The 91,454-nt window shown below is 72.6% G+C and carries 85 protein-coding genes and 1 riboswitch; of the genes, 56 read left to right on the top strand and 29 right to left on the bottom strand.

Features of this window, described 5'->3' with window-relative positions:
• Positions 1–171: 171 nt before the first annotated feature.
• Positions 172–879 (bottom strand): hypothetical protein, encoded by a 708-nt coding sequence (locus tag Cba03nite_RS34470; RefSeq protein ID WP_203755696.1) that lies wholly within the window; start codon positions 877–879, stop codon positions 172–174.
• A gap of 97 nt (positions 880–976) precedes the next feature.
• Here Cba03nite_RS34470 and Cba03nite_RS34465 point away from each other — a divergent pair, with 97 nt between their 5' ends.
• The 3 genes from Cba03nite_RS34465 (at position 977) to Cba03nite_RS34455 (ending at position 5,680) form a co-directional block, all read left to right on the top strand.
• Positions 977–3,601: a valine--tRNA ligase gene (locus Cba03nite_RS34465; protein ID WP_203755707.1), complete on the top strand. Its 2,625-nt coding sequence runs from the start codon at positions 977–979 to the stop codon at positions 3,599–3,601.
• An 86-nt stretch (positions 3,602–3,687) separates the two neighbouring features.
• Positions 3,688–4,959, top strand: a complete 1,272-nt coding sequence (locus Cba03nite_RS34460) for a bifunctional folylpolyglutamate synthase/dihydrofolate synthase (protein WP_203755704.1) — start codon at positions 3,688–3,690, stop codon at positions 4,957–4,959.
• Positions 4,960–5,212: 253 nt separating this feature from the next.
• A complete protein-coding gene (locus Cba03nite_RS34455) occupies positions 5,213–5,680 on the top strand; it encodes a DUF4233 domain-containing protein (RefSeq protein WP_239126231.1) in 468 nt (155 codons plus the stop codon).
• Here the strand turns inward: Cba03nite_RS34455 and Cba03nite_RS34450 are convergent.
• Positions 5,658–7,013, bottom strand: coding sequence for a VOC family protein (locus tag Cba03nite_RS34450; RefSeq protein ID WP_203755694.1), 1,356 nt, complete (start codon positions 7,011–7,013; stop codon positions 5,658–5,660). The genes Cba03nite_RS34455 and Cba03nite_RS34450 overlap by 23 nt on opposite strands.
• A 176-nt stretch (positions 7,014–7,189) precedes the next feature.
• Between Cba03nite_RS34450 and ndk the strand changes: the two genes are divergently transcribed.
• The 3 genes from ndk to Cba03nite_RS34435 are packed head-to-tail and all read left to right on the top strand — an operon-like array spanning position 7,190 to position 11,493.
• Entirely contained in the window at positions 7,190–7,600 is a 411-nt protein-coding gene (gene ndk / locus Cba03nite_RS34445) for a nucleoside-diphosphate kinase (protein ID WP_203755692.1), read from the top strand.
• Positions 7,601–7,621: 21 nt separating this feature from the next.
• Positions 7,622–8,932, top strand: coding sequence for an SWIM zinc finger family protein (locus Cba03nite_RS34440; protein ID WP_203755690.1), 1,311 nt, complete (start codon positions 7,622–7,624; stop codon positions 8,930–8,932).
• Positions 8,929–11,493 carry a hypothetical protein gene (locus Cba03nite_RS34435; protein WP_203755688.1) on the top strand — a complete coding sequence of 855 codons (2,565 nt, stop codon included), beginning with the start codon at positions 8,929–8,931 and terminating at the stop codon, positions 11,491–11,493. The genes Cba03nite_RS34440 and Cba03nite_RS34435 overlap by 4 nt, the downstream gene beginning before the upstream one ends.
• Positions 11,494–11,562: 69 nt before the next feature.
• On the opposite strand, the gene Cba03nite_RS40455 is transcribed toward Cba03nite_RS34435, so the two are convergent.
• Together Cba03nite_RS40455 and Cba03nite_RS34425 are read right to left on the bottom strand one after the other, a co-directional pair.
• The gene (locus tag Cba03nite_RS40455) at positions 11,563–12,177 is read right to left on the bottom strand and encodes a PASTA domain-containing protein (protein WP_203755685.1); all 615 of its coding nucleotides are present in this window, start codon (positions 12,175–12,177) and stop codon (positions 11,563–11,565) included.
• Positions 12,178–12,308: 131 nt separating this feature from the next.
• Complete coding sequence (locus tag Cba03nite_RS34425; protein ID WP_203755683.1) at positions 12,309–13,298, bottom strand: helix-turn-helix domain-containing protein; 990 nt, start codon at positions 13,296–13,298, stop codon at positions 12,309–12,311.
• A gap of 55 nt (positions 13,299–13,353) precedes the next feature.
• Here Cba03nite_RS34425 and Cba03nite_RS34420 point away from each other — a divergent pair, with 55 nt between their 5' ends.
• The 14 genes from Cba03nite_RS34420 to Cba03nite_RS34355 all read left to right on the top strand — a co-directional run bounded on the left by Cba03nite_RS34420 (position 13,354) and on the right by Cba03nite_RS34355 (position 30,491).
• A complete protein-coding gene (locus Cba03nite_RS34420) occupies positions 13,354–14,487 on the top strand; it encodes a Fic family protein (RefSeq protein ID WP_203755681.1) in 1,134 nt (377 codons plus the stop codon).
• Between the two features lie 141 nt (positions 14,488–14,628).
• Positions 14,629–15,585: a terpene synthase family protein gene (locus tag Cba03nite_RS34415; RefSeq protein WP_203755678.1), complete on the top strand. Its 957-nt coding sequence runs from the start codon at positions 14,629–14,631 to the stop codon at positions 15,583–15,585.
• A gap of 256 nt (positions 15,586–15,841) precedes the next feature.
• Entirely contained in the window at positions 15,842–18,958 is a 3,117-nt protein-coding gene (gene ileS, locus Cba03nite_RS34410; RefSeq protein ID WP_203755675.1) for an isoleucine--tRNA ligase, read from the top strand.
• 264 nt (positions 18,959–19,222) lie between these two features.
• A complete protein-coding gene (locus tag Cba03nite_RS34405; RefSeq protein WP_203755672.1) occupies positions 19,223–19,915 on the top strand; it encodes a lysophospholipid acyltransferase family protein in 693 nt (230 codons plus the stop codon).
• An 82-nt stretch (positions 19,916–19,997) separates the two neighbouring features.
• Complete coding sequence (locus Cba03nite_RS34400; RefSeq protein ID WP_203755670.1) at positions 19,998–21,950, top strand: TIGR03960 family B12-binding radical SAM protein; 1,953 nt, start codon at positions 19,998–20,000, stop codon at positions 21,948–21,950.
• Between the two features lie 2 nt (positions 21,951–21,952).
• A complete protein-coding gene (locus tag Cba03nite_RS34395; RefSeq protein ID WP_203755668.1) occupies positions 21,953–22,753 on the top strand; it encodes a TIGR03936 family radical SAM-associated protein in 801 nt (266 codons plus the stop codon).
• A gap of 156 nt (positions 22,754–22,909) precedes the next feature.
• On the top strand, positions 22,910–25,477 hold the full coding sequence (locus Cba03nite_RS34390) for an Rne/Rng family ribonuclease (protein WP_203755666.1): 2,568 nt from the start codon (positions 22,910–22,912) through the stop codon (positions 25,475–25,477).
• A 142-nt stretch (positions 25,478–25,619) separates the two neighbouring features.
• Positions 25,620–26,168 (top strand): hypothetical protein, encoded by a 549-nt coding sequence (locus Cba03nite_RS34385; RefSeq protein WP_203755664.1) that lies wholly within the window; start codon positions 25,620–25,622, stop codon positions 26,166–26,168.
• Positions 26,169–26,204: 36 nt separating this feature from the next.
• Positions 26,205–26,696, top strand: a complete 492-nt coding sequence (locus Cba03nite_RS34380; protein WP_203755662.1) for a hypothetical protein — start codon at positions 26,205–26,207, stop codon at positions 26,694–26,696.
• Between the two features lie 127 nt (positions 26,697–26,823).
• Entirely contained in the window at positions 26,824–27,324 is a 501-nt protein-coding gene (locus tag Cba03nite_RS34375; RefSeq protein WP_203755660.1) for a hypothetical protein, read from the top strand.
• 245 nt (positions 27,325–27,569) lie between these two features.
• Entirely contained in the window at positions 27,570–27,884 is a 315-nt protein-coding gene (rplU, locus tag Cba03nite_RS34370) for a 50S ribosomal protein L21 (RefSeq protein WP_155374923.1), read from the top strand.
• A gap of 8 nt (positions 27,885–27,892) precedes the next feature.
• A complete protein-coding gene (gene rpmA, locus Cba03nite_RS34365) occupies positions 27,893–28,150 on the top strand; it encodes a 50S ribosomal protein L27 (RefSeq protein WP_203755658.1) in 258 nt (85 codons plus the stop codon).
• A gap of 224 nt (positions 28,151–28,374) precedes the next feature.
• Complete coding sequence (obgE, locus tag Cba03nite_RS34360) at positions 28,375–29,886, top strand: GTPase ObgE (protein WP_203755656.1); 1,512 nt, start codon at positions 28,375–28,377, stop codon at positions 29,884–29,886.
• Positions 29,887–30,050: 164 nt separating this feature from the next.
• Entirely contained in the window at positions 30,051–30,491 is a 441-nt protein-coding gene (locus Cba03nite_RS34355) for a GNAT family N-acetyltransferase (protein WP_203755654.1), read from the top strand.
• Positions 30,492–30,497: 6 nt separating this feature from the next.
• On the opposite strand, the gene trpS is transcribed toward Cba03nite_RS34355, so the two are convergent.
• Positions 30,498–31,487, bottom strand: coding sequence for a tryptophan--tRNA ligase (gene trpS, locus Cba03nite_RS34350; RefSeq protein ID WP_203755651.1), 990 nt, complete (start codon positions 31,485–31,487; stop codon positions 30,498–30,500).
• 262 nt (positions 31,488–31,749) lie between these two features.
• On the opposite strand from trpS, the gene pepN reads away from it, so the two are divergent.
• The 7 genes from pepN to Cba03nite_RS34315 all read left to right on the top strand — a co-directional run bounded on the left by pepN (position 31,750) and on the right by Cba03nite_RS34315 (position 38,514).
• Positions 31,750–34,239, top strand: coding sequence for an aminopeptidase N (pepN, locus tag Cba03nite_RS34345; protein ID WP_203755648.1), 2,490 nt, complete (start codon positions 31,750–31,752; stop codon positions 34,237–34,239).
• 181 nt (positions 34,240–34,420) lie between these two features.
• Positions 34,421–35,005 carry a nicotinate-nucleotide adenylyltransferase gene (gene nadD / locus Cba03nite_RS34340; protein ID WP_203755646.1) on the top strand — a complete coding sequence of 195 codons (585 nt, stop codon included), beginning with the start codon at positions 34,421–34,423 and terminating at the stop codon, positions 35,003–35,005.
• Between the two features lie 143 nt (positions 35,006–35,148).
• Complete coding sequence (gene rsfS, locus Cba03nite_RS34335) at positions 35,149–35,535, top strand: ribosome silencing factor (RefSeq protein WP_203755644.1); 387 nt, start codon at positions 35,149–35,151, stop codon at positions 35,533–35,535.
• A complete protein-coding gene (locus Cba03nite_RS34330; protein ID WP_203755633.1) occupies positions 35,532–36,158 on the top strand; it encodes a histidine phosphatase family protein in 627 nt (208 codons plus the stop codon). The genes rsfS and Cba03nite_RS34330 overlap by 4 nt, the downstream gene beginning before the upstream one ends.
• A gap of 42 nt (positions 36,159–36,200) precedes the next feature.
• On the top strand, positions 36,201–36,647 hold the full coding sequence (locus Cba03nite_RS34325; RefSeq protein WP_203755630.1) for a hypothetical protein: 447 nt from the start codon (positions 36,201–36,203) through the stop codon (positions 36,645–36,647).
• A 4-nt stretch (positions 36,648–36,651) separates the two neighbouring features.
• A complete protein-coding gene (locus tag Cba03nite_RS34320) occupies positions 36,652–37,530 on the top strand; it encodes a DegV family protein (protein ID WP_203755627.1) in 879 nt (292 codons plus the stop codon).
• Positions 37,531–37,575: 45 nt separating this feature from the next.
• On the top strand, positions 37,576–38,514 hold the full coding sequence (locus tag Cba03nite_RS34315) for a hypothetical protein (RefSeq protein WP_203755624.1): 939 nt from the start codon (positions 37,576–37,578) through the stop codon (positions 38,512–38,514).
• Positions 38,515–38,573: 59 nt separating this feature from the next.
• Here Cba03nite_RS34315 and Cba03nite_RS34310 read toward each other — a convergent pair whose 3' ends face one another.
• Positions 38,574–40,532 (bottom strand): S8 family peptidase, encoded by a 1,959-nt coding sequence (locus tag Cba03nite_RS34310; protein WP_203755622.1) that lies wholly within the window; start codon positions 40,530–40,532, stop codon positions 38,574–38,576.
• A 312-nt stretch (positions 40,533–40,844) separates the two neighbouring features.
• Between Cba03nite_RS34310 and Cba03nite_RS34305 the strand changes: the two genes are divergently transcribed.
• The 4 genes from Cba03nite_RS34305 to Cba03nite_RS40130 all read left to right on the top strand — a co-directional run bounded on the left by Cba03nite_RS34305 (position 40,845) and on the right by Cba03nite_RS40130 (position 45,883).
• Positions 40,845–41,675, top strand: a complete 831-nt coding sequence (locus Cba03nite_RS34305) for a ComEA family DNA-binding protein (RefSeq protein ID WP_239126230.1) — start codon at positions 40,845–40,847, stop codon at positions 41,673–41,675.
• 341 nt (positions 41,676–42,016) lie between these two features.
• On the top strand, positions 42,017–44,290 hold the full coding sequence (locus Cba03nite_RS34300; RefSeq protein WP_444542260.1) for a ComEC/Rec2 family competence protein: 2,274 nt from the start codon (positions 42,017–42,019) through the stop codon (positions 44,288–44,290).
• A gap of 43 nt (positions 44,291–44,333) precedes the next feature.
• Positions 44,334–45,317, top strand: a complete 984-nt coding sequence (gene holA / locus Cba03nite_RS34295; protein WP_203755699.1) for a DNA polymerase III subunit delta — start codon at positions 44,334–44,336, stop codon at positions 45,315–45,317.
• On the top strand, positions 45,314–45,883 hold the full coding sequence (locus Cba03nite_RS40130) for a hypothetical protein (RefSeq protein WP_239126229.1): 570 nt from the start codon (positions 45,314–45,316) through the stop codon (positions 45,881–45,883). Before holA ends, Cba03nite_RS40130 begins: the two co-directional genes overlap by 4 nt.
• A 244-nt stretch (positions 45,884–46,127) precedes the next feature.
• Here the strand turns inward: Cba03nite_RS40130 and rpsT are convergent, their stop codons facing one another.
• Complete coding sequence (rpsT, locus tag Cba03nite_RS34285; protein WP_203755618.1) at positions 46,128–46,394, bottom strand: 30S ribosomal protein S20; 267 nt, start codon at positions 46,392–46,394, stop codon at positions 46,128–46,130.
• A 371-nt stretch (positions 46,395–46,765) separates the two neighbouring features.
• On the opposite strand from rpsT, the gene Cba03nite_RS34280 reads away from it, so the two are divergent.
• From Cba03nite_RS34280 to Cba03nite_RS34260, 5 genes are all read left to right on the top strand, one after another.
• A complete protein-coding gene (locus Cba03nite_RS34280; protein WP_203755616.1) occupies positions 46,766–47,332 on the top strand; it encodes a DUF4240 domain-containing protein in 567 nt (188 codons plus the stop codon).
• Between the two features lie 213 nt (positions 47,333–47,545).
• Positions 47,546–49,417 carry a translation elongation factor 4 gene (lepA, locus tag Cba03nite_RS34275; protein WP_203755615.1) on the top strand — a complete coding sequence of 624 codons (1,872 nt, stop codon included), beginning with the start codon at positions 47,546–47,548 and terminating at the stop codon, positions 49,415–49,417.
• On the top strand, positions 49,414–49,938 hold the full coding sequence (locus Cba03nite_RS34270) for an NUDIX hydrolase (RefSeq protein WP_203755613.1): 525 nt from the start codon (positions 49,414–49,416) through the stop codon (positions 49,936–49,938). Before lepA ends, Cba03nite_RS34270 begins: the two co-directional genes overlap by 4 nt.
• Before the next feature lie 277 nt (positions 49,939–50,215).
• On the top strand, positions 50,216–51,352 hold the full coding sequence (locus tag Cba03nite_RS34265) for a hypothetical protein (RefSeq protein ID WP_203755611.1): 1,137 nt from the start codon (positions 50,216–50,218) through the stop codon (positions 51,350–51,352).
• A gap of 142 nt (positions 51,353–51,494) precedes the next feature.
• Positions 51,495–52,436, top strand: coding sequence for a hypothetical protein (locus Cba03nite_RS34260; RefSeq protein WP_203755608.1), 942 nt, complete (start codon positions 51,495–51,497; stop codon positions 52,434–52,436).
• 73 nt (positions 52,437–52,509) lie between these two features.
• On the opposite strand, the gene Cba03nite_RS34255 is transcribed toward Cba03nite_RS34260, so the two are convergent.
• The 3 genes from Cba03nite_RS34255 to Cba03nite_RS34245 form a co-directional block, all read right to left on the bottom strand.
• Positions 52,510–53,436: a phytanoyl-CoA dioxygenase family protein gene (locus tag Cba03nite_RS34255; protein WP_203755604.1), complete on the bottom strand. Its 927-nt coding sequence runs from the start codon at positions 53,434–53,436 to the stop codon at positions 52,510–52,512.
• A gap of 174 nt (positions 53,437–53,610) precedes the next feature.
• The gene (locus Cba03nite_RS34250; RefSeq protein ID WP_203755601.1) at positions 53,611–54,468 is read right to left on the bottom strand and encodes a hypothetical protein; all 858 of its coding nucleotides are present in this window, start codon (positions 54,466–54,468) and stop codon (positions 53,611–53,613) included.
• A gap of 95 nt (positions 54,469–54,563) precedes the next feature.
• Positions 54,564–55,382 (bottom strand): enoyl-CoA hydratase-related protein, encoded by an 819-nt coding sequence (locus Cba03nite_RS34245; RefSeq protein ID WP_203755598.1) that lies wholly within the window; start codon positions 55,380–55,382, stop codon positions 54,564–54,566.
• A gap of 17 nt (positions 55,383–55,399) precedes the next feature.
• Between Cba03nite_RS34245 and hemW the strand changes: the two genes are divergently transcribed.
• The gene (hemW, locus tag Cba03nite_RS34240; RefSeq protein WP_203755595.1) at positions 55,400–56,614 is read left to right on the top strand and encodes a radical SAM family heme chaperone HemW; all 1,215 of its coding nucleotides are present in this window, start codon (positions 55,400–55,402) and stop codon (positions 56,612–56,614) included.
• 9 nt (positions 56,615–56,623) lie between these two features.
• Here the strand turns inward: hemW and Cba03nite_RS34235 are convergent, their stop codons facing one another.
• Positions 56,624–57,133 carry a DUF4870 domain-containing protein gene (locus Cba03nite_RS34235; protein WP_203755592.1) on the bottom strand — a complete coding sequence of 170 codons (510 nt, stop codon included), beginning with the start codon at positions 57,131–57,133 and terminating at the stop codon, positions 56,624–56,626.
• 228 nt (positions 57,134–57,361) lie between these two features.
• Between Cba03nite_RS34235 and hrcA the strand changes: the two genes are divergently transcribed.
• The 3 genes from hrcA (at position 57,362) to Cba03nite_RS34220 (ending at position 60,383) form a co-directional block, all read left to right on the top strand.
• A complete protein-coding gene (gene hrcA, locus Cba03nite_RS34230) occupies positions 57,362–58,387 on the top strand; it encodes a heat-inducible transcriptional repressor HrcA (protein ID WP_203755589.1) in 1,026 nt (341 codons plus the stop codon).
• Between the two features lie 42 nt (positions 58,388–58,429).
• Entirely contained in the window at positions 58,430–59,557 is a 1,128-nt protein-coding gene (gene dnaJ, locus Cba03nite_RS34225) for a molecular chaperone DnaJ (RefSeq protein ID WP_203755586.1), read from the top strand.
• A 91-nt stretch (positions 59,558–59,648) separates the two neighbouring features.
• On the top strand, positions 59,649–60,383 hold the full coding sequence (locus tag Cba03nite_RS34220) for a 16S rRNA (uracil(1498)-N(3))-methyltransferase (protein ID WP_203755583.1): 735 nt from the start codon (positions 59,649–59,651) through the stop codon (positions 60,381–60,383).
• A 159-nt stretch (positions 60,384–60,542) separates the two neighbouring features.
• Here Cba03nite_RS34220 and Cba03nite_RS34215 read toward each other — a convergent pair whose 3' ends face one another.
• Entirely contained in the window at positions 60,543–61,283 is a 741-nt protein-coding gene (locus Cba03nite_RS34215; protein WP_239126228.1) for an SDR family NAD(P)-dependent oxidoreductase, read from the bottom strand.
• 48 nt (positions 61,284–61,331) lie between these two features.
• Between Cba03nite_RS34215 and Cba03nite_RS34210 the strand changes: the two genes are divergently transcribed.
• The 6 genes from Cba03nite_RS34210 to Cba03nite_RS34185 all read left to right on the top strand — a co-directional run bounded on the left by Cba03nite_RS34210 (position 61,332) and on the right by Cba03nite_RS34185 (position 66,680).
• Positions 61,332–61,685 carry a histidine triad nucleotide-binding protein gene (locus tag Cba03nite_RS34210; protein WP_203755577.1) on the top strand — a complete coding sequence of 118 codons (354 nt, stop codon included), beginning with the start codon at positions 61,332–61,334 and terminating at the stop codon, positions 61,683–61,685.
• A gap of 10 nt (positions 61,686–61,695) precedes the next feature.
• Positions 61,696–63,072: a serine hydrolase domain-containing protein gene (locus tag Cba03nite_RS34205; protein WP_203755574.1), complete on the top strand. Its 1,377-nt coding sequence runs from the start codon at positions 61,696–61,698 to the stop codon at positions 63,070–63,072.
• A gap of 290 nt (positions 63,073–63,362) precedes the next feature.
• Positions 63,363–64,406 carry a PhoH family protein gene (locus tag Cba03nite_RS34200; protein WP_203755571.1) on the top strand — a complete coding sequence of 348 codons (1,044 nt, stop codon included), beginning with the start codon at positions 63,363–63,365 and terminating at the stop codon, positions 64,404–64,406.
• Positions 64,407–64,422: 16 nt separating this feature from the next.
• Entirely contained in the window at positions 64,423–64,974 is a 552-nt protein-coding gene (ybeY, locus tag Cba03nite_RS34195; RefSeq protein ID WP_203755568.1) for an rRNA maturation RNase YbeY, read from the top strand.
• 43 nt (positions 64,975–65,017) lie between these two features.
• Positions 65,018–66,334: a hemolysin family protein gene (locus Cba03nite_RS34190; protein ID WP_308442774.1), complete on the top strand. Its 1,317-nt coding sequence runs from the start codon at positions 65,018–65,020 to the stop codon at positions 66,332–66,334.
• The gene (locus Cba03nite_RS34185) at positions 66,327–66,680 is read left to right on the top strand and encodes a cytidine deaminase-like protein (protein ID WP_203755555.1); all 354 of its coding nucleotides are present in this window, start codon (positions 66,327–66,329) and stop codon (positions 66,678–66,680) included. The genes Cba03nite_RS34190 and Cba03nite_RS34185 overlap by 8 nt, the downstream gene beginning before the upstream one ends.
• 512 nt (positions 66,681–67,192) lie before the next feature.
• Here Cba03nite_RS34185 and Cba03nite_RS34180 read toward each other — a convergent pair.
• From Cba03nite_RS34180 to Cba03nite_RS34170, 3 genes are read right to left on the bottom strand one after another with little or no spacing between them, the layout of a single operon-like run.
• Entirely contained in the window at positions 67,193–68,002 is an 810-nt protein-coding gene (locus Cba03nite_RS34180; RefSeq protein ID WP_203755553.1) for a sugar phosphate isomerase/epimerase family protein, read from the bottom strand.
• The gene (locus tag Cba03nite_RS34175) at positions 67,999–69,108 is read right to left on the bottom strand and encodes a dihydrodipicolinate synthase family protein (RefSeq protein ID WP_203755551.1); all 1,110 of its coding nucleotides are present in this window, start codon (positions 69,106–69,108) and stop codon (positions 67,999–68,001) included. Before Cba03nite_RS34175 ends, Cba03nite_RS34180 begins: the two co-directional genes overlap by 4 nt.
• On the bottom strand, positions 69,105–70,250 hold the full coding sequence (locus Cba03nite_RS34170) for a Gfo/Idh/MocA family protein (RefSeq protein ID WP_203755549.1): 1,146 nt from the start codon (positions 70,248–70,250) through the stop codon (positions 69,105–69,107). The genes Cba03nite_RS34175 and Cba03nite_RS34170 overlap by 4 nt, the downstream gene beginning before the upstream one ends.
• Before the next feature lie 130 nt (positions 70,251–70,380).
• Between Cba03nite_RS34170 and Cba03nite_RS34165 the strand changes: the two genes are divergently transcribed.
• Entirely contained in the window at positions 70,381–71,406 is a 1,026-nt protein-coding gene (locus Cba03nite_RS34165; RefSeq protein ID WP_203755547.1) for a LacI family DNA-binding transcriptional regulator, read from the top strand.
• A 93-nt stretch (positions 71,407–71,499) separates the two neighbouring features.
• Positions 71,500–72,549 (top strand): hypothetical protein, encoded by a 1,050-nt coding sequence (locus tag Cba03nite_RS34160; protein ID WP_203755545.1) that lies wholly within the window; start codon positions 71,500–71,502, stop codon positions 72,547–72,549.
• A gap of 169 nt (positions 72,550–72,718) precedes the next feature.
• On the opposite strand, the gene Cba03nite_RS34155 is transcribed toward Cba03nite_RS34160, so the two are convergent.
• The 4 genes from Cba03nite_RS34155 to Cba03nite_RS34140 all read right to left on the bottom strand — a co-directional run bounded on the left by Cba03nite_RS34155 (position 72,719) and on the right by Cba03nite_RS34140 (position 75,680).
• The gene (locus Cba03nite_RS34155) at positions 72,719–73,999 is read right to left on the bottom strand and encodes a WD40 repeat domain-containing protein (RefSeq protein WP_203755543.1); all 1,281 of its coding nucleotides are present in this window, start codon (positions 73,997–73,999) and stop codon (positions 72,719–72,721) included.
• Positions 74,000–74,227: 228 nt separating this feature from the next.
• The gene (locus Cba03nite_RS34150) at positions 74,228–74,614 is read right to left on the bottom strand and encodes a hypothetical protein (RefSeq protein ID WP_203755541.1); all 387 of its coding nucleotides are present in this window, start codon (positions 74,612–74,614) and stop codon (positions 74,228–74,230) included.
• Complete coding sequence (locus tag Cba03nite_RS34145; protein ID WP_203755538.1) at positions 74,611–74,799, bottom strand: hypothetical protein; 189 nt, start codon at positions 74,797–74,799, stop codon at positions 74,611–74,613. The genes Cba03nite_RS34150 and Cba03nite_RS34145 overlap by 4 nt, the downstream gene beginning before the upstream one ends.
• 47 nt (positions 74,800–74,846) lie before the next feature.
• Complete coding sequence (locus tag Cba03nite_RS34140) at positions 74,847–75,680, bottom strand: phosphoribosylaminoimidazolesuccinocarboxamide synthase (protein WP_203755535.1); 834 nt, start codon at positions 75,678–75,680, stop codon at positions 74,847–74,849.
• 95 nt (positions 75,681–75,775) lie between these two features.
• Between Cba03nite_RS34140 and Cba03nite_RS34135 the strand changes: the two genes are divergently transcribed.
• Genes Cba03nite_RS34135 through Cba03nite_RS34120 form a run of 4 tightly spaced genes read left to right on the top strand, consistent with a single transcriptional unit; the run spans position 75,776 to position 79,474 of the window.
• Positions 75,776–76,915: a helix-turn-helix domain-containing protein gene (locus tag Cba03nite_RS34135; protein WP_203755532.1), complete on the top strand. Its 1,140-nt coding sequence runs from the start codon at positions 75,776–75,778 to the stop codon at positions 76,913–76,915.
• Positions 76,916–76,930: 15 nt separating this feature from the next.
• A complete protein-coding gene (era, locus tag Cba03nite_RS34130; protein ID WP_203755520.1) occupies positions 76,931–77,818 on the top strand; it encodes a GTPase Era in 888 nt (295 codons plus the stop codon).
• A gap of 27 nt (positions 77,819–77,845) precedes the next feature.
• Positions 77,846–78,601, top strand: a complete 756-nt coding sequence (recO, locus tag Cba03nite_RS34125) for a DNA repair protein RecO (RefSeq protein WP_203755517.1) — start codon at positions 77,846–77,848, stop codon at positions 78,599–78,601.
• Positions 78,602–78,634: 33 nt separating this feature from the next.
• Entirely contained in the window at positions 78,635–79,474 is an 840-nt protein-coding gene (locus Cba03nite_RS34120) for an isoprenyl transferase (RefSeq protein ID WP_203755514.1), read from the top strand.
• 92 nt (positions 79,475–79,566) lie between these two features.
• On the opposite strand, the gene Cba03nite_RS34115 is transcribed toward Cba03nite_RS34120, so the two are convergent.
• Genes Cba03nite_RS34115 through Cba03nite_RS34105 form a run of 3 tightly spaced genes read right to left on the bottom strand, consistent with a single transcriptional unit; the run spans position 79,567 to position 82,276 of the window.
• Complete coding sequence (locus Cba03nite_RS34115) at positions 79,567–80,355, bottom strand: energy-coupling factor transporter transmembrane component T family protein (RefSeq protein ID WP_239126227.1); 789 nt, start codon at positions 80,353–80,355, stop codon at positions 79,567–79,569.
• A complete protein-coding gene (locus Cba03nite_RS34110; protein WP_203755512.1) occupies positions 80,352–81,692 on the bottom strand; it encodes an ABC transporter ATP-binding protein in 1,341 nt (446 codons plus the stop codon). The genes Cba03nite_RS34115 and Cba03nite_RS34110 overlap by 4 nt, the downstream gene beginning before the upstream one ends.
• On the bottom strand, positions 81,692–82,276 hold the full coding sequence (locus Cba03nite_RS34105) for an ECF transporter S component (protein ID WP_203755510.1): 585 nt from the start codon (positions 82,274–82,276) through the stop codon (positions 81,692–81,694). Before Cba03nite_RS34105 ends, Cba03nite_RS34110 begins: the two co-directional genes overlap by 1 nt.
• A 96-nt stretch (positions 82,277–82,372) precedes the next feature.
• Positions 82,373–82,477, bottom strand: a riboswitch (TPP riboswitch).
• A gap of 113 nt (positions 82,478–82,590) precedes the next feature.
• Between Cba03nite_RS34105 and Cba03nite_RS34100 the strand changes: the two genes are divergently transcribed.
• From Cba03nite_RS34100 to Cba03nite_RS34090, 3 genes are all read left to right on the top strand, one after another.
• A complete protein-coding gene (locus Cba03nite_RS34100) occupies positions 82,591–83,619 on the top strand; it encodes a permease (protein WP_373315790.1) in 1,029 nt (342 codons plus the stop codon).
• A complete protein-coding gene (locus tag Cba03nite_RS34095) occupies positions 83,616–84,371 on the top strand; it encodes a TIGR03943 family putative permease subunit (RefSeq protein ID WP_203755506.1) in 756 nt (251 codons plus the stop codon). The genes Cba03nite_RS34100 and Cba03nite_RS34095 overlap by 4 nt, the downstream gene beginning before the upstream one ends.
• Positions 84,372–84,464: 93 nt before the next feature.
• Positions 84,465–86,363 (top strand): acyl-CoA dehydrogenase family protein, encoded by a 1,899-nt coding sequence (locus tag Cba03nite_RS34090; protein WP_203755504.1) that lies wholly within the window; start codon positions 84,465–84,467, stop codon positions 86,361–86,363.
• Positions 86,364–86,424: 61 nt separating this feature from the next.
• Here the strand turns inward: Cba03nite_RS34090 and Cba03nite_RS34085 are convergent, their stop codons facing one another.
• The 7 genes from Cba03nite_RS34085 to Cba03nite_RS34055 form a co-directional block, all read right to left on the bottom strand.
• The gene (locus Cba03nite_RS34085; protein WP_203755502.1) at positions 86,425–87,036 is read right to left on the bottom strand and encodes a hypothetical protein; all 612 of its coding nucleotides are present in this window, start codon (positions 87,034–87,036) and stop codon (positions 86,425–86,427) included.
• A gap of 60 nt (positions 87,037–87,096) precedes the next feature.
• Positions 87,097–87,504 carry a Fur family transcriptional regulator gene (locus Cba03nite_RS34080; RefSeq protein WP_203755500.1) on the bottom strand — a complete coding sequence of 136 codons (408 nt, stop codon included), beginning with the start codon at positions 87,502–87,504 and terminating at the stop codon, positions 87,097–87,099.
• 28 nt (positions 87,505–87,532) lie between these two features.
• Entirely contained in the window at positions 87,533–87,871 is a 339-nt protein-coding gene (locus Cba03nite_RS34075; RefSeq protein WP_203755497.1) for an ArsR/SmtB family transcription factor, read from the bottom strand.
• Positions 87,868–88,728 carry a metal ABC transporter permease gene (locus tag Cba03nite_RS34070; RefSeq protein ID WP_373315792.1) on the bottom strand — a complete coding sequence of 287 codons (861 nt, stop codon included), beginning with the start codon at positions 88,726–88,728 and terminating at the stop codon, positions 87,868–87,870. Before Cba03nite_RS34070 ends, Cba03nite_RS34075 begins: the two co-directional genes overlap by 4 nt.
• A gap of 20 nt (positions 88,729–88,748) precedes the next feature.
• The gene (locus tag Cba03nite_RS34065) at positions 88,749–89,513 is read right to left on the bottom strand and encodes a metal ABC transporter ATP-binding protein (RefSeq protein WP_203755490.1); all 765 of its coding nucleotides are present in this window, start codon (positions 89,511–89,513) and stop codon (positions 88,749–88,751) included.
• Positions 89,510–90,436, bottom strand: coding sequence for a metal ABC transporter substrate-binding protein (locus Cba03nite_RS34060; RefSeq protein ID WP_203755487.1), 927 nt, complete (start codon positions 90,434–90,436; stop codon positions 89,510–89,512). The genes Cba03nite_RS34065 and Cba03nite_RS34060 overlap by 4 nt, the downstream gene beginning before the upstream one ends.
• 140 nt (positions 90,437–90,576) lie before the next feature.
• Entirely contained in the window at positions 90,577–90,840 is a 264-nt protein-coding gene (locus Cba03nite_RS34055; RefSeq protein WP_203755484.1) for a hypothetical protein, read from the bottom strand.
• 87 nt (positions 90,841–90,927) lie between these two features.
• On the opposite strand from Cba03nite_RS34055, the gene Cba03nite_RS34050 reads away from it, so the two are divergent.
• The gene (locus tag Cba03nite_RS34050) at positions 90,928–91,251 is read left to right on the top strand and encodes an antibiotic biosynthesis monooxygenase family protein (RefSeq protein ID WP_203755481.1); all 324 of its coding nucleotides are present in this window, start codon (positions 90,928–90,930) and stop codon (positions 91,249–91,251) included.
• Positions 91,252–91,454 lie beyond the last annotated feature (203 nt).

The following is a 91,454-nucleotide window of genomic DNA, read 5'->3' as shown; positions in this document are numbered from 1 at the left end:
CCAAAGCTGTGGTCAGAGCCCAGGTTGCGACACGAGAACGCGATCAACCGTCCCGCAGCGGCGCCCCAGGGAGTCGATCACGGTGCCGTGGGCGCGACACGCCGTCGAACACGCCCATAAGTTCATGATCGACGCGAGGGAAGCGGCGAGGGAAGTGGGGGTGGGGTGGGGTTAGGGGCGGGTTAGGGTGGCGGTGCGGAGGGTGGTCATTAGGGGAGCGGCTTCGGCGGGGGTGCGGCCGGGGAAGAGGGCCAGGGCGATGCTGCCGTGGTCGGCCCAGCCGCATACGGCGAGCGCGCCCTCGGGGCCGTCGGAGGCGCCGCACTTGAGGACGCCGCCGAGGTCGCCGGGCTCGTAGTCCTTCAGGCCGGTGACGCTGCCGGTCTCGTCGTCCATCAGGCGCAGCACCGTCTCCAGGTCCCGTTCGGGGCTGAACATGGTGGTGGTGCCGCCGAACAGCATGATGCTCTTCGGGGTGCCCTGCGCGGGGTCGGTGTAGATCGCGGACGCCGTGGTGTCCAGCTCGATGTCGGCGGCGAGCGCGGTCAGCAGGTAGCCGGCGGTGTCCTTGGCCGCGGGGCTGTCGTCGCGCACGTACGAGTCGATCTTCTCGGGCATGGTGAGCACGGCGTCGCTCTGCTGGCTGATGCGCCACAGCGTCGGGCCGAGGGTGAACGCGGCGGCGATCGCGCCCGCGCCGAGCACGGCCATCGCGGTGAGCATGATGCGGCGGCGCTTGCTCCGCGCGGCGGCCTCGTCCTCGTCGTCTTCGAAGGCCGGTTCCGCGGCGGGGATGAGCCGCACCGCGGGGCGCGCGTACTGCGGGATGTCCTCCGCCGCGCCTGCCTCGGGGCGTACCGCCTCGTCCTGCTCTGCCATGTGACCACAACCCTTCCGCCGACTCGCGGAGCCTAGCAAGCGGCGGCCTGCCAGCGGGGGATCCGTCGGCGCTTCGTAGACTTGGCGGGTGACCGATCTGAGCCAGCCGCCGCGCGAAGCGCGCGCCACGCAGTCCGCCGAACTCGCCGCCGCGTACACGCCGGGCGAGGTAGAGCAGCGGCGGTATGCGCAGTGGGTATCCGCCGGTCACTTCAGCGCCGACGCGAAGAGCGACAAGCCGCCGTTCGCCATCGTGATCCCGCCGCCGAACGTGACGGGTTCGCTGCACGTGGGCCACGCGCTGGACCACACCATTCAGGACTCGCTGATCCGGCGTAAGCGGATGCAGGGCTTCGAGGCGCTGTGGCTGCCGGGCATGGACCATGCTGGCATCGCGACGCAGAACGTGGTGGAGCGCAAGCTCGCCGCGGAGGGTCTGTCGCGTCACGACCTGGGCCGCGAGACGTTCGTGGACCGGGTGTGGCAGTGGAAGGCGGAGTCGGGCGGGGCGATCCTGGGCCAGATGAAGCGCCTGGGCGACTCGGTGGACTGGTCGCGCGAGCGCTTCACGATGGACGAGGGCCTGTCCCGGGCCGTGCAGACCATCTTCAAGAAGCTGTACGACGACGACCTGATCTACCGCGCCGAGCGCATCATCAACTGGTGCCCGCGCTGCCTGACCGCGCTGAGCGACATCGAGGTGGAGCACACCGACGACGAGGGCGAGCTGGTCTCGATCCGGTACTCCGACGAGATCGTGGTCGCCACCACCCGCGCGGAGACGATGCTGGGCGACACGGCGGTCGCGGTGCACCCGGACGACGAGCGCTACAAGCACCTCATCGGCACCGAGGTGGAGCTGCCGCTGACCGGCCGGCGCATCCCGATCGTGGGCGACGCGCACGTGGACCCGGCGTTCGGCACCGGCTGTGTGAAGGTGACCCCGGCGCACGACCCGAACGACTTCGAGATCGGCCAGCGGCACAACCTGCCGTCGATCACGATGATGGACGAGCGCGCGATCATCACGGTGCACGGGCCGTTCCAGGGCCTGGACCGCTACGAGGCGCGTCCGGCCGTGGTCGCCGCGCTGCGTGAGCTGGGGCTGATCGTGGCGGAGAAGCGGCCGTACGTGCACGCGGTGGGGCACTGCTCGCGCTGCAAGACGACGGTGGAGCCGCGGTTGTCGCTGCAGTGGTTCGTCAACACCGGCCCGCTGGCCAAGGCGGCCGGGGACGCGGTGCGCGACGGGCGCACCCGGATCGAGCCGGCCGAGCTGTCCAAGCGTTACTTCGCCTGGGTGGACAACATGCACGACTGGTGCATCTCGCGCCAGCTGTGGTGGGGCCACCGGATCCCGGTCTGGTACGGCCCGGACGGCGAGGTCGTCTGCGTCGGCCCCGACGACGAGGTGCCGACCGGTGAGGGCTGGCGCCAGGACGAGGACGTGCTGGACACGTGGTTCTCGTCGGCGCTGTGGCCGTTCTCGACGCTGGGCTGGCCGGAGCAGACCGCCGACCTGTCGAAGTTCTACCCGACCAGCGTGCTGGTGACCGGCTACGACATCCTGTTCTTCTGGGTCGCCCGGATGATGATGTTCGGCCTGTACGCGATGGACGGAAAGCAGCCGTTCGACATCGTCGCGCTGCACGGCATGGTGCGCGACCAGTACGGCAAGAAGATGAGCAAGTCGTTCGGCAACGTGGTCGACCCGCTGGACTGGATCGAGCGCTTCGGCGCCGACGCGACCCGGTTCACCCTGGCCCGCGGCGCGAACCCGGGCTCGGACGTGCCGGTCAGCGAGGAGTGGTGCCAGGGCTCGCGCAACTTCTGCAACAAGCTCTGGAACGCGACCCGGTTCGCGCTGATCAACGGCGCGCACACCGACGGGGACCTGCCGACCGAGCTGTCGTCGATCGACCGCTGGATCCTGTCCCGCCTGCAGCACACCATCGCCGAGGTCGACGAGCACTTCGAGGCGTACGAGTTCGCGAAGGTCTGCGACAGCCTGTTCCACTTCGCCTGGGACGACGTCTGCGACTGGTACGTGGAGCTGGCCAAGCCGGTGCTGACCGGCGAGGACCAGGCCGCGGCCGACCGCACCCGCCGGGTGCTAGGGCACGTGCTGGACCAGCTGCTGCGGCTGCTGCACCCGGTGATCCCGTTCGTCACCGACGAGCTGTGGTGCGCGCTGACCAAGGCTGAGGGCGATGCGTCGCTGACCGTGGCCGCCTGGCCGGCCGCCGACCCGGCGCTGATCGACGACGCGGCCGAGGCGGAGCTGGAGACGCTGCAGCGGGTCGTCACCGAGGTGCGCCGGTTCCGGGCCGACCAGGGCCTCAAGCCGGGGCAGCGGGTGGCGGCGGCGCTGGACGGGCTGGCCGGTGCGGGCATCGCCGCGCACGAGCCGCTGATGCGCTTCCTGGCGCGGCTGGACGTGCCGGGCGACGGCTTCACCGCGACGGGCACCATCGCGGTCGCGGGCGGCGTGACGGTCTCCCTGGACACCCGGGGCAGCATCGACGTGGCCGCCGAGCGGGCCCGCCTGACCAAGGACCGGGCCGCCGCAGAGAAGGAGATCTCGCAGGCCACGGCGAAGCTGGGCAACGAGGGCTTCCTGGCCAAGGCACCGGAGCAGGTGGTGGGCAAGCTGCGCGAGCGGCTGGCCACGGCCGAGGCCGACCTGACCCGCATCGACGCGGCGCTCGCACAGCTAGGGTGACATTCGTGAGCCTTTCCGGCCAAGACGGGCAGGATGTTACGTACGCCGAGGTGGAGGCCGCGCTGGACCGGCGCGGCTTCACCCGGATGGTGTTCGACCTGGGGCGCATCGAGGAGCTGCTCGACGTGCTGGGCAGCCCGCAGCGGGCGTACCCGTCGATCCACCTGACCGGCACCAACGGCAAGACCTCCACGGCCCGGATGATCGACAGCCTGCTGCGCGCGCACGGCCTGCACACCGGCCGCTACACCAGCCCGCACCTGGAGACGGTGCGCGAGCGGATCAGCCTGGACGGGCAGCCGGTCGACGAGGACCGTTTCGTCGCGGTGTACCGGGAGGTGGGACCGGTCGCGGAGCTGCTGGACGCGCGCAACGACGAGCCGCTGACCTACTTCGACATGACCACCGCGCTGGCGTTCGCGACGTTCGCCGACGCGCCGGTGGACGTGGCCGTGGTCGAGGTGGGCCTGGGCGGCGCGGAGGACGCGACCAACGTGCTCCAGGCGGGCGTCGCGGTGATCACGCCGATCGGGCTGGACCACACCGAGTGGCTCGGCGACACGATCGAGGACATCGCGCTGGCCAAGTCCGGCATCGTGCACGAGGGCGCCACGCTGATCTGCGCCGCGCAGCCGGAGGAGGCGATGGAGCCGATCCTGGAGCGCTGCGCCGAGGTCGGCGCCACGATCGCCCGCGAGGGCAGCGAGTTCGGCGTGGTCGATCGCAACCTCGCCCTGGGCGGGCAGGTGCTGACGCTGCAGGGCCTGGGCGGGGTGTACGACGAGATCTTCCTCCCGTTGCACGGCGCGCACCAGGCGCAGAACGCGGCGGTCGCGCTGGCCGCGGTGGAGGCGTTCCTCGGCGCGGGCAAGCACCGGCAGCTGGAGCTGGACCTGGTCCGGGAGGGGTTCGCCTCGGCCAGCTCGCCGGGGCGGCTGGAGCGGGTGCGCAGCGCGCCGACCGTGCTGGTCGACGCCGCCCACAACCCGCACGGCATGGCCGCCACGGTGCAGGCGCTGACCGAGGAGTTCGCCTTCCGGCGGCTGGTCGCCGTGGTGGGCGTGCTCGGCGACAAGGACGTGACCGGCGTGCTGGAGCAGCTGGAGCCGGTGGCCGACGAGATCGTGTGCACGCGGAACTCCTCGCCCCGGGCGCTGCCCGCCGAGCAGCTCGGCGAGCTGGCCCGGGACGTGTTCGGCGAGGACCGGGTGCACGTGCACACCGAGCTGCCGGACGCGATCGAGGCTGCGGTGGCTCTGGCCGAGCAGGACGTCGACGCCGGCATCAGCGGCGTCGGGGTCCTGATCACCGGCTCCGTGGTCACCGTCGCGGACGCACGCAAAATGCTGCAACGATGACCCGTCCCGGCGAGGATCTGAGTTAGTCGGCCACAGCGGCTCGTGCCGACCCGCCGCAGGCGGTAAACGGCGCGGCCGCGACAAGATCGCTGTTTCGTGTCGAATAGTGCGGTCCAGCCTCACTTTCTGACACGAGACAGCGATCAAGCCCCCGGCCGGGACCAAGCCCCGGCCGGGACCAAGCCCCGGGCGGGCCAAGCCCTGGGACGGGGTCAAGCCCCGGACCGGGGCCGGGTGTAAGCGAGGAGCGGGCGTGAGCAGGAACGGCAACCCGAGTGAGGCGGCGGCGGGCGCGGCGCCGGAAGGCCCGGCGGGCCATGGCCCCGGCGAGGCGCCGGAGCGGGACGTACACCTGAGCCTGGGCGGCAAGCCGAGCGGCCTGCGCAACCCGACCCGCGCGGTGCGTGGGCTGGGCGCGGGCGCGCTGGTGATGGAGGCGCTGGTGCTGCTGCTGGCGCTGCTGCCGATCTGGGTGCTGCGGCCGCCGGGGGGCAGCACGCTGGCGATGACCCTGGCGCTGATCGCGGTGGTGGTCTGCGTGGCGCTGTCGGCCACGCTGCGCCACCCGTGGGGCTGGTGGGCGGTGTCGGTGTTCCAGGTCGTGCTGATCGCGCTGGGCTTCGTGCACTGGGCGTTCGCCGTGGTCGGCGTGATCTTCGGGCTGGTCTGGGTGTACGTGCTCTACGCCCGCCGCACGATCACCGGGCCTTCCACTCGATGATGGCGATGCCGTGGCCGTCGGGGTCACGGAACGAGGCGGCCCACAGCTCCAGGCGCTCGCCGTGGTTGACCACGCGCGGGGCGTAGGTGAACTTCACGCCGCGCACCTTCAGCTCCCGGTAGACCGCGTCGACGTCGCCGACCTCCAGGTTCAGGTGGATGTGGCGCCGGTTGACCGGGGTCAGCTCCTGCGCCGTACGCAGCACCAGCCGGGTGTCGCCGGAGGCGAGCACGACGTTGCCCTGCCCGCCGTCGACCTCGTAGAAGCCGAGCAGGTCGTGGTAGAAGGCGCGGGACCGGGCCAGGTCGGTGACCAGCAGGGTGATGCCGACGCCCTGGATGGAGCCGGCCACGGCCGGCCGGGCCGGGGGTGCGGCGACCAGCACGTCGTCGAGCCGGGTGGCGGGCGCGACCGGGTCGGCGACCGCCGCGGGCGCGGCCGGCATCGGGGTCGCCACCGGGTCGGACAGCGGCACCTGCCGGGTGATCGTGTCCGACACGAGCGGCGCGGCCGGCTCCGGCACACCGGCGAAGTCGATCAGGTTGATCGAGTCGAAGTCGGGCGACTCCGCGTCCATCGGGGTGCGCGGCGACGGCATGTCGGCGCCGTACAGCTCGCCTTCCAGCACCGCGACCTGCGCGGGCTCGTCCCGTGGCGGGGTGGGGGAGGGGCGCCGGTGCGGGCTCGGGCTGGGCCGCCGGGGCAGCGGGTCGTCCACGCGTACGGCGTCCAGGTCGATCGGGTCGTCGTCGCGGTAGCCGGCGTAGGTGTCGTCGCCGGGGTGCCCGAGGTCGTGGTCGTCGTGGCCGTCCGCGTAGTGCGGGTCGTCGTCGTAGTAGTCCTCGTCGGGGTCGTGGAACGGCTCGCCGTCCTCGTACGCCTGCTCGAAGCGCTCGCCGTGGGTGGCCACCCGGTCCCACTGGATCCTGATGCGCCGCGCGTCGGCGACGGAGACCAGCGCGGGCAGCGTGTCACCGGCGTCGGGCCACTTCAGCACCGGCACCCGGGGGTCGTTCATGACCACGGTCTGGCCGGGGTGTCCCGGCGCGTCCACCAGCACCTGCATCTCGCAGCGGCCGTACTCGGCGCTCAGCGGCGGCTCGGACACCTTGACCACGTGCACCGTGCCGGCCACGTACGCCTTGTCCGCGCCGAGCATCGAGGCGGTGGTGAGCAGGGCTACGCCGACCACGACCATGGCCGCGCCGACCGCGCCCAGCGGCCAGCTGCCCAGCCCGGCGGCCATCGAGATGACGAACAGACCCAGCGCGCCGAGGCACACGGCGGTGGTCACCCGGCCGGGCCGGACCGGTTTACGCCCCAACCGTGCCAACGCGTCCTCCCCGAGCGCTGGTGCGACCACAGCGCGCCGTATCCCCGCGACGCTGTGTCTTCAATCCATGACCTTAGGCGGGTCCGTCGATCGAGAAAAGTGCCGCCGGGTAGGCTGGTGAACCCACCTCGCATCGCCGCAGGTGAGGACATGTGTCGCCTTCAAGGAGGAAGTTCGTGGCGGAACGTTCGCTCGTGCTGATCAAGCCGGACGCGGTGCGTCGCGGCCTGGTCGGGGAGATCATCGGCCGTTTCGAGCGCAAGGGGCTGGCCCTGGACGCGCTGGTGCTGCGCACGATGGACGCCGACCTCGCCGACGCGCACTACGCCGAGCACGTCGAGAAGCCGTTCTACCCGCCGCTGAAGGACTTCATGACGTCCGGCCCGCTGGTGGCCGCGATCGTCTCCGGCGACCAGGCGATCGCCGTGATCCGCGCCCTGGTCGGCGCGACCGACGGCCGGGCGGCGGCCGCGGGCACCATCCGCGGCGACCTGTCCCTGTCCAACCGGGAGAACCTGGTGCACGCCTCCGACTCCACCGAGTCGGCCGAGCGCGAGATCAAGCTCTGGTTCCCGGAACTGTCGTAGCCCCTTCCTACGGTGGCCGCCATGTCGGTAGCCACCTATTCGTACGCGAGGTCCTCCGCGCTCACCGCGGGGGGCCTCGATCTGCAGACGTCCGGCGGGTGCGGGACGCATCCCCGGTTCTTCGACGGCTTCATGACCACGCCGCAGACGGTCGCGCTGGGGCTGCTGGCCGTAGCCGAGGTCGCCCGTGCGCGCTACTACCAGCGCACCGACTGGGCCAGCCTGGACCCCGTGGTCACCGGCAGCGACGACATGCTGCGCTTCGAGTCGTTCAGCGGCTGCTGCGGCGTGTACGCGCGGATGGACGTGCTGCCGTCCGGCCTGGACGGTGAGCGGCCGGAGCACGGCACCACCAATGTGGACGTCAACGTGCCGCTGCAGCTCGCGCTGGCCCGGGTCGGCGGGCTCGACCCGCTGCACCTGGCGGTCGGCCCGCAGGACCTGACCGTGTCCACGATGGACGGCACCGTGGTCGAGCGCAAGGTGCCGCTGCCCGGCCGGTGGCTGCGCGGCTTCGCCCAGGTGCACGCGATCACGGCGGGCATGGAGCCGCGGCTGCGGGTCGACGCCGCGCAGGCCGCGGACTTCCTGCGCCGCCTGCCGAAGGACCGCGGCACGCTGTGGGTGGTGCCCGCCGGGCGCGGCCTGCGGCTGACCTCCCGCCCGGTGCCCGGCGCGGTCTGCCTCACCGGCACCGACCGGCTGGGCGCGCTGCGTGCGCTGGTGCGGCACGCGGGCACGCTGACCGTGTACGGCCCGGCCGTGCGCCCCGGCAGCGGCCCGGTGGCCTCGGTCTGGGAGCTGGCCACCCCGACGCTGCGGCTGTCGCTGACCCTGTCGCCGGAGCCGTACCGGGGCTTCTCCGGCGAGGGCGCGGTGCTGGCCGCGCTGGCCGCCGACGACGTCGCCGACGCCGCCGACCGGATCAGCGAGGTGCTGGCGCAGGCGCCCACCCTCGACGCCGACGCGCTGGCCGTGGCCACCGGCCTGGCTCCGGAGCAGGTCCGCTCCGGGCTGGCGCTGCTCGGCACGGCGGGCCGGGTCGGCTACGACGCGGCCGAGGCGACCTACTTCCACCGCGTGATGCCGTTCCCCGCCGCCGCGGAGAAGCTCAACCCGCGCCTGGCCGGGGCGCGGGCCCTGGTCGAGGCGGGCGCGGTCACCCTCACCGCGGATCTCGCCGTGGTACGCGGCACCGGCGCGGCCTACCAGGTGCGCCTGGCCGAGGGAGCGCCCGCCGGGTGCACCTGCCCCTGGTGGGCCAAGCACCGCGGCGATCGCGGCCCGTGCCGCCACCAGCTGGCCGTGACGCTCACCGGGACGCCGTCATGACCGGCGCGGTGGCCGTCGGGAGTGCGCCGGCCGTGACCGGAGCCGACGGCGACCCGGCCCGCGAGCGGGCGGACGGCGGCCGCGTGCCGGGCAGCGGTGGGCAGGACGCGGCGGAGCGGTGGAAGGGGCTGCGGCGGGCGCTGGACACGCCGTCGGCGCAGCGGGTGCTCGACTGGGTGCGCGCCGCCGACGAGAAGCAGCGGCGCGCCGCGTTCGACTACGTCGCCGTGCACCGCAAGGAGAACCCGCAGTGGCGTGACTGGCGGGTGTGGGAGCACCGCAACGTGACCTACGCGGTCGCGCTGGCCGGGTGCGCCTCCACCGCGAAGAAGGCCGCGGCGGCACTGAACCGGGGCGACATGTCGTGGACGTTCGCCAACGCCGACCCGGCGCCGGTGGTCGAGGTGCTGCGCCTTCGCGCGGTGCCGTGGATCGGCGAGCTGGCGCACCTGCTGGCCGCGAAGCTGCCCGCGGAGCAGGGCGGCAACTGGCCGCTGGTGTACGCGCTGGCCCTGGCGGGCGGCGGCGAGCCACCGGCCACCGAGCAGTTCGTGGCCGGCTGGATCGACCGGGTGCGCGAGTCCGCCGACCCCGACGCGGAGCTGCGCGACGGGCCGTACACCGCGCTGCTGCTGCCCCTGCTGTTCACCCACGACCGGCTCGGCTCGCGGCTGGACTACAACTACGGCAACAGGGGCTTCCTGCCCGCGCTGATGCGGCTGGGCGAGGCGGACCCGGCGGTGCGGGCGCGGCTGCTCGACGGGTGCCGGGCCCGGCTGCTGCGCGGCGGGCGGCCCGGCGAGCTGCGCGGTTACCTGCGGATGCACGACGAGCTGAAGCCCGCCCCGGCCGAGGTCGCCCCGGCCGCCGCGGACTACGTACGGCTGGTGGAGGGCGGCAACCCGACCGTGGCGGGCATGGCGCAGCGCGCGCTGCGCGACGCCGACGAGGCCGGGCTGCTGGGCTGGGACACCGTGCGCGACGTCGCCGCGGCGGCGCTCGCCCGGCCCGAGAAGATCCTGGTGAAGACCCAGACCGCGTGGCTGCGCCGGGCCGCGCGCCGCCGCCCGGAGCACGCCGGGGAGATCACGGAGCTGCTCGCGCCGCCGCAGCCGGAGGCGCTGCCCGTGCCGGTGGCGCTGCCCGTGCCGGCGCCCGCGCCGCTCGGCCCGCCGCTGGACGGGCTGCCGCAGGTGACCGAGGAGCTGTCGGCGATGCTCGCCGGCGACTGGTCGGTGCCGACCGTGGAGCGGGTGCTGGCCGGGATCGCGCACTGGCGCGTGCACGACCAGGACGCGCTGGCCCGCGCCGTACGCCCCCTGGTCGACGGCAACCACCCGGGCTGGGGCAGGCTCGCCGAGCAGCTGAGGGAGCTGCTGCTCACGGTCGTCGTCGCGCCCGGCCGGTCGGCGCGGTGGCGGCAGCTGGCCGACGTGTTCCGGGCCGACGGCGCGGTGCCGGTGCGGCAGCTGCACCAGCTCCGCGTGCACGGCAACGGGCTGCACCTGGTGCTCGCGGTGCGGCTGGCCGAGATGTCGGTGCAGCTGGGCCGCCGCCCCGCGCCGGTGCTGATGGCCACCCCCACCCACGCCAACGGCCGGCTCGAGCCGGAGGTGCTGCTGCGGCGGCTGGAGCAGGCCGAGCACGACGGCTGGCAGCCGTGGGCCGCCGACCTGGACCAGGCCCTGCTGCGCCTGCCGCGCGAGGTGGACCGGGCGGTGGCCGCCGCCGCCCTGCGGCTGCGCTCGCCCGCCGGGGCGGCCTTCGCGCACTGGATCAGCGGGCCGGTGCCCGACCCGGTGTCGCGGCGGCAGGAGCAGACCCCGGACGGCAAGCCGCCGCGCTACTCCTGGGAGCGCCAGCCGGCGCTGCGCCGGGTCGTCGCCGTCGAGCCGCCGGAGCACGTCAGCACGCTGATGCGGGAGCTGCTGACGGTGTCGCGGGGCGACCGGCCGGTCTGGGCGCCCGCCGCGATCGAGGCGCCCGAGCAGTGGACGGCCGCGCTGCCGTCGCACCGCGAGGTGGTGGCCGCCGCCGCGCTGCCGTCGCTCGCGGCGCTCGCCGACCTGGACCACGAGGGCGGCGGGGTGCTGCTGGCGCAGCTCGCCGAGGGCGGCGGACCGGCCGGCCCGGCGGTGCACCTGGCGCTGGCGTACGGCCTGGCGGCCCGCTCCGCCGCGGACCGGGTGGGTGCGGTGGACGGACTGCTCGGCCTGGCCGCGACCGGCGACCTGGACGGTGCCGTGCTGGGCCGGGAGCTGGGCGAGCTGGCCGCCGCCGGGGTGCTGAAGGTGAACCGCGTCGCGTCCGCCCTCGACGACGCGGCGGCCGCCGGTGCGGTGTCGGCGGTGTGGCAGACCGCGGCGGCGGCGCTGGTGCCGCTGTCCGGCTTGGACAAGGCCCGTTCCGGCACCGCCGACCTGATGGCCGTGGCGGCCCGGTGCGCCCGCGCGTCCGGCGCGTCCGGCCTGCCGCCCGAGCTGGCGGCGGTGGCGGCCCGGGGCGGATCGAGCCGCCTGGTCGCCGCGGCCCGCGAGCTGCAGGCGGCGCTGGCCGCGTGAAGTGGAGACGTTAAGAAGGGCACCTTCTACAACGCATAGCGTTAAGAAGGTGCCCTTCCTTCGGGTGGATCAGCCCTTGCCGTTGCTCACCGACTCGTTGGTGAGCACGATCTCGGTGTCGGCGGCGACCTTGCTGCCCGCCTTCACCGACTGCTTGACGACCTTCCAGCTGACCAGCAGGGTCAGCTCCTTGCCGTCGTCACCGACGAACCTCACGTTGGTGAAGCCCGCGTCGGCCAGGATCTTCTCGGCCTCCTCGGCCTTCTTGCCGACCACGTTGGGCACGGTCAGCAGCACCGGCTTGGGGCTCGGCGCGGCCGTCGGCGACGCGGCGGCACTGGGGCTGGCCGCGGCCGTCGGGCTCGCGGCGGCGCTCGGGTCGGTGGCGGCGCTGGGGCTGGCCGGGACGGCCGCGGAGGCGGTGGCCGCCACGGACGGCGATGCGGCCGGGTCCGGCTCGCTCTTCTGCCACCACTTCATGTAGGCGAACCCGCCGCACAGCAGCAGCAGGAGGATCAGGAGCAGGAGCAGCAGCAGGAGCAGCCAGCGCTTGCGGCCGCCCTTGTCGTCGTCCTTGTCCTTGTCGTCCGCGCCGTGTGCCGGCTGGTACTCGCCGTCCTTGTCCTTGTCGTCGGAGGGCGGGGGCGTCGGGCCGGAATAGGGGTTGTCGTCGGGGTCTGACACGTCAGGTGCCTCTCGATATCCGATGTGTACTCACGCAGCAGCACGTATGCAAACATCGGTCATGATGGGGCCGGCGACGCCTCCGGTCACTAGACCGGGGGTAGCGACACCACTCACCGAACGGTCAGCCGTCAGCCCGGCGAGACCAGGGACACCAGGGCCAGCCCGGCGGGCTCCAGCCCGTAGAGCACCTGCCGGCCGACCCGGTGCCGGTGGGCGACACCGGCTTCCACCAGCACGGACAGGTGTTCGGACACGGTGCTGGGGGCCAGCCCCAGGGTCGCGGCGAGGCCCGCGGTGGTGGCCGGCACGGTCAGCGAGCGCAGGATCGTGGTGCGCCCCCGGCCCAGCAGCAGCGCGAGCCGATCACTGTCGGATTCCCGCGCGGTGTGTCCGGCGCCACCGGCCAGCACCGCGTTGCCGCGCGCGGCGTACGTCACCGCGATGACCTCGGGGTCGTCCGTGCTGCAGGCGAGCATGCCGTGCGAGAACAGCACCGGCACCAGCAGCAGCCGCTTGTCCGTCGCCCGCACCGTGAAGTCGCTGAGCTTGTGCAGCGTGAGCACCGGGCGCTGCCAGGTGACCCGTTCGTGCAGATCGGACAGCAGCGCGTCGGGCCCTTCGGCGGCCAGCAGGCGGGCCCGGTGCAGCACCTCCTCCTCCAGCGCGGTGCGCATGGCGGGCCAGTACGGCGCCATGGCGTCCCGCCAGAACGCGGCCAGGCTGTCGGCGACCCGGGCGAACGCGGCCCGGGTGTCCGTGACGAACGGCCGGTGCAGCTCCGGCATACCGTCCGTGAAGTGGGCGGCGTACTGCGCGAGGGCGAGGTCGGCCGGGGTGTCGCGGATCCGCGCGAGCTCGTCGGCGATGGTGGCGTGGGCGGCGGGCACCGGCAGCAGGCAGTCGGGGAAGCCGCCGCCGATGTCGACGTACAGGCGCAGCGGGTCGTCGGCGGGCCGGGCGTCCAGCACCCGGCGCGCGTTGGCGGCCCAGACGGTGTACGGCCACGGCGCGGGCGCGGGCTTGCCGAGCAGGGAGAGGGCGCAGACGGTCTCCCAGAGCGGGGAGATCGCGATGCGGGTGCGGGACAGGGTCGCCTCGTCGAGTTCGATCCGCAACACGGATAGACGGTAACAGCGTTCCGCAACGATGCGACAGGACTAGTAGCATGGTGGGATGCTCCTGCAGACCCCGAAACTGGACGCCGACGACCTCCGCGTGCTCGCTGAGATCGCCCAACTGCAGTCCGATCTACAGCTGCACGTGCGGGCCCGGCCGCACTGGACCGGGCAGCTGCGGCGCGAGCTGTTCGCCGCCGCTCTGCAGGGCTCCAACACCATCGAGCAGATCACGGTCAGCATGGCCGACGCGCGGGCCGCGGTGGAGGGCCAGACGCTGTCCGCCGACGTGGACGAGGGCACCCAGCAGGCCATCCTCGGCTACCGCGACGCGATGACGTTCGTGCAGCAGACGCCGCAGATGGCCAACTTCAGCTACGGCGAGATGCTGCTCGCCGCGCTGCACTTCATGATCGTGAAGTACAACCCGGGCAAGTGGCCGGGCCGCTACCGCGTCGGCGGCATCTACGTCACCGGCAGCGACCCGCTGGAGCCCGCCTACACCGGCCCGGACGCCGACCGGGTGCCGGGCCTGATGGGCGAGCTGGTGGAGTGGCTCAACGACGGCGATCAAGACCAGCCCGCGCTGGTGCGCGCCGCCATGGCGCACCTCAACCTGGTCTGCATCCACCCCTGGCGGGACGGCAACGGGCGGATGGGCCGCTGCCTGCACACGCTCGTGCTGGCCAGGGACGGGGTGCTCGCGCCGGAGTTCTCCTCGATCGAGCAGTGGCTCGGCGACAAGGTGCACACCGTGCAGTACTACCAGGCTTTGCAGGACACACAGGGCGGCTTCTACCAGCCGGAGCGCGATGCCCGGCCGTGGCTGCGGTTCGCGCTCACCGCGCATCACAAGCAGGCGCAGCTGGTGCAGCGGCGGGTGGACTACACGGTGCGGTTGTGGCGGGAGCTGGAGGCGGTGGCCGCCGAGCGGGGGCTGCCCGAGCGGGTGGTGTCGGCGCTGTACGCGGCGGCGCTGGGCGAGCTGCGGCGGGCCACCTACCAGGGGGACGAGGAGCTGAGCCGGGACCAGGCCATCCGGGACGTGCAGGCGCTGGTCAAGAATGGCCTGGTGCGCCCGAAGGGCAACGCGGTGACCAGGGTCTACCTGATCGACGGCGCGGCACGGGAGGCGCACCTGGCCGCGATGGACGCCGTGCGCAAGCCGATGCGTGAGCCGTACCGCCGATAAGTGAATCATGCCAATTCGTGAGGATCAGGCGTCGAAGCATTGACATCGATCTCCATACCTCCTGTAATGGATCGTGAACTCATCGTGATCTGACGGCGTGCCCTGCCGCCGTGCGTCCGCCTCCCGGAACGGAGGAACGCCGTGTACGCCATACCCCCGGTGGACTGCCCCATCGCGCCCCGGCTGTCCCCGCACGTCGCCGAGGCGGAGCGGGAGCTGACCGGCTGGGCCCGCAAATGCGGCCTGATCAGCGACGACGACGGGCGGCGCTGGCTGGCCGCCGAGGCGTACGCGGGCCACGCGGGCCGCATCTTCCCCGATGTGGAGCCCGCCGACCTGGCCCTGCTCGGCATGATCTTCGCCTGGTTCTACCTGGTCGACGACGCCTGCGACGGCACCGCGACGCCGGAGCCGGGCCGCACCCGGCGTTACGTGACCGAGCTGCTCGCCCTGCTGCACGGCTCGCACCGGCCGACCGAGCTGTTCACCGGGCCGCCGCGGACCATGCTGACCGAGATCTGGGCCGCGCTGCGCGACGAGATGCCCGTCGCCTGGCAGGAACGGTTCACCGACGGGGTGGCCCGCTACCTCGACGGGGTGATCGAGGAGGCGGAGAACAAGACGGCCGGACGGCAGCCGAGCGTCGCGGAGTACGTCGAGCTGCGCCGCGTGGCGTCGGCGGCCGAGATCTCACACCTGCTGACCGAGTTCGCCACGCACACCCGGCTGCCCGACGCGATCTACCACCACCCGGCGCTGCGCGCGGTGCGCACGGCCGGCAACGACCTGCTGTCCTGGTTCAACGACCTGTACTCGCTGGACAAGGACATCGCCACCGCGGGCGGGCACAACCTGGTGCTGGCCATCGCGCGCGAGCGGGACCTGCCGATCGAGGCGGCGGTGCCGGCGGCGGTGGCGATGTGGCAGGAGCGGATGGACGGCTTCGGGGCGCTGCGGGCGCGGGTGCCCTCGTTCGGGACCCGGTTCGACGGGGCGGTGCGCTGCCACCTGGACGGGGTCGCCCGGTCGGTGCGCGGCACCCTGGACTGGACGCTGGTCAGCGGGCGCTACCGGTCCGGCGCGCCGGAAACCCCGTAGACCGGGGCCGGGGGAGTCCGGGTAACCTGGAGCGCACAGGCATCGACCCGGCCATCACCGGTGAGCCTCCGGAAGAACGGGCCGCGCGGCCTCAGCAGAGCGCGGCCTCAGTAGAACCGGACGGGACGGCCCGTCACAGCCGACACGAGCGGTTCGCTCCCGCACTCCGGGGAGCGGGCAAGCGAGGTGGTACCGCGGGCTACGGCTCGTCCTCGCACTGTGAGACGACAGTGACGAGTGTGACGAGGAGCCCGCGATGGCTTACCCACTGCACGACGCCGCGGCGCAGGGCGTCCCGGCGAGCCCGGACCTGCCCGCGCTGGAGCGGCGCGTGCTCGACTTCTGGGCCGCGGACAAGACCTTCGCGGCCAGCGTGGAGCAGCGCGACGCCGGGGCGAAGGGGTCGAACGAGTTCGTCTTCTACGACGGCCCGCCGTTCGCCAACGGCCTGCCCCACTACGGCCACCTGCTGACCGGCTACGTCAAGGACGTGGTGCCGCGTTACCAGACCATGCGCGGGCGCCGGGTGGAGCGCCGGTTCGGCTGGGACACCCACGGCATGCCGGCCGAGGTGGAGGCGGAGAAGCAGCTCGGCATCACCACCAAGGCCGAGATCCTGGACATGGGCCTGGCCGAGTTCAACGAGGCCTGCCGCACCTCCGTGCTGCGCTACACCAGCGAGTGGGAGCGGTACGTCACCCGCCAGGCGCGCTGGGTGGACTTCGCCAACGACTACAAGACGCTCGACCTGGACTACATGGAAAGCGTCATGTGGGCCTTCAAGACGTTGTACGACAAGGGACTGGTGTACGAGGGCTTCCGGGTGCTGGCGTACTGCTGGCGCTGCGAGACGCCGCTGTCCAACACCGAGACCCGGATGGACGACGTCTACAAGGACCGGCAGGACCCGACGCTGGCGGTGAAGTTCCAGCTCGACAGCGGCGAGAAGGTCGCGGTGTGGACCACCACGCCGTGGACCCTGCCGAGCAACCTGGCGCTGGCCGTCGGCCCGGACATCGACTACGCGGTGCTGGAGAAGGACGGCGAGAGGCTGCTGCTCGGCGCGGCGCGCGTCGAGTACTACGCCAAGGAGCTCGAAGGCTACGAGCGCACCGGCACCGTCAAGGGCGCCGACCTGGTCGGGAAGCGGTACACGCCGCTGTTCCCGTTCCTGGTGGACCACGCGGGGGACAACGCGTTCCAGGTGCTCGGGGCGGACTTCGTGACCACCGAGGACGGCACCGGGGTGGTGCACCTCGCGCCGGCCTTCGGTGAGGACGACCAGAACACCTGCAACGCGGCGGGCATCCCGACCGTGGTGACGGTGGACGAGCGGGCGCGATTCACCGCGCTGGTGCCGGCGTACGAGGGCCAGCAGGTCTTCGACACCAACAAGGCGGTCATCCGCGAGCTGAAGGACCGCGGCGTGGTGCTGCGGCACGAGACCTACACCCACTCCTACCCGCACTGCTGGCGGTGTGACACGCCGCTGGTCTACAAGGCGGTGTCGAGCTGGTTCGTGAAGGTCACCGCGTTCCGCGACCGCATGGTGGAGCTGAACCAGCAGATCAACTGGACCCCGGAGCACGTCAAGGACGGCTCGTTCGGCAAGTGGCTGGCCAACGCCCGCGACTGGTCGATCAGCCGGAACCGGTTCTGGGGCTCGCCGATCCCGGTGTGGGTCTCCGACGACCCCAACCACCCGCGGGTGGACGTCTACGGCTCGCTGGCGCAGCTGGAGGCGGACTTCGGGGTGAAGGTCACCGACCTGCACCGCCCGTACGTCGACGAGCTGACCCGGCCGAACCCGGACGACCCGACGGGGCAGTCGGTCATGCGCCGGGTGCCGGAGGTGCTGGACTGCTGGTTCGAGTCCGGCTCGATGCCGTTCGCCCAGGTGCACTACCCGTTCGAGAACACCGAGTGGTTCGAGGACCACTACCCGGGCGACTTCATCGTCGAGTACATCGGACAGACGCGCGGCTGGTTCTACACCATGCACGTGCTGGCCACCGCGCTGTTCGACCGCCCGGCGTTCCGCAGCTGCGTCAGCCACGGCATCCTGCAGGGCAGCGACGGCCGCAAGATGTCCAAGAGCCTGCGCAACTACCCGGACGTCTACGAGATGTTCGACCGCTACGGCGCCGACGCCATGCGCTGGATGCTGATGAGCTCCCCGGTGCTGCGCGGCGGTGACATGGCCGTCAACGAGGCGGGCATCCGGGACTCGGTGCGCCAGGTGCTGCTGCCGCTGTGGAACGTGTACTACTTCTTCACGCTCTACGCCAACGCGGCCGGGCACACCGCCCGGCGCCGGGTCGACTCCACGCACGTGCTGGACCGCTACGTGCTGGCCAAGACCCGGGAGCTGGTCGAGACGACGACGGAGCAGCTGGACGCGTACGACCTCTCGGCTGCCTGCGCCGGGGTGCGGACCTATCTCGACGCGCTGACCAACTGGTACGTGCGCCGCAGCCGGGACCGCTTCTGGGCGGGCGACGCCGAGGCGTTCGACACGCTGTACACGGTGCTGGAGACGCTGGCCCGGGTGGTGGCGCCGCTGGCGCCGCTGACCGCGGAGGAGATCTGGCGCGGCCTGACCGGCGAGCGCTCGGTGCACCTGGCCGACTGGCCGGAGGCGGCGGCGCTGCCGGCCGACCACGACCTGGTCGCCACCATGGACCGGGTGCGCGAGGTGTGCTCGGCGGCGCTGTCCCTGCGCAAGGCCAAGGGCCTGCGGGTGCGGCTGCCGCTGACCACGCTGACCGTGGCCACGCCGGACGCGTCCGCGCTGCGCGGCTTCGCCGAGCTGATCGCCGACGAGGTCAACGTGAAGTCGGTCGAGCTGAGCGACGACCTGACCGGCCACTGCGAGCAGGTGCTCAACGTGGTGCCGCGGGTGCTCGGCCCGCGCGTGGGCGGCTCCGTGCAGCAGGTCATCAAGGCGGTCAAGGCGGGGGACTGGTCCCTGGTCGACGGCGCCCCGGTGGCCGCCGGGGTCACCCTGCAGGAGGGCGAGTACGAGCTGAAGCTGGTCGCCGCCGACGCGGAGCACTCCGCCCCGCTGCCCGGCGACGCGGGCGTGGTCGTGCTCGACACCGAGGTCACCCCGGCGCTGGAGGCCGAGGGCCTGGCCCGGGACGTGGTCCGGGTGGTGCAGCAGGCGCGCCGCGAGGCGGACCTGGCCATCACCGACCGGATCACGCTGACCGTCGCCGCGCCGGACGAGGTGGCCGCGGCGGTGCGCGAGCACCAGGCGTTCCTGGCCGCCGAGACGCTCGCCGACAGCGTGAGCTTCGGCACGGTCGAGGCGGGCTTCGCCGGTGAGGTCGGCGACGGCGGCACGGTCACGGTGGCCGTGGCGCGCAGCTGACGGCGGTCCACCGCTGACCGGCGGCTCAGGTCCGCCGGAGCAGGCCGAACGGGGCGCCGCCCTGCCGTGACGAACGGCACGGTGCGGCGCCCCGCTCGCTGCGTGGACGCATTCAAGCAGTTCAGCGCAGCGGCGACCGGGTCGCGCGGGCGCGCAGTATGGCATTCTCCCGCTGTTTGGGCGACTGTTGCGGGGGTATGGGCCTGCCGGGAGGACTACCGTAAGCTCATCGGCCGGCTAGCTCATACCCTGTGGAGGCAGAAAGTGCCGGTGCTCTATACGGTCGGATTGTGGACGGTGGCGCCCGCGATCAAGCTGGGCTGGCGCCCCACGATCGAGGGTGCGGAGCACATCCCCGCCACCGGTGGCGCGATCTTCGCCGGCAACCACCTGTCCGTCGCCGACGAGCTGTTCCTCGGCTCCGCGGTGGGCCGGCACATCTCCTTCTGGGCCAAGGAGGACTACTTCACCGGCAGCGGCGTGAGCGGCCTGTTCTTCCGCACGCTGATGGGCGGCCTGGGCGCGATCCCGGTGCACCGTTCCGGCGGCCGGGCCGCGCTGAGCGCCTTCGACGCGGCCATCCCGGTGCTCCAGGAGGGCGGCCTGGTCGCCGTCTACCCCGAGGGCACCCGCTCACCCGACGGGCGCCTCTACCGCGGCCGGACCGGCGTGGCGCGGCTCGCGCTCGCCGCGGACGTGCCGATCATCCCGGTCGGCATGATCGGCACCGACAAGGTGCAGCCGATCGGCCAGGCGCTGCCGTCGCTGAAGCCCAACCAGGTCACCGTGAAGTTCGGCAAGCCGATCGAGGTCGGCGCCTGGAAGGACGCCGAGTCCGCCAGCACCGCCGCCCGCGAGGTCACCGACACGGTGATGACCGCCATCCAGCAGCTCACCGGCCAGGAGTACGTCCCCCGGTACGCTCCGAAGAAGAGGGCGGACGAGCCGCAGGAGTAGCGCGGCGACGCCGAAACCGGACATCGGGTGCGAACTCGCCCGAGGTCCGGTCGTCCCGTGCGACCGCGTACCCTTGATACCCATGCGTGGCGAGTCGGTCTTTCCCCAGCTTGAGCAGTTGCTGCCGTTGATCAGCAAGCCCATCCAGTACGTGGGTGGTGAGCTGGGCGCGGTGGTCAAACCGTGGGAGTCGGCCACCGTGCGCTGGGTGCTGTCGTACCCGGACGCGTACGAGGTCGGCCTGCCCAACCAGGGCGTGCAGATCCTGTACGAGGTGCTCAACGAGCGCGAGGACGTGCTCGCCGAGCGCACCTACGCGGTCTGGCCGGACCTAGAGAAGCTGATGCGCGAGCACGACGTGCCGCAGTTCACCGTCGACTCGCACCGCGCGGTCGGCGACTTCGACCTGTTCGGCCTGTCGTTCTCCACCGAGCTGGGCTACACCAACATGCTCACCGAGCTGAGCCTGGCGAAGATCCCGCTGCTCGCCGCCGACCGCGACGAGTCGCACCCGATCGTGGTGGCCGGTGGCCACGCCGCGTTCAACCCGGAGCCGATCGCCGACTTCATCGACGCCGCGGTGCTCGGCGACGGCGAGGAGGCGGTGCTCGAGATCACCGACATCGTCGCCGCGTGGAAGCGCGAGGGCAGCCCCGGCGGCCGCGACGAGATCCTGCTGCGCCTGGCCAAGACCGAGTCGGTGTACGTGCCGCGCTTCTACGACGTGGACTACCTGGCCGACGGCCGGATCCAGCGCGTGGTGCCCAACCGTCCGGGCGTGCCGTTCCGGGTGCACAAGCGCACGACGATGGACCTGGACGCGTGGCCGTACCCGAAGAAGCCGCTGGTGCCGCTGGCCGAGACGGTGCATGAGCGGTTCGCCGTGGAGATCTTCCGCGGCTGCACCCGGGGCTGCCGCTTCTGCCAGGCGGGCATGATCACCCGCCCGGTGCGCGAGCGGTCCATCACCACCGTGGCGCAGATGGTGCACGAAGGGCTGGAGTTCTCCGGGTTCACCGAGGTGGGCCTGCTGTCGCTGTCGTCGGCCGACCACTCGGAGATCGGTGACATCTGCTCCGGCCTGGCCGACCAGTACCAGGGCACCAACGTCTCGCTGTCGCTGCCCAGCACCCGGGTGGACGCGTTCAACATCGACCTGGCCCAGGAGCTGTCGCGCAACGGCCGGCGGACCGGCCTGACCTTCGCGCCGGAGGGCGGATCCGAGCGCATCCGCAAGGTCATCAACAAGATGGTGACGGAGGAGGACCTGATCCGCACCGTCACCACGGCGTACTCGAACGGCTGGCGGCAGGTGAAGCTGTACTTCATGTGCGGCCTGCCCACCGAGACCGACGAGGACGTGCTGCAGATCGCCCGGCTGGCGCACAACGTCATCAAGTCGGGCCGCCAGGCGACCGGCTCCAAGGACATCCGCTGCACCGTGTCCATCGGCGGGTTCGTGCCCAAGCCGCACACCCCGTTCCAGTGGGCCGCGATGGAGCGTCCCGAGGTGATCGACGGGCGGCTCAAGGCGCTGAAGAATGAGATCAACTCCGACCGCTCGCTGGGCCGGGCCATCGGCTTCCGCTACCACGACGGCGAGCCGTCGCTGATCGAGGGCCTGCTGGCGCGCGGTGACCGCCGCGTCGGCGCGGTCATCCGCAAGGTGTGGGAGGAGGGCGGCCGCTTCGACGGCTGGAGCGAGCACTTCTCGTACCGGCGCTGGGTGGACGCCTGCGCCGAGGTGCTGCCCGGCTTCGGCGTGGACCTGGACTGGTTCACCACGCGGGAGCGGGAGCAGTCCGAGGTGCTGCCCTGGGACCACCTGGACTCCGGCCTGGACAAGGACTGGCTCTGGCAGGACTGGCAGGACGCCCTGACCGAGTACGAGCAGGACGACTGCCGCTGGACGCCGTGCTTCGACTGCGGCGTGTGCCCGTCCATGGACACCCAGATCCAGATCGGGCCCACCGGGCGCAAGCTGCTGCCGATCACGCCGGTCAACACCGGCCTGCGCGTGCCCGCGGGAGCCTGACCATGGGACGGACCAAGAACCAGCCCGAGGGCGGCCAGGCCCCCGTCGTGCAGCGGGTGCGGGTGCGCTACGCCAAGCGCGGCCCGCTGCGTTTCACCTCACACCGTGACTTCGCTCGCGCCGTCGAGCGGGCGATCCACCGGGCGGGCGTGCCGATCGCGTTCTCGCAGGGCTTCACCCCGCACCCGAAGATCTCGTTCGCCAGCGCCGCGCCGACCGGGGTCGCCTCCGAGGCGGAGTACCTGGAGCTGGGCCTGCGCGAGCGGGTCGAGCCGGAGGCGCTGTGCAAGGCGCTGGACGCGGCGCTGTCGCCGGGCCTGGACGTGCTGGAGGCGGTCGAGGTGCACACCGCCGGCAGCCTGGCCGACCGGATCACCGCCTCGCGCTGGCGGATCGAGCTGCCCGGCGTGTCGGACGACCAGCTGTCCACCGCGGTCGCCGCGTTCGTCGCGCAGAGTGAGGTGCTGGTCGAACGCCTGACCAAGCAGGGCCGCCGCACCTTCGACACCAGGGACGCGGTGGCCGCCATCGAGGCGGTCCCGTCACAGACCTCACCACCTGGCGTGGTCGCGACCGCCCCATGTGCGATACTCGACCTTGTCGTGCGGCAGGTCACTCCCTCCGTGCGACCCGATGACGTCCTGTCCGGCCTGCGCGTGGTGGCCGACCTGGAGCCGTCGGCGCCCCACTCACTGCGAAGTGCCAGGGCGACCCGGCTGGCACAGGGAACGTTGACCCCGCAGGGGGAGATCGTGGATCCGCTCGAGGCGGATCGCGACCCCGTCGCCATCGGCGAGCGCTGACCCGACCGGTCAGCGCTGCAGGCAGACTTCGGCGGCAAGCCGGTTCGAGCGCCTCGACAGGCGCTCGGGCAGGCGTCCCCGGCGGAAGACCACCGGTGCTCCTGAGTGGCTGCGTTGTGACGCGCCCGGGACCGCCAGAACTGGAGAACAGTCCGGATGCTCGACCACGAGCCCGCAGATCGGCATGAGAATGCCGACAACGCACCGCAGAACGCGCCGGAACCGGCGCGGCAGGACCGGCCCGACGCCGTGACCGGGGCGGACGTCCCTGGCGACGCCGTCACCGCGCCGGAGTCCGGTGAGCCCGCCGCCCCCGCCCGGCGGCGTGCCCGCAAACGTGCCGTACCCGCGGCCGAGGCCGCTCCGGCGGCGGAGGAGGACGGGTCGGCCGACGCCGAGAAGCCGGCCAAGAAGGCGACCCGTCGCCGGAAGAAAGCCGCAGAGCCGGACATCTCCGGCGAGTCTGTGACAGAAGACGTGATCGAGGCTGCCGCGCCGCCCGGCCAGGTCACCGTGAGCGAGGCGCTCGCGGAGGAGGCCGTCGAGGACGAGGAGGCCGAGGAGGCTGCCGCCGAGGCGGCCGAGGTGCTCGAGCCCGCCGCCGGTGACACGCCCCGCCGTCCCAGCATCTCCGTGCTGTTCATGGCGCCCGAGGCCACCGCCGCCCCGGTGGCTCGTCCGGCCGCCGCCGCGGCCCGCCCGGCCGAGGAGCCGGCGGAGGCGGAGCCGGCCGAATCCGGCCGCCGCCGTCGCCGCCGCCGCGGCAAGGACGAGGAGGAGGCGGTCGTCACCGCCGAGGCCGAGGAGCCGGCCGCCGTCGAGGAAGAGCACGACGAGGACGAGTCCGACGAGGGTGCCCGCGGTCGCCGCCGCCGGGGCCGCCGTGGTCGCGGCCGCGGCAAGGGCGCCGAGGACAACGGGGCCGACGAGGACCAGCCCGAGGCCGTGGAGGCCGAGGGGGACGAGGCCGCCGAGGACGAGGACGGCGAGCCGCTGACCCGTCGCCGTCGCCGCCGCCGCCGTAAGGGCGCCGGGGACGAGGGCGCCGAGTCCGAGGACGGCGTGCACACGGTCGTCCGCATCCGCGAGCCGCGCGCGGCCAGCGACGAGGTGCAGGGCGTCTCCGGGTCGACCCGGCTGGAGGCCAAGCGCCAGCGCCGCCGGGACGGCCGCGAGCAGCGCCGCACCCGCCCGCCGATCCTGACCGAGTCCGAGTTCCTGGCCCGCCGCGAGGCGGTGGACCGGGTCATGGTCATCCGGGAGAACCCGGACCGCACCCAGATCGCGGTGCTGGAGGACGGTGTGCTCGTCGAGCACTACGTCACCCGCGCCTCCACCGCCACCATGGTCGGCAACGTGTACCTGGGCAAGGTGCAGAACGTGCTGCCGAGCATGGAGGCCGCCTTCGTCGACCTCGGCCGGGGCCGCAACGCGGTGCTCTACGCCGGTGAGGTCAACTGGGACGCGGCCGGGCTGGAAGGGCGCCAGCGCTCGATCGAGCAGGCGCTGCGGTCGGGCGACTCGGTGCTGGTGCAGGTGACCAAGGACCCGATCGGGCACAAGGGCGCGCGGCTGTCCAGCCACGTCGCGCTGTCCGGCCGGCACCTGGTGTACGTGCCCAACGGCAACGCCTCCGGCATCAGCCGCAAGCTCTCCGATGTGGAGCGCAAGCGGCTGCGCGACATCCTCAAGAAGCTGGTCCCCGAGGGCGCGGGCGTGATCGTGCGCACCGCCGCCGAGGGCGCCTCCGAGGAGGACCTGGCCCGCGACGTCAAGCGGCTGCAGGCGCAGTGGGAGGACATCCAGGCCAAGGCGGCCGAGGGCGGCGCCCCCGCGCTGCTGTACGGCGAGCCGGACCTGGTCGTACGCGTGGTCCGCGACCTGTTCAACGAGGACTTCAAGGAGCTCGTGGTCCAGGGCGACAACGCCTACGAGACCGTGGAGACCTACCTGCACCACGTGTCGCCGGACCTGGTGGACCGGGTGCACCGGCACACCGGCGTGGCCGACGTGTTCGCGACGTACCGCATCGACGAGCAGATCCTCAAGGGCCTGGACCGCAAGGTGTTCCTGCCCTCCGGCGGCCACCTGGTGATCGACCGCACCGAGGCGATGACCGTCGTCGACGTCAACACCGGCAAGTACACCGGCGCGGGCGGCAACCTCGAGGAGACGGTCACCCGCAACAACCTCGAGGCGGCCGAGGAGATCGTGCGCCAGCTGCGGCTGCGCGACCTCGGCGGCATCGTGGTGATCGACTTCATCGACATGGTGCTGGAGAGCAACCGGGAGCTGGTGCTGCGGCGGCTGACCGAGTGCCTGGGCCGGGACCGGACCAAGCACCAGGTCACCGAGATCACCTCGCTGGGCCTGGTCCAGATGACCCGCAAGCGCATCGGCGCGGGGCTGCTGGAGGCGTTCAGCGAGCCGTGCGAGCACTGCAAGGGCCGCGGCGTCGTCATCCACACCGAGCCGGTCGCCGACCGCAAGGCGCAGGCGGCGCCGGCCCAGGCCGCGCCCGCGCGGGTCAAGCCGGTCTCCGCGCCGCCCGCGCCCAAGCAGCCGCAGCCGAAGGCGGACGACACGTCCTACTACGACACCGAGGGCTACGACCTGTCCCGGTACGAGCAGCCGGAGGACGACGAGGAGGGCGGTGACGAGGCGGCCGACACGCCCACCCGGCGCCGGACCCGCCGCGGCGGCCGCCGCCGGACCCGCCCGTAATCGGCGGATAGGTAACAACTCCATACCGCTCGCGACGAACTCAGGTGCCGTCGCGTGAGTTGCGTAAGCTGCCCGGGGTATGTGTTCACCACCCCGGGCAGTTCGCTGCCCGACACACACCCCTGATTCCGGAGGACACCCCATGCGACGCCTGCTAGCCGCCGCCGTGTTGGGCGCGGCGCTGTTCACCGCCGCCGCCTGCGCCGACACCCCGGAGCCGAGCGCCGCCCCGACCGCGTCGGCGGGCGCGACGGCCGACGCGAGCCCCGGCGCGGGCGTCGCCCCCAGCGGTTCCGCCGGGGTGCCCGGTGTGGGCGCCACCGCCGACACCAAGGCCGTCTGCGCGGCGGTCACCACCGAGAGCAAGAAGTTCATCACCAACCTGGTGACCAAGGCCCAGGAGGCGGGCACCTCGCTGAGCGACCCGGACAAGGCCAAGGCCTTCCTCGACGCGCTCGCCAAGGACTACGTCGCGCTGTCCACCGCGCTGAAGACCGAGTCCGCCAAGACCGCCGACCCGAGCCTGAAGAAGGCGCTCGACGACCTGACCAAGGCGCTGGACGCCTCGGCGGCCGCGCTGGGCGACCCGCAGAAGCTCGCCCAGGACCCGTCGAAGATCCAGTCGATCCTGTTCAGCGAGGAGCTGTCCGCGGCGAACGAGGCGCTCGACAAGATCTGCCCGACCGCCTGACCCGTGCCGCGTCCCACCCCTCGGAGGAACATCCCCATGCGACGTCTTCTCGCAGCCACCGCCCTGGCCGCGGTGCTTCTCGGCGCCGCCGCCTGCGCCGACGACACCCCGGCGCCGGGCAGCTCGGCCACGACCGCCACGGGCGCGCCCGCCGCCTCCGCCGCGGCCGAGGCGAAGGCCGTGTGCGACGAGTTCAACAAGCTCTTCGCCGGTCAGGGCACCGCCGGGCTCACCGTGGCGATCGGTGAGCTGCTCAAGGCGCGCCAGGGCACCGACGCCGCCAAGATCGCCGCGGCCGAGGCCAAGGTCAAGACGGAGCTCACCACCCTGCAGTCCGCCATCACCGAGCTGAGCGCCAAGGCGGCCGACCCGGCGCTCAAGGCCACCTTCGAGCAGGTCGCCGCGAACGTGGGCAAGGCCGCGGACCTCGCCTTCCTGGAGGGCACGACCAAGGCGGAGGAGCTGGAGGCCAAGCTGACCCCGGCCTTCCTGTCCTGGATCATGCCGCTCGCGACGACCTGCGCCTGATTGTCCGGAAGATGTCCATAACTGCCGGTGAGGCGGCCGCCGTCACTGTCGGCCGCGCTCGCTAGGCTGCCCCGGGCGCCGGCACCTGAGGCGCCCCCAACCCCTGAATCCCTCGAAAGGAATCGTCATGCGACGAGTACTCGCCACCGCGACCCTGGGCCTGGCCCTGCTGGGCATGGCCGCCTGCGCCGACCCGGAGACCCCCTCGGCGACCGCCTCCTCGGGCGCGCCGGCCGCCTCCAGCGCCGCCCCGGCGCCGGCCGCGTCCCCGATGGACAAGACCGCCGCCTGTGAGGCGTACATGAAGGCCGAGTCGAGCATCAAGACCCAGCTCATGAAGCTGATGACCGAGGCCGCCGCGATCAAGGCCGACCCGGCCAAGGCGCAGCAGGCCCTGGCCGACCTGACCAAGGCGTTCGGTGAGTTCGAGGCCGGGATCGCCCCGATCGCGGCCGGCGCCACCGACCCGGAGCTGAAGGCCGCCGTCGAGGCCGACCTCGCCGTGGTCAAGAAGCTGCCGGCCGACCTGGCCGCCACCGGCGGCGACGTCGACAAGATCATGGCGTACTTCGAGGGCCCGGCGTTCGCCAGCGCCGGCGAGAAGGTCTACGCCCTCTGCGGCAAGTGATCCGTCCCCGGCGTGCGGTGATCACGGTCACCGCACGCCGGGCCGGGGGGTGCCCGGTTTGGGCAACGGCCGGGCCATGACGTAGTCTTCTCTGCGGTGCCCGTGCAGGGCGCTGCATGCGTGCGTGTGTGCCGGCCGTTCTTCGGCCAGGACGCGCCGGGCGCGAAAACGTAGTACAGATCTCGGCTCGCCTTCCGCGAGCCGGTGAACCAACCGCCAGCACCTACGACAGGAGTCCGCGTCCCATGTACGCGATCGTCAAGACCGGCGGCAAGCAGTACAAGGTCGCCGAGGGCGACGTGATCGAGGTCGAGAAGCTCGCGGGCGCGCCCGGCGACGTGGTGGCGCTGTCCGCAGTGCTGCTTGTTGATGGCAGCGACCTGGTGACCGACGCGGCGAAGCTTGCCAAGGTTTCCGTTTCCGGCGAGGTCGTGGCCCACACCAAGGGCCCGAAGATCCGGATCCACAAGTTCAAGAACAAGACCGGCTACCACAAGCGGCAGGGTCACCGGCAGCCGCTGACCCAGGTCAAGGTCACCGGCATCAAGAGCGGGAAGTAGGCCTCGAGATGGCACACAAAAAGGGTGCATCCAGCTCGCGCAACGGTCGCGACTCCGCCGCCCAGCGGCTCGGTGTGAAGCGCTTCGGCGGCCAGGTCGTCAGCGCCGGCGAGATCCTGATCCGCCAGCGCGGCACCAAGTTCCACCCGGGTGACCTGGTGGGCCGTGGTGGCGACGACACGCTGTTCGCCCTCGCCGCCGGTGCGGTGCAGTTCGGCGTGAAGCGTGGCCGCAAGACCGTGAACATCGTTCCGGTCGAGGCCTGACGAATCGTCGGAGGCGGGGAGGCGCGCGCTGCGCCTCCCCGCCTCTTGCCGTATCCGGGACGCCGACCGGACTGAGACGCGGCTAACGCCGCGCCGCCGGAACACTCCGCCCGTCTCCGGTGTCGCAACTTGCGGCGTCCGCACCCTTCCGAGGCCGCGGCTCTTGGAGAGTTGCGAAGGAACGGGGCGGCATGTGGTTTAGGTTGATCAAGTAGGGAGTGGACGTGGCTACGTTCGTTGATCGTGTGGTGCTGCACCTGCAGGCGGGTGACGGCGGGCATGGCTGCGTGTCCATTCACCGGGAGAAGTTCAAGCCGTTCGGCGGGCCGGACGGCGGCAACGGGGGGCACGGCGGCGGCATCCTGATGGTGGTCGACCCGAGCGTGCACACGCTGCTCGACTTCCACTTCCACCCGCACCTCAAGGCCCCCAACGGCAAGGGCGGCGCGGGCAACAACCGTGAGGGCGCCAACGGCACCGACCTCGTGCTCAAGGTGCCCTCGGGCACCGTCGTGCAGACCATGGACGGCGAGGTCATCGCCGATCTGGTGGGTGTGGGCACCACGCTGGAGGTGGCCCGCGGCGGCCGCGGCGGCCGGGGCAACGCCTCGCTGGCCAGCGCCCGGCGCAAGGCGCCCGGCTTCGCCGAGCTGGGCGAGCCCGGTGACAAGCTTGACGTGATCGTCGAGCTGAAGAGCGTGGCCGACGTGGGCCTGGTCGGCTTCCCCAGCGCGGGCAAGTCCTCGCTGATCTCGGTGATCTCCGCGGCCAAGCCGAAGATCGCCGACTACCCGTTCACCACCCTGGTGCCCAACCTGGGCGTGGTGCAGGCGGGCGAGCACGTGTTCACCGTCGCCGACGTGCCGGGCCTGATCCCGGGCGCGGCCATGGGCAAGGGCCTGGGTCTGGAGTTCCTGCGCCACATCGAGCGCACCGCGGTGCTGGCGCACGTGGTGGACACCGCGACGCTGGAGACCGACCGTGATCCGGTCGCCGACATCGAGGCCCTCGAAGCGGAGCTGGCGCAGTACGGCGGGCTCGAGGACCGGCCCCGGATCATCGTGCTCAACAAGATCGACGTGCCGGACGGCCGGGACCTGGCCGACATCACCACGCCTGACCTGGAGAAGTTCGGCTGGCCGATCTACCGGATCAGCGCGGCCACCCGCGAGGGCCTGCAGGAGCTGGTGTACGCGCTGGCCCGCATGGTCGAGGAGCACCGTGCCGCCGCGCCGGTGCTGGAGCCGACCCGGATCGTGCTGCGCCCGAAGGCGGTCGACGACTCCGGCTTCGAGATCGAGCGCGACGGCGAGGGCGTCTGGGTGGTCAAGGGCGTCAAGCCCGAGCGCTGGGTGCGCCAGACCCAGTTCGACAACGACGAGGCCGTCGGCTTCCTCGCCGACCGGCTGGCCCGGCTGGGCGTGGAGGACCGGCTCGCGAAGCTGGGCGCGACGCCCGGCGACCCGGTGCGCATCGGTCCGCGCGAGTTCGACTGGCAGCCCACGGTGTACGCGGGCGCGAACTTCACGCCCGGCAACCGCGGCACCGACGCCCGCCTGGAGGACGAGAACACCCGGGCGAACGCGGCCGAGCGGCTCGCCGCGCGCAAGGCCCGCCGGGTGCGCGCGGAGGGCGACACCGCGGGCGACGAGTGGCTCGAGGACGAGGACGACTTCGTCTCCGACGACGACACCGACGACACCGACGACATCGGCGACGCCGACGACGCACGCTGATCGACCGTTCAGGCCCGGCGCACCGCCGTTCACGCGGTGCGCCGGGCCGTTCGGTGTGTTCCCGCGCAACGATTCGGCGACAGTGACCGGCATATCAAGGCGTACCGCCTCGCTGTGCGCTTCGTGAAACAACGCGGAAACATGCCCTGTCTAGCGTCCTGACGGTGTTGATCCAGCACCGCGAGATCACCCACCCTGATGTCACCGCGCTCGTGCTCGCCGCTGAGACCGAACTCTTCACGCGGTACCCGGGCACGACCCGGTCACCACTGGACCCGCACGCCCGCTTCGTGGTGGCGTACGTGCTGAGCCGGCCCGTCGGCTGCGGGGCGATCGTCCCGTACAGCCAGGGCGTCGGTGAACTCAGGCGTCTTTACGTACAACCGGCGCATCGCCGCGCCGGGGTGGCCCGCCGCATCCTTGCGGCACTGGAACGACGGGCCACCGCCCAGGGTCTGGACTCGATCATCGCCGAGACAGGCGTGAACCAGCCCGAGGCGATCACGCTGTTCGAGTCGGCCGGCTACGACCGGACCGAACCGTACGGCAGGTACGTCGGCAACCCCTACTCCGTCTGCTTCACCAAGAAGGCCGTCAGACCCTGACCCGTGTCAGGCGCTGACGAGCCCGATAGCCTCGCCGGCCCGCCGCAGTGTGGCGGCGGCCCGCGGGCGCACCCGCTCGGCGCCCTCGCGCAGCACCCGCTCGACCGCCTCGGGACGGCGGCGCAGCGCCTCGTAGCGTTCCTGCAGCGGCGCCAGCACGTCCACCACGGCCTCGGCGGTCTCCCGCTTGAGCTGCCCGTACGAGTCGAACCGCCCGGCCTGCCCGGTGCACGCCCGGTAGATCTCCAGCAGGTTGGTCACGCCGGGCTGGTGCTCGCGGTCGTGGCGGACCACGTTCACGCTGTCGGTCACCGCGCGCATGATCTTGCGGCGTACCGTGCCCGGGTCGTCGAGGATGCTGATCACGCCCGTGCTGACCACGTTGGTCTTGCCCATCTTGGCGGTCGGCTCGGCCAGGTCCATCACCCGCGCGGCGACCGGCGCGGGCACCGCGCGCGGCACGGTGAAGGTCGGCCCGTAGCGGCCGTTGAACCGGTTCGCGACGGCCCGCGCCAGCTCCACGTGCTGCAGCTGGTCGTCGCCGACCGGCACCTCCTCGGTGTCGTGCAGCAGGATGTCGGCGGCCATCAGCACCGGGTAGGTGAGCAGGCTCAGCCGCACCTGCTCGGCGCGCGCCGCCTTCTCCTTGAACGCCACCATGCGCTGCGCCTCGCCGTAGCCGGTGGCGCACTCCAGGAGATAGTGCAGCTGGGCGTGCTCGGCGAGGTGCGACTGCACGTAGAGCACGGTGCGCTCCGGGTCCACCCCGGCGGCCAGCAGCACCGCCGCCTGCTCCAGGGTGAGCCCGCGCACCGCGGCCGGATCGTGCTCGACGGTGAACGAGTGCAGGTCGGCGACCATGGTGACGGTCTCGCTGTCGTCCTGCCCGGCAACCAGCGGCCGGATCATGCCGAACAGGTTGCCCAGCTGCAGGTGGCCGGTGGGCTTGCAGCCGGACAGGCGGCGGGCACGGGTGCGGGTCGGGGTGATGGTCATGTCGGTCTCCTCGGGTCGCGGTCGCCCGTCCGGGCGGGCCGCACCGGCTGGAGCCGTGCACGACGAAGGCCGCCCGGGTGGGGCGGCCTTGGGATGTGCTCAGGTTCGCGGAAGCGGGCCGCCCGTCAGGGCAGCCACCACATGGTGCTCGTCATCCGCATGACCGCTATTGTCCCCGCCGCAGGTGAGCTCGGCAAGAATGAACTCATGCCGAGGGGTGCCGGTTGTTCAACACTTGCTTCGTATCAGGCAGGATGAGCGCATGTCGCATCGTTGCCTCACCCACCTCGAAGCCGTCGCGCGGGCCGCCACCGTACGGGACCTCGCGTACGCGCTGGACGTGGACCTGACCGGCGGGGACGAACTCTTCCGCACGGTCACCACGGTCCGCTTCACCGCCGACGCCGGCGCGGAGACGTTCCTGGAACTGCGGCCCGAACAGCTGCTCCGGGCGACGCTCAACGGCGTCGAGCTGCCCGCGGGCGCGTTCGCCGAGGGCCGGCTGCGGCTGGCCGGGCTCGCCGCGAGCAACACGGCGGTGGTCGAGGCCGCGTATGCGTACACCCACTCCAGCCAGGGCGTGCACCGCTTCGTGGACCCGGCCGACAAGCAGGTCTACACGTACGCCCAGCCGTCGATCACCGACGCGCCCGGCTTCATGGCCTGCTTCGACCAGCCCGACCTCAAGGCGCCCGTGACGCTGTCGGTCACCACCGACCCGTCCTGGCTGGTCCGCGCCAACAGCGAGGGCGTGCAGACCGCGCCCGGCCGCTGGGAGTTCGGGGCGACCAAGCCCGTCGCCACGTACCTGATCACGTTCGTGGCCGGGCCGTACGTCGAGGTGAGCGACGTGCACGACGGCATCCCGCTGGGCATCATCGCCCGTGCCAGCTACGCCGAGGTGCTGGAGCGCGACGCGCCCGAGATCTTCGAGGTGACCAAGGCGTTCCTGGACCGCTACCACGAGCTGTTCGGCGTGCGGTATCCGTTCGGCAAGTACGACCAGGCGTTCGTGCCCGAGTTCAGCTGGGGCGCGATGGAGTTCCCCGGCTGTGTCGTGTTCCGCGACGAGCTGCTGTTCCGGGCCGCGGTGACCGACACCGAGCGGCTGGAGCGGGCGGCCATCATCGCCCACGAGATGGCCCACATGTGGTTCGGCGACCTGGTCACCATGCGCTGGTGGGACGACCTCTGGCTGAACGAGTCGTTCGCCACCTACATGGGCTACCGCCTGGTCGCCGAGGTCACGAAGTGGCCGCAGTCGTGGACCCGGTTCGGCGTCAACCGCAAGGCCTGGGGGTACGCCGCCGACCAGCGCCCCTCCACGCACCCCATCGCGCCGACCGAGGTGGCCGACACCGACGCGGCGTTCGCCAACTTCGACGGCATCAGCTACGCCAAGGGCTGCTCGGCACTGCGCCAGCTCGTCGCGTTCATCGGCGACGAGGCGTTCCTGGCCGGGCTGCGGGCGTACTTCGACAAGCACGCCTGGGGCAACGCCACCCTGGCCGACCTGCTCGGCGCGCTGTCGCTGGCCAGCGGGCGCGACCTGGAGGCGTGGGCGCGCGACTGGCTGCGCACCCCGCAGGTGAACACGCTGCGCCCGGTGATCGAGTGGAACGCCGACGGCTCGTACGCCTCCGTCGCGGTCGCGCAGAGCGCCCCGGCGGAGTTCCCGACGCTGCGCGCGCACCGCATCGGCCTGGGCTGGTTCGACGAGGCCGGGACCTGGCAGCGCACCGAGGTCGAGGTGAGCGGCGAGCTGACCCCGGTGCCGCAGCTGACCGGCGTCACCGGCCGCGGGCTGCTGCTCAACGACGGCGACCTCACCTTCGCCAAGATCCGGGTGGACGAGCGGACCCGCGCCGAGCTGCCCGCGCTGCTGGCCGCGCAGCCCGACCCGCTGGCCCGCTCGCTGTGGTGGAACAGCGCCTGGGACGCCACCCGCGACGGCGAGTGGCCCGCGATCGAGTTCGTCGAGCTGGCCGCCGCCGCGCTGCCCGCCGACCCGGACGTCACCATCGTCGAGTCGATCTTCGGGCTGGCCCGGTACGCGGCAGGCCGGTTCGTGCCCGCCGACGGGCAGCAGGCCGCCCGGCAGGCGCTGGCGAACGCCGCCCGCACCCTGCTCGCCACGGCCGCGCCCGGCAGCGGGCACCAGCTCGCCGCGGCCCGCAACCTCATCGCGGCCGGCGGCGACGCGGACCGGGACCTGCTGCGCGGCTGGCTCGCCGGCGCGAACGTGCCCGAGGGCCTGCCCGTCGACGCCGAGCTGCGCTGGGCCATCCTGGGCCGGCTGGCCGCGCTGGGCGACGTCGCGGAGGACGAGATCGACGCCGAGCTGCAGCGCGACCACAGCGACAAGGGCGAGCAGGAGGCGGTGCGGGTGCGCGCCTGCCGCCCCGACCCGGCCGCCAAGGAGCGCGCCTTCGACCTGGTCGTCACCGAGCAGGGGCAGTCCAACCGGATCGCCGCCGCGGCCGGGTCCGGGCTGTGGCAGCCCGAGCAGGCGGAGCTGACCGCGGCGTACGTGGCCCGCTTCTTCACCGAGCTGCCGCGCTCGGCCGGTCGCTCCGGCGACATGCTGGCGCTGCTGGCCAAGACGGTCTACCCGGTGTACGCCGTGTCGGAGGACACACTGGCCGCCGCGCGCGCCGCGCTGGCCGGCGAGATGCACCCGCTGCTGCGCCGCGCGCTCGCCGACGAGACCGACGACCTGGCCCGCGCCCTGCGCGCCCGCCAGGCCGCCTGACCAGCCCGTACCCTGCCCCGCCACCCCACCCGGGCCGCGGGGCGGGTGCGGCGGGGCACCCCGCCCCGCCCTTTCACTGACGTCGGCCTATCTGGATGACGTCGATCGTCAGAACTTCATCCAGATAGGCCAACGTCGATCACGGGGCGGGGTGTGCGGGACAGCGGCATAGAATCGGGCCGTGGCGCAACGCATCGGGGTCATGGGCGGCACCTTCGACCCGATCCACCACGGCCATCTCGTCGCGGCCAGCGAGGTCGCCGACCGGTACGCGCTGGACGAGGTCGTCTTCGTGCCCACCGGCAAGCCGTGGCAGAAGAGCGAGAGCGCGGTCACCCCGGCGGAGGACCGCTACCTGATGACGGTCATCGCGACCGCGTCCAACCCCCGCTTCACGGTGAGCCGGGTGGACGTGGACCGGGACGGCCCCACCTACACCGTCGACACTCTGCGCGAGCTGCGCGACCAGTACGGCGACAAGACCGAGCTGTTCTTCATCACGGGCGCCGACGCGCTGTCCAAGATCCTGTCCTGGAAGGACGCGGACCAGCTGTTCGAGCTGGCGCACTTCATCGGAGTCACCCGGCCGGGGTTCGCGCTGACCGACGCGCACCTGCCCGCCGACGTGGTGAGCCTGGTGCAGGTGCCGGCCATGGCGATCTCGTCGACGGACTGCCGCCGCCGGGTCGCCGCGGGGCAGCCGGTCTGGTATCTGGTACCGGACGGCGTAGTGCAATACATCACAAAACGTCATCTATACCGCTGATTTCCAGTGTCCGGGCCCACCGCGTGACTATCTGAGCGGCGGGGCGGGTAATCCCTGTGAGATTCTGGATGCTGAGCCTGATCGCGAGCGTCCCCAGAGGGTGACGTGCCATCGCGGCCGGGCCTGCCGACGAAAGGACCAAGGTGCCCGCAACCGAGCGCGCTGTCGAGATGGCCCAGGCCGCCGCCCAGGCGGCCGCCGACAAGAAGGCCGAGGACATCGTCCTGCTGGACGTGGCCGAGCAGCTCGTCCTCACCGACGTCTTCGTCGTGGCCTCCGCACCCAACGAGCGCCAGGTGCTCGCCATCGTCGACGCTGTCGAAGAGGCGCTGCTGCAGCTGCCCGAGAAGGCCAAGCCGGTCCGCCGCGAGGGCGAGCGCGCCGGCCGCTGGGTGCTGCTGGACTTCGGCGACATCGTGGTGCACGTGCAGCACAGCGAGGAGCGCGAGTTCTACGCGCTGGACCGGCTGTGGAAGGACTGCGCCCGGATCGAGTTCGTGGATCGCGACCTCGCCACCCCTGCCGCATGAGCCTGGAGCGGGGCACCGAGCCGCCGACCAGGATCCTGCTGTGGCGGCACGGCAACACCGACTCGAACGCGGCCCAGCGCGTGCAGGGGCAGCTCGACGTGCCGCTGAACGACCTGGGCCGCGCCCAGGCCGCGGCCGCCGCGCAGGTGCTGGCCGGCCGCGAGCCGCAGCTGCTGATCACCAGTGACCTCGGCCGGGCCGCGCAGACCGCCGCGGCGCTGGCCGGGCTCACCGGGTTGAGCGCCGAGCGCGACGTGCGGCTGCGCGAGCGTTACTTCGGCGCCTGGCAGGGGCTGACCACGCCCGAGGTCAAGGAGCGTTTCCCCGAGTCGTACGCGCGCTGGCGCGCCGCCGACCCGGATCCGGGCGACGGCATCGAGCCGCTGCCCGACCTGGGCAAGCGGGTCAGCGAGGCGATCCGGCAGGCCGCCGAGCGGCTGCCCGGGGGCACGATCGTGCTGGCCGCCCACGGCGCCGCCATCAAGTACGGCGTGGCAGCGCTGCTGGGCTGGCCCGAGGAGATGCTGCCGACCGTCGCGCCGGTGCAGAACTGCCACTGGGTCGACCTCATCCACCAGGGATCGTCCGGCTGGCGGCTGTCGGCGTACAACGTCGGGGTCTGAAGCTCGCGCAACTTGCCACCGGGCGGTAACGTCCGAACTGACATGATGACGCGAAGCCCCCTCATTCACCTGCTGACCGGCGCGCTGCTGGGCGGTCTCCTGCTCACCGGCTGCGCCCCGACTGAGGAGCCGGAGGTGGGCAGCTCCGTGACCCCGCAGCCGTCCGCGCCGGGAGCGTCACCGTCAGGTTTCCTGCCGCCGAGCCCGACCGCCAAGCCCAAGCCGGGCGCGTCCGGGCCGGTCGTGCCGCCGCCCGCCAAGGACGGCGTCGTGATCACGGCGACCGGCACCGTGGAGCGGATCGACCTGGAGGGCGGCTGCACCGTGCTGCGCACCCCGGGCGTCACCTACCAGCTGCTCGGCGGCGACCCGGCCCAGCTCAAGCCGGGCACCAAGGTGACCGTGAAGGGCCGGACCCGCCCCGACGTGATGACCGTCTGCCAGGTGGGGCCGGTGCTGGAGGTCATCTCGGCGGCTCCGGCGTCGTGACCGCATGTCCGTAGCCGTCGTCACCGACTCGACCGCCTACCTGCCCGCCACGATCGCGGACGGGTCGCTCACCGTGGTGCCGCTGCACGTCGTGCTGGGCGGCGTCTCCGGCCGCGAGGGCGTCGAGGTCAGCCCGGCCGAGGTGGCCGTGGCGCTGACCGCGCGCCGCGTCGCGGTCACCACCTCCCAGCCCACCCCCGGCGAGTTCGCGCAGGTGTACGAGCAGCTGTTCGCGTCGGGCGTGACCGGCATCGTGTCGGTGCACCTGGCGGGCGCCCTGTCCGGCACGATCGGCGCGGCGACCGCCGCCGCGGGCGAGGCGCCCGGCCCGGTCGAGGTGGTCGACTCGTGCTCGGCCGCGATGGGCGTGGGCTTTCCCGCGCTGGCCGCGGCCCGTGCCGCCGCCCAGGGCGAGGACCTGGTGGGGGTACGCGGCGCGGCGCTGGCCACCATCGAGCGGACCAGCTCCTTCTTCTACGTGGACACCCTGGAGCACCTGCGCCGCGGCGGCCGGATCAACGCCGCCTCGGCGCTGCTGGGCACCGCCCTGGCGGTGAAGCCGCTGCTGGAGGTGTCCGCGGGCGGCATCAGCATGCGCGACAAGGTGCGCACCGCGGCCCGCGCGCTGGACCGCCTGGTCGCGCTCGCGCTGGAGGCCGCCGGTGACGGGCCGGTCGAGGTCGCCGTGCACCACCTGGCCGCCGCCGAGCGGGCCGAGTGGGTCGAGCACGCGCTGCGCGAGCGGCTCGGCGACCGCCTCTGCGAGCTGTACGTCAGCGAGGTGGGCGCGGTCGTCGCCGCGCACGTCGGACCCGGTCTGGCCGGCGTCGTCGTGCACCGGCTCCCCGAGGCCGCCCAGTCCCTCCTGGACGACCAGCTCTGACACTCGGGTAGCGCCGGGGCGATGCCGTGGTGATACTCAGCGTTCATGGAGAAGGCTCGTTCTGAACTTCTCGGCCGGGACCTGGCGCATGCGCTGCGTACCGGCCCGTTCTCCGCAGCGCTGCACCTGGCCATCGAAGACCGGGGCATCCGGCCGGAGGAGATCCAGGAGCGGCTGTCCGCCGCCGGGGTGAGCGTCAGCCTGGCCACGTTGAGCTACTGGCGGCGGGGGCGCAGCCGCCCGGAGCGTCCCGAGTCCATGAAGGCGGTGCGGCTGCTGGAGCAGATCCTGTCGCTGCCCGCCGAGTCCCTCATCGCCCAGCTGGGCCCGCGCCGCCCGCGCGGGCGCTGGCTGAACCAGCCGCCCGGCACCATCGACATCGACCGCCTGTTCGAGAACGGCAACAGCGTCTCGAAGATCATCGGCGAGCTCGACAAGTGGATGTACCACGAGCTGACCCGGATCAGCCTGCACGACCTGTACACGGTCGGCGCGGGGCGCCAGGAGCTGAGCCTGACCTGCCGCCAGGTGCTGCGGGCCAACGTGGACCGGGTCTCGCGCACCGTCGGCATCTTCCGCACCGACGACCTGGGCGCGCCCACCGGCGTGCACGCCCTGCGCAACTGCCGGCTGGGGCGGGTGCGCTCGGACCCCGAGTCGGGCCTGCAGGCAGCCGAGATCATCTTCGACCGGATGCTGTCCCAGGGTGACACCGTCGTCATCGAGTACGAGTTCGAGAGCGGCTCCGCCGTCGCGACCGACAACTACTACCGGGGCTTCTCGGTGCCGGTGGGGGAGTACGTGCTGCAGGTGCAGTTCGACCGCGACGCGGTGCCGGCCCGCTGCTACCGCTTCGAACGGCGCGGCATCCACGCGCCCGACCAGGGCGTACGCGAGGTCTGGATCGGCTCGACGCACGGCGCGCACGTGGTGGCGACCGACATCCCGCCGGGCATCGTGGGCATGCGCTGGGAATGGGAGTGAGCGGCCGGGCATCGTCGTGAGATGCCCGGCCGCCCTTCCCCCGATCGGTGAGCCTTCCGTCAGGAGGCGCTGATGGTCACGTCGTCGATGACCCAGCTGGTCTGCAGCGACTGGTCCTCGACGCCGTTGAACTTCAGCGTCACCGTCTGCCCGATGAACTGGCTGACGTTGATGACCTTCTCCACGTACGCCGAGTTGGCGTCGAGGTTGGTGGCGGTGGCCACCGTCGTGCCGCCGAGGGTTACGGTCAGCCGGTCCCAGACCTGGCCGTCGGTCTCGGCGGTGGTGATGCGGATCCAGTAGCGCAGCGTGGCGCTGGTGCACCCGGCCGGGATGGTCACCGACTGCTGGACCCAGTCGGTCTGGGTCTGGCCCTGGCCGCCGAGCCACGCGGTGCGGGTGCCGGTCTTGCCCGGGTAGCCGTAGCTCGCGAAGGCGCCGATGACGCCCGAGTCCGCGGTCCACGGCGTGGTGCCGCTCTCGAAGCTGGAGTTGCCCACGACCTGGGTGGCCGTGCAGCCGCCGCCACCGGTGGTGACGGTCCAGGTGAAGTTCGCCGTGCCGGTCTTCGACGCGGCGTCGGTCACCGTGACCGTGACGTTGTACGTGCCGGCCGTGGTCGGGCTGCCCGTGATCAGGCCGCTCGACGAGCTGATCGACAGCCCCGCGGGCAGGCCGGAGGCGCTCCAGGTGTACGGCGTCGTGCCGCCGCTGGCCTGCATCTGCAGGCTGACGGACTGCCCGACGGCGGTGCTGCGGTTGCCCGGGTTGGTGACCGACGGGTTGTTCGGGTTCGTCCCGCCGTTCATGAAGCCGGTGTAGAGCAGCCGGTTCGGCGAACCGGTGCCGGGGCTGGTCACCTTGCCGGTGGTGGCGTTGTTGACCAGCGCGTCACGCACCTGGGCGGGCGTGGCGTTCGGGTTGAGCCCCAGGTACACCGCCGCGGCGCCGGCCGTGTGCGGCGAGGCCATCGAGGTGCCCGTCATCGTCGCGCTGCCGGTGTTGCTGGAGTACGACGCCGACACGATGCTCGTGCCCGGGGCGAAGATGTCCAGGCAGGAGCCGTAGTTGCTGCTGCTGTTGCGGGCGTCGGAGCTGTTGGTGTTGCCGACGGTGACCGCCGCCGCGACGGCCTGCGGGCTGTAGTAGCAGGCGTCGTCGGACGAGTTGCCCGCCGCCTGGACGAACTGCACGCCGGACGAGATCAGGCTCGACACGGCGCTGTCCATGGCCTGGCTGGTGCAGCGGCTCTGGCAGCCGATGCTGTAGTTGACCACGGCCGGCTTCTGGGCGTTGGTGCGCACCCAGTTGATGCCCGCGATCAGGTCGTCGTTCGTGCCGCTACCCTGGCAGTTCAGCACCCGTACGGCCACCACGCGGGCCTTCTTGGCCACGCCGTAGCTGGTGCCCACGGCGGTGCCGGCCACGTGCGTGCCGTGCCCGTGGCAGTCGGTGGGGGTGCTGTCGTCGTCGACCATGTCCGTGCCCTGGCCGACCCGGCCGGTGAAGTCGACGTGGTTGGCGTTGATACCGGTGTCCAGCACATAGACCGTCGCGCCCTGACCGGGGTTGGTGGGGTACGTGTACGCCTGGTTCAGCGGCAGGTTCTGCTGGTCGATCCGGTCGTCGCCCCAGTTCGGCGGGTTGTTCTGGGTGTCGGCGACGCTGATGCGCTGCACCGCCTCGACCGAGGCGACCGCCGGGTCGGCGGCCAGCTTCCGGGCCTGCTTGTCGGACAGGGTCACCGAGAAGCCGCGCAGGCCCGCCGTGTACAGGTGGCGGGCCTGCCCGCCGAAGCGCCCGGCGAGGTCGCGGGCCTTCGTGCCGACGCCCGCGGCGGGCACCGCGGCGTCCTTGAACACCACGATGTAGCGGCCGGGGACCGCGTTCGGGCTGTCGGCGTACAGGATGGCGCCTTCGGGGCCGGTGGGCGCGGCGTTCGCCAGGCCACCGGTCCCCAGGGCCCCGGCGAACGCGACGATGATCGCGATGCCGAGGCGGGAAACTCGTTGCCGCAAGGTTCTCTCCTCCCAGAGATCCCCTGCTTCGCGGCCGGGTCCCGATGACGCCGACCGCGAAGGGGTGCGCCGAACCTAGAAGCGGAGGAATGCGCTGCGGCAGAGCGGTTAACAGCGTTCGATGATTCGTAACTTCAAAACTGTTTATGAAACCGGCGCGGACGTAAGAGTCCGTTGTGGACGGGCGCGCTTCGCGGCTCGCGTATAGCACGGCGGGGGCTTGATCAGGCGGTTGTCCCCAAGCGGGCCGCCGTCCACAGGCAACGGATTTGGCGGGTACGCCGTGCGCCGGTGCCCGCCTAGCGTGGCCGCGTGCTGTCGTCCTTCCGTACGCCACCGCCCGACGAGGCCGCCACCCGCGATCGCCTGCACCGGGTGTTCCCCGGCCTCGGGCCCGCCACCGTCCCCGAGTCCGCGCCCGAGCCGGTGGCGGCTCCGGCCTGGCCGAGTGGACTCCTCGGCGCGCCCTTCCTCGACGTGCTGCCCGGCGCAGCCCACCCGTCCGACGCGGCTGACCCGGCTCCGCCCAGCGCGCTGCCGGGCCGGGGCGCGTTCGACCCGGGGCGGCGCGGGTTGCGGGCGCTCGCCGCCGTGGCCGCGCTGGTGGTCGCGGTCGCGGCCTACCTGGCCTGGCAGGCTCGGCCGTCCAGCGATCCCGTGCCCGAACCGGCCGTGGTCGTGCCCGACGCGCCCCGCCCGTCCGCCCCGGCGTCGCCGCAGCCGCTGGTCGTCGCCGTCACCGGGCGGGTGCGCAAGCCCGGCCTGGTCCGGCTGCCGCCCGGGTCGCGGGTCGCCGACGCCATCGAGGCGGCGGGCGGCGTGCTGCCCGACACCGATCTGTCCACGGTCAACCTGGCCCGCAAGGTGACCGACGGCGAGCTGATCGCCGTCGCCGTGCCGGGTCTGCCCGCCGCGGGTGTGCTCGGCGGGGACGGCGGCCCGGCGACCGGTGGCCTGGTGAACCTGAACACCGCGACGCTGGCGCAGCTCGACGCGCTGCCCGGGGTCGGGCCGGTGCTCGCCCAGCGGATCCTCGACCACCGCGCCCGGCACGGCGAGTTCCGCGGCGTCGGCGACCTGCGCCAGGTCGAGGGCATTGGCGAGTCGAAGTTCGCGCAGCTCAAAGACCTGGTCACGGTCTGATGGGCGACGGACCCGACCTGCGGCTGGCACCCTTCGCCCTCGGCTGCTGGGCTGCCTCCCTTACCGCGCTGCTGACCAGCCTCCCCGTGTCGCTGACCCTCGCCGCCATCGGCGCCGCAGGCGCCCTCCTAGCCGCCACCTGGCGTTCTCACCTGCTCCGGAGCTGCCGCGGCACACGCGGCTCCGAACAGGCGCCACACCCGGCCGAACGAGACACCCGGCCGGCCCTTCTCCCGCCCACGGTCGGCCGGCTCCTCGCGCAGATTCAGGGAAACCGCGGGCTCGCAGGCACTGAAGGCCGCAGTTTCCCCGAAAGTGCAGCCCGGTCGAGTGCTACGCGGGTGGACGCGGTCCGGCCGGGTCCACTGCGTGGGGGTGCTGCTCAGTCGAGTGCAGTGCGCGGGGGCGTCGCGCGGGTGAGTGCTCGGTCGGGTGCAGCGCGGGTGGGGGTGGCAGACGCCGGGGGTGGGGCGTGGCGGTGGATCGTGGCCGGGGCGTTTCTCGGGGTGCTGTGCGGGGCGGCGGCGACCGGGGCGCGGCTGGCGGCGCGGGATGCTCCTGAGCTGGGGGAGCTGGTCGCGCGGCGGGCCACGGTTACGGTCGAGCTGACCGTGCGGGACGATCCGCGTCCCGCCGCCGGGGTGACCGGGCGGGAGCAGACCTGGGTGGTGGCCGCGCATCTGGCGGTGGCCGGGGAGCTGCGCACCGACGTGCGGGTGCTGGTGCTGGCCACCGGGGACGGCTGGCGTGGGCTGCTGCCCGGCCAGCGGGTGCGCGCCGAGGCCCGGCTCGGGCCAAGCCGGGGCGGCGACCTGCGGGCTGCCGTGCTGTCCGTTAACGGGCCGCCGGAGCTGCTGGGACAGGCACCCTGGATCCAGCGGGCCGCCGGGGGACTGCGGGCGGGACTGCAACGGGCCTGCGCCCCACTCGACGCGGCCGTCGGCGGGCTGCTCCCGGGCCTGGTCGTGGGTGACACCAGCCGCCTGGACCCGGCCGTCGACCAGGCGTTCGTGGACACCGGCATGACTCATTTGACAGCCGTCAGCGGGTCCAACGTGGCGATCGTGACCGGGGCGGTGCTGCTGCTCGCCCGGTGGGGCAGGGCCGGGCCGCGGCTGACCGCGCTGCTGTGCGCGGTGTCGGTGGTCGGGTTCGTGATCCTGGCCAGGCCGTCGCCGAGTGTGGTGCGCGCCGCGGTGATGGGCGGCGTGGCGCTGCTCGCGCTGGCCTCCGGCCGCTCCCGCGCCGCGCTGCCCGCGCTGTGCACGGCGGTCGTGGTGCTGCTGGTGGCCGATCCGGAGCTGGCCACTGACGCCGGGTTCGCGCTGTCCGTGCTGGCCACCTCCGGCCTGCTGCTGCTCGCGCCGTCCATGCGGGACGCGCTGCGCCGCCGCCGGGTGCCGCCGGGGATGGCCGAGGCGCTGGCCGTGCCGACCGCGGCGCAGCTGGCCTGCGCGCCGGTCGTCGCGGGGATCAGCGGCACGGTGAGCCTCGTCGCCGTACCGGCCAATCTGGTCGCCGTGCCGGCGATCGCGCCCGCGACGGTCACCGGCGTCGCGGCCGCGCTGCTGTCGCCGGTCTGGCCGGACGGGGCCGAGTTCGCCGCGTGGCTCGGCAGCTGGCCCGCACGGTGGCTGGTCACCGTCGCCCGGGTGGGCAGCGGCCTGCCCGCGGGCGTGCTGCCGTGGCCGGACGGTGCGCCCGGGGCGCTGCTGCTGGCCGGGATCACCGTGCTGCTGCTGATCGGCTTCCGGCGCCGCGCGGTACGCCGCCTCGCGCTCGTGATCACGCTGGCCGCGATGCTCGGCGCGCTGCCGGTGCGGGTGCTGGCGGGCGGCTGGCCGCCGGACGGCTGGCTGGTCGTGGCCTGCGACGTCGGCCAGGGCGACGCGACCGTGCTCAACGCCGGTGGCGGCGCGGCCGTGGTGGTGGACGCCGGTCCGCGCCCGGCCGACGTGGACCGCTGCCTGCGCGGGCTCGGCGTGGACGAGGTGCCATTGCTGCTGGTAAGCCACTTCCATCTGGACCACATCGGCGGCCTCGACGGGGTGCTGGCCGGGCGGCGGATCGGCGCCGTGATCACCACCTCCTGGCCCGAGCCCGCGACCGGCCGGGAGGCCGTGGCCCGTACGGCGGCGGCGCACGGCGTCGCGGTGCGCGCGGCGCCGGATGCCGGCGGCTGGACCGTCGGCGAGGTACGCCTTGACGTGCTCGGGTCAGCGCCGATGCACGGCACCCGCAGCGACCCGAACAACAACTCGCTGCTGCTCGCCGCCACGGTGCGCGGGGTGCGGGTACTGCTCACCGGTGACGCCGAGACGGAACGGCAGCAGGCACTGCTCGACGCGCGGGCGGACCTGTCCGCGCCGATCCTCAAGGTCTCCCACCACGGCAGCGGTTTTCAGGAGCCGAGCTTCCTGGACGCGGTGTCACCCAGGATCGCGCTGGTCAGCGTGGGGCGGGACAACGACTACGGGCACCCGAGCGCGTCCGTGCTCGCGCGGCTGGCCGGGCGCGGGGCGCGGGTGCTGCGCACCGACGTCAGCGGCGACGTCGCGGTCGTCCTCGACCGGGGGAAGCTTTCCGTCGTGCTCCCGACGCGCCCGTTCGAGTGACGATGGACGGCCGGTCAGGGCCTCATGCGACGATAGCGAGGTGGTGAGCCAGGTTCCGTCCCCCGTCCTGACACCCGTGGTCCTCGTGCTGGGCGACGAGGAGCTTCTGGTGGCACGCGCGATCGCCGACGCGGCCGCGCGGGCCCGTGCCGCCGACCCGGCCGCGGAGGTCCGCGAGGTGGACGCCGACACGATGCTCGTCGGCGAGCTCGCCGAGCTGCTCAGCCCGTCGCTGTTCGGCGGCTCCCGGGTGCTGGTGCTGCGCCGCGCCCAGGACGCCAAGAAAGACGTCACGGCAGTGCTGCTGGACTACGCCAAGGCGCCCGACCCGGACGTGTGCCTCGTTGTGGCGCACGCCGGCGGGGCCAAGAACAAGGCGCTGGCCGACGCGCTGACCAAGGCGGGCGCGAGCGTGGTGCCCGCGGCGAAGCTGAGCAAGCACCGCGACCGCGTCGACTTCGTCACCGGGGAGGTGCGCCGGCTCGGCGGCCGCTGCGGCACCGACGCCGCGGAGGCGCTGATCGAGGCCGTCGGCAACGACCTGCGCGAGCTCGCCGCCGCGTGCGCCCAGCTGATGGTGGACACCGGCGGCCGGATCGACCAGGCCACCGTCGCCCGCTACTACCGGGGCAAGGCGGAGGTGAGCGGCTTCGCGGTCGCCGACGCCGCCGTCGCCGGGGACGTGCCCGCCGCGCTGGAGGCGCTGCGCTGGGCTCGGCACAGCGGGGTGGACCCGGTGCCGATCGCCGATGCGCTCGCCGACGGCGTGCGCACCGTGGCGCGGGTCGCCTCGGCGGGGCGCGGCAATGCGTACCAGCTGGCCTCGACCCTGGGCATGCCCGCCTGGAAGATCGAGAAGGCGCAGCGGCAGGCGCGCGGCTGGACCCCGGACGGCCTGGTGCTCGCCATGCGGGCGGCCGCCGACTGCAACGCCGCCGTCAAGGGCGGCGAGGAGGACCGCGACTACGCGCTGGAACGCACCATCGTGGCGTTCGCCCAGGCCAAGCAGGCGGGAGGGGTGCGATGACGGCGGGCGTCCGGTCCCGGCGGGCGGGCGGCATCAGCCCCGAGGAGGCCCGCAACCGGCCCCTCTACGCCCGCGTGCTCGGGCTGCAGTACGTGCGCCCCAGCAACCTGATGTGCTTCCTGTTCTTCGAGGGCACCGTGGCGCTGGCGGTGCTGCTCTCGCTGGCCGAGCTCACCGGCTGGTGGGCGGTGGCCGTGCTGCCGGCCTCCGTCGCGGCGATGGTGAAGGTCAACGACGTGATCGCCGGGGCGACGACGCGCTCCGGGGTCGAATCGGTCTCCCGCCCGCAGCGGGCACGGCGGACCCGCCGGGCGGCGGGTGCCCCGGTGCGGCTGCGCGAAGCCGTTCCAGGTGCCGACGTGGTGGCGACGCCCCCGGCCCGTGAGGCGACCCGCCCCGGGTATGCGGAGCCGATCCGTGACGAGGTGGATGAGGCATACTCCGGACCGGGCGTGCGGGGTGCGGCCGCCGACGGTCTGGAGCCGGTGAGCCCGGCCGCCGAGGAGCCATGGCTGGGTTCGGCAGAGCAGCGAGCACGCCAATCCGCCGCCTACCGCTACGAGTGACCTCCCCACTGGCGGCACCGGCCCCCGAAGATCGCACTCTCGTGTCCAAAGGTGCGGTCTGAGCCCAGGTTTGGACACGAACTCGCGATCAACCCCACCGCCGCGTGGACCAGACCAACCGCCAGGGGCCGACCGGTCGCGCTGCGAGCAGATCCCGGATACGCCGATGCCCGGCCTCCCTTGGAGAGAGGCCGGGCATCGGACGGAAGCCCTGGCGGTGCCGCTACGGGCACGCTGCCGACGGTCAGGCCGAGAGCGAAGCCAGCTTCTTGGCGATGGCCGACTTGCGGTTGGCCGCCTGGTTCTTGTGGATCACGCCCTTGCTGACGGCCTTGTCCAGCTTGCGCGTGGCGTCGCGCAGCAGCGCGGTGGCGTTCTCGACGTCACCGGTGGCGCTCGCCTCGTGGAACTTGCGGACAGCGGTCTTCAGCGACGACTTGACCGACTTGTTGCGCAGCCGGGCCTTCTCGTTCTGCCGGTTGCGCTTGATCTGGGACTTGATGTTCGCCACGCGACAGCCTCGTCCTGCTCGTTTCGGGTGATTGGTTCGGATGGGCCGACGCAGGAAGCACCAGCCGCGACGTGCCAGGTTACCAGGTGCCCAGGTCTCGGCCCAAACCGGGCCGGGCGCACCCGCCTGTGTCATACGTCGCCCGCCCAGCCTACCGCGCCGGCCACGCGCCCACAGGCCCGCCCACCATACCCCCTCAAGATCGCCGTTTCGTGTCAGAAACCAGGGCCCCACCTCACTTTTCGACACGAGCCAGTGATCATGCCCGGAAGCCGGAGAGGGAGTGGATCGATCACCGTAGCGGGTGATGTGCGGCGACACCCGGTGTACGGCCCGGGGAGCGTGGGTTGTGGATGGCAGACTGTGCGGTTGTGGACAGCGAGCGCTTCTGGATGCTGATCGAGCAGGCCCGCACCGACGTCGAGGGCGACATCGGCGAGGACGGCACGGGGATGGCGAAGGCGCTGACGGTGCGCCTGGCGGCCCTGGACCTGCCGGAGATCGCCGCCTTCGCGGCCGAGTTCGAGCGGCTGCGCGACGCCGCCGACCGCTATGACGTGTGGGGCGCCGCCCACCTGATCGGCGGCGGGTGCTCCGACGACGCGTTCGTCGACTTCCGCAGCGGGCTGGTCGCGGCGGGGCGGGAGTGGTACGGCAAGGCGCTGGCCGACCCCGACGCGCTGGCCGGTCACCCGTCGGTGGTCGAGGCGGTGGAGTGGGACGACGACAGCGCCATCTTCGCCGAGCTGGTCGGGTACGCCGCCGCGGACGCGTTCCGCGAGGTCGCCGGGGCCGAGCTGGTGCTGCCGGAGCGCGCGCACCCCGGCACGGCGGGGGAGCGCTGGGACTTCGACGACGACGACCAGATGCGCCACCGCCTGCCCCGGCTGAGCGCGCTGGTGCTGGGCTGGCCGGCCAACGAGGGCTGCCGCTGCTGAGCACCACAGCCGCGAGCGCCTCAGCTGCGAAACGTTAAGAAGGGCACCTTCTACCACGAAAAGCGTTAAGAAGGTGCCCTTCCTTGGGGGGACCCTGCGGCCCGCTTCGGAGCGCGGAGCGGGCGTGGGATCATAGGTGCGGCAAGTCTGTCCGCCTCACCGGAGGAGGGCCCGACCGCCCGCTTCCGCCTCACGCTCGTAGAACGGATCACCGTGCCTCCGCTGCTCGGATCGAACAAGCCCGGCGACACTGACCCGGCCGCCATCCGCAACTTCTGCATCATCGCGCACATCGACCACGGCAAGTCGACCCTGGCCGACCGCATGCTGCAGATCACCGAGGTGGTGGACCCGCGCCAGATGCGGGCGCAGTACCTCGACCGGATGGACATCGAGCGCGAACGCGGCATCACGATCAAGAGCCAGGCGGTGCGCCTGCCGTGGACGGTGCGCGAGGGCGAGCGGGCCGGCGAGCAGGTCGTGCTCAACATGATCGACACGCCGGGGCACGTGGACTTCACCTACGAGGTGTCGCGCAGCCTGGCCGCCTGCGAGGGCGCGATCCTGCTGGTGGACGCGGCGCAGGGCATCGAGGCGCAGACGCTGGCCAACCTGTACCTGGCGATGGAGAACAACCTCACCATCATCCCGGTGCTCAACAAGATCGATCTGCCCGCCGCGCAGCCGGAGAAGTACGCCGAGGAGCTGGCGCACCTGATCGGCTGCGAGCCGGAGGACTGCCTGCGGGTGTCCGGCAAGACCGGTGACGGCGTGGCACACCTGCTCGACGAGATCGTGCGGCAGCTGCCCGCGCCGACCGGCGGCGACGCGAACGCCCCGGCCCGCGCCATGATCTTCGACTCGGTGTACGACGTCTACCGCGGCGTGGTCACCTACATCCGGGTCATCGACGGCCGCCTCGACGCCCGCGACCGGATCAAGATGATGTCGACCGGCGCCGTGCACGAGCTGCTGGAGATCGGCGTCATCTCCCCGGAGCCGATCAAGTCGCCGTCGCTGTCCGTCGGCGAGGTCGGTTACCTGATCACGGGTGTGAAGGACGTCCGGCAGTCCCGCGTCGGCGACACGGTCACGCTGAACCAGCGGCCGGCCACCGAGCCGCTGGGCGGCTACAAGGACCCCAAGCCGATGGTCTACTCGGGCCTGTACCCGCTGGACGGCTCGGACTACCCGGAGCTGCGCGACGCGCTGGACAAGCTGAAGCTCAACGACGCCTCCCTGGTGTACGAGCCGGAGACCTCGGCGGCGCTGGGCTTCGGCTTCCGCTGCGGCTTCCTCGGCCTGCTGCACCTGGAGATCATCCAGGAGCGGCTGGAGCGCGAGTTCGGCCTGGACCTGATCGCCACCGCGCCGAACGTGGTCTACCGCGTGGTGACCGACGACGGCAAGGAGATCACGGTCACCAACCCGAGCGAGTACCCGCACGGCAAGGTCGCCGAGGTCTACGAGCCGGTCGCCCGCGCCACGGTGCTGACCCCCAACGACTACGTGGGCGCGGTGATGGAGCTGTGCCAGGGCCGCCGCGGCGTGCTGCTGGGCATGGACTACCTGTCCGCCGACCGGGTCGAGCTGCGCTACACGCTGCCGCTCGGCGAGATCATCTTCGACTTCTTCGACCAGCTGAAGTCGCGCACCAAGGGTTACGCGAGCCTCGACTACGAGCCCAGCGGCGAGCAGGCCTCGCAGCTGGTCAAGGTGGACATCCTGCTGCAGGGCGAGCCGGTCGACGCGTTCAGCGCGATCGTGCACAAGGACAAGGCCTACGCGTACGGCACCACGATCGCGTCCAAGCTGCAGAAGCTCATCCCGCGGCAGCAGTTCGAGGTGCCGATCCAGGCGGCCATCGGCTCCCGGGTGATCGCCCGCGAGACCATCCGCGCCATCCGCAAGGACGTGCTGGCCAAGTGCTACGGCGGTGACATCAGCCGCAAGCGCAAGCTGCTGGAGAAGCAGAAGGAAGGCAAGAAGCGGATGAAGATGGTCGGCCGGGTCGAGGTGCCGCAGGAGGCCTTCATCGCCGCCCTGTCCACCGCGGAGGCGCCGGAGGCGGGCAAGAAGAAGTGACCTTCGCGGGGCACTGTTTCCGCTGCGGCGCGGCCCTTGCGGCCGCGCCGCCGTGCGCGTGCGGTGCCTGCGGGTACGAGCACTACCTGAACGCCCGGCCCACGGCCAGCCTGATCGTGCTGGACGGGGCCGGGCGTTTCCTCGCCCTGCGCCGCGCCCGCCCGCCGCGCGAGGGGCTGTGGGAGACGCCGGGCGGCTTCTGCGACGGCTGGGAGGAGCCGGCCGACGCGGCACGCCGCGAGGCGCGCGAGGAGCTGGGTGTCGAGGTCGAGCTGGGCGCCTTCGTCGGCATGTACGTGGGCGACTACGAGTTCCAGGGCGAGCGGCTGCCGGTGCTGGACTGCTTCTTCCTGGCGTACCTGCCGGTCGGGGCACACCTGCGCCTGGACCCGGCCGAGTCCTCCGAAGCGACCTGGCTGCCCCTGACCGACCCGCCCCCGATGGCCTTCACCACCATGGACCGCGCCCTCCGCGACGCCCTCCCGGCGGCCCGCGCCGCCTCCGCCCGCCGCGTCCCTTGATCGCTCGACTTGCCTGGCACCTGGGCTAATGAGTGGCCAAGATACGCCCAGGTGCCAGGCAAATTGGACGATCTTCGGCGGGTCCGGCGGGATCACCCGGCGGAGGTAGGCCGGTCGGGTGGGGGAGGGGTCGGCGGGCGGCCGAAGATCCGTCGACAAAAGGTCAAACCCGTAGTAACTGGGCAATCAGGCCATCGTTACCTCAAGTGCAGTGTTTTGCCGCTTTCGCCCGATATGAGGGCTTAAGTAGGTTCCAGTAGTCGCACAAGGAGTGACGATGCAGATGAAGAAGGCCGGAGTCGTCGCCACGGGCGCTCTCGCTACCGTGGCGATCATGGGGGCTCCCGCCGCTGCGGCGCCCAGCACGGACGCCTCTGCGCTGGCCAAGGCCAGCACCTCCACCGAGGGCAAGACCAGCGCGATGCGTCAGATCGGGGCCAACCAGCTGAAGCTCGCCCGTGGTGGCGGCTTCGACAACAACGGCTGGGACGCCCCCTGGGACGTCGACCCGCAGGCTCTGGTCGCCCTGCTCGACGGCACGGTCGTCAACGTGGCCGCGCTCCAGCAGTGTGGCTCGACCAGCGGCAACGTCGTCGGCATCTCGGTGCCGATCACCTCGCCGAACACCGTGCTCTCGGGCTTCGGGCACGACGGCTACGGTGACCACGACAAGGTCGCCTGCGCCAACGGCAACATCAAGATCACGCAGGACGACAACTACCCGCTGATCGGCGTCGGCAACGACACCGCGGTGGGCATCGCGACCATCCAGTCCTGTGGCTCCACCGACGGCAACGTGGTCGGCATCACCATCCCGATCACCTCGCCGAACACCGTGATCGGCGACTGCCAGAACGGCAACGTCGAGATCAACGACTCCGACGACTGGAAGGGCCACGACGGCTGGCAGGAGTCGGGTCGGGCCGAGGCCATGCCGGCTTCGCTGGCCATGGACAAGGCCCGTCAGGCGCTGGTGAAGAAGGTCGGCGCGCTGAAGGACCGCGACGCGTGGGGCAAGCGCGCCAACGCGAAGGTGGCCCCGCAGGCGCGTGGCGGCGGCTGGGACGCGCCGTGGGACGTCGACCCGTTCGGTCTGGTCTCCGCGCTCAACGGCACCTCGGTGCTGGCGGCGACCCTGCAGTCCTGCGGTTCGACCTCGCCCGACGTGATCAGCCTGGCGATCCCGATCACCTCGCCGAACACCGTCGTGGGTGACTGCAAGAACGCCAACGTGAAGATCGACAAGGAGGGCCCGAAGGGCCTGATCACCGCGCTGGACAACTCGTCGCTCAACATCCTGCCGCTGCAGTCCTGCGGCTCGACGAGCGCGAACATCATCGCCGCCGCGGTGCCGATCACCTCGCCGAACACGGTCATCGGCAGCTGCTACAACGCCAACACGGTCATCGACTAATCGCTGCACCGGCACGGCAGAGGGGGCGGGTCGCGCCAGCGACTCGCCCCCTTCCCAATGCTCGCGAATGACAACTCATGCCGCGCCGCCGGTAACCCGTGACACGGTCGCCGGCGGCCGAGAATTCCTATAAGGAGTGACGATGCAGATAGGCAAGGCCGGGGTCGTCGCGGCGGGAGCGCTCGCCACGGTTGCGGTGCTGGGTTCCGCGGCGGCCGCCGCGCCCGCGCCCGGACCGGCGCACGCGGACCCGGTGAGGACTGCCGCGACCACCTTGAAGCAGGCGGCGGTGCAGCAGGCCGCCGGTCAGGCGCTCGCCGCGGTCGACGCGGCCGCGCGCGGCCCGCAGCAGGACGTTCGCCAGCCGCTGATCTCCATCGCCAACGGCACCGCGCTGACCGCGGCCGCCTGGCAGACGTGTGGTTCGACGTCGTCGCAGGTGGTTGCCGCCTCGGTGGCGCTGCGCTCGCCGGCCACCGTGCTGGGCGACTGTGCGAACGCCAACGTGCTCATCCGGCAGAACCAGGTGCCGGGGATCATCTCGATCCTGGACGACACCTCGGTGAACGCGCTGCCCATCCAGATCTGCGGCTCGAACGCCGCCGTCGCCGGCGTCACCGCCGCGGTCGGCTCGCCCGCGACGGTGGTGGGCGACTGCTTCAACGCCAACACGCTCATCGCCGACCCGAAGCGGAATGCGCAGGAGGTGCCGCGCAGCGTGCTTTCGCTGCTCAGTGGCTCCGTGGTGAACGCCGCCGCGGTCCAGGTCTGCGGCTCCACCGCGTCGATCGTCGGGGTGGCGGCCGCCGTCCAGTCGCCGACCACGGTGCTGGGTGACTGCTACAACAGCAACAGCACCATCCAGCAGCGCAAGGACCCGGCGGTGATCCCGCTGCTCAGCAACCAGGTGCTGGACATCCTGCCGCTGCAGACCTGCGCCTCGTCCGGCCTGCTCGGCCAGCTCGGGCCGGCGCTGCCGATCAACAGCCCGTCGTTCGTCGCGGGCCAGTGCAAGTCGGGTAACCAGGACATCCAGGGTGACTCGGAGCCGAGCCTCCTGGGCGCCGCGGGCCTCAAGCACTGACGATTCCGCCGTACACGGCGAGGCCCGGACCGCGGTGACGCGGTCCGGGCCTCCTCGTGTGCTCAGTTGGTGCTCAGCGCAGCCACGGGATGGAGCGGTCCAGCAGGCCGCGCTCCTTCAGCTCGGCGCGCAGCGGGATCGTGTCGTCGATCCAGCCGCCCTCGCCGACGCCCCACATGTTCTGCACCTTCAGGTTGCCGAACGCCTCGCCGATGAGCTGGCGCTGCACCGGGGTGAGCGCGGCGTACCACGCGGAGTCGCGGTCGATCGGCATGTCGTCGACCGGGCGGATCCAGCGGTAGGTGTAGCTCATGAAGAGCATCTTGCGGGTGAACTGCGAGCGGTTGCGCGAGCGCGAGTGCCACAGGCGGCGGTCGAAGATGAACGCGTCACCCGGCTTGGCCAGCCACGGCACGGCGCCCTCGGGGCCCTTCGCGATCTCCTCCGGGTCGGTCGGCCGGTACATGCTGTTGTTCAGGTGCGAGCCCGGGATGCACAGCGTCTGGCCGCGGCCGGGCTCCGAGATGTCGCTCAGCACGATGGCGACCTTGAGCGACAGCATCGGGCGCGGGATGTTGCCGTAGAACGCCTCGTAGTACTCCGCGTCGGAGTTCTGGCGCCAGCCGTCCTGGTGCCACTCCCAGCGCGGGGTCTCGTCCTCCTCGTACGGCGGGTTCACGTCGAGGTGGTTGTGCTGCGAGTAGATGTTCCAGCCGGCCAGGCCCCAGATGTAGCGGAAGGTCGGGCCGTAGTCGAGCATCCGCGCGAAGGCCAGGCTGTGGCTGACGGCACCGAGCAGGTGCAGCGAGCCGGTCTTGTCGAGGTGGCCGACGGCCTTGTGCTCCTCGTACAGCCGGTCGGCCTCGGCCTGGAGCTCGGCGACCCGCTCCTCGCTGACCACGCCGGGCAGGTGCAGGTAACCGCGCTCGTGGAATTCCCTGCGATCGGCGTCGGTGAGCGGCGCGTAGTCCGTCGCCGGCTCGTGAGAGGTGATGGTCATGTCCTCCCCTTGGTCCTTCCAGACTTGGGCACGGACGAAGGTGGTCGGGGGGCGCGCGACTTTGGGGGGTGGCGTGCCGGGGTGAGCCAACTTCGCGAACGAGAGCCGATACTAACTCGCCTTCGCGCCCGTCGTGGTGGGGCGGGGCTCGCCGGACCGGCCTTGTCACCAGGGTTACCCGCCTGTGACGACCTCGGCCACCACCTGTTCGGCCACTTTCTCGGCGCCTGACCACGAGCCGTCACGAGCGGACCACTGGCGGTCGGCGAAGGTCACCTTCGTCACTCCGGCGGCGGGCGCCTGGGCCACGAGCCAGTGCGCGAACTGCCATCCGATTTTGGAAGATTTGGCCGGTACGCGAAGTGCGGTGCCCTCGGCGGTGACGCCCTTGGCCTTGGCGCCGAAATCGAGCTTCATGCGTTCCGCGAGGCCGACGGGGGTGAGGTCGGTGCCGTCCGACTTGTGTGTGTCGCATGTCACACCATTGGCCTGCTGGCCGGTCAGCACCGTGGCCAGCACGGTCGCCTCCTCGACCCATTTGTCGTACGCCTCGGGGTACGCCGAGCGCTGCACCCGCTGCGCCGCGTCGGTGATCCGCAGCCGCTCCCAGCCCTTGATCTTGAGCAGGCTGGTGTAGAAGCGCTTGGCCGAGTAGCGCGGGTCCATGATCTGCTTCGCGGTGCCCCAGCCCTGGCTGGGCCGCTGCTGGAACAGCCCGACCGAGTCGTGGTCGTTGCCCTCGCCGAGGTGCTCCAGGTTGCGCAGCTTCGACTCCTGCAGCGCGGTGGCCAGCGCCACCACCACCGCGCGGTCCGGCACGTTGCGGGCGATGCCGACGGCCGCGATGGTGGCGGCGTTGGACATCTGCTCCGGGTCGAGGCGCACCTCGCCGTCGGCCCGCACCACGCACTCCGGCGCACCGAGCACGGGCAGGCGCAGGCCGCCCTCGAACTGCTCCCGGGCGAGATAGCCGCCGACGCCGAACACCACGACCAGGATCACCAGAACGGTCAGCACCTGCCGGCCTTTCACGGCGACCTCCTCGACGTCCGTAACGGCCGGAGGCGGCTGCCCGGCCGGGCGCGATACGGGCCCCCGACCGGGTGCGCCTGCGGTCTCCCGCCACCTTACGGCGTGCCGGCCACCCCGGCACCGGTCTCATCGGACGCCGGAACCCAGGCCGCATCCCGTTTCTCCCGGAATGCGGCGACTCCCTCGCGGCCCTCGGCCGAGCCGAAGAAACGCAGCGACACCTCCGACAGGTACGCCAGCTCCGCGTCCAGCTCCGGCTCGGGGCGGCGGCGCAGCAGCTCCTTGGTCATGGCCAGGGACGCGGGGGCGCCGCGGACCAGGCTGTGGCACCAGCGCTCGACGATCGCGTCCAGCTCGCCGGCCGGCGCAGTGGCGGTGACCAGGCCGACCTCGGCGGCACGGGCGCCGCCGAACACGTCGCCGGTCAGGTACAGCTCGGCCGCGGCGCGCGGGGCCAGCCGGGGCAGCACCGTCGCCGAGATCAGCGCGGGCACCACGCCCAGGCGCACCTCGGTGAAGGCGAACGTGGCCTCCGCCGCGCACACCGCGAGGTCGGCCGCGGCGATCAGGCCCAGGCCCCCGGCGCGGGCCGGGCCGCGCACCACGGCCACCACCGGCCGCGACGACCGGGCGACCGCGCCCAGCACCGTCCCCAGCAGTGCCGCGGGCATCTGCCCCGACTTCGCGGCGGCGGCGGTCTCGGCCAGGTCGGCGCCGGAGCAGAACACCGGGCCCGTGTGGTCCAGCACGATCGCGCGCACCCGGTCGTCGGCGTCCGCCTCGGCCAGCGCGGCGAGCAGCTCGCTCATCAGCCGGTGCGACAGCGCGTTGCGGTTGTGCGGGCTGTCCAGCGTGATCGTGGTTACGCCGCGGGCGTGGGTGACCCGGACGAGAGGTGAGTCAGGTGACGACATGAGGGCAGACTAGAGCCGTGGCACAGCTCCCCGACGGCGAACCCGTACCCGACGACGGCGCCCTCCCCGAATCCGCGCTGACCGGCGTCGGCGGCCGGGGCTTCGGCGTCTACCTGCACGTCCCGTTCTGCGCGAGCCGCTGCGGGTACTGCGACTTCAACACGTACACCGCGTCGGAGCTGGGCGGTGCCGACACCGAGGGCTACGTCGAGGCGGTGCTCGCCGAGCTGGCGCTGGCGGCGAAGGTGCTGCCCGCGCCGCCGCGGGTGGACACCGTGTTCGTGGGCGGCGGCACGCCCACCCTGCTGCGCCCGGACCAGCTCGGCCGGCTGCTGGAGGCGGTGGACCGCACCTGGGGCCTGGCGCCGGGCGCCGAGGTGACCACCGAGGCCAACCCGGAGTCGGTGGACCCGGCGAAGCTGCGTGCGCTGCGCGCGGCCGGGTTCACCCGGATCTCGCTGGGCATGCAGTCCGCCGCTCCGGGGGTGCTGCGCATCCTGGACCGGCAGCACACGGCCGGGCGTGCCCCGCAGGCCGCGACCGAGGCGCGCGAGGCCGGGTTCGAGCACGTGAACCTGGACCTGATCTACGGCACGCCGGGGGAGGGCGCGGACGACTTCGCGGCCTCGCTGGCGGCGGTCACCGGCGCGGGGGTGGACCACGTCAGCGCGTACGCCCTGATCGTGGAGGACGGCACCCGGCTGGCGGCCCGCATCCGGCGCGGGGAGATCGCCGCCCCGGACGACGACGTGGCAGCCGACCGCTACCTGGCCGCGGAGGCGGCACTGACCGCCGCCGGGCTGGACTGGTACGAGGTGTCCAACTGGGCGGCCGACGAGGCCGCCCGCTGCGCGCACAACCTGCTCTACTGGCGCGGCGGCGACTGGTGGGGCCTCGGGCCCGGCGCGCACAGCCACGTCGGCGGGGTGCGCTGGTGGAACGTCAAGCACCCGGCGCGCTACGCAGCCCGGCTGGCCGAGGGGCTGTCCCCGGGGCTGGGCCGGGAGGTGCTGACCGGCGAGCAGCGCCACACCGAGGAGGTGCTGCTGCGGCTGCGCCTGGCCGAGGGCCTGCCGCTGGACGTGCTCAGCCCGGACGGGCGCACCGCCGCCGGTCGCGCGCTGGCCGACGGGCTGCTGGAGCCGTCCGCGTACGCGGACGGCCGCGCGGCGCTGACGCTGCGCGGCCGTCTCCTCGCGGACGCCGTGGTCCACGCCCTGCTGGCCTGGTGAGGCCGGACCCTACTTGATCAGGCGCAGGGTGGCCGGGTAGCGGTACAGCTGGCCCTCGTTGGCCTTCATGCCCGCGAGCACGCAGAACACGATGACCAGCACCCAGACGATGAACGGCAGGAAGAACAGGAAGCCCAGGCTGCACACGCTGAGGATGAAGGTCACCACGTACGCGATCGTCGCGGTGATCTGGAAGTTCAGCGCCTCGACGGCGTGCGCCTTGACGGTCGGGGACTCGTTGCCCTTGACCAGCATGGCGACCAGCGGGGCGATGAAGCCGACCACGATGCCACCGAAGTGCGCGATCAGGGCCCAGGTCTTGTCGTCGTTGTTGCTGTAGCCGACCGGAGCCGGACCGGCCGGCGGCGGGGCGCCGTAGCCACCCGGGGCGGCCGGAGGCGGGGAAGCGGGGGCCGACGGCGGCGCCGACGGCGGCTGGTAGGAGGGTGCCGAAGGCGGCTGCGGCGCCGAGTAACCGGGCGGCTCGGGGGCGGAGCCGGGCGGGGTGGGTTCACTCATGCCCGACAGGCTAGGTGTGTGGATCAAACGGCGCCAGTCAACGATCGTGACCGATAGGCGACATTCCGCTGCCCGTACGGCTGGTTTCGCTACTGCGCGCCCCGGATAACCGTCGGGGATCACTGTCCGGTCCCGCGAGTGTCGGACCGGTCACCACGCCTATGCCGTCCGGGTGACGGCCCACGTAGACTGGCACTCCTTAGCGACGAGTGCCAGCGGGAGGTGCGTATGGGTCTGGACGACCGCAAGCTCGAGGTATTGCGCGCCATCGTCGAGGACTACGTCTCGACGCAGGAGCCGGTCGGCAGCAAGGCACTGGTCGAACGGCACGCCCTCGGCGTCTCGCCGGCCACGGTCCGCAACGACATGGCCGTGCTGGAGGACGAGGGCTACATCCGGCAGCCGCACACCTCGGCGGGCCGGGTGCCCACCGACCGTGGCTACCGGCTGTTCGTCGACCGGCTGTCCCGGGTCAAGCCGCTCTCCCCGGCCGAGCGCCGGGCGATCGAGCGCTTCCTGGTCGGCGCCGTCGACCTCGACGACGTCGTGCACCGCGCGGTGCGGCTGCTCGCGCAGCTCACCCGACAGGTCGCCGTCGTGCAGTACCCGAGCCTGACCCGGTCGGCCGTACGCCACCTGGAGCTGGTCCCGGTCTCCACCACCCGGCTGCTGCTCGTCATGATCACCGACACCGGGCGGGTCGAGCAGCGGGTCGTGGAGCTGCCCGGCCCGGCCGAGCCGGAGGAGATCACCGACCTGCGCCGGACGCTGAACGCGACCCTGGTCGGCGTGAAGCTGGTGGACACCCCGCCACTGGTGCAGAGCCTGGTCGAGCGGGCCGAACCGCAGGCCAAGGCAACCATGAGCACGCTCGTCAGCGTCCTGCTGGAGACGCTGGTCGAGCGGCACGAGGAGCGCATCGCCCTGGCCGGCACGTCCAACCTGGCCCGCATGGGCCCGCTGGACCTGTCCACCGGTGCGCTGCGGCCGATCCTGGAGGCGCTGGAGGAGGAGGTCATCCTGCTCAAGCTCTTCGACGAGGTGAAGTCGGGGTCCGCCCTGGTGCGCATCGGCGACGAGAACGAGGTCGCCGACCTGCGCAGCACCTCCGTGGTCAGCACGGGCTACGGCCCGGGCACGACCGTCGTGGGCGGGATGGGCGTCGTGGGCCCGACCCGCATGGACTACCCCGGCACCATCGCCACCGTACGCGCGGTCGCGCGTTACCTCGGCGAGATGCTGGCACAGCACTGACCGTGATGAACCTGTTGTCGATGAACGAGGCTTGAGGACAGCGTGGCCAAGGACTACTACGGCATTCTCGGCGTTCCCAAGGACGCCGACGCCGACGACATCAAGCGGGCCTACCGCAAGCTCGCCCGCCAGTACCACCCGGACGTCAACCCGGACCCGGCCGCGGCGGAGAAGTTCAAGGACATCAACAACGCGTACGAGGTCCTCTCCGACGACCAGAAGCGGCGCATGGTCGACCTGGGCGGCGACCCGCTCGCGCCCGGCGGCGGGGGCGGCGGCGGCGCCGGAGCCGGCGGTCCGTTCGTCGGCTTCCAGGACATCATGGACGCCTTCTTCGGCGGCAGCGGCTCGCGCGGCCCGCGCCCGCGCACCCGGCCCGGCGCCGACGCGATCCTGCGGCTGGACCTCGACCTGTTCGAGACCGCGTTCGGGGTCGAGGCGCCGATCACCGTGGACACGGCGGTGCTGTGCACCACCTGCTCCGGTGCGGGCACCGCGGCGGGCACCCACCCGAAGACCTGCGACACCTGCGGCGGCCGCGGCGAGGTCCAGTCGGTGCAGCGCACCTTCCTGGGCCAGGTCGTCTCGTCCCGCCCCTGCGCGGCCTGCCAGGGCTTCGGCACCACCCTGCCGCACCCGTGCCCGACCTGCGCCGGTGACGGCCGCGTCCGCACCCGCCGCAGCCTCACCGTCAAGATCCCGGCGGGCGTCGAGGACGGCATGCGCATCCGCCTGGCCGGCCAGGGCGAGGTCGGCCCCGGCGGCGGCCCCTCCGGCGACCTCTACGTCGAGATCCACGAGCGCCCGCACGACGTCTACGCCCGCAAGGGCGACGACCTCCACTGCAAGGTGACGGTCCCGATGACGGCGGCCGCCCTGGGCACCCGCCTCACCATCAAGACCCTCGACAGCGAGGAGCAGCTGGAGGTCAAACCCGGCACCCAGCCCAACTCCACCCTCCGCATCCGCGGCAAGGGCGTCCCCCACCTGCGCGGTTCCGGCCGAGGCGACCTCTTCGTCCACCTCGACGTCCGCACCCCCACCCGCCTGGACGGCGACCAGGAACGCCTCCTGCGCGACTTCGCCCGCGCCCGCGGCGAGGAGGTCGCCGAGCTCTCCAAGCAGGGCGGCTTCTTCTCCCGCGTCCGCGACGCCTTCAACGGCCACTGAGGCCTTTCAACTGCGTCGATCATGAACTTATGGCACGGCTCGACGGCGTGTCGTGGCCATAAGTTCATGATCACCATCGGAGGGTGTGGCCGTGAGCGCGCCGTTGTTCCTGGTTGACCGGCTGCCGGACGGGCAGTCCTTCGTGCTGGACGGGCCGGAGGGGCACCATGCCGCCACCGTGCAGCGGTTGCGGGTGGGCGAGGCCGTGCTGCTCGGCGACGGGCGGGGCGGCGTCGCCACCGGGGTGGTGCGGTCCGTCGGCAAGGGCAGTCTCGACGTGGCGATAACCAGCCGGGGGTACGCCGACGCGCCCGACCCGCGCCTGACCGTGGCCCAGGGCATCGCCAAGGGCGACCGGGGCGAGCTGGCCGTGCAGGCGATGACCGAGGTCGGCGTCGACGAGATCCTGCCCTGGGCGGCCGCGCGCAGCGTGGCCCAGTGGCGTGGCGACCGGGGCGCCAAGGCCCGGGACAAGTGGGCCGCCGTCGCCCGCGAGGCCGCCAAGCAGGCCCGCCGCTCCTGGCTGCCCACGGTCGGCGGCGACCCGGACCTGTCCACTAAGCAGCTCGCCCAGCGGCTCGGCGCGGCGGCCGCGGCCTACGTCCTGCACGAGGAGGCGACGGACCGCCTCTCCCAGGTCGACCTGCCCGCCTCCGGCGAGATCGTCCTGATCGTCGGCCCCGAGGGCGGCATCGACGACCACGAGCTGGCCGCCTTCACCGCCGCCGGTGCGCGCCCGGTCCGCCTCGGCGACACCGTCCTGCGCACCTCCACCGCCGGCGTCGCCGCCCTCTCCCTCCTCGCCACCCGCCTCTCCCGCTGGTGACCGACCCCGCTCGGCCGCTCCCCGATCGCCCGGCTCGCCGGTGACCCGCGCGCGGGTCCGGCGGTCCTTGATCATCCGACTTGCCAGGCAATCGGGCGAAAGCGCGCTCAAGATACGCACGATTGCCAGGCAAGTCGGACGATCTTGAGTGCGAGGGGGTCAGCGGAGGTGGGAGGCGCCGTTGAGGTCGAGGACGGCGCCGGAGGCCCATTCGGCGGCGGGGTCGGCGAGCCAGAGGACGGCGGCGGCGACCTCCTCGGGGCGGGCGACGCGGTTGAACGGGCTCTGGGCGGCGTGCTGCTCGCCGCGGGGCGTCTTGTACGACGCGTTCGACGCGTCCTCCAGCACGTAGCCGGGGGCGACGGTGGTGACGGCGATGCCGTGCGGGGCGAGGGCGACCGCGAGGGACTGGCCCATCGCGTGCAGGCCCGCCTTGGCGGCACCGTACGCGGGCTGGCCGGGCTCGCCGCGGTAGGCGCCCCGGGAGCCGACGTTGACGATGCGCCCGGGCGGGGCGTCCGCGGGACGCGCCAGCATGTGCCGCACCGCGCAGAAGGTGACGTTGGCCGGGCCGGTCAGGTTGACGGCCAGCGTGCGCGCCCAGGTCTGCTGCCACTGCTCGTAGGAGACCCCGTCGATCGGGTGCGGGTACGCCTGCCCGGCGTTGTTGACCAGCACGTCGATCCCGCCCAGCGCCTCGGCGGCGGCGTCGACCATCGCGGCCGTCGCGTCCGGATCGGCCAGGTCCGCGCGTACCACCGCATGCCCTTCACCCGGCAGGCAGGCCAGCAGCGACGCGGCGAGGTCGGCGGAGTCCCGGTGGTGGATCGCGACGCGGTCGCCGTGGGCGGCGAACGCGGCGGCCACGGCGCGGCCGACCCCGCGCGACGCACCGGTCACCAACACTCTTCTCGGCAGTGGCATACCGGTGAGCCTACGATCTGTCTCGTGACCGAACCCGACTGCCTGTTCTGCCGCATCGTCGCGGGCGAGATCCCCGCGATCGTGGTCCGCGAGACGCCGAACACGATGGCCTTCCGCGACATCGCGCCGAAGGCGCCGACGCACGTGCTGGTCATCCCCAAGGAGCACTACGCCGACGTGGCGTCGCTGGCCACGGACGACCCGGCGCTCGCGGGGGAGGTGCTCGCGACCGTCGCCGACGTGGCGGCCGCGGAGGGCATCCTCGGTGACGGCTTCCGGGTGATCTTCAATACCGGCGCGCTGGTGGGCCAGACCGTGTTCCACGCGCACGCGCACGTGCTGGGCGGGGTCGCCATGGACGGGGAGCTCACCGGGTAGTCTCGCCCGCGTGGCTGATGTGAACGGCTCTCTGGAGCGCCTGGTCCGTACGGTGCAGGCGGAGGCCCGCGTGCCCGCGCTCAGCGTGGCGCTGCGCCGCGCGGACCGTCCGCTGTGGACGTTCCAGGTCGGCGGCTCCGGCAACCCGGCGGCGGAGCTGGACGCCGGCACCCCGTTCCGGATCGGTTCCATCACCAAGACCTTCACCGCCGTGCTCGTGCTGCAGTGCCGCGACGCTGGCCTGCTGGACCTCGACGACCAGGTCGGCGCCCACCTCAAGGTGCCCGCGCACGGCGGCCTGACCATCCGGCGGCTGCTGTCGCACACGGCCGGCCTGCAGCGCGAGCCGGTCGGCGACGTGTGGGACACGCTGACCCCGCCCGACCTGCCCGGCCTGCTCGACGACCTGGCCCGCACCGAGGCCGTGCACCCGCCCGCCCGCCGCTTCCACTACTCCAACCTCGGCTTCGCCCTGCTGGGCCACCTGGCCGCGCAGCGGCTCGGCGGCACCTGGTGGGAGCTGGTCGACGAGCGCATCTGCGCCCCGCTGGGCCTGACCAACACCACGTACGGGGCACCGGCGCACGCCGCCACCGGCTACCTCGTCGACGAGTACTCCGACCACGCCCGCCCCGAGCCGCCGACCGACTTCGGCGCCGTCGCCCCCGCCGCGCAGCTCTGGAGCACCGCCGCCGACCAGGCCCGCTGGGCGGCCTTCCTGGCCGACCCCGCGTCGGTCGACCCCCAGGGCCGCGTGCTGGCCGCCACCACCCTCGCCGAGGCCCGCTGGCCGCTCACCCCGCGCAACGACACCGTCTGGGGCTCCGGCTGGGGCCTGGGCCTCATGCTGTGGCCGCGCGAGGGCCGCGCCCTGCACGTCGGCCACAACGGCGCCATGCCCGGCTTCCTCGCCGCCGCCTGCGGCCGCCACGGCGGCCCCGGCAACCCCGGCGGCCTGGCAGCGGCCGTCCTCGCCTCCTCTGGCACCGCCGACGCCATCATCGACCTCCCACACCGCCTGATCGAGGAGTCCCTCGCCGAAGACCCCGCCGCCATCACCCCCTGGACCCCCGGCGAGCCCGCCCCCGAGCACCTGCGCGGCGTCCTCGGCCGCTGGTGGGGCGAGGGCTACGAGTACGTCTTCCGCTGGTCCGACGGCGCCCTCACCGCCCGCGGCGCCGACGACCCCGCCGACGCCCCACCCGCCGTCTTCGCCCCCGTCCCCGGCGAACCCGACGTCCTCCGCTCCATCTCCGGCCGCGAAATCGGCGAACGCCTCCGCCTGACCCGCACCGAAACCGGCGAAATCACCCGCCTCCACTGGGCCACCTACCGCTTCACCCGCCACCAGCAAACCTTCGACGGCACCTGGGCCTCCCTCCCCTAACCCTTCCCCGCACCCCCGCACCCCCGCACCCCCCGCGCCCCCGCGCCCCTCTCCCGCGTCGATCTTGCGCGAACTGTGGGTGCGACACGCGCTAACCGGGCAAAAGGGCAACAGTTCGCGCAAGATCGACGGGCCAGGGCGGGTCGCGGCGGGGGTGGGTTTGGGAGAACGCGCGGTATAACCACTGGCGGTGGAGTCGGTGTGCGCGACTACGATGGTGGGCAGCGGCGGGCGACCCGAGCCGGCCGGTGAGCTAGAGAGCGGGTGGCGGAAGGCCGGTCGGCCGTCTTATGAGCGTTGGTTCCTCTCCGAACGCGGTGCGTACGAAGATCACCGTGTCCGACCCGAGTGTCATGGTCCAGTTGCTGGGCACCGGCGATCGCGTGCTCAAGCTCATCGAGAAGGCCCTGTCCAGCGACATCCTGGTCCGGGGCAACGAGATCACCATCACCGGCCCGGCGGCCGAGAACGCGCTTGCCGAGCGCGTCTTCGGTGAGCTGCTGGAGCTGATCGAGAAGGGCGAGACGCTGACCGAGGACGCCGTCCGACGCACCGTCGGCATGCTTACCGATGAGAACACCACCGAGCGCCCGGCCGAGGTGCTCACCCTCAACATCCTCTCCCGGCGCGGGCGCACCATCCGCCCCAAGACGCTCGGGCAGAAGAAGTACGTCGACGCGATCGACGAGAACACGATCGTCTTCGGCATCGGCCCGGCGGGCACCGGCAAGACCTACCTGGCCATGGCCAAGGCGGTCCAGGCGCTGCAGGCCAAGCAGGTCACCCGGATCATCCTGACCCGGCCGGCGGTCGAGGCGGGGGAGCGGCTGGGCTTCCTGCCCGGCACCCTCAACGAGAAGATCGACCCGTACCTGCGCCCGCTGTACGACGCGCTGCACGACATGATGGACCCCGAGTCGATCCCGCGCCTGATGACGCAGGGCACGATCGAGGTGGCGCCGCTGGCGTACATGCGCGGCCGGACCCTCAACGACGCCTTCATCATCCTGGACGAGGCCCAGAACACCACGCCCGAGCAGATGAAGATGTTCCTGACCCGGCTCGGCTTCAACTCGAAGGTCGTGGTCACCGGCGACGTCACCCAGATCGACCTGCCCGGCGACCAGCGCAGCGGCCTGCGCGTCGTGCAGGAGATCCTGGACGGCCTGGAGGACGTGCACTTCTCGCGGCTCACCAGTGCCGATGTGGTGCGCCACCGGCTGGTCGGCGAGATCGTTGACGCATACGCCAAGTGGGACGAGAGCCAGCAGCGTGAGACGCTACCGGCGAACGTCCACCCCGTGCCGCGGCGCGGTGCGGGGCGGCGCCGCTGACGCGAGGGAATGAACTGTGTCTATCGAGATCGCCAACGAGTCCGGGTTCGACGTCGACGCCGACGCCATCGTGGCGGTGGCCCGGCACGCCCTGGTCCAGATGGGGGTGAACCCGCTCGCCGAGCTGTCGGTGCTGCTGGTCGACTCCGACTACATGGCGGAGCTGAACCACCGCTGGATGGACAAGGACGGCCCGACGGACGTGCTGGCCTTCCCGATGGACGAGGACACGATCGATCACGGCCCGTCGGAGTCCTCCGGCGGGCAGCCCTCGCTGCTCGGTGACATCGTGCTGTGCCCCGAGGTGGCCGCGGCCCAGGCGCTCCGGTACGGGAGCGCCGACCCGCGCATGCGCACCGGTGATAACGTGCCGGATGCGCCCGCTTCGGGGCTGCACGGTGACTACGGCACCGCGGATGAGCTGAGCATGCTCACCATCCACGGCGTGCTGCATCTGCTCGGCTATGACCACGCCGAGCCGGAGGAGGAGCGGGAGATGTTCGCCCTGCAGGGCAAACTCCTGGAGAGCTGGCAGGCTCGCGCGGCGGGCGGGGCGAGCGGATCATGAACCCTGCCCATACCGTCCCGGCCGCGTCCGGCGGGGCAGTGCGGTGAGCGAGCTGGGTGGTCTGCCCGACGCATCGCTGCTCTGGTCGGCAGCCGGTCTGGTGGTGCTCGCCGGCGTGTTCGCGATGGCCGAGTCGGCGCTGGCCGTAATCTCTCCCGCCCGCGCGGCGGAGCTGGCCCGCGAGGGCATGCGCGGCGCGGCCGCGCTGCAGGCGGTGGCGGCCGACGCGGTGCGCCACATCAACCTGCTCCTGCTGCTGCGGCTGCTGAGTGAGCTGACCGCGACCACGCTGGTGGCGCTGGTCGCGGTGGACACGTTCGGGCCCGGCTGGACCGCCGCGCTGGTCACCGCCGGCGCGATGACGGTCATCAGCTTCGTGGTGGTCGGCGTCGCGCCGCGCACCATCGGGCGCCAGCACGCGTACGAGGTGGGCCGCTACACCGCCCCCGTGCTGCGCTGGCTGGGCCGGGTGCTCGGCCCGCTGGCCAGCCTGCTGATCATCATCGGCAACGCGGTCACCCCCGGCAAGGGCTTCCGCGAGGGACCGTTCGCCAGCACCCAGGTGGAGCTGCGCGAGCTGGTCGACCTCGCCGAGCAGCGCGGCGTGGTGGAGCACGGCGAGCGCGAGATGATCCACTCGGTGTTCGCGCTGGGCGACACGATCGCCCGCGAGGTCATGGTCCCGCGTACCGAGATGGTCTGGGTCGAGTCGACCAAGGCCTCCGAACAGGCGCTGGCCCTGGCCCTGCGCTCGGGCTTCTCCCGGGTGCCGGTGATCGGCGAGTCGGTCGACGACGTGCTCGGCGTGGTGTACCTGAAGGATCTGGCCCGCCAGGTCCAGGAGGGCGGCGCGGCGACGCCGGTCGCGCACCTGATGCGGGTGGCCTCGTTCGTGCCGGAGTTCAAGCCGGTCGACGACCTGCTGTCGGAGATGCAGGCGGCCCGCACCCACCTGGCCATCGTCATCGACGAGTACGGCGGCACCGCCGGCCTGATCACGATCGAGGACATCCTCGAGGAGATCGTCGGCGAGATCACCGACGAGTACGACGTGGAGCGCCCGCCGGTGGAGCGCCTCGACGACGGCGCGGTCCGGGTGACCGGCCGGCTGCCCGTCGAGGACCTCGGCGAGCTGTTCGACGTCGAGCTGCCCGCCGACGAGGTGGAGACCGTGGCCGGCCTGCTGGCCCAGGCGCTCGGCCGGGTGCCGATCCCCGGCGCCCGGGTGTCGGTGGGCGGGCTGACCCTGGTCGCCGAGGGCACCACCGGCCGCCGCAACCACATCGACACGGTGCTGGTCACCCGCGACGAGCCCGCCGACGACACCACCCCCCAGGAAAGGCACATGGCCGATGTCTGAGCCGTCCGCGGAGACCGTCTCCGCCGAGGACCGCAAGCTGCTCACCATGGCCCGCTCGGCCCGCGCCCGGATCGGCGCGATCGAGGGCGCGGCGGTGCGCGACGGCGACGGCCGCACCTACACCGGGGTCAGCGTCAACCTGCCCTCGTTCTCGGTGTCGGCGCTGCGGCTGGCGGTCGCCTCGGCCGTCGCCGCCGGGGCGAGCACCCTGGAGGCGGCGCTGGTGGTCACCGAGGCCTCGATGGTCGACGCCGGTGACCTGGCCGCCGTCAGCGACGTGACAACGGGCATCCCGGTCTACCTGGCCACCCCCGACGGCACCATCGCCGCCACCGGCACCGCCTGAAAGGAAGGGCACCCTCTTAACGCTCTGCGTAGGGGAAGGTGCCCTTCTTAACCACTCTCGGGGCGAGCTGCGGTCGTTCGGGTGATGCGCGTGCTGTCGAGCGTTCGCCGCCATGCGGGGACGAATGAGTTGGGGCGCGGCGGCGCTGGCCCTGTGGGCGGCGGCTGATCCATCGGCGGTATGGGCGCACAGGTCGGTGCGTGGCTGGGCTGGCGGGTGCGGTGCGGCGCATCACGCCCGGGCGCCGCGGCATGCTGTTCGCAGGGCTGCTGGTCCGCCTCGTGGCTTGGGGGCATCGGCTGGTCGAGCGCACCGTGCCGGCTGCTGCGCTGCCGGGCTTCCGGGCGAAGATCGCGAGTTCGTGTCAGAACCTGCGGTCTGGCCACAGGTTGTGACACGAACTCGCGATCTACACCGGTTCCGGGCGGCCGCGCGGACGGGCTGCGCTCCGCCGAGGGTTAAGAAGGGCACCTTCTACTACGGATAGCGTTAAGAAGGTGCCCTTCCTTTCCTCAGAGGGGGCCGAGGTGGGTGAGGTGGCGGTCGACGACCGTCTTCACCGTCTCGGCGGGGTCGGTGTCCCAGATGGACTGGTTGAAGATCTCGACTTCGACGTGGCCGGTGTAGCCCGCCTGGCGGACCGCCTCGGTGATCGGGGCGAAGTCGATGTGCCCGTCGCCGACGTGCCCCCGGCCGAGCAGCATGTCCGCGGGCAGCGGCACCACCCAGTCGCAGACCTGGTACGCCGAGATCCGCCCCGCCGCGCGGGTGATCTGGCCGAACAGCTCCGGGTCCCACCACACGTGGTACGTGTCGACGACGACGCCGACCTCGTGCGGGGCGAACGGCTCGGCCAGGTCGAGCGCCTGCCCGAGGGTGGAGACCACCGCCCGGTCGGCGCAGAACATCGGGTGCAGCGGCTCGATGGCCAGCCGTACGCCGAGCCCGCTCGCGTACGGCACGAGTTGCTCCAGGGCGCGGGCGACGTTGGCCCGTGCCGCGGGCAGGTCCTTCGAGCCGGGCGCCAGCCCGCCGACGACCAGCACCAGCTCGGAGGTGCCGAGGTCGGCGGCCTCCTCGACCGCGCGCCGGTTGTCCGCCAGCGCCTCGGCGGTGAAGGTGGTGAAGAAGCCGCCCCGGCACAGGCTGGTCACCGTCAGCCCGTACCCGTCGAGCAGCCGGCGGGCGGCCTTCGCCCCGCCGGCCGTCTCCACGACGTCGCGCCACGGGCCGATGCCCGTGATGCCGTGCTCGGCGCAGAGCGAGGCGGCCTGCGCGAGAGTGGCCTTCTTGACGGTGGCGGTGTTGAGGGACAGCCTCATGCGGCGCCGTCCAGGTAGAGCGCGAGCCGGTGCGCGGCCAGGTCCGGGTCGGCGAGCACACCCGCCTCACCGGCGAGGCGGTGCAGTTCGAGCAGGTGGTCGCGGGAGCGGGAGGTCTCCTGCCCGCCGACCATCCGGAACCGCGCCTGGTGGCCGTTGAGCCAGGCCAGGAACACGATGCCGGTCTTGTAGTGGTACGTCGGAGCGCCGAAGATGTGCCGGGCCAGCGGCACGGTCGGGTCCAGGATGGCGCGGAACCCGGCGGCGTCGCCGCTGTCGAGCAGCTCCAGCGCCTTGGCGGCGGGGACCGCGATGGCGTCGAAGATGCCCAGCAGCGCGTCCGAGTAGCCGACTTCGTCACCGGCGATGAGCTGCGGGTAGTTGAAGTCGTCGCCAGTGTAGAGGCGGACCCCGTCGGGCAGCCGCCGCCGGATGGCGACCTCGCGGGCCTCGTCCAGCAGCGACACCTTGATGCCGTCGATCTTGGACGCGTTGGCGTGGATCAGCTCCAGCGCGCTCTCGGTCGCGTCGTCCAGGTCGGGCGCGCCCCAGTAACCCTTGAGCGCGGGGTCGAACATGTCGCCCAGCCAGTGCAGGATCACCGGCTGCTCGGCCTGCGCCAGCAGCTTGCCGTAGACGGCCTGGTAGTCGGCCGGGCCGGAGGCGGCGGCGGCGAGTGCCCGCGACGCCATGAGGATGACCTTCGCGCCCGCCTCCTGCACCACCTCCAGCTGCTCGGCGTACGCGGCCTCGATGCCGGCCAGCGAGTGCGCGCCGGGGGCGAGCTGGTCGGTGCCCGCGCCGCAGGCCAGGGTGCCGCCGACGGACCGCGCCTCGGCGCCGCTGCGCCGGATCAGCTCGGTGGTGGCGGCCCAGTCCAGGCCCATGCCGCGCTGCGCGGTGTCCATCGCGTCGGCGATCCCGAGGCCCAGCGACCACAGGTGGTGCCGGAACGCCATGGTGGCGTCCCAGTCGACGACCGCGGGGCGGCCGGGGCCGTTGTCGGCCGACGGGTCGGCGACGACATGGGCGGCCGCGTAGAAGACGCGCGAGCGGCCCGTGGCGCCCGTGCCGGCGCCGCCGGGCACGCTGCCCGCCGTGCTCACAGGTCACCGACCAGGATCTTGCGGCCCTCACGCGCCGACTGCAGGCCCAGCTCGGCCAGCTGCACGCCGCGGGCGCCCGCGTAGAGGTCGTGGCCGTACGGCGCGTCGGCGACCACGTGCGCCAGGAACTCCTCCCACTGGCGCTTGAAGCCGTTGTCGTACACGTCGTTCTCCGGCACCTCGGCCCACTGGTCGCGGAAGTCGTGGCTGACCGGCAGGTCCGGGTTCCACACCGGCTTCGGGGTCGACGCGCGGTGCTGCACGCGGCAGTTGCGCAGGCCGGCCACGGCGCTGCCCTCGGTGCCGTCCACGTGGAAGGTGACCAGCTCGGTGCGGTCGACGCGGGTGGTCCAGGAGCTGTTCACCGAGGCGATGATGCCGCCCTCCAGCTCCAGCACGGCGTACGCGGCGTCGTCGGCGGTCGCCGGGTAGGGCTGGCCGCGCTCGTCCCAGCGCTGCGGGATGTGCGTGGCGGCCTGCGCGTAGACCGAGCGGACCGGCGCGATCACGTGGTCCAGCACGTAACGCCAGTGCGGGAACATGTCGAGGATGATGCCGCCGCCGTCCTCGGTGCGGTAGTTCCAGCTCGGGCGCTGTGCGGCCTGCCAGTCGCCCTCGAACACCCAGTAGCCGAACTCCACGCGCACCGACAGGATGCGGCCGAAGAAGCCGGACTCGACCAGGCGGCGCAGCTTGAGCAGGCCGGGCAGGTAGAGCTTGTCGGCGACCACGCCGTGCTTGATCCCGGCGGCCTTGGCCTCGTTCGCCAGGGCGACGGCCTCGTCCAGCGTCTCGGCGGTCGGCTTCTCGGTGTAGATGTGCTTGCCGGCCGCGATGGCCTGGCGCAGCGCGGCGACGCGTGCCGTGGTCACCTGGGCGTCGAAGTAGATCTCGTTGCTCTCGTCGGCGAGAGCGGCGGCGAGGTCGGTGGTGTACCGGGTGAGGCCGTGCTGCTCGGCGAGCTGCTCCAGCTTCGCGGCGTTGCGGCCGACGAGGACCGGCTCGGGCCAGACGACGGTGCCGTCGGCGAGGGCGAGTCCGCCCTGCTCACGGATGGCGAGGATGGACCGCACCAGGTGCTGTCGGTATCCCATCCGGCCGGTGACACCGTTCATGACGATGCCGACTGATCTGCGGTCCATTGCTGACTCCACTTCGGTGCGATCGAAACGCCCGCCGTGCCGGTGAGGGCGGCACGGGGGCGTTTCGTCAGGAGAGGATCGGGTGGATGGTGGAAAGCGCTTTCCGCCGTCGAGGCGGTACCCTACGCCCATGCCTCGAACCTCGTCAACCAGAACCCCCGGCAGCGCGGTCACGCTGCAGCAGGTCGCCACGGCGGCTGGTGTATCGCTGGCGACCGCCTCCCGGGTGCTGCACGGCAGCGGGGGTCGCAGGGTCGCCGAGGCGCTCGCCGAGCGCGTCACCGCGGCCGCCGCCGAGCTGCGCTACGTCGCGCACGCCCCGGCGCAGTCGCTGGCCCGCTCGCGCAGCACCGTGGTGGGGGTGCTGGTGCACGACATCGCCGACCCGTACTTCGCCGCGATCGCGGCGGGGGCCATGGGCGTGGCCCGCGAGCACGACCTCATGGTGCTGGTGGCCAACACCTTCCGCGACCCGGCGCTGGAGCGCGACTACCTGGCCCGGCTGCGCGCGCAGCGGGCCCGCGCGGTGCTGCTGGCCGGTTCCGCGTTCGTCGGCGAGCCGTTCGCCGAGGAGGTGGCGGCGTTCGCCGACTCCGGCGGGCGCGTCGCCGCCATCGGCGGGCACGGCACCGGAATCGACACGGTCGAGCCCGACCACCACGGCGGCGGCCGCCTGATCGCCGAGCACCTGGTCGCCCTGGGCCACCGCGAGATCGGTGTGATCACGGGCCCGGCCGGGCTGGCCACGGTCGCGCAGCGGCTCGCCGGTTTCACCTCGGTGGTGGCCCGGCCGTACGTGGCCGCCGCCGACTTCACCCGCGAGGGGGGCCGCGCGGCCGCGCTCGAGCTGCTGCGCGCACACCCGAGGCTGACCGCGATCTTCGCGCTGAACGACCTCATGGCGGCCGGTGCGCTGGCCGCGCTGCGCGAGCTGGGCCGGCCGGTGCCCGAGCAGGTGTCGGTGGCCGGCTTCGACGACCTGCCGGTCGCCACCGACCTCACCCCGGGCCTCACCACGGTCCGCCTGGCGCTGTCCGACATCGGGGCGCAGGCGATGCGGCTGCTGCTCGACGACGAGCCGGGCGGCCGGACCGTGCCCGCCGCGGCCCAGCTGGTGGTACGCGAGAGCACCGCGCGGGCCGCTGGAGTGCACTGAACACCCGATTCTCCTAACTTTTCCGTTTAGTCCGGTTTGGTGGTGATTACGTCGGGTAGTCACTGGGCTGCGTCAAGCTCAGTGGAGGTATGCATGCGACGTCTCATGTCCCAGACCGCCTGGTCCCGCGCCCTCACCGCCTGCGGGGCGGCGGCGTTCGTCTTCGGCGCCGCCCTGGTGGCCGCCGGTGCCGGCCAGCCCGCGAAAGCCTGGGCGAACGCCCCGATCAGCATCAGCGCGGACACCCTCGGGGTCACCGCGGCGGACTTCGCCACCCGCGACTGCAGCCCGCTCTACGGCGGCGGCCCCCTGGCCGGCCAGGATGTATGGGTCTTCGACCTGCCCGGCGACCACATGGTCACCGGCGACTTCACCTCCGTCCAGGCGACGTTCACGGTGCCGGACGGCGGGGAGGTCACGGCGTCCGTTCCGGACGAGGGCGGCTCGATCGTGCTGGAGGAGACCAGCCGGGCCTGGATCGCCCTGCCCGCGGGCTGGACCCTGACCGGCGCCAAGGCCGAGGTGTCGGGCAGCGCCGAGTCGTTCACGCTGGCCCAGACCTGCCCGGCCGAGGGTGCGGGCGGTCCCGCCCCGGACCCGTCGGCCGCCCCGGACCCGTCCGGAGCCCCGATCGCCGACCCGTCGGCGCCGCCGGCCGAGCCGGATCCGTCAGGCTCGCCGGTGCCGGGCGCCTTCGCCTCGCCGGCCCCGCCGGTGGATCCCTCCGCCGCGCCAGCCCCGCCGGCGGACCCGATCGTGCCGCCGGCGGACCCGATCGTGCCGCCGGTGGACCCGTCGGCCGCGCCGGAGCCGCCCGTGGAGCCGATCGTGCCGCCCGTCGCGCCGGACCCGTCCGCAGCGCCGGAGCCGCCCGCGGACCCGTTCACGCCGCCCGTCGCGCCGGAACCGTCCAGTGAACCCATCGCGCCGTCAGCGGCTCCCGAGCCGCCGGTCGCCCCGTCGGCCGCGCCCGAGCCGCCGGTCGCGCCCTCGGAGGAGCCGCCGTCCCGGCCCGTCCGCCCTCAGCCGGTCGAGCCGCCGGCGAACCCGGGTCCGGCGGCGCCGCGTCCCGCCGCGGGGTGGCAGGGTGCGGCCGCCCTGGGCGCCGTATGGGACGACATCCTGGACGCGTTTCCCTGGTGACGGTGAGATCGTGCCTCGATGACGGGCGGCTGAGCGTGTCCCGGCCATGGCCGGGACACGGACGACCCCGAGTTCACGTGGACCCGTCCTGACCGGCGAAGGCCGGATCGGAGCGCCGTGATCGTGACGGCGCCGGCCCCGCAGCGGCGGGCCGGCGCCGTCACCTGTTTCAGGAGACGTTGCCCTGCTCTTCGGCGGCCGGGCTCAGGCGCTGCACCGCCGGGCCGGGCGGATAGGGGAACAGGCCGATGCGAGCGTGGTACTCCCGGGCCAGTTCGTCGGTGTCCGATCCGACGACCAGGCCCTGCGGGCAGTCGATGAAGGCGCGTACACCCTCACCCCGGCTGCGGGTCGGGTTCCAGTCCAGCGCACGGCCGGTCGCCGGGTCGAGCGCCGCGATGCCGGGGCGCTCCACCGCGCCGGGCCCCATCGTCTTGTGCCCGTAGGGGTTGTCCTGCCAGAGCTGGTGACCGCCGACGTAGACGGCCGATCCGGTCGCGGCGACGGCGTAGAGGGAGTGCCCGCCGGTGTGATTGATCCAGGTCGGCGTGTGCTCGCCGGCACCGGCCGTCTCGAATCGCGCCGCGGTGGTGCACGGCAGGCCGGGGCCGGAGTCGTGGCCGGTGGTCACGACGACGAAGTACGCGCCGTCGGGCGAGTGGTCGATACCACGTACGTAGCTGTCGAACCGGGAGTCGCACCGGTCCGCGCCGTAGAAGGCGGTGGACCAGCCGGTGACCACGGCCCGCGGCCCGGTCACGTCGAACTCCGCGAGCTGATGCCGCTCCCGCCCCTGGACCCGGGTGAAGTTGCCGATCACGACCAGCCGTGAACCGTCCGGCGACAGCGACATCGCCTCGGCCCGGGGCCGGTTGCCGACACCCTGCGCGAGCCCCGGCTCGAAGCCTTCGTCGAGCTGTCCCGACATGGCGTCGAGCCTGGCCAGCCCGGCCCGCGGCAAGCCGTGCACGGAGCGGTAGAAACCGCCGGCGTACAGGTCGGACCCGTGCACCGCGAGCGTCCGGACGTCGCCGTCGACGGGCGCGTAGAAGCTGCGGTGGAGCCGCCCGGTGGCCGGGTCCACCCGGGCCAGTGAGCGCCGCTGGCGACCGTTGACCAGGGTGAAGTCGCCGCCCAGGAGCAGGCTGCCGTCCGGGGCCTCGGCCAGGGCGTAGACCGGTCCGTCCAGGTCCACCGCCAGCGGCGTGAGCTGCCCGTCGGACAGCCGGAAGGCCATCAGGTTGCGGCGCCGGGAGGTTGCCTGGCGCAGCGCGTCGGTGGTGGCGGTGAACTCGCCGCCGACCACCACGGTGTCGCCGAGCAGGGCCATCGCCCACACCCGGCCGTCGGTGACGTGCGGGGTCCAGTCCACCGGGTCGGTGGAGACGATTCGCGGCGGTCGCGCGGCGGGCGCGGCGGGCGGCACCGGCGAGGGCGCCGCGGGAGGCATCGCGGGAGCCGCCGGGGGAGGCGCGGGAGGCCCGGTGGAAGGCACGGGAGCCGCAACGGAGGGTTCCGGAGCCGCGACGGCGGGCGGGGGCTCCGCTGCGGCCGGTCCGGCCAGCAGGACGGACGACATCAGAAGCGACACGCCGAGCACAGAACGCATGAATACATGATCGGTGTGATATGCGCCTGATGTGAAGAAATCGGGCGAAAAGCGAAAACTCGTTCGGGTTCACACTTCGCGGATCAGATCGGCGCTGAGAATCTTCCCCGCCAGCGCCGGCTCGGCGGTCATCAGCGGCACCCGCAGCACCGCCGCCAGCAGGCAGGCATGCGCCATGCCGAGAGTGCCCAGGAACCGCGCCAGCCCGCCCACGGCCGGGGCGTCGCCCGGATCCAGCGCGACGATCTCGACCTGCGGCAGCGTCCGGAAGACGTCCAGCATGGCCTCGTCGGCCCGGTCGGCCATCCAGTACGCCTCGCTCAGGCACAGCGCGGGCACCAGGGCGGTGTACCCGCGGTCCTCCAGTCCGGCCAGCGCGGCGCTCACCGTCATGCTGTCGGCCGCCACGTAGCGGCGGATCGCGCCGGTGTCCACGACGCGCCCGCGCGGCCTCACCGGGCCTTCCGCTGCAGCTGCGCCATGACGGCCTCGTAGTTGGCCTCCTGCTCGGCGATCCACTCCGGATCACCGCGCCGCTGCTCCTCCAGCTCCAGCTGGGCACGGAACTCGGCCATCAGCTCCGGCGGGATCTCCGGCAGGCCGAGCCGCCGCCTGGTCTCCAGGTACGTTTCGCGGGCCATGTGGCGAGGTTAACCCCGCCGCGCCGGGCCCGGCAACGACCGTCGGGTCAGGACCACGCCAGGCCGGTGAGCCGCTCGTACGCCTCGATGTAGCGGGCGCGGGTGGCCGCGACGATGTCCTCGGGCACCTCGGGGCCGGGCGCGGTCTTGTCCCAGCCGATGCCGACCGCCCAGTCGCGCACGAACTGCTTGTCGAAGCTCGGCTGCACCCGGCCGGGCGCGTACCCGTCGGCAGGCCAGAAGCGCGACGAGTCCGGGGTGAGCACCTCGTCGCCCAGCACCAGCGTGCCGTCGGCGGCCCAGCCCAGCTCGATCTTCGTGTCGGCGAGGATGATGCCGCGCTCGGCGGCGATGTCGCGGCCGCGCGCGTACACCGCGAGCGTGATCTCGCGCAGCCGAGCCGCCACGTCGTCGCCGACCTGGCCGGCCACCTCGGCGTACGACATCGGCAGGTCCTTCTCGCCGACCGGGGCCTTGGTGGACGGGGTGAACAGCGGCTCGTCCAGGCGGGACGCCTCGGTGAGGCCGGGCGGCAGCACGATGCCGGAGACCGATCCGCCGGCCTGGTACTCCTTCAGCCCGCCGCCGGTCAGGTAACCCCGCGCGACGCACTCGACCGGCACCATGCTCAGCGAGCGGCAGCGCACCGCCCGCCCGGCGAACTCGGCGGGCACGTCGTCGGCCGAGATGACGTGATTGGGCACGATGTCCTTGAGCTGCTCGAACCACCACAGCGACAGCTGCGTCAGCACCCGGCCCTTGTCCGGGATGGGCGTCGGCAGGATCACGTCGTAGATCGACAGCCGGTCCGATGCCACCAGGATGATGTCCGCGCCGTCGCGGTAGACGTCCCTGACCTTGCCCGAGTGCAGCAGCTCCACGGCGATCACGGTACCGGAACGCCCCCGGCCCCCTCAGACCGCCTGAAATCCTCTCATCGTTGCGATAATCGCGACCCCTGGTTACGGTGACAGCCATGGATGAAGGCGTCATCGACCGGGTCCGCTCGGTGATCGTCCGGGTCTCACCCAGCCAGGCCGCCTTCAGTGAGCTGGTCGGCATCAGTGCCGACAAGCTGTCCAAGTCGCTGAACGCGGTGCGCCGCTTCACCTCGCTGGAGCTGGCGCTCATCGCCGACGCCGGGGACGTCAGCGTCGACTGGCTGCTCACCGGCCGCCTCCGGGAGGCCCTCGCGCCGCCCGACGGGCCGGGCACCGGCGACGACGTGCGCGCGCTGGTGGACCGCTTCGCCTCGGCGTACGAGACGCTGCGCCTGCTCGGCCGCCGCCCGCGCCTGGCCCCGCTGCCCACCGCCCCGTCCGGGCCGCCCGGCCCCGCCGGACGCGAGCTGGCCGAACGCGCCGCCGGGGCGGTGCGGGCCGCCGCCGGGCTGCCCGGCCTCTTCCGGCTGGGCACCGCCGAGCTGGCGGCTGCGATCGAGCAGGCGTACGCCGTCGACGTCACGCTGCTCCCGCTGCCCGGCGGCGCGGACGCGCTGTGCTGGCAGACCGCGCACAGCCGCCTCGTGGTGGCCGGGGTGACCGGCCGGTTCACCCGGCAGCGCTTCGCCCTCGCGCACGCGCTCGGCCACGTGCTGGCCGGCGACGCCCACGAGCCGCTGCTCGACCAGGAGCTGGCCCCCGGCGGCCAGCGCGCGGACGGCGAGGTGCGCGCCGACGCGTTCGCCTCCGCGTTCCTCATGCCGTACGACGAGATCGTCGCGGTGACGGGGCGGGCCGAGGTCACCGAGGCGGGCTTCGCCGAGCTGGTCAGCGGGTTCGGGGTGTCCGCCGGGGCGCTGGCGGCCCGGCTGCGCGGGCTCGGGCTGCTCGGCGCGGCCCGGCACGGCGAGCTGAGCCGCTGGACCGCGGCCCGCTGCCACCGCGGCCCGTCCGGCCGGGACGCGCTGCTCGCCGCGATGAGCGCGGCCAGGTCCCGGCGGGCTCCCGCGCGGCTGGTCGGGGAGCTGTTCGGCGCGTACGCCGACGGCGCGACGACCCTGGTCCCGCTGGCCGCGCTGCTGGAGTGCCCGGTCGACGACCTGTTCGCGGCGCTGGTCGCCGAGCATCCGGCCGCACGGCCGGGGTACGCCGACGAACCCGCCTTCCTGCCGTGAGGGTACGTTACGTGAGTGGCGGATAACTCATACCGTGCCGGGTTTGCCTGCTTCGTGGGACGGCCGAACGCGGGCAAGTCGACCCTGACGAACGCGATCGTCGGCCAGAAGATCGCGATCACGTCGAACAAACCGCAGACCACGCGGCACGTCATCCGCGCCGTGCTGCACCGCCCGGACGCGCAGCTGGTCCTCGTGGACACCCCCGGCCTGCACCGCCCGCGCACCCTGCTCGGCGAGCGCCTCAACGACCTGGTCCGCGCCACCTGGAGCGAGACCGACGTGATCGGCCTGTGCATCCCCGCCAACGAGCCCGTCGGCAAGGGCGACACCTTCATCGCCGGGGAGATCGCCGGGCTCAAGGCCACCGTCGTCGCCGTCGTCACCAAGACCGACCTGGTCGACAAGAAGACCCTGGCCGAGCAGCTGCTCGCGGTGAACGCGCTGGGCGAGTTCGCCGACGTGGTGCCGGTCAGCGCGGTGGCGAACCACCAGCTGGAAACCCTGGTCGACGTGATGGTGAAGCACCTGCCGCGGTCGCCCCAGCTCTATCCCGACAGCATGCTCACCGACGAGCCCGAGCACGTGCTCATCGCCGAGATGATCCGCGAGGCGGCCCTGGAGGGCGTCCGCGACGAGCTGCCGCACTCCATCGCGGTGCTGGTCGAGGAGATCATCCCCGAGGACGGCCTGACCAAGGTGTACGCCGACGTCTACGTCGAGCGGCAGAGCCAGAAGGCGATCATGATCGGGGCCAAGGGCTCCCGGCTCAAAGAGGTCGGCACCAAGGCCCGCGCCGACATCCAGGAGCTGCTCGGCACCAAGATCTACCTCGACCTCCACGTCCGCGTCGCCAAGGACTGGCAGCGCGACCCGAGGCAGCTCCGCCGCCTCGGCTTCTAGTCGGCGGGGGTCGGTAGGCTCGCGCCTATGCCGGGCATGCGCCGACCCCTCTACCGCGACGACGCGCTCGTGCTGCGGGCGCAGAAGCTGGGCGAGGCCGACCGGATCGTGACGCTGCTGACCCGGCAGCACGGCCGGGTCCGCGCGGTCGCCAAGGGGGTACGCCGCACCACGTCGCGCTTCGGCGCGCGCCTGGAGCCGTTCAACCACATCGACGTGCAGTGCAGCGAGGGCAGCTCGCTCGACACCGTCACCCAGGTCGAGGGCCGTGACCTGTTCGGCGGCCGCTTCCAGCGGGACTACCCGCGCTACACGGCCGCGAGCGCGATCGTGGAGCTGGCCGAGCGGCTCACCCCGGTCGAGCGCGAGCCCGCGCTGAAGCTGTACCAGCTCACCCTCGGCGCGCTGCGGGCGCTGTCGGAGGGCAGGCGCCCCGGCTCGCTCGTGCTGGACGCGTACCTGCTGCGTGCCATGTCCCAGGCGGGCTGGGCCCCGGCGCTGCGCGACTGCGCGGTGTGCGGCGAGGCCGGGCCGCATCGCGCGTTCTCCGTCGCGGCCGGCGGGGTCACCTGCCTCAACTGCCGCCCGCCGGGCGCCGCGCACCCCGACCCGGCGACGCTCGACCTGATGTCGGCGCTGCTGGAGGGCGACTGGGCCGCCGCCGAGCTGGCCGAGCCGCCGGTGCAGCGGGAATGTGCGGGTTTCGTGGCGGCTCATTTGCAGTGGCACCTGGAGCGGCAGCTACGCTCGCTGCCGTTGGTAGACCGCCGGGAGCCGGGCTGAGCCCGACCCGCGCCACGAACAGGGGATCCGCACGTGATTCGACCGTCCGTCAGGACCGGCTTCACCCGGCAGCGGCCTGAGCCGAAGCAGCCGACCCCGCACCCGTCCGGCGCCGTCGCGCCGAAGCTGCCCGGCGAGGCGCTGCCCCAGCACATCGCCATCGTGATGGACGGCAACGGCCGCTGGGCCAAGGACCGTGGCCTGCCCCGCACCGAGGGCCACAAGCGCGGCGAGTTCTCCCTGTTCGACACGATCGAGGGCGCGCTGGAGATCGGCGTGCCGTACCTGTCGGCGTACGCGTTCTCGACGGAGAACTGGAAGCGCTCGCCCGAGGAGGTGCGCTTCCTGATGGGCTTCAACCGCGACGTCATCCGCCGCCGCCGCGACCAGCTCAACGAGCTGGGCGTACGCATCGTGTGGTCCGGCCGCCGCGGCCGCCTCTGGAAGAGCGTCATCGACGAGCTGGAGACGGCCGAGCAGCTCAGCCGCCACAACACGAAGCTCACCCTGCAGTTCTGCGTGAACTACGGCGGCCAGGCGGAGATCGCCGACGCGGCCGCCGCGATCGCCCGCGACGTGGCGGCGGGCCGGCTCAAGCCCGACAAGATCAACGAGAAGGTCTTCGCGCGCTACCTCTACCACCCCGAGGTGCCCGAGGTGGACCTGTTCCTGCGCCCCTCCGGCGAGCAGCGCACCAGCAACTACCTGATCTGGCAGTCGGCCTACGCCGAGCACGTCTACCTGGACACGCTCTGGCCCGACTTCGACCGCCGCCACCTCTGGTACGCCTGCGAGCTGTACGCCCAGCGCGACCGCCGCTTCGGCGGCGCCCTCCCCAACCCAGTCGCCCCGCCCCCGGCCCCCGCCGCTTGATCATCCGACTTGCCAGGCACTCGGGCGTATCCCCGCTCATGATTCGCCCACCTGCCTGGCAAGTCGGTGGATCATGCCGGCCGCCCGCCGGGTCAGCGGTGGGCGATGAGCTGGATCGCGGTGGCGAGGGCGGCGCCGGCGGCGATGAGCAGCCAGTCGGCGGGGCGCCAGGGCATGGGGCGGGCGACGGTGCGGGGCAGCCCGGCGTCGAAGCCGCGGGCGTCCATCGCCACGGCGAGCCGGGTGCCGCGCCGGATCGCCCCGACCAGCAGGCCGAACGCGGTGCTCGCGAAGAGCCGCAGCCAGCGCAGCGGATTGCGCCCGGCGTCGATGCCGCGGGCGCGGCGGGCCATGGCGATCATCCGCCACTCGTCGCCGAGCAGCCCGACCAGCCGGAACGCGGCCAGCGCCCCGATCGCGAACCGGGCCGACACGCGGGCGTGCTGGATCAGCGAGTCGGCCAGGTCGGTCGGGTCGGTGGTGCTGAACACGAGCACGCTCGGCAGCGCGATGGCCAGCAGTCGCATCGCCAGCGACAGCGCGTTGACCAGCACCGTCGTCGTGATCACGATCGGCCCGGCGGCGAACAGCACCGTCCCCGAGCGGTCGGCCGCGAAGAGTGCGAGGGACACGACCACGCTCGCCGCGCCGAGCAGCGCGGGCCAGCCACGGCGCAGCAGCCCCCACGGCGTGATCCCGAACAGCGGCGCGACCAGGAACGTCACCGCCAGCGCGAACCCGAGCGCGGCCACGTCCCGGGTCAGCAGCGCCGCCGTGGTGAACAGCGCCAGCGCGACGATCTTCGCGACCGGCGTGCGCCGGGCCAGTAGCGCCGTGGACGGCGGAGCGGACGGAGCCGAGACGGCGATCGGGCCGGTCACGGTGCACGCTCCAGGTGGAGTACGCGGTCGGCGAGGGTGTCGACGACGGCGGGGTCGTGGGTGACGGTGACCACGCCGTGGCCGTCGCCGCGCAGGCCGGCCAGCAGGTCGACCAGCTCCAGCCAGGTGCGCCGGTCCTGGCCGAAGGTGGGTTCGTCGAGGATCAGCAGCCGGGGCCGGGCGGCCAGCGCGGTGGCCACGGACAGCCGCCGCGCCTCGCCGCCGGACAGCGTGAACGGGTTCGCCCCGGCCAGGTGATCGAGTCGCAGCCGGGCCAGCAGCTCGTCGACGCGGGCGGGCGGGGTGCCGCCGAGCGCCAGCTCGTCGCGCACGCTGGCGGTGACGAACTGCTGCTCCGGGTTCTGGAACACCGAGCCGATCCGCCCGGCCAGCGCGCGGGCCCGCCAGCGGTGCGGCGGCCCGTCGGGCGAGCGCACCTCGCCGGACGCGGGGGGCAGCAGGCCGCCCAGGGCCAGGGCCAGGGTGGACTTGCCGGAGCCGTTGGGGCCGGTCACCGCGAGCGCCTCCCCGGCACGGACCGCGGTGTCGGGGTAGGCGAGGTGGCGTACCCGCAGGTCGTGGGTGGACAGCAGCACGTCGCCGGGTGGGGCGGCGGCGCGGCGGGCGGCCGCGGGGTGGCCGGGCACCCAGACCCCGGCCGCGGCCAGCTCCGCGCCGAGCGGTCCGGTCAGCAGGTGGGGAGCGATGTCGTCGCGTACGCCGCCGCCCGGCTCCAGCACCACGACCCGGGTGACCAGCTCCAGCACCTCGGCGATGCGGTGCTCGACGAGCACGACGGTGGTGTCGGCGCCGACCGCGTCGCGCAGCGCCTGCCGCACCAGCGCGGCCCCGGCCGGGTCCAGGTTGGCGGTGGGCTCGTCGAGCAGCAGCAGGTCCGGTTCGGGCGCGAGCGCCCCGGCCAGCACGAGCCGCTGCTGCTCGCCGCCGGACAGCGCGTCGGTGGCCCGGTCGCGCGGGTATCCGAAACCGACCCGGGCCAGCACCTCGTCGACGCGCGGCCAGATGCGGGACAGCGGCCACCCGAGGTTCTCCAGGCCGAACGCGACCTCGTCCCCGGCCCGCGACATGACCAGCTGCGACTGCGGGTCCTGGAACACGATGCCGGTGCGGGCCGCGGCGACCTCGACGGTGCCCTCGGCCTGCCCGGAGTCCTCGGGCAGCAGCCCGGCCAGGGCGTGCAGCAGGGTGGACTTGCCCGCGCCCGAGGGGCCGAGCAGCAGCACCCGTTCGCCGCGCGCGATGCGCAGGTCGAGCCCGCGCACCGCCCACGCGCGGCGTCCGGCGTGCCGCCACCCGTACCCCTCGAGCTTGATCATCAGACCAGGTCGCGGGCGCGGCCGGAGGGGAAGCGGTCCAGCACGCCGGTGCCGGCCAGCGCCTTGGTCAGGTAGTGGCCGCCGATGCCGGCGAACAGGACGGTGCTGGCCACGACGATGCCGACGTAAGCGAGCTTCCAGTCGGTCTGCCAGTCGCCGTAGTAGTAGTACAGGTCGAGCCCGGCGGCGGTGAGGCCGGCCAGCACCGACGCGATCAGCGACTGGCCCAGGCCCCAGCGCTTGTAGCCGCCGAGCGCGAAGCCGAGCTCGCCCGCCGCGCCCTCGGCCAGGCCGTACCACAGCACGCTGATGCCCCAGGAGGTGCCGAGCAGCGCGGAGACGATCGCCGCGACCAGCTCGGTGTAGATGCCCGCGCCCGCCTTGCGGATGATCAGCGGGGCGAGCACGGCGGGCAGCAGCCAGACGCCGTAGATGGCGGCCGCGGCCGGTGGGAAGGTCGCGCCGAAGATCGCTCCGGCGGGACCGTTCCACAGCAGGCCCCAGGCCCAGAAGATGACGCCGAAGGTGACGGCGAGGATCGAGGCGACGACGATGTCGACCGTGCGCCAGCGGTGGTCGTTCATGTGGAGACTCCAGGTCCGTTGAGGGTACGAACGAGGAGAAGTGCACACGTCGCGTCCGAAATACCCGATTTGAGTATGCCGAAAGCCGACGTGGCGGTGAGGTGTTGACCGAACTCCCTGCGCTGGCATTACCCAGATCAGGTTCGAGGGTCTGCGGCCGTTGCCGCACTCTCAGCGCTGTGCGCTCCCCTGTCGTTATCTGCTTGTTCATATGAAGCCGCCTGCGGGCGGCGCTTGTGCCGATGAGGCTAACACCGAACCGGTCACCGGTAACCTGTGCCGGTCGGCACACCCCCGATACCCGAAGGACGCCTGTGACCTCCGTCGATCAGCGATCGTCCGAGCCCGAAGCACCACCCGCCGGATCCGTTCCCGCCCGGACCCGCCTGCTCGGCGGCCGGGTCGGCTCCGTCGAGGTGCTCGCGCTGCTGCTCATCGCGCTGCTGCTGTTCCGGGGGCAGATCGCCGACGCGATCGCCACGCCCCTGCTGCAGACCTGGACCACCGTGTTCGTGTCGGTGATGGTGCAGGCCACGCCGTTCCTGGTGTTCGGCGTCGCCCTGTCGGCGGTGATCGCGGTGTTCGTGCCGCGCTCCTTCTGGGCGAAGGCGCTGCCGAAGCATCCGGCGCTGGCCGTGCCGGTGGCGAGCTGCGCCGGGGTGGTGCTGCCCGGCTGCGAGTGCGGCTCGGTGCCGATCGCCGGGTCGCTGATCCGGCGCGGGGTCACCCCGGCCGCCGCGCTGGCGTTCCTGCTGGCCGCGCCCGCGATCAACCCGATCGTGCTGACCGCCACCGCCGTCGCCTTCCCGAACAACCCGGAGATGGTCGTCGCCCGTGGCGTGGCCAGCCTGGTCGTCGCCATGATCATGGGCTGGCTCTGGCTGCGCCTTGGAAAGCAGGACTGGATCAGGCTGCCGCACCGCCCCGAGCTGGACGACCTGTCGAAGGCGCGTGCGTTCTGGGCGGCCTGCCGGCACGACATCGTGCACGCGGGCGGCTTCCTGGTGCTCGGCGCGATGGCCGCGGCCACCATCAACGTGCTGGTGCCCGAGTCGGTGCTGCAGGCGGTCGCCGACCGGCCCGTGCTGTCCGTGCTGGCCCTGGCCGGGCTCGCGGTGCTGCTGTCGATCTGCTCGGAGGCCGACGCGTTCGTCGCCGCCTCGCTGAGCCAGTTCTCCCTCACCGCGCGGCTGGCGTTCCTGGTGGTCGGGCCGATGGTGGACCTGAAACTCATCTCCATGCAGGCCGGGGTGTTCGGGCGGCGCTTCGCGCTGCGCTTCGCCCCGGCCACCTTCGTCATCGCGGTGCTGGTCGCCGCCGCCGCCGGGATGGTGCTGCTGTGAACCGTCAGGCCCAGGGCGTGGTCATGCTGCTGCTCGGCGGCGCGATCCTCAAGGCGAGCCTCACCGACATGTACCTGCGCTACGTCAAGGCGGGTCTCCAGCCCTTCCTGATCGGCGCGGGCGCGCTGCTGGTCGTCGCGGCGGTGATGACCCTCTGGTACGACTTCCGGCACGGCGCGACCGCCGACACCGAGTGCGCCGACGGCACTCACGAGCACGAACACGAGCACGGGGACGGGTACGCGGGCGGGCATCGCGAGCCGCGGGTCGGCTGGCTGCTCATCGCGCCGGTGCTGGGGCTGCTGCTGGTCGCGCCGCCCGCGCTCGGGTCCTATGCGGCCGAGCAGGCCGGCAGCGCGCTGTCGGCGCAGCAGGTGTCCGACTTCCCGGCGCTGCCCGAGGGCGACCCGGCGCGCATCAGCGTGCTCGACTACGCCACCCGCGCGATCTTCGACGAGGGCCGGTCCATCGGGGACCGCCGGGTCCGCGTCGTCGGCTTCCTGTCCGCCGATCCGAACGGCGGCCAGCTGCTCACCCGCATGATCCTGTCCTGCTGCGCGGCCGACGCCCGCCCGATCAAGGTGGGCATGAACGGCGCCGTGCCGCAGGGCATGGCGGCCGACAGCTGGGTGGAGATCACCGGCAGGTACTCCGCCCACCGGGGCACGGACCCGGTGAACGGGGACGATATCCCGTTCATCGAGGTGCTGGAGTGGCGCCCGGTCGCCGCCCCCGCAGAGCAGTACGAGTAGACACGCCCGGTCGTCCTGCCAACTGCTACCGATCAGTAGTACTGAGGGGTAGCGTGATTTAAGGCGCACTACTGGACGACAGGGGTGTCGGCTATGACCACTGTGCAGCGAGAGGTGACCGCAGAACAGGCCCGGCAGGTCGCGGAGGCCGCCCGGGAGAGCGAGTGGCGCAAGCCCAGCTTCGGAAAGCAGCTGTTCCTGGGCCGGTTGCGGATGGACCTGATCCACCCGTGGCCGCAGCCCGCACCCGACCCCGACGCCGAGGCGTTCCTGGCCAAGCTCGGGGAGTACGTGGCGACCGAGGTCGACGGGGCCGCCATCGAGCGCGACGCCCGCATCCCGGACGAGGTGTTCCACGGCCTCGCCGAACTCGGCGCCTTCGGCATGAAGATCGATCCCGCGTACGGCGGCCTCGGCCTGTCCCACCTGGACTACTGCCGCGCGCTGGCGCTGGCCGGCTCGGTCAGTCCGGCGATCGGCGCGCTGCTGTCGGCGCATCAGTCGATCGGCGTGCCGCAGCCGCTCAAGCTGTTCGGCACCCCCGAGCAGAAGCAGCGCTTCCTGCCCCGGCTGGCCGCGGGCGAGGTGTCGGCGTTCCTGCTCACCGAGCCCGACGTCGGCTCCGACCCGGCCCGCATGTCCGCCGTGGCCACCCCGGTCGAGGGCGGCTACCGCCTGAACGGGGTCAAGCTGTGGGCCACCAACGGCACCGTGGCGACGCTGCTCGTGGTCATGGCGATGGTGCCCAAGGGTGAGGGGCGGCGCGGCGGCATCACCGCGTTCGTGGTCGAGGGCGACTCGGACGGCATCACCGTCGAGCGGCGCAACGGCTTCCTCGGCCTGCGCGGCCTGGAGAACAGCGTCACCCGCTTCCACGACGTGTTCGTGCCCGCCGAGAACGTGATCGGCGGCGAGGGCCAGGGCCTGAAGATCGCGCTGAGCACCCTCAACACCGGGCGGCTGTCGCTGCCCGCCATGTGCGTCGGGTCGGCCAAGTGGTGCCTGAGCGTGGCCCGCCAGTGGTCGCAGGAGCGCGTGCAGTGGGGCCGCGCGGTCGGCGGGCACGAGGCGGTGGCCACGAAGATCGCGTACATCGCCGCGACGGCGTACGGCATGGAGTCCATGCTGGAGCTGTGCTGCATGCTGGCCGACGACGACCGCAACGACTTCCGCATCGAGGCCGCGCTGGTCAAGCTCTACGGCTCCGAGCTCGGCTGGCGGGTCGCCGACGAACTGGTCCAGATCCGCGGGGGGCGCGGCTACGAGACCGCCGAGTCCCTCGCCGCCCGCGGCGAGAAGCCGCTAGGCGTCGAGCAGCTGCTGCGCGACATGCGCATCAACCGCATCTTCGAAGGCTCGACCGAGATCATGCACCTGTTCATCGCCCGCGAGGCGGTGGACCAGCACCTGTCCGTGGCCGGGGCGCTCATCGACCCCAGGTCGAAGCTCGGCGACAAGTCCAAGGCCCTGCTCAAGGCCACCGGCTTCTATGCCCGCTGGCTGCCCACCCTCGCCGTCGGCAAGGGCACGCTCGGCGGCTACCGGCAGTTCGGCCGCCTCGCCGGGCACGTGCGCTACGCCGAGCGCGCCGCGCGCCGGCTGGCCCGCAACACCTTCGCCGGGATGGCCCGCTGGCAGGGCCGCCTCGAACACCGGCAGGCGTTCCTGGGCCGCATCGTCGACATCGGCGCGGAGCTGTTCGCCATCGCCGCGGTCTGCTCCCGGGCCACCGCCTCCGGCCGCCGCGAGGAGACCGCCCTGGCCGACCTGTTCTGCCGCCAGGCCCGCGGCCGCATCGTGATCCTCGAACACGAGCTGTGGCACAACACCGACGCCGAGGACGTCGCCCTGGCCGCCCGCGTCCTCGCCGGCGACCACACCGACCTCGAACGCGGCATCATCCCGCCGCCCGAGGACGGCGACTGGGTCTCCCCGTGGACCCCCGGCCCGTCCACCGCCACCGACGCCCGCCGCCGCATCCCACCCCGCTAGAAAGGAAGGGCACCTTCTTAACGCTATGCGTAGAAGAAGGTGCCCTTCTTAACCACTGCGGTCAGCGGCGAGGGCTGCCGCGCAGGCCGAGGCGGCGGAGTTCCAGCGCGGCCAGCTGGTCGATCGAGCGCGGGTCGCCGGTGCGCCACCCGGCCACCACCCCGTCGTCCAGCGAGGCCAGCCGCCGCAGCGGCGCCGTGGCCAGAGCCCGCAGCGCGAGCAGCTCGCTGCCGCCCGGATACCGGCGCACCTTCGCGGCGGTGCTCGCGGCGCGGATCCAGCTGAGCCGGAACGGCACCCACAGCGCCAGCGCCATCAGCAGGGGGATGCCCGCGGTGAGCAGCGCCAGCACGATGGCCAGGTTCTCGATCGCGAGCTGCTGGTCCCGCCCGGCTTCGGCGATGGTCTGGGCGGCCCCGGCCGCGCTGCCGAACGGGCTGCTCAGCCGGTCGCCGACGAGCGGCACCCCCTGTGCCCGTTCCTGCGCCTCCATCATGTCGGCGGCCAGATCGACACCGGCGCGTTCGAGCTTCTGGCCGGGCACGGCCAGCTTCTCGACCAGGTGGTACAGGGTGATCGCGGCCCAGATCCAGACTGCGCTCCAGGTCAGCGCGGCGATGTCGGCGACGATCTGCCGGGTGAATCGCCAGGGCTTCTCCGCATAGAGCTTCATGAGAGCATTCTGATCGACGTACGCGATCGGTAAACGTCCCGTCACGCCCGGCGTGGAAAGTCAGCGGCCGGCCGCGCACTCCCGGCAGGTGCCGAAGATCTCCAGCGTATGGCTCACATCGACGAATCCGTGCTGCTCGGCGACCCGGTCCGCCCACGACTCGACGGCCGGCCCGGCCACCTCGACGGTACGCCCGCACGTCCGGCACACCAGATGATGGTGGTGCCCGTCGGAGCAGCGCCGGAACAGCTGCTCGCCGCCGGGCGGGCGCATCACGTCGATGTCACCGGCGTCGGCGAGCGCCTGCAGCGTGCGGTACACGGTGGTCAGCCCGACGCGCTCCCCCCGGTCGCGCAGCATCGCGTGCAGCTCCTGCGCGCTGTGGAACCCCTCCACCTGCGACAGCAGGGTCGCGACGGCGGAGCGCTGACGGGTGTTGCGGGCGGCGGTGCCCTGCGGCGTGGTCATGCCCGGCTCCTGTGGTCGGTGGCGGCGCTCACGAGCGCGGCTCCGCGGCGTGGGTCACGGCGTCGGCCACGATGTGCGCGACGTGATCGTCCACCAGGGAGTACGCGATCTCGCGGCCGTGCCGCTCGGCGCGGACCACCCCGGCCGCCCGCAGCACGCGCAGGTGCTGCGACACCAGGGGCTGCGCGACCCGCAGCCGTTCCACCAGTTCGTGCACGTGGCGTTCTCCGTTCGTCGCCAGCTCGGTCACGATCGCGATCCGTACGGGTGCGGCGAGCGCCCGTAACAGTTCTCCGGCGCGGGCGTAGGACTCCGTCTGGCTCACATCGACCACCGTAGCGCCGCGTGTCGGCGCATACCCAATCATGAGTCGAGGACGCACTCGGGTGGCTCGCATGCGGCCACCTGCGCGGGTTCGGCGCGCCGCCGTCGGCGCAGCACCGTGCCGGCGAGCGCGACCAGTACGAACAGGGCGATGGCGACGAGCACGATGGTGGCGCCGGGCTGCAGGTTGAACCCGCCGGACAGGGTCATGCCGGTGCCGGCGCTGACCACCCCGCCGAGCATGGCCAGCGCCATGGTGCCCGCGAAGCCGCGCGAGACCAGCTGGGCCGCCGCGACCGGCACCACCATGAGGGCGCTGACCAGCAGCAGGCCGACGGTACGCATGGCGACGGTGACGGTGACGGCGGTCATCACGGCCAGCAGCAGGTTGAGCGCGCGCACGGGCAGGCCGGACACCTTGGCGTACTCCTCGTCCTGGCAGACGGCGAACAGCCAGGGCCGCAGCCCGACGGTCACGGCGAGCACGCAGGCGCCGAGCACCGCCATCGCGACCAGATCCGCGGGGGTGGTGGTGACCAGCGAGCCGAACAGGTATGACGTCAGGTTGGCGCTGCCCTTGCCCGGGGCGAGGCCGACCAGGAACACACCGCCCGCGATGCCGCCGTAGAACAGGATGGCCAGCGCCATGTCGCCGGAGGTGCGGCCGCGTTCGCGGATCAGCTCCACGGCGACCGCGCCCAGCGCGGACACGATGATCGCGGTCACCACCGGGTTGCTTCCGGTGAGCAGGCCGACGCCGACGCCGGTCAGCGCGATGTGGCCGATGCCGTCCCCGATCAGCGACATCTTGCGCTGCACCAGGTAGATGCCCAGCGACGGGGCGATCAGGCCGGTGATCAGCGCGCCGAGCAGGGCACGCTGCATGAACGGGTACGACATGATCTCGAAGAGGCTCACGTTCATTCGCGTCCCCAGATGCTCGGCGGGTCCTGCGGGGCGTGCGGGTGCACGTGGTCGTGACCCGGTTCGGCGTGGTGGCCGGACGGGTGGGGCACCGGGCCGTCGTGCGCGATGACGCCGTCGTGCACCACCACGGCACGGGTGATGACCGGCTGCAGCGGGCCCAGCTCGTGCGCGACCAGCAGCACCGTGCCGCCCCGGGCGACGAAGTCGCGCAGCGCGTCGGCGAACGCCTCCTGGGAGGCGGCGTCCACGCCCGCGGTCGGCTCGTCGAGCACCAGCAGATCGGGCTGCCCGGCCAGGGCGCGGGCGATCAGGGTGCGCTGCTGCTGGCCGCCGGACAGCGAGGCGACCGGGTCGTTCGCCCGGTCGGTGAGCCCGACCGCGGCCAGCGCCCCCGCCACCGCCTGCCGGTCCTCGGCGGTGCGGCGGCCCGGGAAGCCGCGCCGGGCCAGCCGGCCGGAGCCGACGACCTCGCCCACCGTGGCGGGCACGCCGCCGCCCGCGCCCAGCCGCTGCGGCACGTACCCGATGCGCCGGCGTTCACGGAAGCGGCGCAGTGGCGTACCGAACAGCTCGACCTCACCCTCGGCCAGCGGCACCAGGCCGAGGGCCGCGCGGATCATGGTGGATTTGCCGCTGCCGTTGGCGCCCAGCACCGCGACCACCTCACCGCTGGTCACGGTGAGGTTGACGTCGCGGAGCACGGGACGGTCGTAGGCGACCGCCCCGTGTCTGATCACCAGTACCGGTGATGTGCTCATGAACAGCCCAACGCGGTGCGCAGGGTCGCGAGATTCGCCCGCATGACCGACAGGTAGTCACCCGAACCGCCCTCGGCGAGTCCTTCGAGCGGGTCGAGCACGGCCGTCTTCGCGCCGGTCTCGGCGGCCAGCGTCTCGGCGACCTTGGGCGAGACCAGGGTCTCGAAGAAGATCGTGGTGGCGCCGTACTTGCGCGCCTCCGCTGCCACCGCGGCGATCTGCTGCGGGGTGGGCTCGGCCTCGGGGGTCAGCCCGGTCAGCGCGATCTGCTTGAGCTGGTATCGGTCGGCCAGGTACCCGAACGCGGCGTGGCTGGTCACGATCTCGCGCCGCTGGCAGTTCTTGAGCCCGGCGGCGAACTCGCCGTCCAGCTTGTTCAGCTCGGCGATCAGCTCGTTGCCGCGCCTGGCGTAGTCGGCCGCGTGCTCGGGATCGGCCTGGGCCAGCCGGTTGGCAAGGCTGCCGGTGATCGCGGCGAGCCGGGTCGGGTCGAGCCAGACGTGCGGGTCGGGCGCGCCGGCGTGATCCTCGTCGACCGCGCCGGAGTGGTTGGGCCCGGTGGCGGGCGGGGTGACCGTGCCGGCGTCGAAGGCGCGGTCGGCGGCGTTCTGCTCGATCGCCGCGTCGAGCTGCGGCTGGAAGCCCTTGAGGTAGAGCACCAGCCCGGCGTCGGCGACCTGGCCGACCTGGACGGGGGACAGCTCCATGTCGTGCGGCTCGGCGCCCGGCTGGGCGAGGTTGACCACGGTGGTGTCGGGTCCGCCGACCTTCTCGGCGACGAACTGCAGCGGGTAGAAGCCGGTGACCACGCTGGTCCGGCCGGACGTGTCCGCGGGGGAGGCGGAGCAGGCGGCGACGGTGCCCAGGGCCAGCAGCGCGGCGGCGCCGGTGAGGGCGGAGCGCTGGAGAGTTCGGCTCAGCATGGCGTCAACTCTCTCTGAAAATGAGAACGATTGTCAAAAACGCATAGGTGCATATCCCTGCGGGGTGCGCCGTTGCATGATCGAAGCTCCCTTCCTGCAGCCAGAACAGCACGAAGGGAGCTTCGATCCAGGACGAAGGCTCAGAACAGCCGGGTGATCGCCGCCGCCGTGAGCAGGGCGAGCACCACCAGGCGCAGCGCGCGGGTAGCGGCCGGCTGCACCGGCCAGGTGAGCACCAGCAGCCAGCCGAGCCCGGCGGCCAGCGCCAGCAGCATGATCCCGCTGTACGGGCTGGGCAGCAGCACCGCGACCAGCAACAGGGCGAGCGTGCCCAGCAGGGCCTGAGTCCTGTTGATCCGGGCCAGCCGCCGCAGCAGCGGGTGGTTCGCGACGTCCTGGGGCACGGCCGGCGGTCCTCTCGATCAGGGTGGATTGGGGCGCTTCCTCACCCCGTAAACGACGGGAGGGCGCCCTTCCTTACTGTAAACAGCGTGCTGATGCTCAACCGATTCGTGATCGCCGCCAACGAGGAGGCGTTCGTCGAGCGCGCCCACGCGGCGCTGGCCGCGCTCGCCGCCCGGCCCGGCTACCTGCGCGGCGAGCTGACCCGCTCGCTCGACGAGCCGGAGCACTGGTGCCTGCTCACCGAGTGGGAGAGCGTGGGAGCCTACCGGCGCGCACTGGGCGGTTTCGACGTCAAGATGACGGCCACGCCCCTGCTGGCCGAATCGCTGATGGAGCCGTGCGCCTATGAGACCCTCGCCGCCGCCACCCCCGGCGGCGACGTCGAGACCCGCCCCAGCGACCGCGCCTGACGCCGATCCCGGGTCCACCCCGTGGGTCCACCCCGTTCCCCGGCTCGCTCCGGCTCCGGCTCCGGCCATGATCGCCGTCTCGTGTCCAAACATGGGCTCCTGCCCGAGGTTTCGACACGAAACCGCGATCATCGTGGCGCGCTGATCCCGGTCAGGCGCGCTCGGCCGTGGAAGATCGCCGTCTCGTGTCCAAACCAACGCCC

The organism is Catellatospora bangladeshensis (genome assembly GCF_016862575.1).
Classification (GTDB): domain Bacteria; phylum Actinomycetota; class Actinomycetes; order Mycobacteriales; family Micromonosporaceae; genus Catellatospora; species Catellatospora bangladeshensis.
This window is presented reverse-complemented; position numbering and strand designations above follow the sequence as displayed.

Coding starts and splice junctions, on each gene's coding strand:
- Cba03nite_RS34165 (WP_203755547.1), top strand. CDS start 70,381: ATGCCTCGAACCTCGTCAACCAGAACCCCCGGCAGCGCGGTCACGCTG.
- Cba03nite_RS34470 (WP_203755696.1), bottom strand. CDS start 879: ATGGCAGAGCAGGACGAGGCGGTACGCCCCGAGGCAGGCGCGGCGGAG.
- rpmA (WP_203755658.1), top strand. CDS start 27,893: ATGGCACACAAAAAGGGTGCATCCAGCTCGCGCAACGGTCGCGACTCC.
- Cba03nite_RS34260 (WP_203755608.1), top strand. CDS start 51,495: ATGCAGATAGGCAAGGCCGGGGTCGTCGCGGCGGGAGCGCTCGCCACG.
- Cba03nite_RS34060 (WP_203755487.1), bottom strand. CDS start 90,436: ATGCTGAGCCGAACTCTCCAGCGCTCCGCCCTCACCGGCGCCGCCGCG.
- Cba03nite_RS34170 (WP_203755549.1), bottom strand. CDS start 70,250: ATGGACCGCAGATCAGTCGGCATCGTCATGAACGGTGTCACCGGCCGG.
- Cba03nite_RS34325 (WP_203755630.1), top strand. CDS start 36,201: ATGATGACGCGAAGCCCCCTCATTCACCTGCTGACCGGCGCGCTGCTG.
- Cba03nite_RS34090 (WP_203755504.1), top strand. CDS start 84,465: ATGACCACTGTGCAGCGAGAGGTGACCGCAGAACAGGCCCGGCAGGTC.
- Cba03nite_RS40130 (WP_239126229.1), top strand. CDS start 45,314: ATGACGGCGGGCGTCCGGTCCCGGCGGGCGGGCGGCATCAGCCCCGAG.
- Cba03nite_RS34180 (WP_203755553.1), bottom strand. CDS start 68,002: ATGAGGCTGTCCCTCAACACCGCCACCGTCAAGAAGGCCACTCTCGCG.
- Cba03nite_RS34110 (WP_203755512.1), bottom strand. CDS start 81,692: ATGATCAAGCTCGAGGGGTACGGGTGGCGGCACGCCGGACGCCGCGCG.
- Cba03nite_RS34395 (WP_203755668.1), top strand. CDS start 21,953: ATGGGACGGACCAAGAACCAGCCCGAGGGCGGCCAGGCCCCCGTCGTG.
- Cba03nite_RS34420 (WP_203755681.1), top strand. CDS start 13,354: ATGCTCCTGCAGACCCCGAAACTGGACGCCGACGACCTCCGCGTGCTC.
- Cba03nite_RS34460 (WP_203755704.1), top strand. CDS start 3,688: ATGGTGTTCGACCTGGGGCGCATCGAGGAGCTGCTCGACGTGCTGGGC.
- Cba03nite_RS34155 (WP_203755543.1), bottom strand. CDS start 73,999: ATGCCTCCCGCGGCGCCCTCGCCGGTGCCGCCCGCCGCGCCCGCCGCG.
- Cba03nite_RS34200 (WP_203755571.1), top strand. CDS start 63,363: ATGAGCGTTGGTTCCTCTCCGAACGCGGTGCGTACGAAGATCACCGTG.
- Cba03nite_RS34065 (WP_203755490.1), bottom strand. CDS start 89,513: ATGAGCACATCACCGGTACTGGTGATCAGACACGGGGCGGTCGCCTAC.
- Cba03nite_RS34315 (WP_203755624.1), top strand. CDS start 37,576: ATGGAGAAGGCTCGTTCTGAACTTCTCGGCCGGGACCTGGCGCATGCG.
- Cba03nite_RS34245 (WP_203755598.1), bottom strand. CDS start 55,382: ATGTCGTCACCTGACTCACCTCTCGTCCGGGTCACCCACGCCCGCGGC.
- Cba03nite_RS34235 (WP_203755592.1), bottom strand. CDS start 57,133: ATGAGTGAACCCACCCCGCCCGGCTCCGCCCCCGAGCCGCCCGGTTAC.
- hrcA (WP_203755589.1), top strand. CDS start 57,362: ATGGGTCTGGACGACCGCAAGCTCGAGGTATTGCGCGCCATCGTCGAG.
- Cba03nite_RS34145 (WP_203755538.1), bottom strand. CDS start 74,799: ATGGCCCGCGAAACGTACCTGGAGACCAGGCGGCGGCTCGGCCTGCCG.
- Cba03nite_RS34080 (WP_203755500.1), bottom strand. CDS start 87,504: ATGACCACGCCGCAGGGCACCGCCGCCCGCAACACCCGTCAGCGCTCC.
- Cba03nite_RS34330 (WP_203755633.1), top strand. CDS start 35,532: ATGAGCCTGGAGCGGGGCACCGAGCCGCCGACCAGGATCCTGCTGTGG.
- Cba03nite_RS34375 (WP_203755660.1), top strand. CDS start 26,824: ATGCGACGAGTACTCGCCACCGCGACCCTGGGCCTGGCCCTGCTGGGC.
- Cba03nite_RS34255 (WP_203755604.1), bottom strand. CDS start 53,436: ATGACCATCACCTCTCACGAGCCGGCGACGGACTACGCGCCGCTCACC.
- Cba03nite_RS34070 (WP_373315792.1), bottom strand. CDS start 88,728: ATGTCGTACCCGTTCATGCAGCGTGCCCTGCTCGGCGCGCTGATCACC.
- Cba03nite_RS34160 (WP_203755545.1), top strand. CDS start 71,500: ATGCGACGTCTCATGTCCCAGACCGCCTGGTCCCGCGCCCTCACCGCC.
- Cba03nite_RS34435 (WP_203755688.1), top strand. CDS start 8,929: ATGACCGGCGCGGTGGCCGTCGGGAGTGCGCCGGCCGTGACCGGAGCC.
- Cba03nite_RS34185 (WP_203755555.1), top strand. CDS start 66,327: ATGTCTGAGCCGTCCGCGGAGACCGTCTCCGCCGAGGACCGCAAGCTG.
- Cba03nite_RS34105 (WP_203755510.1), bottom strand. CDS start 82,276: ATGAACGACCACCGCTGGCGCACGGTCGACATCGTCGTCGCCTCGATC.
- pepN (WP_203755648.1), top strand. CDS start 31,750: ATGTCGCATCGTTGCCTCACCCACCTCGAAGCCGTCGCGCGGGCCGCC.
- Cba03nite_RS34385 (WP_203755664.1), top strand. CDS start 25,620: ATGCGACGCCTGCTAGCCGCCGCCGTGTTGGGCGCGGCGCTGTTCACC.
- Cba03nite_RS34440 (WP_203755690.1), top strand. CDS start 7,622: ATGTCGGTAGCCACCTATTCGTACGCGAGGTCCTCCGCGCTCACCGCG.
- recO (WP_203755517.1), top strand. CDS start 77,846: ATGCCGGGCATGCGCCGACCCCTCTACCGCGACGACGCGCTCGTGCTG.
- Cba03nite_RS34380 (WP_203755662.1), top strand. CDS start 26,205: ATGCGACGTCTTCTCGCAGCCACCGCCCTGGCCGCGGTGCTTCTCGGC.
- Cba03nite_RS34400 (WP_203755670.1), top strand. CDS start 19,998: ATGCGTGGCGAGTCGGTCTTTCCCCAGCTTGAGCAGTTGCTGCCGTTG.
- Cba03nite_RS34320 (WP_203755627.1), top strand. CDS start 36,652: ATGTCCGTAGCCGTCGTCACCGACTCGACCGCCTACCTGCCCGCCACG.
- rplU (WP_155374923.1), top strand. CDS start 27,570: ATGTACGCGATCGTCAAGACCGGCGGCAAGCAGTACAAGGTCGCCGAG.
- Cba03nite_RS34135 (WP_203755532.1), top strand. CDS start 75,776: ATGGATGAAGGCGTCATCGACCGGGTCCGCTCGGTGATCGTCCGGGTC.
- trpS (WP_203755651.1), bottom strand. CDS start 31,487: ATGACCATCACCCCGACCCGCACCCGTGCCCGCCGCCTGTCCGGCTGC.
- ileS (WP_203755675.1), top strand. CDS start 15,842: ATGGCTTACCCACTGCACGACGCCGCGGCGCAGGGCGTCCCGGCGAGC.
- Cba03nite_RS34075 (WP_203755497.1), bottom strand. CDS start 87,871: ATGATTGGGTATGCGCCGACACGCGGCGCTACGGTGGTCGATGTGAGC.
- Cba03nite_RS34390 (WP_203755666.1), top strand. CDS start 22,910: ATGCTCGACCACGAGCCCGCAGATCGGCATGAGAATGCCGACAACGCA.
- Cba03nite_RS34265 (WP_203755611.1), top strand. CDS start 50,216: ATGCAGATGAAGAAGGCCGGAGTCGTCGCCACGGGCGCTCTCGCTACC.
- Cba03nite_RS34085 (WP_203755502.1), bottom strand. CDS start 87,036: ATGAAGCTCTATGCGGAGAAGCCCTGGCGATTCACCCGGCAGATCGTC.